General features: G+C 70.7%; 102 protein-coding genes and 2 pseudogenes (1 of these 104 running past the window's edge). 47 read left to right on the top strand and 57 right to left on the bottom strand.

The features are described from left to right. On the top strand, nt 1-1146 hold the 3' portion of the coding sequence (locus ACO0E1_RS00520; RefSeq protein ID WP_422872365.1) for a mannitol dehydrogenase family protein. Its footprint begins 336 nt before the window's first position; 1146 of the gene's 1482 nt are visible here — the last part of the coding sequence; its start codon lies beyond the left edge, outside the window; it ends in the stop codon at nt 1144-1146. Between the two features lie 126 nt (nt 1147-1272). Here the strand turns inward: ACO0E1_RS00520 and ACO0E1_RS00515 are convergent, their stop codons facing one another. After that, entirely contained in the window at nt 1273-1476 is a 204-nt protein-coding gene (locus tag ACO0E1_RS00515; protein WP_422872364.1) for a hypothetical protein, read from the bottom strand. A gap of 94 nt (nt 1477-1570) precedes the next feature. On the opposite strand from ACO0E1_RS00515, the gene ACO0E1_RS00510 reads away from it, so the two are divergent. After that, entirely contained in the window at nt 1571-2275 is a 705-nt protein-coding gene (locus tag ACO0E1_RS00510) for a helix-turn-helix transcriptional regulator (protein WP_422872363.1), read from the top strand. 120 nt (nt 2276-2395) lie between these two features. Further along, nucleotides 2396-2770, top strand: a complete 375-nt coding sequence (locus ACO0E1_RS00505; RefSeq protein ID WP_422872362.1) for a VOC family protein — start codon at nt 2396-2398, stop codon at nt 2768-2770. A gap of 30 nt (nt 2771-2800) precedes the next feature. Here the strand turns inward: ACO0E1_RS00505 and ACO0E1_RS00500 are convergent, their stop codons facing one another. Together ACO0E1_RS00500 and ACO0E1_RS00495 are read right to left on the bottom strand one after the other, a co-directional pair. Beyond that, nucleotides 2801-3703, bottom strand: coding sequence for a serine hydrolase (locus ACO0E1_RS00500; protein WP_422872361.1), 903 nt, complete (start codon nt 3701-3703; stop codon nt 2801-2803). After that, nucleotides 3693-4580 (bottom strand): LysR family transcriptional regulator, encoded by an 888-nt coding sequence (locus ACO0E1_RS00495; RefSeq protein WP_422872360.1) that lies wholly within the window; start codon nt 4578-4580, stop codon nt 3693-3695. The genes ACO0E1_RS00500 and ACO0E1_RS00495 overlap by 11 nt, the downstream gene beginning before the upstream one ends. An 87-nt stretch (nt 4581-4667) precedes the next feature. Here ACO0E1_RS00495 and bla point away from each other — a divergent pair, with 87 nt between their 5' ends. Beyond that, the gene (gene bla, locus ACO0E1_RS00490; protein ID WP_422872359.1) at nt 4668-5573 is read left to right on the top strand and encodes a class A beta-lactamase; all 906 of its coding nucleotides are present in this window, start codon (nt 4668-4670) and stop codon (nt 5571-5573) included. Between the two features lie 31 nt (nt 5574-5604). On the opposite strand, the gene ACO0E1_RS00485 is transcribed toward bla, so the two are convergent. The 3 genes from ACO0E1_RS00485 to ACO0E1_RS00475 all read right to left on the bottom strand — a co-directional run bounded on the left by ACO0E1_RS00485 (nt 5605) and on the right by ACO0E1_RS00475 (nt 7711). Next, nucleotides 5605-6585 carry an alpha/beta hydrolase gene (locus tag ACO0E1_RS00485; RefSeq protein ID WP_422872358.1) on the bottom strand — a complete coding sequence of 327 codons (981 nt, stop codon included), beginning with the start codon at nt 6583-6585 and terminating at the stop codon, nt 5605-5607. Between the two features lie 48 nt (nt 6586-6633). Then, nucleotides 6634-7437: a DNA-formamidopyrimidine glycosylase family protein gene (locus tag ACO0E1_RS00480; RefSeq protein WP_422872357.1), complete on the bottom strand. Its 804-nt coding sequence runs from the start codon at nt 7435-7437 to the stop codon at nt 6634-6636. A 100-nt stretch (nt 7438-7537) separates the two neighbouring features. After that, nucleotides 7538-7711, bottom strand: a complete 174-nt coding sequence (locus ACO0E1_RS00475) for a CsbD family protein (protein ID WP_422872356.1) — start codon at nt 7709-7711, stop codon at nt 7538-7540. A gap of 175 nt (nt 7712-7886) precedes the next feature. On the opposite strand from ACO0E1_RS00475, the gene ACO0E1_RS00470 reads away from it, so the two are divergent. Continuing rightward, nucleotides 7887-8150 carry a hypothetical protein gene (locus ACO0E1_RS00470; protein WP_422872355.1) on the top strand — a complete coding sequence of 88 codons (264 nt, stop codon included), beginning with the start codon at nt 7887-7889 and terminating at the stop codon, nt 8148-8150. 81 nt (nt 8151-8231) lie between these two features. Here the strand turns inward: ACO0E1_RS00470 and ACO0E1_RS00465 are convergent, their stop codons facing one another. The 4 genes from ACO0E1_RS00465 to ACO0E1_RS00450 are packed head-to-tail and all read right to left on the bottom strand — an operon-like array spanning nt 8232 to nt 12323. Beyond that, the gene (locus ACO0E1_RS00465) at nt 8232-9236 is read right to left on the bottom strand and encodes an ABC transporter substrate-binding protein (protein WP_422872354.1); all 1005 of its coding nucleotides are present in this window, start codon (nt 9234-9236) and stop codon (nt 8232-8234) included. Nucleotides 9237-9247: 11 nt separating this feature from the next. Continuing rightward, the gene (locus ACO0E1_RS00460; RefSeq protein WP_422872353.1) at nt 9248-10126 is read right to left on the bottom strand and encodes an ABC transporter ATP-binding protein; all 879 of its coding nucleotides are present in this window, start codon (nt 10124-10126) and stop codon (nt 9248-9250) included. Then, nucleotides 10123-11247: a FecCD family ABC transporter permease gene (locus ACO0E1_RS00455; RefSeq protein ID WP_422872352.1), complete on the bottom strand. Its 1125-nt coding sequence runs from the start codon at nt 11245-11247 to the stop codon at nt 10123-10125. Before ACO0E1_RS00455 ends, ACO0E1_RS00460 begins: the two co-directional genes overlap by 4 nt. Next, the gene (locus ACO0E1_RS00450) at nt 11244-12323 is read right to left on the bottom strand and encodes a FecCD family ABC transporter permease (protein ID WP_422872351.1); all 1080 of its coding nucleotides are present in this window, start codon (nt 12321-12323) and stop codon (nt 11244-11246) included. Before ACO0E1_RS00450 ends, ACO0E1_RS00455 begins: the two co-directional genes overlap by 4 nt. Nucleotides 12324-12351: 28 nt before the next feature. Between ACO0E1_RS00450 and ACO0E1_RS00445 the strand changes: the two genes are divergently transcribed. Then, entirely contained in the window at nt 12352-13188 is an 837-nt protein-coding gene (locus ACO0E1_RS00445) for a siderophore-interacting protein (protein WP_422872350.1), read from the top strand. 18 nt (nt 13189-13206) lie between these two features. After that, entirely contained in the window at nt 13207-13950 is a 744-nt protein-coding gene (locus tag ACO0E1_RS00440) for a hypothetical protein (RefSeq protein ID WP_422872349.1), read from the top strand. Nucleotides 13951-14132: 182 nt separating this feature from the next. Here the strand turns inward: ACO0E1_RS00440 and ACO0E1_RS00435 are convergent, their stop codons facing one another. The 3 genes from ACO0E1_RS00435 to ACO0E1_RS00425 are packed head-to-tail and all read right to left on the bottom strand — an operon-like array spanning nt 14133 to nt 17418. Beyond that, nucleotides 14133-15047 (bottom strand): carbohydrate ABC transporter permease, encoded by a 915-nt coding sequence (locus ACO0E1_RS00435; RefSeq protein WP_422872348.1) that lies wholly within the window; start codon nt 15045-15047, stop codon nt 14133-14135. Nucleotide 15048: 1 nt separating this feature from the next. Next, entirely contained in the window at nt 15049-16014 is a 966-nt protein-coding gene (locus ACO0E1_RS00430) for a carbohydrate ABC transporter permease (protein WP_281265394.1), read from the bottom strand. 36 nt (nt 16015-16050) lie between these two features. Then, entirely contained in the window at nt 16051-17418 is a 1368-nt protein-coding gene (locus tag ACO0E1_RS00425) for an extracellular solute-binding protein (protein WP_281265393.1), read from the bottom strand. 199 nt (nt 17419-17617) lie between these two features. On the opposite strand from ACO0E1_RS00425, the gene arfA reads away from it, so the two are divergent. Further along, nucleotides 17618-19120 carry an arabinosylfuranosidase ArfA gene (arfA, locus tag ACO0E1_RS00420; protein WP_422872347.1) on the top strand — a complete coding sequence of 501 codons (1503 nt, stop codon included), beginning with the start codon at nt 17618-17620 and terminating at the stop codon, nt 19118-19120. Nucleotides 19121-19382: 262 nt separating this feature from the next. Further along, nucleotides 19383-19910 (top strand): hypothetical protein, encoded by a 528-nt coding sequence (locus ACO0E1_RS00415; RefSeq protein ID WP_422872346.1) that lies wholly within the window; start codon nt 19383-19385, stop codon nt 19908-19910. A gap of 13 nt (nt 19911-19923) precedes the next feature. Here ACO0E1_RS00415 and ACO0E1_RS00410 read toward each other — a convergent pair whose 3' ends face one another. Continuing rightward, nucleotides 19924-20949 carry a LacI family DNA-binding transcriptional regulator gene (locus ACO0E1_RS00410; protein ID WP_422872345.1) on the bottom strand — a complete coding sequence of 342 codons (1026 nt, stop codon included), beginning with the start codon at nt 20947-20949 and terminating at the stop codon, nt 19924-19926. A gap of 156 nt (nt 20950-21105) precedes the next feature. On the opposite strand from ACO0E1_RS00410, the gene ACO0E1_RS00405 reads away from it, so the two are divergent. The 4 genes from ACO0E1_RS00405 (at nt 21106) to ACO0E1_RS00390 (ending at nt 26265) form a co-directional block, all read left to right on the top strand. Continuing rightward, nucleotides 21106-22023 (top strand): carbohydrate ABC transporter permease, encoded by a 918-nt coding sequence (locus ACO0E1_RS00405; protein ID WP_402730122.1) that lies wholly within the window; start codon nt 21106-21108, stop codon nt 22021-22023. Continuing rightward, on the top strand, nt 22020-22982 hold the full coding sequence (locus tag ACO0E1_RS00400; protein WP_422872344.1) for a carbohydrate ABC transporter permease: 963 nt from the start codon (nt 22020-22022) through the stop codon (nt 22980-22982). Before ACO0E1_RS00405 ends, ACO0E1_RS00400 begins: the two co-directional genes overlap by 4 nt. Nucleotides 22983-23059: 77 nt before the next feature. Continuing rightward, nucleotides 23060-24397 carry an ABC transporter substrate-binding protein gene (locus ACO0E1_RS00395; protein ID WP_422872343.1) on the top strand — a complete coding sequence of 446 codons (1338 nt, stop codon included), beginning with the start codon at nt 23060-23062 and terminating at the stop codon, nt 24395-24397. A 68-nt stretch (nt 24398-24465) separates the two neighbouring features. Beyond that, a complete protein-coding gene (locus ACO0E1_RS00390; RefSeq protein WP_422872342.1) occupies nt 24466-26265 on the top strand; it encodes a glycoside hydrolase family 35 protein in 1800 nt (599 codons plus the stop codon). Between the two features lie 176 nt (nt 26266-26441). Here the strand turns inward: ACO0E1_RS00390 and ACO0E1_RS00385 are convergent, their stop codons facing one another. After that, on the bottom strand, nt 26442-26741 hold the full coding sequence (locus tag ACO0E1_RS00385) for a biopolymer transporter Tol (RefSeq protein ID WP_422872341.1): 300 nt from the start codon (nt 26739-26741) through the stop codon (nt 26442-26444). 45 nt (nt 26742-26786) lie between these two features. Here ACO0E1_RS00385 and ACO0E1_RS00380 point away from each other — a divergent pair, with 45 nt between their 5' ends. After that, the gene (locus tag ACO0E1_RS00380) at nt 26787-27860 is read left to right on the top strand and encodes a spore photoproduct lyase family protein (protein WP_422872340.1); all 1074 of its coding nucleotides are present in this window, start codon (nt 26787-26789) and stop codon (nt 27858-27860) included. Between the two features lie 23 nt (nt 27861-27883). On the opposite strand, the gene ACO0E1_RS00375 is transcribed toward ACO0E1_RS00380, so the two are convergent. Together ACO0E1_RS00375 and ACO0E1_RS00370 are read right to left on the bottom strand one after the other, a co-directional pair. Further along, on the bottom strand, nt 27884-28981 hold the full coding sequence (locus ACO0E1_RS00375) for an SDR family oxidoreductase (protein WP_422872721.1): 1098 nt from the start codon (nt 28979-28981) through the stop codon (nt 27884-27886). Between the two features lie 37 nt (nt 28982-29018). Continuing rightward, nucleotides 29019-29417 (bottom strand): DUF3253 domain-containing protein, encoded by a 399-nt coding sequence (locus ACO0E1_RS00370; protein WP_422872339.1) that lies wholly within the window; start codon nt 29415-29417, stop codon nt 29019-29021. Between the two features lie 124 nt (nt 29418-29541). Here ACO0E1_RS00370 and ACO0E1_RS00365 point away from each other — a divergent pair, with 124 nt between their 5' ends. Then, nucleotides 29542-30825: an alpha-amylase family glycosyl hydrolase gene (locus tag ACO0E1_RS00365; RefSeq protein WP_422872720.1), complete on the top strand. Its 1284-nt coding sequence runs from the start codon at nt 29542-29544 to the stop codon at nt 30823-30825. Nucleotides 30826-30908: 83 nt separating this feature from the next. Here the strand turns inward: ACO0E1_RS00365 and mmsB are convergent, their stop codons facing one another. The 3 genes from mmsB to chvE form a co-directional block, all read right to left on the bottom strand. Next, a complete protein-coding gene (mmsB, locus tag ACO0E1_RS00360; RefSeq protein ID WP_402729358.1) occupies nt 30909-32090 on the bottom strand; it encodes a multiple monosaccharide ABC transporter permease in 1182 nt (393 codons plus the stop codon). Beyond that, the gene (gene mmsA / locus ACO0E1_RS00355) at nt 32077-33606 is read right to left on the bottom strand and encodes a multiple monosaccharide ABC transporter ATP-binding protein (RefSeq protein ID WP_422872719.1); all 1530 of its coding nucleotides are present in this window, start codon (nt 33604-33606) and stop codon (nt 32077-32079) included. Before mmsA ends, mmsB begins: the two co-directional genes overlap by 14 nt. 123 nt (nt 33607-33729) lie before the next feature. After that, a complete protein-coding gene (gene chvE / locus ACO0E1_RS00350) occupies nt 33730-34860 on the bottom strand; it encodes a multiple monosaccharide ABC transporter substrate-binding protein (RefSeq protein ID WP_422872338.1) in 1131 nt (376 codons plus the stop codon). A gap of 181 nt (nt 34861-35041) precedes the next feature. Between chvE and ACO0E1_RS00345 the strand changes: the two genes are divergently transcribed. After that, on the top strand, nt 35042-36085 hold the full coding sequence (locus ACO0E1_RS00345) for a LacI family DNA-binding transcriptional regulator (protein WP_422872337.1): 1044 nt from the start codon (nt 35042-35044) through the stop codon (nt 36083-36085). Between the two features lie 44 nt (nt 36086-36129). On the opposite strand, the gene ACO0E1_RS00340 is transcribed toward ACO0E1_RS00345, so the two are convergent. The 4 genes from ACO0E1_RS00340 to ACO0E1_RS00325 form a co-directional block, all read right to left on the bottom strand. Next, on the bottom strand, nt 36130-37080 hold the full coding sequence (locus ACO0E1_RS00340; protein WP_422872336.1) for a carbohydrate ABC transporter permease: 951 nt from the start codon (nt 37078-37080) through the stop codon (nt 36130-36132). Between the two features lie 4 nt (nt 37081-37084). After that, nucleotides 37085-38026, bottom strand: a complete 942-nt coding sequence (locus tag ACO0E1_RS00335; protein WP_422872335.1) for a carbohydrate ABC transporter permease — start codon at nt 38024-38026, stop codon at nt 37085-37087. Between the two features lie 77 nt (nt 38027-38103). Then, nucleotides 38104-39411 (bottom strand): ABC transporter substrate-binding protein, encoded by a 1308-nt coding sequence (locus ACO0E1_RS00330; protein WP_422872334.1) that lies wholly within the window; start codon nt 39409-39411, stop codon nt 38104-38106. A gap of 4 nt (nt 39412-39415) precedes the next feature. Further along, on the bottom strand, nt 39416-41422 hold the full coding sequence (locus ACO0E1_RS00325) for a glycoside hydrolase family 127 protein (protein ID WP_422872333.1): 2007 nt from the start codon (nt 41420-41422) through the stop codon (nt 39416-39418). A 147-nt stretch (nt 41423-41569) separates the two neighbouring features. On the opposite strand from ACO0E1_RS00325, the gene ACO0E1_RS00320 reads away from it, so the two are divergent. From ACO0E1_RS00320 to ACO0E1_RS00300, 5 genes are all read left to right on the top strand, one after another. Further along, nucleotides 41570-42559 carry a LacI family DNA-binding transcriptional regulator gene (locus ACO0E1_RS00320; protein WP_422872332.1) on the top strand — a complete coding sequence of 330 codons (990 nt, stop codon included), beginning with the start codon at nt 41570-41572 and terminating at the stop codon, nt 42557-42559. Nucleotides 42560-42791: 232 nt separating this feature from the next. Beyond that, nucleotides 42792-44471 carry a xylulokinase gene (locus ACO0E1_RS00315; protein ID WP_422872331.1) on the top strand — a complete coding sequence of 560 codons (1680 nt, stop codon included), beginning with the start codon at nt 42792-42794 and terminating at the stop codon, nt 44469-44471. Continuing rightward, nucleotides 44468-45211, top strand: coding sequence for an L-ribulose-5-phosphate 4-epimerase (locus ACO0E1_RS00310; RefSeq protein ID WP_422872330.1), 744 nt, complete (start codon nt 44468-44470; stop codon nt 45209-45211). Before ACO0E1_RS00315 ends, ACO0E1_RS00310 begins: the two co-directional genes overlap by 4 nt. After that, a complete protein-coding gene (gene araA / locus ACO0E1_RS00305) occupies nt 45208-46725 on the top strand; it encodes an L-arabinose isomerase (protein WP_422872329.1) in 1518 nt (505 codons plus the stop codon). The genes ACO0E1_RS00310 and araA overlap by 4 nt, the downstream gene beginning before the upstream one ends. A 16-nt stretch (nt 46726-46741) precedes the next feature. Beyond that, complete coding sequence (locus ACO0E1_RS00300) at nt 46742-48001, top strand: D-arabinono-1,4-lactone oxidase (RefSeq protein ID WP_422872328.1); 1260 nt, start codon at nt 46742-46744, stop codon at nt 47999-48001. A gap of 42 nt (nt 48002-48043) precedes the next feature. On the opposite strand, the gene ACO0E1_RS00295 is transcribed toward ACO0E1_RS00300, so the two are convergent. Next, nucleotides 48044-48976, bottom strand: coding sequence for a LysR family transcriptional regulator (locus ACO0E1_RS00295; protein WP_422872327.1), 933 nt, complete (start codon nt 48974-48976; stop codon nt 48044-48046). Between the two features lie 150 nt (nt 48977-49126). Between ACO0E1_RS00295 and ACO0E1_RS00290 the strand changes: the two genes are divergently transcribed. The 7 genes from ACO0E1_RS00290 to ACO0E1_RS00260 are packed head-to-tail and all read left to right on the top strand — an operon-like array spanning nt 49127 to nt 55819. Continuing rightward, on the top strand, nt 49127-49957 hold the full coding sequence (locus ACO0E1_RS00290; RefSeq protein ID WP_422872326.1) for an ABC transporter substrate-binding protein: 831 nt from the start codon (nt 49127-49129) through the stop codon (nt 49955-49957). Nucleotides 49958-49966: 9 nt separating this feature from the next. After that, the gene (locus ACO0E1_RS00285) at nt 49967-50767 is read left to right on the top strand and encodes an amino acid ABC transporter permease (protein ID WP_422872325.1); all 801 of its coding nucleotides are present in this window, start codon (nt 49967-49969) and stop codon (nt 50765-50767) included. Beyond that, complete coding sequence (locus ACO0E1_RS00280) at nt 50764-51567, top strand: amino acid ABC transporter ATP-binding protein (RefSeq protein WP_422872324.1); 804 nt, start codon at nt 50764-50766, stop codon at nt 51565-51567. The genes ACO0E1_RS00285 and ACO0E1_RS00280 overlap by 4 nt, the downstream gene beginning before the upstream one ends. Next, nucleotides 51567-52712: an N-methyl-L-tryptophan oxidase gene (solA, locus tag ACO0E1_RS00275; protein WP_422872323.1), complete on the top strand. Its 1146-nt coding sequence runs from the start codon at nt 51567-51569 to the stop codon at nt 52710-52712. Before ACO0E1_RS00280 ends, solA (ACO0E1_RS00275) begins: the two co-directional genes overlap by 1 nt. Beyond that, entirely contained in the window at nt 52709-53893 is a 1185-nt protein-coding gene (gene solA, locus ACO0E1_RS00270; RefSeq protein ID WP_422872322.1) for an N-methyl-L-tryptophan oxidase, read from the top strand. The genes solA (ACO0E1_RS00275) and solA (ACO0E1_RS00270) overlap by 4 nt, the downstream gene beginning before the upstream one ends. A 25-nt stretch (nt 53894-53918) precedes the next feature. Then, nucleotides 53919-55127, top strand: a complete 1209-nt coding sequence (solA, locus tag ACO0E1_RS00265) for an N-methyl-L-tryptophan oxidase (protein WP_422872321.1) — start codon at nt 53919-53921, stop codon at nt 55125-55127. Beyond that, nucleotides 55124-55819 (top strand): SDR family oxidoreductase, encoded by a 696-nt coding sequence (locus tag ACO0E1_RS00260; RefSeq protein ID WP_422872320.1) that lies wholly within the window; start codon nt 55124-55126, stop codon nt 55817-55819. The genes solA (ACO0E1_RS00265) and ACO0E1_RS00260 overlap by 4 nt, the downstream gene beginning before the upstream one ends. Before the next feature lie 93 nt (nt 55820-55912). Here the strand turns inward: ACO0E1_RS00260 and ACO0E1_RS00255 are convergent, their stop codons facing one another. Then, nucleotides 55913-56869, bottom strand: a complete 957-nt coding sequence (locus ACO0E1_RS00255) for an ArsR/SmtB family transcription factor (RefSeq protein WP_422872319.1) — start codon at nt 56867-56869, stop codon at nt 55913-55915. 55 nt (nt 56870-56924) lie between these two features. Between ACO0E1_RS00255 and ACO0E1_RS00250 the strand changes: the two genes are divergently transcribed. From ACO0E1_RS00250 to ACO0E1_RS00230, 5 genes are all read left to right on the top strand, one after another. Continuing rightward, complete coding sequence (locus ACO0E1_RS00250; RefSeq protein ID WP_422872318.1) at nt 56925-58205, top strand: MFS transporter; 1281 nt, start codon at nt 56925-56927, stop codon at nt 58203-58205. A 576-nt stretch (nt 58206-58781) separates the two neighbouring features. Continuing rightward, entirely contained in the window at nt 58782-60449 is a 1668-nt protein-coding gene (locus tag ACO0E1_RS00245; protein WP_422872317.1) for an ABC transporter substrate-binding protein, read from the top strand. After that, complete coding sequence (locus ACO0E1_RS00240) at nt 60446-62236, top strand: dipeptide ABC transporter ATP-binding protein (protein WP_422872316.1); 1791 nt, start codon at nt 60446-60448, stop codon at nt 62234-62236. The genes ACO0E1_RS00245 and ACO0E1_RS00240 overlap by 4 nt, the downstream gene beginning before the upstream one ends. Beyond that, nucleotides 62233-63171, top strand: coding sequence for an ABC transporter permease (locus tag ACO0E1_RS00235; RefSeq protein WP_422872315.1), 939 nt, complete (start codon nt 62233-62235; stop codon nt 63169-63171). Before ACO0E1_RS00240 ends, ACO0E1_RS00235 begins: the two co-directional genes overlap by 4 nt. Then, complete coding sequence (locus tag ACO0E1_RS00230) at nt 63168-64166, top strand: ABC transporter permease (protein WP_422872314.1); 999 nt, start codon at nt 63168-63170, stop codon at nt 64164-64166. The genes ACO0E1_RS00235 and ACO0E1_RS00230 overlap by 4 nt, the downstream gene beginning before the upstream one ends. Nucleotides 64167-64295: 129 nt before the next feature. Here the strand turns inward: ACO0E1_RS00230 and ACO0E1_RS00225 are convergent, their stop codons facing one another. From ACO0E1_RS00225 to ACO0E1_RS00200, 6 genes are all read right to left on the bottom strand, one after another. Continuing rightward, nucleotides 64296-65618 carry a GNAT family N-acetyltransferase gene (locus ACO0E1_RS00225; RefSeq protein ID WP_422872313.1) on the bottom strand — a complete coding sequence of 441 codons (1323 nt, stop codon included), beginning with the start codon at nt 65616-65618 and terminating at the stop codon, nt 64296-64298. 36 nt (nt 65619-65654) lie between these two features. Next, nucleotides 65655-66182, bottom strand: a complete 528-nt coding sequence (locus tag ACO0E1_RS00220; RefSeq protein ID WP_422872312.1) for a hypothetical protein — start codon at nt 66180-66182, stop codon at nt 65655-65657. An 11-nt stretch (nt 66183-66193) separates the two neighbouring features. Then, nucleotides 66194-66781, bottom strand: a complete 588-nt coding sequence (locus ACO0E1_RS00215) for a signal peptidase I (RefSeq protein WP_422872311.1) — start codon at nt 66779-66781, stop codon at nt 66194-66196. Further along, nucleotides 66769-67662 (bottom strand): hypothetical protein, encoded by an 894-nt coding sequence (locus ACO0E1_RS00210; RefSeq protein WP_422872310.1) that lies wholly within the window; start codon nt 67660-67662, stop codon nt 66769-66771. Before ACO0E1_RS00210 ends, ACO0E1_RS00215 begins: the two co-directional genes overlap by 13 nt. Then, nucleotides 67659-68258 carry a TasA family protein gene (locus ACO0E1_RS00205; protein WP_422872309.1) on the bottom strand — a complete coding sequence of 200 codons (600 nt, stop codon included), beginning with the start codon at nt 68256-68258 and terminating at the stop codon, nt 67659-67661. The genes ACO0E1_RS00210 and ACO0E1_RS00205 overlap by 4 nt, the downstream gene beginning before the upstream one ends. A gap of 68 nt (nt 68259-68326) precedes the next feature. Next, nucleotides 68327-68881, bottom strand: coding sequence for an alternate-type signal peptide domain-containing protein (locus ACO0E1_RS00200; RefSeq protein WP_281265346.1), 555 nt, complete (start codon nt 68879-68881; stop codon nt 68327-68329). 395 nt (nt 68882-69276) lie between these two features. Here ACO0E1_RS00200 and pnuC point away from each other — a divergent pair, with 395 nt between their 5' ends. The 3 genes from pnuC to ACO0E1_RS00185 are packed head-to-tail and all read left to right on the top strand — an operon-like array spanning nt 69277 to nt 71371. Beyond that, the gene (gene pnuC / locus ACO0E1_RS00195) at nt 69277-69942 is read left to right on the top strand and encodes a nicotinamide riboside transporter PnuC (RefSeq protein WP_402729385.1); all 666 of its coding nucleotides are present in this window, start codon (nt 69277-69279) and stop codon (nt 69940-69942) included. A gap of 33 nt (nt 69943-69975) precedes the next feature. Next, a complete protein-coding gene (locus ACO0E1_RS00190) occupies nt 69976-70665 on the top strand; it encodes a hypothetical protein (protein ID WP_422872308.1) in 690 nt (229 codons plus the stop codon). Nucleotides 70666-70723: 58 nt separating this feature from the next. Continuing rightward, nucleotides 70724-71371, top strand: a complete 648-nt coding sequence (locus ACO0E1_RS00185) for a TetR/AcrR family transcriptional regulator (RefSeq protein WP_422872307.1) — start codon at nt 70724-70726, stop codon at nt 71369-71371. A gap of 78 nt (nt 71372-71449) precedes the next feature. Here ACO0E1_RS00185 and ACO0E1_RS00180 read toward each other — a convergent pair whose 3' ends face one another. From ACO0E1_RS00180 to ACO0E1_RS00165, 4 genes are read right to left on the bottom strand one after another with little or no spacing between them, the layout of a single operon-like run. Then, nucleotides 71450-73108, bottom strand: a complete 1659-nt coding sequence (locus tag ACO0E1_RS00180; protein WP_422872306.1) for a glycoside hydrolase family 13 protein — start codon at nt 73106-73108, stop codon at nt 71450-71452. A gap of 35 nt (nt 73109-73143) precedes the next feature. Next, entirely contained in the window at nt 73144-74004 is an 861-nt protein-coding gene (locus ACO0E1_RS00175; RefSeq protein WP_422872718.1) for a carbohydrate ABC transporter permease, read from the bottom strand. Between the two features lie 44 nt (nt 74005-74048). Further along, nucleotides 74049-75032: a carbohydrate ABC transporter permease gene (locus tag ACO0E1_RS00170; protein ID WP_422872305.1), complete on the bottom strand. Its 984-nt coding sequence runs from the start codon at nt 75030-75032 to the stop codon at nt 74049-74051. 29 nt (nt 75033-75061) lie between these two features. Beyond that, nucleotides 75062-76357, bottom strand: coding sequence for an ABC transporter substrate-binding protein (locus tag ACO0E1_RS00165; protein ID WP_422872304.1), 1296 nt, complete (start codon nt 76355-76357; stop codon nt 75062-75064). 137 nt (nt 76358-76494) lie between these two features. Here ACO0E1_RS00165 and ACO0E1_RS00160 point away from each other — a divergent pair, with 137 nt between their 5' ends. Beyond that, the gene (locus ACO0E1_RS00160; RefSeq protein ID WP_422872717.1) at nt 76495-77706 is read left to right on the top strand and encodes an ROK family protein; all 1212 of its coding nucleotides are present in this window, start codon (nt 76495-76497) and stop codon (nt 77704-77706) included. Here ACO0E1_RS00160 and ACO0E1_RS00155 read toward each other — a convergent pair. The 3 genes from ACO0E1_RS00155 to ACO0E1_RS00145 are packed head-to-tail and all read right to left on the bottom strand — an operon-like array spanning nt 77693 to nt 80323. Beyond that, complete coding sequence (locus ACO0E1_RS00155; protein WP_422872303.1) at nt 77693-78124, bottom strand: hypothetical protein; 432 nt, start codon at nt 78122-78124, stop codon at nt 77693-77695. The two genes, ACO0E1_RS00160 and ACO0E1_RS00155, sit on opposite strands and share 14 nt — an antisense overlap. Before the next feature lie 52 nt (nt 78125-78176). After that, on the bottom strand, nt 78177-79391 hold the full coding sequence (locus ACO0E1_RS00150) for an ABC transporter permease (protein WP_422872302.1): 1215 nt from the start codon (nt 79389-79391) through the stop codon (nt 78177-78179). Next, complete coding sequence (locus ACO0E1_RS00145) at nt 79388-80323, bottom strand: ABC transporter ATP-binding protein (protein ID WP_422872301.1); 936 nt, start codon at nt 80321-80323, stop codon at nt 79388-79390. The genes ACO0E1_RS00150 and ACO0E1_RS00145 overlap by 4 nt, the downstream gene beginning before the upstream one ends. A gap of 106 nt (nt 80324-80429) precedes the next feature. Here ACO0E1_RS00145 and ACO0E1_RS00140 point away from each other — a divergent pair, with 106 nt between their 5' ends. Next, entirely contained in the window at nt 80430-81008 is a 579-nt protein-coding gene (locus ACO0E1_RS00140; RefSeq protein WP_422872300.1) for a hypothetical protein, read from the top strand. On the opposite strand, the gene ACO0E1_RS00135 is transcribed toward ACO0E1_RS00140, so the two are convergent. The 7 genes and pseudogenes from ACO0E1_RS00135 to ACO0E1_RS00105 all read right to left on the bottom strand — a co-directional run bounded on the left by ACO0E1_RS00135 (nt 81005) and on the right by ACO0E1_RS00105 (nt 89508). Then, nucleotides 81005-82240 carry an alpha-hydroxy acid oxidase gene (locus ACO0E1_RS00135; RefSeq protein ID WP_422872716.1) on the bottom strand — a complete coding sequence of 412 codons (1236 nt, stop codon included), beginning with the start codon at nt 82238-82240 and terminating at the stop codon, nt 81005-81007. The two genes, ACO0E1_RS00140 and ACO0E1_RS00135, sit on opposite strands and share 4 nt — an antisense overlap. 86 nt (nt 82241-82326) lie before the next feature. Next, nucleotides 82327-83802, bottom strand: coding sequence for a rhamnulokinase (locus ACO0E1_RS00130; protein ID WP_422872299.1), 1476 nt, complete (start codon nt 83800-83802; stop codon nt 82327-82329). Nucleotides 83803-83808: 6 nt separating this feature from the next. Then, on the bottom strand, nt 83809-85893 hold the full coding sequence (locus ACO0E1_RS00125) for a bifunctional aldolase/short-chain dehydrogenase (protein WP_422872298.1): 2085 nt from the start codon (nt 85891-85893) through the stop codon (nt 83809-83811). A 4-nt stretch (nt 85894-85897) separates the two neighbouring features. Then, nucleotides 85898-87067 (bottom strand): L-rhamnose isomerase, encoded by a 1170-nt coding sequence (gene rhaI, locus ACO0E1_RS00120; protein WP_422872297.1) that lies wholly within the window; start codon nt 87065-87067, stop codon nt 85898-85900. 253 nt (nt 87068-87320) lie between these two features. Then, nucleotides 87321-87932, bottom strand: a pseudogene (locus ACO0E1_RS00115) (alpha-L-rhamnosidase-related protein); the annotation flags it as partial. Nucleotides 87933-87988: 56 nt separating this feature from the next. Next, nucleotides 87989-88435: pseudogene (locus ACO0E1_RS00110) on the bottom strand (LacI family DNA-binding transcriptional regulator); the annotation flags it as partial. Between the two features lie 62 nt (nt 88436-88497). Then, on the bottom strand, nt 88498-89508 hold the full coding sequence (locus tag ACO0E1_RS00105) for a LacI family DNA-binding transcriptional regulator (RefSeq protein WP_422872296.1): 1011 nt from the start codon (nt 89506-89508) through the stop codon (nt 88498-88500). Between the two features lie 257 nt (nt 89509-89765). Between ACO0E1_RS00105 and ACO0E1_RS00100 the strand changes: the two genes are divergently transcribed. Together ACO0E1_RS00100 and ACO0E1_RS00095 are read left to right on the top strand one after the other, a co-directional pair. Further along, the gene (locus ACO0E1_RS00100) at nt 89766-91139 is read left to right on the top strand and encodes an MFS transporter (protein WP_422872295.1); all 1374 of its coding nucleotides are present in this window, start codon (nt 89766-89768) and stop codon (nt 91137-91139) included. Beyond that, the gene (locus ACO0E1_RS00095) at nt 91136-91549 is read left to right on the top strand and encodes an L-rhamnose mutarotase (protein WP_422872294.1); all 414 of its coding nucleotides are present in this window, start codon (nt 91136-91138) and stop codon (nt 91547-91549) included. Before ACO0E1_RS00100 ends, ACO0E1_RS00095 begins: the two co-directional genes overlap by 4 nt. Before the next feature lie 6 nt (nt 91550-91555). On the opposite strand, the gene ACO0E1_RS00090 is transcribed toward ACO0E1_RS00095, so the two are convergent. Then, nucleotides 91556-92044 carry a hypothetical protein gene (locus ACO0E1_RS00090; protein WP_422872293.1) on the bottom strand — a complete coding sequence of 163 codons (489 nt, stop codon included), beginning with the start codon at nt 92042-92044 and terminating at the stop codon, nt 91556-91558. Nucleotides 92045-92160: 116 nt separating this feature from the next. Here ACO0E1_RS00090 and ACO0E1_RS00085 point away from each other — a divergent pair, with 116 nt between their 5' ends. Then, entirely contained in the window at nt 92161-92592 is a 432-nt protein-coding gene (locus ACO0E1_RS00085; protein ID WP_422872292.1) for a DNA glycosylase family protein, read from the top strand. 149 nt (nt 92593-92741) lie between these two features. Here ACO0E1_RS00085 and ACO0E1_RS00080 read toward each other — a convergent pair whose 3' ends face one another. The 7 genes from ACO0E1_RS00080 to ACO0E1_RS00050 form a co-directional block, all read right to left on the bottom strand. After that, nucleotides 92742-95408 carry an alpha-L-rhamnosidase gene (locus tag ACO0E1_RS00080; RefSeq protein ID WP_422872291.1) on the bottom strand — a complete coding sequence of 889 codons (2667 nt, stop codon included), beginning with the start codon at nt 95406-95408 and terminating at the stop codon, nt 92742-92744. Nucleotides 95409-95421: 13 nt separating this feature from the next. After that, nucleotides 95422-96351 carry a carbohydrate ABC transporter permease gene (locus ACO0E1_RS00075; RefSeq protein WP_422872290.1) on the bottom strand — a complete coding sequence of 310 codons (930 nt, stop codon included), beginning with the start codon at nt 96349-96351 and terminating at the stop codon, nt 95422-95424. Beyond that, nucleotides 96348-97319, bottom strand: coding sequence for a carbohydrate ABC transporter permease (locus ACO0E1_RS00070; protein WP_422872289.1), 972 nt, complete (start codon nt 97317-97319; stop codon nt 96348-96350). Before ACO0E1_RS00070 ends, ACO0E1_RS00075 begins: the two co-directional genes overlap by 4 nt. Next, on the bottom strand, nt 97316-98731 hold the full coding sequence (locus ACO0E1_RS00065) for an ABC transporter substrate-binding protein (RefSeq protein ID WP_422872288.1): 1416 nt from the start codon (nt 98729-98731) through the stop codon (nt 97316-97318). Before ACO0E1_RS00065 ends, ACO0E1_RS00070 begins: the two co-directional genes overlap by 4 nt. 115 nt (nt 98732-98846) lie before the next feature. Further along, nucleotides 98847-100091, bottom strand: coding sequence for a cytochrome P450 (locus ACO0E1_RS00060; protein WP_422872287.1), 1245 nt, complete (start codon nt 100089-100091; stop codon nt 98847-98849). Between the two features lie 15 nt (nt 100092-100106). Continuing rightward, nucleotides 100107-101246, bottom strand: coding sequence for an NAD(P)/FAD-dependent oxidoreductase (locus ACO0E1_RS00055; protein WP_422872286.1), 1140 nt, complete (start codon nt 101244-101246; stop codon nt 100107-100109). Beyond that, on the bottom strand, nt 101243-101434 hold the full coding sequence (locus tag ACO0E1_RS00050; protein WP_422872285.1) for a ferredoxin: 192 nt from the start codon (nt 101432-101434) through the stop codon (nt 101243-101245). The genes ACO0E1_RS00055 and ACO0E1_RS00050 overlap by 4 nt, the downstream gene beginning before the upstream one ends. A 135-nt stretch (nt 101435-101569) precedes the next feature. On the opposite strand from ACO0E1_RS00050, the gene ACO0E1_RS00045 reads away from it, so the two are divergent. From ACO0E1_RS00045 to ACO0E1_RS00025, 5 genes are all read left to right on the top strand, one after another. Next, nucleotides 101570-102415: a helix-turn-helix transcriptional regulator gene (locus ACO0E1_RS00045; protein WP_422872284.1), complete on the top strand. Its 846-nt coding sequence runs from the start codon at nt 101570-101572 to the stop codon at nt 102413-102415. Between the two features lie 76 nt (nt 102416-102491). Continuing rightward, nucleotides 102492-105062, top strand: a complete 2571-nt coding sequence (locus ACO0E1_RS00040) for a family 78 glycoside hydrolase catalytic domain (RefSeq protein WP_422872283.1) — start codon at nt 102492-102494, stop codon at nt 105060-105062. A 57-nt stretch (nt 105063-105119) separates the two neighbouring features. Beyond that, complete coding sequence (locus ACO0E1_RS00035) at nt 105120-105524, top strand: hypothetical protein (protein WP_422872282.1); 405 nt, start codon at nt 105120-105122, stop codon at nt 105522-105524. Nucleotides 105525-105553: 29 nt separating this feature from the next. Then, a complete protein-coding gene (locus ACO0E1_RS00030) occupies nt 105554-106471 on the top strand; it encodes a metallophosphoesterase (protein ID WP_422872281.1) in 918 nt (305 codons plus the stop codon). Between the two features lie 146 nt (nt 106472-106617). Next, the gene (locus ACO0E1_RS00025; protein ID WP_422872280.1) at nt 106618-107637 is read left to right on the top strand and encodes an NADP-dependent oxidoreductase; all 1020 of its coding nucleotides are present in this window, start codon (nt 106618-106620) and stop codon (nt 107635-107637) included. On the opposite strand, the gene ACO0E1_RS00020 is transcribed toward ACO0E1_RS00025, so the two are convergent. The 3 genes from ACO0E1_RS00020 to ACO0E1_RS00010 are packed head-to-tail and all read right to left on the bottom strand — an operon-like array spanning nt 107638 to nt 110532. Then, the gene (locus ACO0E1_RS00020; RefSeq protein ID WP_422872279.1) at nt 107638-108492 is read right to left on the bottom strand and encodes an ABC transporter permease; all 855 of its coding nucleotides are present in this window, start codon (nt 108490-108492) and stop codon (nt 107638-107640) included. Continuing rightward, nucleotides 108479-109465: an ABC transporter ATP-binding protein gene (locus tag ACO0E1_RS00015; RefSeq protein WP_422872278.1), complete on the bottom strand. Its 987-nt coding sequence runs from the start codon at nt 109463-109465 to the stop codon at nt 108479-108481. Before ACO0E1_RS00015 ends, ACO0E1_RS00020 begins: the two co-directional genes overlap by 14 nt. Beyond that, nucleotides 109462-110532 (bottom strand): LolA family protein, encoded by a 1071-nt coding sequence (locus tag ACO0E1_RS00010; RefSeq protein WP_422872277.1) that lies wholly within the window; start codon nt 110530-110532, stop codon nt 109462-109464. The genes ACO0E1_RS00015 and ACO0E1_RS00010 overlap by 4 nt, the downstream gene beginning before the upstream one ends. A 145-nt stretch (nt 110533-110677) precedes the next feature. On the opposite strand from ACO0E1_RS00010, the gene ACO0E1_RS00005 reads away from it, so the two are divergent. Then, nucleotides 110678-112147 carry an FGGY-family carbohydrate kinase gene (locus tag ACO0E1_RS00005; RefSeq protein ID WP_422872276.1) on the top strand — a complete coding sequence of 490 codons (1470 nt, stop codon included), beginning with the start codon at nt 110678-110680 and terminating at the stop codon, nt 112145-112147. Nucleotides 112148-112370: the final 223 nt, after the last annotated feature.

The following is a 112370-nucleotide window of genomic DNA, read 5'->3' as shown; positions in this document are numbered from 1 at the left end:
GACGACCCGGACGCCGTCGTCGAGAAGATGGCGGACCCGGAGACGAAGATCGTCAGCCTCACCATCACCGAGGGCGGCTACAACTTCGACCACGTCACGGGGGAGTTCGTCGCCGACGAACCGGGCGTCGTCGCCGACCTCAGCGGGGACCGGCCGCCCCGCACCGTCTTCGGCCTGGTCGTCGAGGCGCTCCGCCGCCGCCGTGATCGTGGGCTGGAGCCGTTCACCGTCATGTCGTGCGACAACATCCAGGGCAACGGGCACGTCGCCCGGGACATGTTCACCGCCTACGCCCGCCTGCAGGACCCGGCGTTCGCCGACTGGATGGACGAGCACGTGTCGTTCCCGAACTCGATGGTCGACCGGATCACGCCCGTGACGACCGACGACGACCGGGCGATGGTCCGCGACGACCTCGGCATCGAGGACGCCTGGCCGGTCGTCGCCGAGCCGTTCTTCCAGTGGGTGCTCGAGGACGACCACCCCGCCGGACGACCGCCGTACCAGGACGCCGAGGTGCAGATCGTCGAGGACGTCGAGCCGTACGAACTCATGAAGCTCCGACTCCTCAACGCGTCGCACCAGGGCCTCTGCTACTTCGGGTACCTCTCCGGGTACCGCTACGCACACGAGGCGACGCAGGACCCCGCCATCGCGACGTTCCTGCGCCGCTACATGGACGAGGAAGCGACCCCGACGCTGCACCCCGTGCCCGGCATCGACCTCGAGGACTACAAGTCGACGCTGATCGAACGCTTCCAGAACCCCGAGGTACGGGACACCCTCGCGCGCCTCTGCGCCGAGTCGAGCGACCGCATCCCGAAGTGGCTGCTGCCCGTCGTCCGCGACAACCTCGCATCAGGCGGCCCGGTCACGCTGTCCGCCGGCATCGTCGCGTCGTGGGCGAGGTACGACGAGGGCACGGACGAGTCGGGTGACCCCATCGAGATCGTCGACCGCCTCGCCGAGTCCCTCAACCGGATCGCATTGACGCAGCGAGACGATCGGCTCGCCTTCATCGCGAACCGGCAGGTCTTCGGCGACCTCGTCGACGACGAGCGGTTCGTCGCTGCCTACTGCGACGCCCTCGACGGACTCATCGCTGACGGCGCGCACGCCACGGTGGAGCGCTTGTCGCGCGCGTAGCGCGCGGATCGCGCCCCGCTGCGAACGTCGCGCCCCGTCACGGCGGGGCGCGACGTCCACGACGGGGTGCGACGACGGACGGGAGGCTCGTGGCGGCGTCGTCACGAGCCTCCCGTCCGGCACGGATCACGTGACGAGTGCGCGGACCCTGGCCGCGAGTGTCCGCTGCGCCGGGTCGGCGCGGACCGCCGCGTCGACGACCGCGTCCATCCGCTCCGCAACCGATCCGGTCGGGGCCGGCGCACCGACGCGCGCCGCTCCTCGTGCCAGGAGTCCGTCGACGTCGCCGCGTCCACGACCGACCGCCTTGACCGCCGCGACCGCGTTCATGAGTGCGCTCTCGGCCGGCGACCACGGGCGGACCGATGCTGACGGAGGGACCCATGCCGCGAAGCTAGTCGCCGCACTGCCGTATGGTCCTCGTGTGAACCGGACGGAGCGACTGTACGCGTTGGTCGAGGAGCTCCGAGCCGCGGCACCGGCCCGTCGGAGTGCGGCACGACTGGCGGAGCGGTTCGGCGTCAGCACGCGGACGGTCGAGCGGGACCTCCGGGCACTCCAGGAGTCGGGCGTCCCGATCTGGGCCGACGCCGGGCGGACCGGCGGCTACACGATCGACGCCCGCGCGACGCTGCCACCGCTCGGGCTCACGGTGGACGAGGCACTTGCCGTGTCGATCGGGCTCGGCGCGCTCGCGGGGAGTCCGTTCCGCGACGCGGCGGCGTCGGCCGCACGCAAGGTGACGGCGGTCCTGACGGAGGACGACGCGGCGCGGACGGCGCGGCTCGCGAGCCGGGTGCACCTGTTGGAGTCCGGCGATCGTGCGGAACCGCCGACGGGCCTCGCACGCGCGCTCACCGACGGGCGAGTGCTGCGGATGACCTACCGGGACGCGCACGGTGTCGCGTCCGAGCGCCTCGTCGAGCCGCTCGGGTACATCGGCAAGGGCGAGGACTGGTACCTCGTCGCATGGTGCCGCCTCCGCGAGGGCGTCCGGGTGTTCCGCGGCGATCGGGTGCTGCACGTCGAGGAGACCGGGGAGCGCTCCCCGGCCCGGGCGATCGCGGTCGAGGAGCTCGACATCCCGCACGGGGTGCTCCGGCCGGTGCTCGGTCGTCCGGGCTCCTGAAGCACCGGCCCCTGGAGCACCGGCCCCTGGAGCACCGGTTCCGGAAACACCGACATGACGGTGTCGCCACGCTGGAGCATGCTCGGGACGTCGGTCACCGTGGCCGACGGAGAGGCCACCATGCAGTTCGCATCCATCCGCATCATCACCGACGACCTCGACCGCATGACGGCGTTCTACGAGCGCGTCACGGGGACGACCGCGAACCGTCCGGCTCCGGTGTTCGCGGAGATCGTCACGGGTGGCCTGGTCCTCGCGTTGGCGTCCCCGGCGACCGTCGCGATCCTGGCGAGCGACGCGCCCATCGCGCAGTCGAACGGCAGTGTGGTCGTCGAGTTCCTGGTGGACGACGTCGACGCCGCGTTCGACGCGCTGCGGGCAGACCTCGACGACGTGGTGCTCCCGCCGACGACGATGCCGTGGGGCAACCGGTCGACCCTGTTCCGGGACCCGGATGGCAACCTCGTGAACCTGTTCTCCCGCCCGACCGCCTGATCCGGCTCGACGCCTGAGCGGCGTCGGTCGTCACCGCGGGTCGCGGAGCCGGTCGTGCAGCTCGCGGGCGGCTGCGCCCAGGGCGGCTTCGGCGGCCGGCTGGGTGCTCGCCGCCACGTCGGACGCGCTCAGCGCCGCGACGGCGAACCGGGATCCGTCGGTGTGCTCGACCACGCCGATCTCGTGCCGGAGGTTCAGGAGCGTCCCCGTCTTCGACGCCCAGGTCGAGGCGTCCGACGCGAAGTCGGGGGCGAGTCGGTGCCGGATGACGTTGCCGTGCAGGTGCTCGCGGAGCCGGTGCGCGACGGCGGGCCGGACGCCCCGTTCGTTCCAGATCGCGGCGAGCAGGTCGACCCACGCGCGTGCCGTGCCGGTGTTGGTCCGCGCGACGTCGAGCTGCCGGACGGGATGCCCGTGCGCCGGTGTCGACCCGCGGATCGCGAGCGTGTGGGCGAGGTGCGCCTCCTCGGGCGCGAACCGTTCGAGCGGGGTGTCGGACAGGTCGCGGAACGGGTGGCGGACGGCGATGCCGGTGAGGTGCAGCGCGGTGAGGACCGCCGTCACCTCGGCGGGCGGCACGAGCTCGAGCAGGGCGTCGGCCGCGCCGTTGTCGCTGATCGTCAGCGCGAGGGACACGAGGTCGTCGACGGCGATCACGGCCGGGCGCCGGAACCGACCGGTGCCCGGTGTGCCCTCGGTCGGGTTCCCGGCGGGCACGGTCACCGCCTGCGCACCGTCGAGCCGGCCGTCCTCGACGCGGTCCAGCACGGCGAGGGCGATCGGCAGCTTCGTGAGCGACGCGGCTGGGAAGGGCACGTCCGCGTCCAGCGCGATCTCGTGCCCCGTGGCGAGGTCGCGGACGAGGATCGACGCGCGGAGGCCCGCCGCCCGGAGCCCGTCGCGGACCCCGGCGAGGAACCGTTCATCCGACATCGGGCACCCCCAGCGCGACGGCCAGCTCGTCGGCGACCGTCCGCTGCACCGCGTCGGCGTCGTGCTCGCTCTCCGCGAGGACGGCGTACCCGCGAGCGAGCTCCGTCCCGACGAACGGTCGCCAGTGCAACCCGTACGCAACGGACTCCGCCTCCGAGCACAGCAGCAGGTCGCCGTCGGCGAGGACCGCGGCGAGCGAGGACGTCGTCGTCGCGTCCGTCGGCAGCTGGGACGGCAGGAGTCCCGCGGCCTCCGCCGCCCGGCCGAGGACGTCGCGGACGTGGGGCACGTCGTCCTCCGGTCCGATGCGGAGGCGACTCCCGTGGTCGTCGTCGTGGCGGCGGACCGTGCGTCGGGTGCGCAGACCCTCCAGCCGCAGCGGCCGGTCGCCCAGGCGTCGGCCGGCTGCGCCGAGCGGGACCCGCCACCGTGCGTCGGCGGCCGGGACGGCGACGATCGAGACCCGCACCGTCCGCGCAGCCGCGAGCTCGGCCCGACGTGCCGGCGGCTCCCGGCGCAGGTCGAGCCGCACGCCGGCTCCCCGGGCGGCGGCTTCGGCCACCGCGAGGTCCCGGGTCGTGCAGGTCTCCGGCACGGCGATCGACACCGGGCGGAGCCGGGCGCGGTCGGCGTCGAGCTCGAGTTCGTCCGCGAGTCGGACGAGCCGGCGGGCGGACGGCACGAGGTCCTTGCCGAACGGGGTCAGCACCGCGCTCCTGGCGTTCCGTTCGAGCAGGGGCCCGCCGAGGTGTCGTTCGAGGGCGACGATGCGGCGGCTCGCGACCGACTGCGCGATGTCGAGCGCCGCGGCCGCGCGGGTGACGCCACCGCGTTCCTCGACCTCGACCAGCACGCGGCAGGCGGCGACGACGTCCATGCTTTGCAGCCTAAGCCATGCCGATGTGGCATGGATCGGCGTCGTCCGGTCTTCGACAGCATGGGATCGGGGCAGGATGCTGGGGACATGCGAACCAGGAACAGCACCACGGCCGGAGCGGTCGTCCTCGCCGCGGCCATCGCGCTCACGGGCTGCAGCGCGTCATCGGCGCCCGCCGCGTCCACGTCCGCGTCCGCGTCGGTCTCCACACACTCCACCGACCGAGCGTTCGCGGCGCTCGAGCACCAGCACGACGCCAGACTCGGCGTCACCGCGATCGACACGGCGTCCGGGCACCGGGTGTCGTACCGATCGGGCGAGCGCTTCCCGTTCGCGTCGACCAACAAGACGTTCATCGTCGCTGCGGTGCTCGCCCACGACTCGGACGCCGACCTCGACACGCTCGTGCACTACGACCGCAGCGACCTGCTCGACTACGCCCCGATCACCAGCCGGTTCGTGGACACCGGCATGACGGTCCGCGAGCTGATCGACGCCGCGATGCGGTTCAGCGACAACACCGCGGCGAACCTGCTCGTCGAACGGGTCGGCGGCCCGGACGCCGTCGAGCAGTACCTCCGCGGCATCGGCGACCGCACCACGAACGTCGACCGCGTCGAGCCGGACCTCAACGAGGCCACCCCCGGCGACGACCGCGACACCACGACCCCGGCGCAGTTCGCGTCCGACCTGCGGCAGGTCCTGCTCGGGAAGACGCTCGACACCACCGACCGGACCCTCCTCCGCGACACGATGCTCGACAACACCACCGGGGCGGGCACGGTCCGCGCCGGGGTCGATCCCGCGTGGCCGGTCGCCGACAAGACCGGCACGGGGGAGTACGGCGTCCGCAACGACATCGCCGTGGTCTACCCGGCCGGCCGTGCTCCGATCGTCGTCGTGGTGATGACCGCCACGGACCGGTCGGACGCGAAGGCCGACGACCCACTGGTCGCCGCGGCGACGAAGCAGGCGGTCGCCGCGCTGCGGTGACGGGCGACCGGCGCGGGCGGTGTGCCGCCGTTCACCCGAGCGTCGCGGCCCACCGGCCGATCGCGTCGTAGGCACGCTCGCGGACCGGCTCCGCGGACAGCACGACGTCGTGCAGCGCTCCCCGGAGCCGCCGCACGGTCACCTGCTCGCCGAGGGAGAGTGCCCGCCGTGCGACGACGTCGACGTTCAGCGCGACGTCGGCGTGCGCCATACCGTCGTCCCACCGCGGCTGCAGCATGCTCTTGTCGCTGAGCATCACGAGGGCGGGGACCTCGAGGCCGAGGCCCTGCTCGACGGTGGCCTGCCCGTGGAACACCGCGTCGAGCCACCCGGGGTGCAGCGGGAAACCCCGCTCCGGCCGCCACCGCTGGTCGTACGTCCAGGAGCCCTCGCTCGTCGCCGACACCGTCCGCGTGTAGAACCCGGGGTCCACTGCCGGCAGCGGGGCGAGCGGGTTCCGCCGCGCGCCGAGTTTGACCAGCGGTGCGATGAACGCCCGCACCGCGGAGTCTGCCTGGAACTCGAGCCAGGGGCTGTTGAGGATCAGCCCGGACACGAGCTCCTGGTGTCGGGCGGCCCACAGGGAGAGCGTGAGTCCGCCCGTCGAGTGGCCCATCGGCACCAGGCGGCGCTCGCCGCGGTGCTCGGACGCGATCGCGTCGAGGGCGGCACCGATGTCCTCGTCGTACGTGGCGAGGTCCCCGATGTGGCCCGGCGTCTGGTGCGGGCGCAAGCTCCTGCCGTACTTCCGCAGGTCCAGCGCGTGGAACCGGGCGCCGAGCCGCTCGATGCGTTCGGCGAGCTCGGTCTGGAAGAAGTAGTCCGACCATCCGTGGACGTAGAGCACGTCGACCCCGTGCAGCGGCCCGCGGGCGTGCAGCAGGTCGGCGGGGGATCGTCGCCGGCGGACGAGCGTCGCGACGACCGGCCCTTCGAGGTCCCCGCCGAGCGGGAGTTCGAGCCGCTCGTACGGCGCTCCGAGGACGTCCTCGGTCCACCCGTCCTGCGTCATCCCTCGTTCCTACCGGTCCCCGGCGCGGAGCGCACGATGCCGCTCGGGTCAGCGGGCGGGCAGCGGCTGGCAGCGCGGACACCACCAGGCCCGCCGCGGTGGAGAACCGGCGACGTCGACGTGGTCCGCGGCCTGTACCGAGGTTCCGCATCGGAGACACGGCCGCCCGGCACGACCGACGACCCAGTGCCGTTGCCCCTTCCCGCGGCGGCCCGTCGTCGTCTGGTAGGCGTCGGGCGTGGTCGCGGAGTGCCACAGCATCCGCCGCGCGAGGGCGAGGAGCGGCTCACCGTCGGCCAGCGAGACGGGGGTGGCGGGATGCAGTCCGCGGAGGAAGCACAGCTCGTTCACCCACAGGTTGCCGAGCCCCGCGACGACCCGCTGGTCGAGGAGGGCTTCCCGGATCGTCGGAGCCGTCGACGCGCGCAACCGGTCTGCGGCTCTGTGCACATCGAACCCGTCGTGCAGGAGGTCGGGGCCGAGGTGCCCGAGGACGAGGGGCTCGTCCGCGGTGCGGAGGTGCTCGACCACCGGCAGGTCGAGCCCCCAGACCGTACGCCCGTCGTCGAGGCTCATCCGGACCCGAGCAGCCCGTGCGGCGCTGGCCGGGAGTCGTCGGCCGGCGCCGGTGATCGTCCACGAACCCTGCATGCGCATGTGCGTGTGCAGGGTCGAGCCGTCGTCGAACCGCGTCAGGAGGTGTTTGCCGTGCGTGGCGTGCCCCACGACCCGTCGCCCGTCGAGGCGCAGCCCGGCCGCGCGGCCGCCGCGGATCTCGCCCTGGTGGACGACGGCCCCGTCGACCTGCCGCAACCGGACGGCAAGACGGAACACGGAGTCACCCTCGGGCATGGCAGCACGCTAGCCGCGACCTCCGACGCCGGTGACACACGAAGGCGGCTGCACCGACGTGGTCGGTGCAGCCGCCTTCCGCGGGATCGCGTCCGGACGATCAGTGTCCGGAGTCGTCCTTAGCCTTCTCCGTCTGCAGGCGGTCCTCGCCCTTGCCCTGGTCGAACTGGCCCTGCTGGGTGAGCTCGGTGTCGTCGGTGTGCTTGCCGACGGCTTCCTCGGCCTTGCCGACGACCTTCTGCGTGACGTCCTTCGCCTTGTCTCCGAGTGACATGGTTCGTTCCCTTCCTCGCGTGGTGGAGTGCTTCGGTGGACCCGACGCTAGGCCGACGTGCTCGGTGCGCTCTCGGGGACCGGGGGACGGGGAGCGGGACACGGCGATCTGGGCACGGCGATCGGGGCACAGTGATCGGGGGCACAGCGCAGCCGCACCACGTACGCTCGCCTGCATGGCTGACTTCACCGAGGCGCAGGCCGCCGTCGTCCGCATCGAACGAGCAGAGCCGGGTCGCTGGGACCTCTCCGTCATCAGCGACAGCGGGGTGAAGATGGGACACGGTGTGTACCTGTTCGAGCCGGACCGCGACGACGCCCAGGACGAGATCGCCGGCGCGGCCGATTTCGTCCGCGACTACGGGTTCCGCTTCGAGGCGGACGCCGTCGTCGCCGACGGCCCCGATGCGTTCTGGGCACCGCTGCTCCCGCTGGACTGACGGCTCACGACCCGCGCCGACACGGACGGGAGGCACGGTGCCAGCTGGCACCGTGCCTCCCGTTCGTCCTGTGCTTGCCTGCTAGGACAGCTTCTTGCTGTCCGACAGCCACCCGGCCAGGTCCGTCATGTAGTCGGCCTGCGAGGCGTAGTCGAGCGCCGGGAACGTCCAGCTGTGCACCTGACCGGCCACGAGCGCCTTGTTGTCCGCGAACGTCGGCTGCTTCTCGAGGTCCGCGACCTGGTAGCCCTGCTGTGAGAGCAGGATCACGTCGCCGGTGATCTGGCCCGCGTTCTCCCAGCTGTAGATGCCCCAGTAGAAGCCCTTCGGCTTCGGGTTCACCAGGTCGACGCCGAAGTCGGTGTACATCTGCAGCGTCGGCTCGTCGGCCGGGCGGGTGACGTACGCACCGTCGCCGTCGGCGTACATCGACACCACCGTGAGGTCGCTCTCCTTCGCCGCGGTCTCGAGCTTCGTCTTCGCGGTGTCGAACCGCTTCTCGGCGGCGTCGACCTTCGACTGCTTCGCCCCGAGGGACTCGGCGAGGCCGGTGATGTCCTTGATGACGTCGAGGCCCTTGCCGCCCCACTTCACCTGCGCGACCGGCGCGATGGCCTGGATCTGCTTCTGCTGTGCCGTGTCCTTGAAGCCGTAGCCGGGCTCCGAGGAGTCGAGCGTGCCCTGCTCGTCCTTCGGGTACACCGACGTGACGACGAGGTCGGGCTTGAGGGCGGCGAGCTTCTCGAGGTCGATGTCGCCGTACGCGGTGCCGAGCTGCGTGATGCCGTCGGTGTCGAGGCCTTCGAACCGCTTGTCCTGCGTCATCGGGATCTGGCCGAAGGTGCCGACCGGGTGCAGGCCGTACTCGACGAACGAGATCGCGATGTCGTTGAGCACGACGACGCGCTTCGGCGTGTGGTCGACCTTGACGGTGGTGCCGGTGGCGTCCTTGTAGGACCACGCGCCCCCGTCGGCCGCGGCGCTGGAGCCGGAGCCCGCGGAGTCGGAGGCGCCCGTGGACGAGCAGCCGGCGAGGAGCAGGGCCGACGCGGCCACTGCGCTGAGGAGAACGGTACGGAGCTTCACGTTAGGAGAGGCTAACCTAAGTTGACGGCGGCCGCGAGTCCCGTGACGTCGTGCTCGTCCGCCTCGGGCACGACCATCGGCGCGCCGGTCACGGGATCGGGGACGACCCGCGCGTGCAGCCCGAACGCCGACTGCAGGACCGCAGGGGTCAGCACCTCGGTGGGTGAACCGTCCGCGACCACGCCGCCGTCGTGCAGGACGACGAGCCGGTCCGAGTACCTGGCCGCGAGCGACAGGTCGTGCAGGACCATCACGACCGTCGACCCCTGGTCGCGGTTGATCCGCCGGACCAGGCGCAGCACGTCGAGCTGGTGCGCGAGGTCGAGGTACGTCGTCGGTTCGTCGAGCAGCAGGGTGTCGGCGCGCTGGGCGAGCACGAGCGCGATCCAGGCCCGCTGCCGCTGCCCGCCGGAGAGGCTCGCGACGTCGCGGTGCGCCACCTCGGTCAGGCCGGTCGCGGCGATGGCCTCCTCGGCGACACCGGCGTCCTCGGCGGTCCACGGGCGTGCCCAGGACTGGTGCGGGTTCCGGCCGCGCATCACGAGGTCGAGCACGCTCGTGCCGGCGGGGGCAGCGGGGGACTGCGGCAGGATCGCGAGCTTCCGGGCGACGGCGCGGTTCGGCTCCTTGCGGATCGGGACGCCGTCGAGGTGGACCTCGCCCGCGATCGGCTTGAGGACCCGCCCGAACGCCTTCAGGAGCGTCGACTTGCCGCAGCCGTTCGCGCCGAGGAACGTCGTCACCGTGCCGCGCTCGATGCGCAGGTCGAGGTCGTTGAGGACGGCGCGGCGGTCGTAGCCGACGGACAGGCCGCGTGCCTCCAGGACGGGCGGTCTCGCGACGGCGCTGTCGTGCGGTGCAGCTGTCGTGGTGTCGTGCAGTGTCGTCATCGGGACATCTCCTTGCGGTGACGGATGAGGAGCCAGATCAGGTACGGAGCACCGATCACGGTCGTGACGATGCCGACCGGCACCTGCCAGGGGAACGCCGACCGGGCGAGCAGGTCGGCGGCGAGGACGAGCACCGCGCCGAGTGCCGCGGAGAGCAGCAGCGGCGGACGGTTCGTGCCAGCGAGGCGTAGGGCGATCTGCGGCACGACGAACGCCACGAAGCCGACCGGCCCCGCGGCGGCGACGGCGGCGGCGGTGAGGACGACCGCGAGCGCGATGACGAGCAGACGGTGCCGCTGGATCGCGAGGCCGACGCCGACGGCGACCTCGTCACCGAGCTGCCCGATGCCGAGGGAGGCGCTCGTGGCCAGCGCGATCGGGACCGCCACCGCGGCGACGATCAGCAGCGGCCAGACACTCGCCCACGAGGTGCTCGACAGGCTCCCCACGAGCCACTGCGACGCCGCGGCGGCCTGGGTGATCTGCGCCCGGACGAGCAGGTAGCTCGTGACCGCGTCGAGCGTGGCGCTCACCCCGATGCCGACCAGGACGAGCCGGTAGCTCTGCACGCCGCCGCGCCACCCGAGTCCGTACACCACGGCCGCCGCGATGAGCGCGCCGATCGTGGCGGCGACGGGGATGCCGCTGCCGAGCACCACGGCACCGACGGCGTACGTGCCGCCGCCGATGACGACCGCCGCGACGGCACCGACGCTCGCCCCGGAGGTCACGCCGATGATGTCCGGCGTCCCGAGCGGGTTCCGTGTGAAGGTCTGGGTCAGCGCTCCGGCGACCGCGAGGGTCAGCCCGACGAGCGCGCCGGTGAGGACCCGGGGGAGCCGGAGCGTCTGGACGATGAAGGCATCCGGGCCGGTCCCGAGGTCGAGCAGTGACCGGACGACCGTGCCCGGTGCGATCCACGTCGAGCCGATCGCGACGCCGAGGACCACGAGCAGCAGCGCGGCGGCGACGGCGGCGATGGTCAGCCAGAACACCCGGGGACGCCAGGCGAGTCCGACTGGCCCGATGCGGATGCCCCGGCGCCCCGTGGTGCGGGCGGTGCCGGCGGTGTCGGCGGTGCCGGCGGTGTCGGCCCCGCGGGCGGTGTCGACGGCGCTCACAGCGACACCAGCGATCGGCGGCGGGCGACGGCGACGAAGACCGGACCGCCGATCACGGCGAGGACGATGCCCACCTCGACCTCGGCGAAGCCCCCGACGAGCCGGCCGATGACGTCGGCGAGCAGCACGAGTGCCGCCCCGAGCAGTGCGGAGGCGGGGAGTGCCCAGCGGTGCCCGGTGCCGACGAGTGCCCGGGCGACGTGCGGCACCGTGAGGCCGACGAACCCGATCGGCCCGGCGGCGGCGGTGGCCCCGGCGGCGAGCAGCGTGATCCCGCCGAGGCCGACGAGCCGGGCGACGAGCACGTTCTCGCCGAGCCCCTTCGCGAGGTCCGCCCCGAGCCCAAGCGCGTCGAGCGATCGGACGTTCAGGACGGCGAGCACCAGCCCGGCGACGAGGAACGGCCACACGGCCTGGAGCACGTCGATCTGGCGGCCGGACAGCGAGCCGACGACCCACAGCCGGTAGGCGTCGAGGGAGTCCCGGTCGGTGAGGACCAGGAACGAGGTCAGCGCGCCGAGCAGTGCCGACACCGCGGCACCGGCGAGGGCGAGCGGCACCGGGCTCGCGGTCCCGCTGCCCGCGATCGTCACCGAGAACACGACGACGCTCGCCACGACGGCACCCGCGAGCGCGAACCACACCGTGACGCCGGTGTTCGTGATCCCGAAGACGTAGACGCCGATCACGACGGCCAGTCCGGCGCCGGCGGAGACCCCGAACAGGCCGGGGTCGGCGAGCGGGTTCCTGGTGTGCCCCTGCATCAGCAGTCCGGCGATCCCGAGCGCCGCACCGACCGCGGCGCCGATCGCCGTACGCGGGATCCTGGACCCCCAGACGATGGCGTCGTCGGTGCCCGACCCCGTGTGCATCAGCCCGGCGATGACACGGTCGACACCGATCCGGTTGCTGCCGAGGAGCATGCTGGCGACCACGACGAGGGCGAGCGCGACGACCATGCCGAGGACGATCGCAGTCCGCCGCCTGGTCGTCGTCCGGTGGACGCCGGCGGCACCGACACCGGGGTCCCGCGTGCCGCGGAGGGGGTCGGCGAGAGCGGGGATGGGGGCTGGCACGCGGACCATCTTAGGTTAGCCTTGCCTCATGGCGAAGAACCCGCGGCTCCTGCCCGTGAACCCTCGGCTCTTCCGTGCCCGGGTCGTCCGGACCGAGCGCGTGACGCCGTCGATGCACCGCGTCACGGTCACCGGGGACGACCTGCACGAGTTCGGGTACCTCGGGTTCGACCACTGGTTCCGCCTGTTCATGCAGCACCCCCACCAGGACGTGTTCCGCCTGCCGGAGCTCGACGGGACGAAGTGGTGGCCGACCTTCCTCGCCATCCCCGAGGAGACCCGCCCGCACTGCGCGAACTACACCGTCGCCGCCTTCCGCCCGGCGACCGCGGTCACCCCGGCCGAGCTGGACATCGACTTCGTCGTGCACACGAGCGCCGACGGCTCGCTCGAGGGCCGCGCGGCGATCTGGGCGTGCACCGCCCGTCCCGGTCAGGAACTGGCGATGCTCGACCAGGGCTGCATCTTCGACTGCCCGGACGACACGAGCGAGGTCCTCGTCGTCGCGGAGGAGACCGGTCTACCCGGTGTCGTCGGCATCGCGGCGTCGCTCCCGCGGGACGCGGTCGGCCGGATCATCCAGGAGGTCCCGGTCGCGGCGGACGTCCGCCCGCTCGACGCACCGGCCGGCGTCACGGTGACCTGGCTCGTCCGCGACGACGCCCACGCGGTCCCCGGAGCGGCGGCGCTCGAGGAACTCCGTCGGCACACGCCGACCGACGAGTACGCCTACGCGTTCGTCGTGGGGGAGTCCACCCTCGCGACCGAGGGCCGTCGCCACCTGCACCGCTCGGGGCTGCCGAAGTCCCGCATCACCTTCTCCGGCTTCTGGAAGCGCGAGGCGAAGGAGCCGGTCCCGGCCTGATCGTGCCAGGCTGTGCGCATGGGGACGGTGCGGGGAACAGCGGTGGTCGGCGTGGTCGTGGCAGCGGTGCTGCTCGTGAGCGGGTGCGCGCAGGCGTCCGGACAGCCCGACGTCGCCCCGGTGACGCGGACACCGACACCGACCCAGACCCCGACCCCGACGCCCACCCCGACGGCGACGACGCCGGCGATCGCGCAGGCCCTCCCGGACACCGTCGACGCCGGGACGGTCTCCGGCGGGGTGTCCGCGACCGCCTCGGGGACCGGGTCGTCGAACGTGGCGTTCCACGCGGACGGTGACTTCGCCGTGGTCGTCGAGCTCGACTGCTCGTCCTGCACGGGGACCGCGACCGTCACCGCCCCGGGGCGGATGTCGCCGTTCGGACGCGCGACCGCGCCGCTGCGGGGCTCGTTCCTGACCGGCGTCATGCAGAGCGACTCCCCGGACCAGACGATCATCGTCGAGGCCGAGGGCCCGTGGACGGTGACCCTGCGCAGCTGGAACGACCTGCCGTACGTGTCCGGGTCGCAGTCGGGGACCGGGCCCGCTGTGCTCTTCTTCTCCGACGACGTCTCGCACGTGACGGTCGACTACCGGCCGAGCGGACCGGACGACTCGTTCTCCGGCCGGGTGTTCACGACGTCGGACAACCCGCAGCTGTTCGGGAACTCCGGGGCCTTCACCGAGTCGTTCGACGTCGACCTGCCCGGCGTGATGGCGATCCAGACGAACGGGACCTGGACGGTCACCCCCACCCCCTGACGGTCCTTCCCATCGCGCCCGCATGAGGAAGCCGAATCGCGCGTAGGAGGCCGGAACACCGGGCCTCCTACGCGCGATTCAGCTTCCTACGCGCGATTCGGCCCGCTTGGCGCGGCGTCCGTGACGGACTGGAGGCTCTGCGCACGACGTGCGCAGAGCCTCCAGTCCGGTGTGTGGTCGCGTCAGCCCTTGAGGCCGGAGCCCGTCACGCCCTCCACGATCTGCCGCTGGAAGATCAGGTAGAGGATGATCAGTGGCAACGCCGCCAGGATGGCGCCGGCCTGGATGTCGGCGTACCGCTGGCCGAAGCTGCCCTGGACGGTGGCCAGACCGACCGGGACCGTCATGAGGTCCGGGTTGGACAGGACGAACAGGGGCAGGAGCAGGTTGTTCCAGACCCCGACGAACGTCAGGATCGTCACCGCCGCGATCACCGGCCGCGACAACGGCAGGATCACCGACCAGTAGACCTTCCAGATGTTCGCGCCGTCGATGCGGGCGGCCTCCTCGAGTTCACGCGGGATGCCGTCGAAGAACTGCTTGAAGATGAACACCGCGATCACGGCCGGCACCTGCGGGAAGATCACCGACCAGTAGGTGTTCAGCAGGTTGACGGCGTTGAGCTCCTGGAAGATCGGGATGATCAGCACCTGGGTGGGGATCATGATCCCGAGGATGATGAGCAGGAACGCGACGTTCCGACCGCGGAACACCAGCCGGGACAGGGCGAATGCGGCCATCGACGCGAACAGCACCGTGAGGAGCGCCGTGACGACGCTCGTGATGCCGCTCGCGAGGTACCAGTTCCAGATGTCGCCGGCTTGGAAGAGCGCCGCGTAGGAGTGCAGCGTCGGATTCCAGTTCGACAGGATCGAGTTCGCGCCGAGCGCCGCGACGCCGTTGTCCGACAACGAGGTCTTCAGCGCGAACAGGCTCGGGATCAGCCAGATGATCGCGAACACCGTCAGGATGATCGCGGCCGTGATGTTGAACCCCTTGCCGCTGACACCGATCTTCGCGGCGTTCGCGGGTGCGGCGGCCGAGACACCGGAACGGAGCTTCGGCCGGCTGGTGGTGATGCTCTCGGTGGCGGTCATGTCAGGCCCCGATCTCTCGCTTGGCGGCAGCGCGTTCGACGATCTGCCGGATGACCGCGATCGCGACGATCACGATGAACAGGAGCACCGACGCGGCCGATGCCGCACCGAGCCGGTTGTCGGTGAAGCCGACGCCGGTGATGAGCTGCAGCGAGACCTGGGTCGAGATACCGGGCCCGCCGTTCGTCATCAGGTACACCTGGTCGAAGATCTTCAGGCTGGCGATGATCTGCAGCAGGATGACGAGCGTCGTCGTCCGGCCGAGGAGCGGCAGCGTGATCGACTTGATCTGCTGCCAGCTCGACGCGCCGTCGACGGCGGCGGCCTCGTACAGCTCGCGGGGGATCTCCTGCAGACCCGCCAGGTACAGCACGAAGTTGAACCCGAGGGTCCACCACACGGTGGCGATCGCGACGCCGATCATGGCGGTGTTCGGGCTCGCCAGCACACCGGCACCCGGGGTCATCCCGAGCAGGGACTGGACGCTCGCCCACAGGCCGGTGCTCGGCGTGAAGATGAACACCCAGATGAGCGAGATGGTCGCCGACGGCAGGATGAAGGGCAGGAAGAACGCCAGCCGGAAGAACCACTGGCCGCGGTTCATCCGGTTCGTCAGCACGGCGAAGACGAACGCCAGGATGACGAGCGGCGGCGTCGTGTACAGCGTGAACTGCAGGGTGTGCCAGAGCGACGACCAGAAGTCGGCGCGGCCGAGCATCTCCGCGTAGTTCGCGAACCCGGCGAAGCTGCCGAGGCCCGTGCGGACGGTCGAGGTGTTGAAGAAGCTCGTGACGATCATCCAGATCGTCGGTCCGAGCAGGAAGGCCAGGTAGAACAGGCCGAACGGGGCGAGGAAGAGCCAGCCGCTGCGGCCCTGGCCGCGGGTGAGGCTGGTGCGGTAGGTGCGGACTCGACGGGGAGCGGTGGCCGCTCCCGTGGGACGGGTGAGGACTGGTGCTGCAGTCACGTCATCGTGCCTTTCGCGGGGTGTTCACGTCGCCGCTCACAGCGGGCTCGGGGTGTTGAGGTACGTCGACAGTTGCGACTTGATCGCGCTCATGGCTGCGGCGGGGGAGCTCGAGCCCTGCTGGACGAGTGCGAGCTGTGCGCCGACGGTGTTCTCGAACGTGGAACCGGATCCGCCGTACCAGGCGGCGTCGTCGAACACGGCGGTCTCGGCAGCGGATGCGTAGTTCGACTGCGGCGTGAGCTCCTTGTACGCGGAGCTGTCGTACGTCGGCAGGTACGCCGGGACGTGGCCGCCCTGCGCCCACGTCATGCTCTGCTCGAGCATCTGCTTGATGAACAGCATCGCGGCCTTCTTCTGCTCGGGTGTGCGGTCCTTCCGCGGCAGGATGAAGGTGTGCGAGTCGGCCTGGGTCGCCGGCTTGTCGAAGAGCTGCGGGATCGGCGCCATGCCGAACTTCAGGCCCTTGATCGACTGCGCCGTGCTGATCTCCCACTCGCCCTGCATGAAGAAGCCGGCCTTGCCGGTGAACATCAGGGTCTGGGCGGTGGCGTAGTCGAGGCCCTTGTTCAGCCAGCCGTTCTTCACCCACTTCTGGGTCATCTCGGTGACCTTCGTGTACGCGTCCTCGTTGACGGTGAGCTTCGCGCCGCCGTCGCTGATGAACGGCGTCGCGCCCTCGATCTGGTTGTACATCGTCCAGAAGAAGCGCCACGGGGTCGCGATCTCGCTGACGTTCGCGACGTTGAGCGCGGTGCCGCCCGTCACCTTCGCGACCGCGGCGAGGGCACTCTCGAACGCCTCCAGCCCGGTGAGGTCCTTGAGCTTGCCGTCACCGTCGAGCAGGCCGGCCTTCTGGCAGACGTCAACGTTGTAGAAGAGCACGAACGGGTGGGTGTCGAGCGGCACGCAGATGTTCTTGCCGTCCGTCTTCTGCGCCGTCCAGGCCTTCTGGTTGAAGTCGCTCGCAGCGAGTCCGACACCGGCGAGGTCGTCGGACGTGATCGGGTCGAGCAGGTCGCCGTCCCAGAGGGGCTTCGCACGCGTCAGGTGGGAGATCGCGACGTCCGGCGGCTTGTTCCCGACGGTGGCCAGTGTGACCTTCGAGTAGTACGGGTTGCCCCACGCGAACGTCGTCGCCTGCAGCGAGCTGGATCCGCCGTGCTGCTTGGCGTACCCGCGTTCCATCTCCTGCATACGGGCGCCGTCGCCGCCGCCGAAGAGGTTCCAGAAGACGAGCGTCTCGGGGTTGAGCGCGCTGCCGGCGAGGCCTGCCGCGATCGGGCTGGAGCACGCGGCGAGGGGGAGCACGGTGGCCGCTGCGGCACCGGCCGCGAGGAGGCTCCGTCGGGTGAAGGCACCGCCTCGCAGCTGTGGGACGGGTGGGACGGGTCGGTTCGGCATGGCATCACTCCATCGGGATGGGCCGGGCTGAGAGCACCAGGGCAGGTGCTCCGTGAGCGCTCACATTAGCCCGCGACACGATGATGCGCCAGCCCTTTCGCGCTGCCGTGGATACCGGTAGCGTTACGGATGGGTGAGCGCTCACTTTCGAGTCGGGCCGCCACTGAACGCCTGATGCCCAGCAGATCGAAGGAGATCCATGCCCCGCACACACCTCGTCCTCGACTCCGCGTTCACGGTGGGGCCCGTGCGCCGCCGGCTGTTCGGTGGCTTCGTCGAGCACCTCGGACGCCACGTCTACGACGGCATCCACGAACCCGCGCACGAAAGCGCCGACGAGCACGGCTTCCGCAAGGACGTCATCGAGCTCGTCAAGGAGCTCGGCGTCACCACGATCCGCTACCCCGGCGGCAACTTCGTCTCCGGCTACAAGTGGGAGGACGGCGTCGGCCCGGTCGACCAGCGTCCGCGCCGACTCGACCTCGCCTGGCACTCGACCGAGACGAACGAGGTGGGCCTCCACGAGTTCCAGCAGTGGCTCGACTCCGTCGGCTCCGAGATGATGCTCGCCGTCAACCTCGGCACCCGCGGCACCGAGGCGGCCATCGAGCTGCTCGAGTACGCGAACATCCCCGGCGGGACCGCCCGTTCCGAGGAGCGCAAGCGCAACGGGCGCGAGGAACCGTTCGGCGTCACCATGTGGTGCCTCGGCAACGAGATGGACGGGCCGTGGCAGCTCGGCCACAAGAACGCCGACGACTACGGCAAGCTCGCCGCGATGACGGCGAAGGGCATGCGCCAGATCCAGCCGGACCTCGAACTCGTCATCTGCGGGTCGTCCGGTGCGTCGATGCCGACGTTCGGGGAGTGGGAGCGCACCGTCCTCGAGCACGCCTACGACGACGTCGACTACATCTCCGCGCACGCGTACTACGAGGAGGGCGACGACCTCGCCACCTTCCTGGCATCGGGCGTCAACATGGACCGCTTCATCGACACGGTCACGACCGCTGCCGACCACGTGCAGGCGCACAAGAAGTCCGACAAGCGCATCGACATCTCGTTCGACGAGTGGAACGTCTGGTCCATCTCGAAGTGGAACGAGATGCAGAAGGAGTTCACGCTCGACGAGTGGCCGGTCGCGCCGCGTCTGCTCGAGGACGTCTACACCGTCGCCGATGCCGTCGTGGTCGGCGGGCTGCTCATCTCGCTGCTGCGCCACGCGGACCGTGTCGCATCGGCGTCGATCGCGCAGCTCGTGAACGTGATCGGCCCGATCATGACCGAGCCCGGTGGTGAGGCATGGCGCCAGACCACGTTCTTCCCGTTCTCGCTCACCTCCCGCCTGGCCCACGGCACCTCGCTGCAGGTCATCGCATCGGGCGACACCGTCGACGGGGGCACGTACGGGCAGGTCCCCGTGGTCGACTCCGCCGCGACGATCGAGGACGGCAAGGCGGCGGTGTTCCTGGTGAACCGCCACCCGTCCGAGAGCACGACGGTCACGATCGACCTCTCGGGGCTGTCCGTCGAGGGTGACGTGCACGCCGAGGGTGTCTGGGACGACGACCTGCACGCGGTCAACGACCTGGCGAACACGTCGCGTGTCGGGCTCCGCACGAACGAATCGGCTCGCCGCGAGGGCGACACCGTCACGATCGAGCTCCCCCCGGTGAGCTGGACGGCGCTCTCGATCGGGTAGCCGGCGGGCGCTTCCGCGCGTAAGAGGTCGAAACGCGCGTAGGAGGTCGGTTTTTCCGACCTCCTACGCGCGTTTCGGTTTTCCATGGCGGGCGCGGTGGGTCGGAACGCGCGCCAGGCGCCGGAACGCGCGGGGCGCCGGGCGGGAGGCTCGGTGCCGGACTGCCACGAGCCTCTCCCCGTCGGCACGGCCGGGCCGCCGCTGGCGCGTCGCCCCGGGACCGGCTCCGTGGGCCCAGTCCGGAGCGGGTACCGTCCAGGGCATGCGTGGCGTCGGACTGATCGATGAGGCCGGCCGGATGCGGCTGGTTGGCTCCGGCGTCGCCGGGGCGGCCTTCGCCGTCGTGCTCGTGATGCTCCTGGTGTCGCCGTGGGCCGGTGCGACGACGGGGGTGCTCGTCGCCGTCGCGATCCCCGTCGGTGCCGCCGGTGCAGCGATCGGGGCGTTCCTGACCGTGCGCTCCTGGCGTCTCGGGGGCGGCTACGAGCGCGTCGTCGCGGTGCAGCGGTGGGTGGCCGAGGGCGAGGTGCCCGCCGGTGTCCCCGCGTCGGTGTGGATCCCGCTCGTGCAGGCCGAGGCCGACAAACTGGTCGCGGGCTGGGGGAAGATCGTGCTCGCGGTGTGCTGGGGAGCGATGACGTGGTCGATGCGTGACCAGCAGCCGCCTGTGCTCACCGCGATCCTGCTCGCGTTGTGGGCGGGGCTCGCGACGTGGAGCGCGGTGTGGGTGATCCCGCGGGCGCGTGCCGCGCGCGACGTGCTCCGACGGGGCGTCGCGTCGCTCGAGTGACGCGCCAGCCGGATCAGGACGACGGGGCCGCCGTGCTCGCACGTTCGACGAGGTACACCGGCACGAGATCGGTCGCCGCGACCGCCGCTGTCCCCGCGATCTGCCCGAGGAGCGTGCTGACCGCGCGTCGGCCGACCTCGTCGAAGGACTGGTGCACCGTGGTGAGCGGCGGCCAGAACGAGTCGGACTCCGGCGAGTCGTCGAAGCCGACGACGCTGAGCGACCCCGGCACCGAGCGACCGACCTCGTGGCATGCGCGGAGGATGCCGAGGGCGGTCTGGTCGTTCGCCGCGAACACCGCGGTGATCTCGGGACGACGGGCGATCTCGAGCCCGGCGCGGTAGCCGGAGGTCGAGCCCCAGTCGCCCTCGAACACGGGCGGGACGGCCCGCCCAGCGTCGGTGAGCGTCGCTTCCCACGCGGCCCGACGGCCTCCGGCGGAGTAGGACATCGCGGGGCCGGCCACGTGCCAGACCGTCTCGTGTCCGAGGTCGAGCAGGTGCTGCGTCGCCAGTCGGGCGCCCTGTGCCTGGTCGGTGTCGATCGCCGGATGATCGGTGGTGCCGGTCGAGTCGATGACCACGACGGGCACACCGTCGGGCAGGACGACCTCTGCGGTGTCCATCACGTGCGACTCGATGATGATCACGACACCGTCGACCGCCTGCTCCTGCAGCCGCGAGAACGCCGAGCGGACGCCGTCCTTCGTGCGCGACGCCATCGGGAGCAGCGTGATCGTGAAGTCGGCGGCACCCGCGGCGTCGGCGATCGCCTCGAGCGTGCGCATGTTCCCGAACGACGCGAGCGTGAACATGATCACGCCGATCGTCCGGAAGTGCCCGGAGCGCAGGGCACGGGCCGCTCGGTTCGGGCGGTACCCGAGTGACGTCATCGCCTGCTGGACGCGATCGCGGGTCTCGGGGCTCACGTTGTCGAAGCCCCTGGCGACGCGGGACACCGTCTGCATCGAGACGCCGGCCGCGTCGGCGACCGCTGCCATCGAGGGTGCTCGTCCTCCGGCCGGTGGGGCGGTCGTCATCGCGGGCATCCCTTCACGTCCCTGGTGCGGCTTCGATCACGATTCTGTCACGCAGTTGCATGTTGACGTTGCCATGCTATCTTCGACCACGATGTTGACGTCAACATCAGGTCGCATCGCCGCGAACGCGATGTCGACGCGAGACGAAGGAGTCCCATGACAACGCTCGAGCAGGCCAGGTCGGCCGCCCGGTCCGGGCCACGTCGGCAGCGTGCCCGGTGGACCGGCTGGATGTTCGTCGGCCCGTTCGTGGTCGTGCTGACCGCGATGCTCATCGTGCCGATCGGCTACGCGCTCTGGCTCAGCCTCTTCCGCGACCAGCTCGTCGGTGGCAACCAGTTCGTCGGCCTGGCGAACTACCTGCAGCTCCTGCAGGACGCCAAGTTCTGGACCGGCTTCGGCCGGGTCGCCCTGTTCCTCGTCGTGCAGGTCCCGATCATGCTGTTCGTCGCGCTCGTCGCCGCCCTGGCGCTCGACAGTGCGCGGCTCTGGGCATCGTCGTTCTTCCGCATCGCGATCTTCCTGCCGTACGCGGTCCCCGGTGTCGTCGCCGCACTCATCTGGGGCTTCATCTACGGCAACCAGTTCGGCCTGACCGGGTCGATCAACGGGGCGCTCGGCATCGACCTGCTCCAGCCGTTCAGCCCCGACTGGGTCCTGGCGTCGATCGGCAACATCGTCACGTGGGAGTTCGTCGGCTACAACATGCTGATCTTCTACGCCGCACTCCGCGTGGTCCCGACCGACCTGTACGAAGCCGCCGAGATCGACGGCGCCGGCCCGTTCCGCACCGTCTGGTCCATCAAGATCCCGGCGCTCCGCGGATCGATCGTCATCGCCACGATCTTCTCGATCATCGGCAGCTTCCAGCTCTTCAACGAGCCGAACCTCCTGAAGACCCTCGCCCCGAACGTCATCGGCAGCGCCTTCACCCCGAACATGTACGCCTACTCGCTGTCCTTCAGTGGCCAGCAGTTCAACTACTCCGCCACCGTCGCCATCGTCATGGGCGTCATCACCGCCGTGATCGCCTACGTCGTGCAGGTCCGCGGAACCCGAGCGGAGAACCGATGAGCGCCGTCGACACCCAGCCCCCGACCGTGACGGAGGCGGTGACCACCCGCGGACGCAGCGGGGCGGGCCGTACCCGTGCCTCCCGTCAGACGACGGCCCCGAAGGGCCGCGGTCCCCGCGCCCGCAAGTCGCCGCTTCTGCTCGTGGTGATGGTCGTCATCACCGTCTACTCGCTGCTGCCGCTGTTCTACCTCGTGGTGAACGCGACGAAGTCGCAGGCCGACCTGCTCTCGACGTTCGGTCTCTGGTTCGGCCCGGACTTCTCGCTCTTCCAGAACATCGGCGAGACACTCACCTACGACAACGGCATCTACCTGCAGTGGCTCGGCAACACCGTGCTCTACGTCGTCGTCGGTGCGGGCGGTGCGACCCTGCTCGCGACCGTCGCGGGCTACGGCATGGCGAAGTTCCGGTTCCCCGGGCGCCGCGCGGTCTTCGCGATCGTCCTCGGTGCCATCGCGATCCCCGGTACGGCCCTCGCCGTCCCGACGTTCCTGCTCTTCTCGGCCGTGGGCCTGACGAACACCCCGTGGGCGATCATCCTGCCCTCGCTCATCAGTCCGTTCGGCATGTACCTCATCTGGACCTACGCGGTCGACGCGGTCCCGACCGAGGTCATCGAGGCGGCCCGCATGGACGGCGCCGGCGAGTTCCGGATCTTCTTCACCATCGCCCTGCGACTCCTCGCGCCCGGTGTCGTGACGGTCCTGCTGTTCGCCGTCGTCGCGACCTGGAACAACTACTTCCTGCCCCTGATCATGCTCAGCGACCCGAAGCTCTACCCGCTCACGGTCGGTCTGAACCAGTGGAGCGCCCAGGCCGTCGGGGTCTCCGCGCACCCGATCTACAACCTCGTCGTCACCGGATCGCTGCTCACGATCATCCCGATCGTGATCGCGTTCCTCTTCCTCCAGCGCTCCTGGCAGTCCGGCCTCGCGGCCGGGTCCGTCAAGGCCTGACCCTGCCGGGCCCCCGTCGGGGCCCGCGCGACCCACAGCAGCACACCCCATCACGAAGAAGTGGAAGGCACACCCGAATGAACAAGCGACTCCGGCGCGGCCTCAGCGCCCTCGCCATCGGCGTCACGGCGACGATCGCCCTGGCCGCCTGCGCCTCCGGCGGATCGTCGTCCGGCGGCTCGTCCGACGACATGACCAAGGCCCTCGAGAAGGGCGGGACGCTCACCTACTGGTCGTGGACCCCGTCCGCCAAGGCCCAGGTCGCCGCGTTCGAGAAGGCGTACCCGAAGGTCACGGTCAAGCTCGTCAACGCCGGCACCGGCAACGACCAGTACACGAAGCTCCAGAACACGATCAAGGCCGGCTCCGGTGCCCCCGACGTCGCGCAGATCGAGTACTTCGCACTGCCCCAGTTCGCCCTCGCCGACTCGCTCGTCGACCTGAAGTCCTACGGCTTCGACTCGCTCGAGAGCAAGTACGGCGCCGGCACCTGGCAGTCGGTCGACCTCGACGGCAAGGTCTACGGCCTGCCGCAGGACTCCGGCCCCATGGCGATGTTCTACAACAAGAAGACCTTCGACGAGGCCGGCATCACCACCCCGCCGAAGACCTGGGACGAGTACGTCGCGGACGCCGAGAAGATCCACGCGTCGAACCCGAACGCCTACATCGCCGCGGACAGCGGTGACGCCGGCTTCACCACGTCGATGATCTGGCAGGCCGGCGGTCGTCCGTTCGAGGTCAAGGGCACCGACGTCTCGGTGAACCTGCAGGACGAGGGCACCAAGAAGTGGACCTCCACCTGGAACCAGCTCGTCGAGAAGGGCCTGCTCTCGCAGACGCCCGGCTGGACCGACGACTGGTACAAGCAGCTCGGCAACGGTGAGATCGCGACGATGGTCACGGGCGCCTGGATGCCCGGCGTGCTCGAGTCGAGCGTCAAGGACGGCAGCGGCAACTGGCGTGTCGCGCCGATCCCGACCTACGACGGCTCGTCCGACGTCACCTCGAACAACGGTGGATCCGCCGAGGTCGTCATGAAGCAGTCGAAGAACCCGGCGCTCGCCGCCGGCTTCCTGAAGTGGCTGAACTCCTCGCAGGACTCGATCGACGTGTTCCTCAAGTCCGGCGGGTTCCCGTCCACCAAGGCGCAGCTCAGCTCGTCGTCCTTCACGGCCGAGAAGCCGGAGTACTTCGGCGGCGAAGCGATCAACGAGACCCTGTCGAAGGCGTCCTCCGACGTCGCCGAGGGCTGGCAGTACCTGCCGTTCCAGGTCTACGCGAACAGCGTCTACGCGGACACGGTGGGTCAGGCCTACCAGAACAAGACGGACCTGAACGCCGGGCTCGAGGCATGGCAGAAGGCCATCGTGAAGTACGGCAACGAGCAGGGCTTCAAGGTCACCAGCAAGTAGGACCGACCATCACCCCGGGGTCGTGCGGACACGCTCCGCACGACCCCGCTGTCTGAAAGACTTCACTCATGCGCTTCGCCATCGGCGACACCGACTTCCTGCTCGACGGCGAGCCGCACCGGGTCCTCTCCGGCGCGATCCACTACTTCCGCGTGCACCCAGACCTCTGGGCGGACCGGATCCACAAGGCCAGGCTGATGGGCCTCAACACCATCGAGACCTACGTCGCCTGGAACGCGCACGCACCGTCGCCGGGCGTCTTCGACCTGACCGGCGGCCTCGACCTCGGCCGGTTCCTCGACCTCGTCGCCGCGGAGGGCATGCACGCCATCGTCCGGCCTGGGCCCTACATCTGCGCCGAGTGGACGAACGGCGGGCTGCCGTACTGGCTGTTCACGGACGGCACCGTCGGTGTCCGCCGTGACGAGCCGCAGTTCCTCGCGGCGGTGCAGGACTACCTCGAGGCTCTCGCCCCCGTGCTCGTCCCGCGCCAGATCGACCACGGCGGGCCGATCGTGCTCGTGCAGGTCGAGAACGAGTACGGCGCGTACGGGTCGGACCCCGTCTACCTGACGAAGCTCGAGCAGATGCACCGCGACATCGGGCTCACCGTCCCGTTCACGAGCGTCGACCAGCCGATGGGCACCATGCTCGAGGACGGCTCGCTGCCCTCGCTGCACAAGACCGGCTCGTTCGGGTCCCGCTCGGCGTCGCGCCTGGAACGGCTCCGTCAGGCCCAGCCGACCGGACCGCTGATGTGCTCCGAGTTCTGGGACGGCTGGTTCGACAGCTGGGGCGAGCACCACCACACGACCTCAGCCGCCGCGAGCGCCGAGGACCTCGACGTGCTCCTCGCCGCGGGCGGCTCGGTGAACATCTACATGTTCCACGGCGGCACGAACTTCGGCTTCACGAACGGCGCCAACGACAAGGGCGTCTACCGGCCGATCGCGACGTCCTACGACTACGACGCCCCGCTCGACGAGGCCGGACGACCGACCGAGAAGTTCCACGCCTTCCGGTCCGTGATCGCGCGACACGCGCCCGTCCCGGAGCTGCCGGAGTCGATGCAGCCGGGTGGGTCCGGCCTGGAGGCGCGGCGCACGCCCGCAACGGACGTCGCCGTCCGACTCGACCGGTCCACCGCCATCGGGACGCTGCTGCCGCACCTCGCGTCGTGGACGACGCACGACACCCCTCCGACGTTCGACGCACTCGGTGCCGCCTCGGGCTTCGTGCTGTACCGGACCGAGGTCGACCTGCCGGCCGGCGGTGTGCTCACCGTCGGCGAAGAGGTGCGCGACCGCGTCCTCGTCAGCGTCGCCGGTCGCCCCGTCGGCGTCCTGGAGCGCGAGCACCACGACCGGGCCATCGCGCTGCCGCCGGGCTCGGGGACGCTCGAGCTCCTCGTCGAGGACCAGGGCCGGGTCGACTACGGGCCGCGCATCGGCGAGCCGAAGGGCCTGATCGGGGGTGTGCGCATCGACGGTGCCCTCCTGGAACGCTGGACGGCGTCACCGCTCGCGCTCGACCCGATGCCGGACGCCGCCATCGAGGTGCTGCGTGGAAGCGAGCCGACGGACGATCCGCGCGTGCTCGCTGGGCCGGTGTTCGCGCTCGGGACGTTCGACCTCGCCGAGGCGGGGGACCGGTACCTGTCGCTGCCCGGGTTCCGGAAGGGTGTGGCATGGGTGAACGGGTTCTGCCTCGGCCGGTACTGGTCCCGTGGCCCGCAGCAGACGCTCGCCGTGCCCGGACCCGTGCTGCGTGCCGGCCGGAACGAGGTCGTCGTGTTCGAGCTGCACGCGGCCGCGTCGCGCTCGGTCTGCATGCTCGTCGAGCCGCACCTCGGCCACACCGAGGCCTGAGCCCGCCCGGCCCCGCGGCGCTGCCCGCGGGAGCTGCCCGGTGTCCTCCCCGCGGCGCTCCCCGCGGAAGGTCGAATCCCGCGTGGCGAGTCGATTCGCGCGTAGGAGGTCGGTTCTTCTGACCCCCTACGCGCCTTTCGGCTTTCCAGGGCGGGTGTGATGGGAAGGATCGCGCGTCACGGGTCGAGCGCGTCGAGCTCGGTGACGGCCCGCTGGGCGTCCGCGATCCGGTCGGCCTCCGGGCGCTCCCACCACTCCGGCCCGCGCTCACCGAGGCCGTGCTTGGCGATGCCGTTCCGGTGCCGGGCGGCCGCGAGTGCGTCGTCGTCACCGGACCGCTTGGCCTGCTTGACGGCGTTCCGTCCACGACCCAGGTGCGAACGGAGCGCCGCCGCGACGTCCTCGGGGATCGCCGGGTCCGTCCGGCGCCATCGTCGGCCGTCGACGACGAAGTAGTGATCGTCGGGTTCGGTCATGCCTGCGAGTCTGCACCGTCGGGGGTCTCCGGTAGACAGGGTGCGATGACCGCTTCCCGTGCTCACCCGTTGCTCGACGTCCGACGGATCTACGCCGAGCCCGCTGCCCTCGAGCTACCCCGCGGCGTCGAGGTCGTCGGCCGGTGGCCCGATGCCGAGATCGTGCCGGTGGCCTCGCACTGGAACATCCCCGAGGTGCACGGCGACGAACGCAACGTCCAGCGCTGGGTGCGCATCAAGACCGAGGCGCTCGTGCTCGGCGTGAAGAAGTCGCTCGTCACCCGTCCGAACGGGCGCTCCGCGGACTTCATCGCCCCGTCGACCGCGAACGGCTGCGCGATGGCGTGCTCGTACTGCTACGTCCCGCGGCGGAAGGGCTACAGCAACCCGGTCACCGTGTTCGCGAACATCGAGCAGATCACGAAGCACGTCGCGCGGCACGTCCACAAGCAGGGGCCGAAGACCGAGCCGAACCAGTGCGACGCCGATGCGTGGGTCTACGACATCGGGGAGAACAGCGACTGCTCGGTCGACGCCTTGATCGGCGACAACGTGCGGGACCTCTGCGACCTGTTCCGGATGACGCCGACGGCGAAGGCGTCCTTCGCGACGAAGTACGTGAACCGCGACCTGCTCGACTGGGACCCGATGGGGCGCACCCGGATCCGGTTCTCGCTGATGCCGCACGACACCGCGAAGCTCGTCGACATCCGCACGTCGCCGGTGGCCGAACGGATCCGCGCGGTCGACGCATTCGTCGAGGCCGGGTACGAGGTCCACCTCAACTTCTCCCCGGTCATCGTCACCCCGACGTGGGAGCAGGACTGGGCCGCCCTCCTGCGCGAGGTCGACGACGTCCTCTCCCCGCGTGCCAAGGCGCAGCTGGCGGCAGAGGTGATCTTCCTGACCCACAACGAGCAGCTCCACGAGGTCAACCTCGGGTGGCACCCCAAGGGCGAGGAGATCCTGTGGCGCCCGGACCTGCAGGAGTCCAAGGTGTCGCAGAACGGTGCCGTGAACGTCCGTTACCGGTCCGGCACGAAGGCGCAACTCGTGGAGCGCTTCCGCGAACTCGTCGCCGAGCACCTGCCGTCGTGCCGGATCCGGTACGCGTTCTGACGCGGGTCGGGTCCCGCGGGCCGTCAGGGGATCAGGCGCTCGGCGCGGTACCGGGCGAAGAGGTCCGCGAACGCCCGCTCGGTGCGGCGGTAGGCGGTGAACCCGGCCTCGCGGCTCTTGCCCATGTCGGTGACGACCTCCATCGCGCGGCCGAGGTCGGCGTCTGTGTGCCACCACGAGGCGAGTCGAGAGATGTCGGACTCCACGAGGCCGTGCCGCTCGGCGATGCCCGACCACGACGACTCGTACGGCGCCATCTGCTCTTCGAGCGGTCGCGGCGCGTCCTCGTAGCCGACGACCCGCGCCGGGTCCACCCCGAGGTGTTCCGCGAGTCGCGGCCACATCCACCGCCACCGGAAGACGTCGCCGTTGACGATGTTGAACGCCTCGTCGGCACCAGCGGGATCCGTCGACGCCCAGACCATCTGCTCGGCGAGGACGCCGGCGTCGGTCATGTCGGTGAGGCCGTTCCACTGCGCCTCGCTGCCGGGGAACACGAAGTCGAGGTCGAGCTCCTTCGCGATGGTCGCCTGGACCGCCAGCGTGAGCCCCATGTTCATCGCGTTGCCGACCGCGTGGCCGATGACGGTGTGCGAACGGTGCACGGACCAGGTGAAGCCCTGGCGCTCGGCAGCCGCGAACAGTTCGTCCTCTTGCGCGTAGTAGAAGTTCGGGGTGTCGAGCCGCGGCTCCTCCTCGTGGAAGGGGGTGTCGGGCATCTCACCGGCGGCGTAGGCCTCGAACGGGCCGAGGTAGTGCTTGAGCCCGGTGACCAGGGCGACGTGTTCGAGCGGGGCGTGGTCGAGCGCCGCGAGCAGGTCGCGGACCATGCCGCCGTTCACGGCGATGTTCTCCGCCTCGGTCGCCTGCCGCTGCCACGCGGTGAAGAACACGTGCGTCGGACGCTCGTCTGCGAGCGCGGCGCGCAGGGCATCCGCGTCACGGAGGTCGGCGGCGACACCGCGGACCCCATCGCGTGTGCCGGCACGGCGCGAGAGGGCGGCGACGTCCCACCCGTCGCGGGTGAGCTGCGCGACGAGGGCGGAGCCGGTGATGCCGCTCGCCCCCACGACGAGGGCGCGGCGGTGGTCGGTGGACGGTGTGGTCTCGACGGAAGTCATCATCGTTGCCAACACCTGTCGGCCTGTCGGTGTTCCCTCACCGTGGACGACGGATCCGGATCGGCCCCTTCGCCGTCGACGGATCCACGACGGTCCCGCCCTGGGTGATCTCGACCTCGCCCCGGGCGACCATGCGACGAGCCGCCCGACGTGCCGGTTCCATCAGGTCGCGCCAGTCGTCCGGGTCGAGCGAGCGTGCCACCTCGGACGGGCAGATGCTCGACGTCCTGGCACGAGCGGCGAGCAGCTCATCGATGCGTTGCTCGAGTGCGCGGTCGGTCGCATCGACGCCGTGTTTCCGGCAGGCAGCCGAGCACCACTTCGCCTCGGGCGCCGCGGACGAGGGCATCCGACGGCCGCACGCGGCGCAGGTCTTCTCCGTCTGTGCGGCCTCCACCCGATCGGCGTCCGCCGCGGTCCTGATCGCTCGTCCCATGACCGCCATCCAAGTCCCCGTGCCCGATCCCGTCCACAGCACAGGTCCGGCTGGCACGATCGAGGCGGTGAGCACCGACGCCGTCCCTTCTCTCCCGCCCGAGCCGGACTGGGTCGCGCACGTCATGTGGTGGCACGTCTACCCGCTCGGCTTCGTCGGAGCGGACGTCCGGCCGGAGACCGCCGTGGCCGACCGCCCCGTGCACCACCGTCTCGACCGCGTCACCGGATGGCTCGACCACGTGGTCGGCCTCGGGCTGAACGGGCTGCTGCTCGGCCCGGTGTTCCAGAGCTCGACGCACGGCTACGACACCGTGGACCACTTCCGGATCGACCCGAGACTCGGGGACGACGACGACTTCGACCGGCTCGTGTCCGCGGCACACGAGCGCGGGATCCGGGTCCTGCTCGACGGCGTGTTCAACCACGTGGGACGGGACCACCCCGCCTTCCGCGCGATCGAGGTGGACGGCCCCGCTGCGGAGTCGGCAGCGCTGTTCGGGATCGACTGGACCGGCTGGAACCCCGGCGACCCGGTGCCGGTGGGGCTCTTCGAGGGGCACGACATCCTCGTCGCACTCGACCACGGCAGTCGCGAGACCGAGGACCTCGTCGTCGAGGTGATGACGCACTGGCTCGGACGCGGGATCGACGGGTGGCGGCTCGACGCGGCGTACGCGGTCCCCCCGGAGTTCTGGGCACGGGTCCTGCCGCGCGTGCGCGATCGCTTCCCGGACGCGTGGTTCAGCGGCGAGGTCATCCACGGCGACGCGGCGGCGATCGTCCGCGCGTCGACGATGGACTCCACCACGCAGTACGAACTCTGGCAGGGCATCTGGCACGGCATCGCCGACCGGAACTGCCACGAGTTGGCGCACGCGCTCGAACGACACGACGCACTCCTCGTGACCTTCGTCCCGACCACCTTCGTCGGCAACCACGACGTCACGCGCATCGCGAGCGCCGTGGGGGACCGGTTCGTGGGGCACGCCGCTGCAGTCCTGTTCACGGTCGCGGGCACGCCGATCGTCTGGGCGGGCGACGAGTACGGGTGGACCGGAGTGAAGGAGGAGCGCGTGGGCGGTGACGACGCCGTCCGCCCGGAGTTCCCCGACGCACCGCCGGAGCCGGACGCGACGACGCGCACGTACGAGGCCCTCGTCGCGCTCCGCCGGCGGAACCCGTGGCTGCACCGAGCGCACACCGACGTGGTGCACCTGACGAACACGGCCCTCGTGCTCCGCACGGCGACCGCGGACGCCGCGGTGGTGACCGCCCTGAACCTGTCGGACGACCCCGTCGAGCTGCCCGTCGCCGACGCGACGCGGGTGGAGGCGGGCGGCGGTGCCGTGGCGGACGGGACCGTGCGCCTCCCGTCCGCCGGCTGGGCCGTCCTGACCCGCGCCTGACCCTCACACCGAACCGCGAAAGCGACAGATCCCCGCGGATGTCCAGCGGGAATCTGTCGCTTTCGCGGAAGGGGGAACGGCGGCTACTTGCGCGCGGACGCCGCCCGGCGCTTGTTGAACACGTCGAACGCGACGGCGGCGAGCAGCACCAGGCCCTTGATGAGCGACTGGAACTCCGTCCCGACGCCGAGGATCGACATGCCGTTGTTCAGGATCCCGATGATGAGACCACCGACGATGGCGCCGGGCACCGTGCCGATGCCGCCCGTGACCGCTGCGCCACCGATGAACACCGCGGCGATGGCGTCGAGCTCGAAGCCGTTGCCGGCGCTCGGCGACGCCAGGTTGAGCTGCCCCGTGAACACGACGCCCGCGAGCGCCGAGATCACGCCCATGTTGACGAACAGCAGGAACGTCACGCGCTTCGTCTTCACGCCGGACAGCTGCGCGGCCAGTGCGTTGCCGCCGATCGCGTAGATGTGCCGGCCGAACACCGCGCTCCGCATCACGAGCGAGTACACGACGACGAGCACGCCGAGGATGACGAGCACGATCGGGGTGCCGTTGTAGCTCGCGAGCAGCAGCGCGACGTACATGACGAGCGCGACGGTGAACACGAGCTTCGTCAGGAACCAGGCGAACGGCTCGTCCTCGAGCTGGTACTTGCGACGTGTCGCCCGACCGCGGAACGCCGTGAGGACGAGGACCGCGGCGGCGACGATGCCGAGGATCATCGTCAGCGGCTCGTAGCCGGAGCTGCCGAACGCCGGCAGGAAGCCGGAGCCGAGCGAGCGGAAGCCCTCGGGGAACGGCGAGATCTGCTGGTTCTGCAGGGCGATCTGCGCGGCCCCACGGAAGGCGAGCATGCCCGCGAGCGTGACGATGAACGCGGGGATCCCGAAGTAGGCGATCCAGAAGCCCTGCCACGCGCCGACGAGGGCGCCGATGACCAGGCAGAGCACGACCGCGACCGGCCACGGCACGTGCCACTGCGTGATCATCACGCCGGCCATCGCCCCGGTGAAGGCGACGACGGACCCGACGGACAGGTCGATGTGGCCGGCGATGATGACCATCACCATGCCGATCGCGAGGATCAGGATGTAGCTGTTCTGGACGATCAGGTTCGAGACGTTGATCGGGGCGAGGGTGATCCCGCCCGTCGTCACCTGGAAGAAGATGACGATGACGATCAGCGCGATGAACAGGCCGATCTGTCGGAGCTGCCCGGTGAGGTAGCCGGCGGCGGACTTAAGCGCGTTCATTGACAGGGGTCTCCCGTTCCTGGGTCATGTACTGCATGAGGACCTCGGGCGTCGCCTCCGCGCGGGGGACGTCGGCCGTGATGGTGCCCTCGGAGAGCGTGTAGATGCGGTCGCAGATGCCGAGCAGCTCCGGGAGCTCGGAGGAGATGACGATGATCCCCTTCCCCTGGTCCGCGAGCGCGTTGATGATCGTGTAGATCTCGTACTTCGCGCCGACGTCGATGCCACGGGTCGGCTCGTCGAGGATGAGCACGTCCGGGTCGGCGTACATCCACTTCGACAGGACGACCTTCTGCTGGTTCCCCCCGGAGAGCTTGCCCGTGACGACGTTGACGTTCGGCGCCTTGATGTTCATGTTCTTCAGGAACTGCCGGGCGACCGTGGTCTCCTGCGAGCCGTTCACGAAGCCCCACTCGGCGAGCTTGCCGAGCGCGGACCCGGAGATGTTCCGCTTGATGTCGTCGAGCAGGTTCAGGCCGTAGCGCTTCCGGTCCTCGGTCGCGTAGGCGATGCCGTGGTCGATCGCCTGCGACACCGTGTGGGTCTTGATCGGTTCGCCGCGCTTGTACACGGTGCCGCTGATCCCGATGCCGTACGAGTGCCCGAACACGCTCATCGCGAGCTCGGTCCGCCCGGCGCCCATGAGTCCGGCGATGCCGACGATCTCGCCCTCGCGGACGTTGAGGCTCGCCTGGTGGATGATCTCGCGGGACGCGTCGAGCGGGTGGTGGACGGTCCAGTCCTCGATCCGCAGGAGCTCCTCGCCGACGTTCGACTCGTGCTCCGGGTAGCGGTTCGACAGGTCGCGTCCGACCATGCCCCGGATGATCCGGTCCTCGGAGACCTCGCCCCCGTGCATGTCGAGCGTCTCGATCGTCTGTCCGTCGCGGATGATCGTGACCTTGTCCGCGATCGCCTTGATCTCGTTGAGCTTGTGGCTGATGATGATCGCCGTCATGCCCTCGGCCTGCAGTGACCGGATGAGGTCGAGCAGGTGCGCGGAGTCGTCGTCGTTCAGCGCCGCGGTCGGCTCGTCGAGGATGAGCAGCTTCACCCGCTTCGAGAGCGCCTTCGCGATCTCGACGAGCTGCTGCTTGCCGACGCCGATGTCGACGATCTTCGTGACCGGGTTGTCCTTCAGCCCGACGCGCTCCAGGAGTGCGGCGGCCTCGAGGTTCGTCTTGTTCCAGTCGATGAAGCCGCCGGACGACCGCTCGTTGCCGAGGAAGATGTTCTCCGCGATCGACAGGAACGGGCTGAGCGCGAGTTCCTGGTGGATGATCACGACGCCCGACGCCTCGGAGTCGTTGATGCTCGAGAACGACACGGGGGACCCGTCGAGCAGGATCTCGCCCTCGAACGTGCCTGCGGGGTAGACCCCGGACAGGACCTTCATGAGCGTGGACTTGCCGGCGCCGTTCTCGCCGCAGATCGCGTGGACCTGGCCGCGCTCGACCTCGATCGAGACCCCCTGCAGGGCCTTGACGCCGGGGAACGTCTTGGTGATGTCACGCATCTCGAGGATGGTGTCCGTCACGTCGACCGCCTTCCGTAGTGCGCGCGGTGCGCGCGAGTGGAGACGGACGGGAGGCACGGTGCGGGCTGGCACCGCGCCTCCTGTCCGTCAGATGGTCGCGACCTACTTGAGGTCGGCTTCGGTGTAGTACCCCGAGTCCACGAGGACCTTCTGGTAGTTCTCCTTGGTCACCACGGTCGGCTGGAAGAGGAAGGTCGGGACGACCTTCACCTTGTTGTCGTACGTCGTCGTGTCGTTGACCTTCGGCTTCTTGCCGGAGAGCAGGTCCTCGGCCATCGACGCCGACTTCTCGGCGAGCTGGCGGGTGTCCTTGTAGATCGTCGAGTACTGCTGGCCGGCGATGATCGACTTCACCGACGCCTGCTCGGCGTCCTGACCGGTGATGGTCGGGAGCGGACGGTCGGACGTGCCATAGCCGGCACCCTGGAGCGCCGAGATGATGCCGATCGACATGCCGTCGTACGGGGAGAGCACGCCGTTCAGCGTGGTGCCGCCCGAGTACGACTTCGCGATGAGGTTCTGCATGCGGGCCTTGGCGGTCGCCGGGTCCCACTGCAGCGTGGCGGCCTGCGTGAAGCCGTCCTGGCCGGAGCCGATCTTCAGCGTGCCGTCGTCGAGGTACGGCTTGAGGGTCTTCATCGCGCCGTTGAAGAAGAACGTGGCGTTGTTGTCGTCGGGCGAGCCGGCGAAGACCTCGATGTTGAACGGACCCTTCTCGCCGGTCTTCTTGCCGTCGGCGTCGAGGAGACCGAGGCCGGTCAGCAGCGAGTTCGCCTGGTCGACACCGACCTTCTCGTTGTCGAACGACACGCAGTAGTCGACGTTCTTGTTGCCGGTGAGCAGGCGGTCGTAGGAGATCACCTTGATGCCGGCCTTCGCGGCGGCGTCGAGCTGGTCGGAGAGCGACCCGCCGTCGATGGACGCGACGATGAGGACCTTCGCGCCCTTCGTGATCATGTTGCTGACCTGCTGGACCTGCTGCGGGATCTTGTTGTCCGCGTACTCCAGGTCGACCTTGTAGCCGGCCTTCTCCAGGTCGGCCTTGACGGCGTTCCCGTCCTTGATCCAGCGCTCGGAGACCTTGGTCGGCATGGCGACGCCGACGAGGGCGCCCTTGTTGTCGCTGCTGCTGCCCCCGCTGTCGGTGGAGGCGCGTCCGCCGGCCGAGCAACCGGCCAGGGCGATGGCGATGCCGAGGGCTGCGACGCCCGCGACGATCCTGCGCTTCATCATCGAAGTACCTCTTGTTCCTCTCGCGTCGTCCTCGACGCGCTCGGTGTGCCACACGGCTGCACTGCCGGTGTCTGCTCTGAGTGAGCGCTCACATACTGGGCGTTGTGTACCGCCCTGTCAACTCTTCGTGACCGATTCGCGATGTGGTCGTGATCGCCACCCTGCGCGGTACGGTGTCCGGGTGACGACCACCACGGCCGCGAGCGGCAAGGGGCGCAAGGCCCCGACGATCTTCGACGTCGCCGAGCGCGCAGGGGTCTCACACCAGACCGTCTCCCGGGTGATCAACGGTGATCCGACCGTCCGCGACGGCTTCCGGTCCCGTGTGACCACGGCGATCGCTGAGCTCGGGTACCGCCCGCGTGCTGCTGCCCGGGCGCTCGCCGGCGGGCGCAGCAAGGCCCTCGGACTGGTGACGGCGGGCGATGCGCTCTACGGACCGTCGAGCACCGCGATCGGCTTCGAGCGCGCGGCCCGGCACGCCGGGTACCACGTGCTGCTCTCGACCCTGCCGGAGGACCCACGTCCGTCCGACCTCTCGGGAGCGCTCGCGACGCTCCTGGCGCAGGACGTCGCGGCGATCGTGCTCGTCGCCGCCGACAACCGGGTGCTCGACGCCCTCGCGTCGCTGGCCGTCCCGGTCCCCGTGCCGGTCGTCGTCTCGAACGCCGTGCAGCGGGACGCGCCGACGGTCGGCCCCCTGACGGCAGCCGTCGCCGCGGTCGCGATCGACCAGGTCGCCGGTGCCTCGATGGCGATGCAGCACCTGTTCGACCGCGGCCACCGGCGCATCGTGCACATCACCGGACCGACCGTCTCGCAAGAAGCCCAGGTGCGCCGCGCGACCTACGTGCGGCTGATGGAGTCCGCCGGTCTCGAGCCGGTCGTCCTCGACGGCGACTGGACCCCGGCGAGCGGGTTCGCGGCCGCGCGCTCCCTCGACACGACGGCCGTCGACGCGGTGTTCTGCGGGAACGACCAGATGGCGCTCGGGGTCCTGCACGCGTTCGCCGACGACGGGCTCCGCGTGCCGGACGACATCGCCGTCGTGGGCTTCGACGACATCCCGGAGGCGGCGCACTTCACGCCGCCGCTGACCACCGTGCGGCAGGACTTCCGGGCGATGGGGGAGCAGGTGCTGGCGACCGTCAGGTCCCTGGTGGAGGGTGAGCCGCTCGACGAGATCCTGCTCCAGCCGTCGCTCGTGGTGCGTCGGAGCGCCTGAGCGGCCCTGGGCAGCGCTGCGCGGCCCGGCGCCGCGGCGCGTGCTCAGCCCTTGAGCGCTCCCGACGACAGGCCGGCGACGTAGAACCGCTGCAGGCCGACGTAGAGCGCGATGCACGGGATCATCGCAACGACCGACCCCGCCACGAGGTTGCCGTACGACACCTGCCCGTACGCACCCGTCTGCAGGTTCAGCAGCGCGACGGGCAGCGTGTAGAGCGAGTCCTTCGTGAGGAACGTCAGCGCACCGAGGAACTCCGTCCACGACGCCAGGAACGCGTAGAGCGCCGCGGTCGCCGCACCGGGCAGGAGCAGCGGACGGAGCACCGACACGACGACCCGGAAGCGGGACGCCCCGTCGACGAACGCCGAGTCCTCGAGGTCGGGCGGGATCGACTCGAACGCGTTGCGCATCACGAACACCCCGAACGGCAGGTTCACCGTCGTGTAGAACAGCACGAGCCCGAGCAACGAGTTCGTCAGCCCCATCGCGTTCATCTCGAGGTACAGCGGCGTCAGGATGGCCTGGAACGGCACCATCATCGTCAGCAGCACCAGTCCGAACACCAGGCCGGAGCCCCGGAACCGGAAGCGTGCGAACCCGTAGCCGGCCATCGTCGCGAGCACGGCGGTCAGCACGGCCGTGCACACGGACACGATCACCGAGTTCATCAGGCCGGTCAACAGGTGCGACGACGACCCGAACACTGCCGCGAAGTTCTCCCAACCGAGTCGGAAGAACGTCGCGGGGTCGGGCGCCGAGGTGATCACGGCCTCGGACTGGAACGCCCGGAGGATCGACCAGATGAGCGGGACGCCGAACACCAGCGCGGAGCCGACGCCCGCGATGGCGTAGAGCGTGCGCTTCACCGCGGTGTCGCGGGGGTGCTGCACGCTGCCCTGGTGGTGTCGACGACGTCCGCCGGGGTCCGTCGTCAGCGTCCGGGTCGACAGGTCGGGACCGGGAGCGGCTGCACGGGTGGTCGTGGTGCTCATGGCGTCAGTCCTTCTCTCGGAGTGCCCAGAACTGGAACAGCGTGACGGCGGCGATGACGACCACCAGTGCGATCGACTCCGCGGTCGCGGCGCCGAGCTGCAGGTTCACGAACCCGCGGTTGTAGATGGCGTTGACGATGGTGGTGGTCTCGGTACCGGGGCCGCCCTGCGTCAGGATGTAGAACTGGTTGAACGCGAGCAGCGATCCGATGACCGAGATGATCACGCTCAGCGCGACCGTCGGCCGGATCATCGGGAAGGTGATCATCCGTTCGGTCTGCCACCACGACGCGCCCTCGAGCTGCGCGGACTCGTAGACCTCGTCGGGGACGCCCTGCATCGCCGACATCAGCAGCACCATCGTCAGGCCGGAGACCGCCCAGACGACGAGCACGCAGATGAGCGCCGTCGCGAGCGGGCCGTTCACCAGCCAGGCGGTCGTGCCGTCGGTGATGTGCAGCCAGCGCAGGACCATGTTGACGGCGCCCGAGGTCGGCTGCGCTTCGAGCACGAGCATGAAGCTCAGGGTCGTCAGCCCGACGACGTAGGGCAGGAAGAACACCGTCCGGAGGACCGTCGAGCCGCGTCGCCGTGCGCGGACGAGCACCGCGAGGAAGTACCCGAGCACCAGGATCGGCACGGTGACGATCGCCGTGTACAGCAGCGTGTAGCCGATCGCGTGCACGAAGGTCGGGTCCTGGAACAGCGTCGCGTAGTTCTGTAGCCCGATGAACCGGTACGGCCCGATCAGCGGCCAGTTCGTGAACGAGATGTAGAGCGCGAAGAGCAGCGGTGCCAGCACGAACACGGCGACGAACGCGATCGCCGGCGTGACGAGCAGCGCGCCCGTGCGTGGCGGGTGGGTGAGCGAGTTCCGGGACGGGGCACGGTCCCGGCCGAGCGGGCGTCGTCCGACGGACGAACGCCGAGCGGAGATGGTCGACATGGCATGCACCTCACTGTGCAGAGCGGAGCAGGACGGAGCGGAGCAGGACGGGGCGGAGCAGGACGGAGAAGGGGCGGTCAGGCCTGGACCTGGTCGAGGATGCGTTGGTAGTCGGACTGCGCGGTCCGCATCGCAGCCGAGACCCCGGCGCCGAAGACGGCCTCGCGGAACATCGCGAAGTACGGCGACGACGGCTGGTTGTTGAGCAGGTTGTAGGCGAGGGTCTGCGGTGCGTAGCCCTTGTCGATGGCGTCCAGCGGGCCGTACGCCAGCGGGAACTGCTTCCGGTACGCGGGCGTCGCGGCGTCGGCCCTGGTGGGGAAGTACCCGCCGTTCGGCAGGAGCTGCTGCTGCTCGAGCGAGTTCGCGTACTGCATGAACGCCCACCCGCCCGACGGGTTCGCGGCACCGTTCGGGATGCACATGTTGTCGCCGCCGTCGAAGAACGACCGCCGGCCGTCAGCGCTCGGGATGAGCACCGTCTGCATCTTCGCGCGCATCGCCTTCGTCGCCGCTGGTACGGCCGCGCCGTACGAGGTCGGCATGATCCCGACCTTGCCCGCCCGGAAGTCAGCGCCCCACGTCGTCCCCGCGTCGGAGTACGTCGCGCGGCTGAGCACGCCGTCCTTCCAGAGCTGTCGGTAGAACTCGAGCATCTGTTCGAGGGCGGTGTTGCCCGTGATGTTCGCCTGCTGCTTCCCGACCTCGCCGGACATCATGTCGACGCCGGTGGCCCAGACGTGCGGCTGCGTGACGAACCCGATGATCCCGGCGGCGTTGCCGGAGATCGTCCACCCGTAGACGTCGTCGCCGAGCTTCCGCAGGCGCTTCGCCGCGTCGAGCAGGGTGGCGAGGTCCTTCGTGGACTCCGCCACGTCGAGCCCGGCGCGGTCGAACAGCTCGGTGTTCACGAACAGCTGCGAGTTGTCCGCCAGGTACGGCAGTCCGTAGAGCCGGTCGCGGTACTCCAGCAGGCGGAGGTGCCCGGTCGAGAGCTCGTCGTAGTAGTCGAGCCCCTTGACGACGTCGGTCAGGTCCGCGAACGCCTCGCGGAAGATGAACAGCTGCGAGTTGATGTCGTCGAGGTCGACCACGTCCGGCGGCTCGCCGCCGCGGATGGCGGTCGCGAGCTTCGTCACGTACTGGCCGTCCGGCACCGGGGTCAGTTCGACCTGCAGGTCCGGGTGGCTCTTGTTGAAGCCGGCGACCGCGCTGGTCAGGCCGGCCTGGGTCGCGGCACGGCACCAGACGTGGACGGTGCCCGTCGCCTTCTGGCCGAAGCCGGCGACCTGCGCGTCGACCTTGGGCAGGGTGCCGGAGCACCCCGCCAGGGCGAGTGCGGCCCCGCCGGCGAGGCCGCCGACGAGGAACCCTCTGCGGTCCACGACGTCACCGTGCGCTCAGCGGGAGCCACACCCGCATCGGGACGGCGCCGCGGTTGGCCCAGGCGTAGTACGGGATGGCGACGGCCGTCACGGACGCGTCGGACGCGTCGGACGGGAGGCCGGGGTCGGCCCCGCCGTCAACCGTCGCGTCGCCGACGCTGGTCGCGGTGCGGGCGTCACCCGGGCCTCCCGTGCGGCCCGCGGTGGCGAGACGGCGGTACGGCCAGGCCGGCTGCGCGTGCTCCGCCGGCGCGTGCGCCGGGACGCGGAGCGTGACGATCCCGTCGAGGAGGTCGTCGCGACGTTCCTCGGTGATGGCCGCGTCGGCGTCGACCGTCAGGTCGTCGACGGTGAAGCCGTCCTGGTCGGGCTGCTCGACCGCGTAGACGAGCGGGCCGCGTTCGATCGCGACCTGTCCGCGTGCCGCATCGATGCGCGCGTCGGCGACGAAGCGGTGCGGGGTCGTGTCGAAGGTGATCTCGACGGTGTCGCCGGCGTGCCACTCGCGCTCGATCGTGTGCAGGATCCCGGGCTCCGGGTGCTGCGTCTCGCCGTCCATCGTGACCGTCGTCGTGTCGGACCACGCCGGGATCCGCAGGCCGAGGGCGAGCGGGCCGTCCTCGGTCACGGTCACACGGACGGCTCCGTCGTGCGGGTACCCGGTCTCGATCGTGACGGGGCCGAGGTCGGCGGTCGCGTACTGGTGCACCTGCAGGCCGCCGTCGGTCGCGGTCGCCAGGTACCCGTCGAGGCTCGCGAACGTCCGCATGATGTTCGGCGGGCAGCATGCGCAGTCGAACCAGCCGCGGCGGCCGTGCGCGGGGGAGCGGTTCTCGTCCGCGTGCGCGTGGTCCCGGTGCTGGAGCGGGTTGACGTAGAAGTACTCGGTGCCCGCGAGGCTCACACCGGGCAGGAACGCGTTGTACAGCAGGCGCTCGACGGCGTCCGCGTACTCGGGCTTGCCGGTCGCGAGGAGCAGCCGCCATGCCCACTGGATCCCGCCGATCGCGGCGCAGGTCTCGGCGTAGCCACGGTCGGTGGGGAGCTCGTACGGGTCGCCGAACGCCTCCCAGTCCCACCGGGCACCGAGCCCGCCCGTGATGAACGCCTTCGTCGCCATCATGTCCGCGAACTGGCCCTCGCTCGCGGCGAGGAGCTCGGCGTCGCCGGTCTCGATCGCGACGTCCACGGCGCCGGCGGCCAGGTACACGGCGCGGACGGCGTGCCCCTCCACCGTGGTGGCCGTCCGGCTCGGGACGCGGTCGGAGAAGTACGTCGGCTCGCCGCCTGCTCGTTCGATGATGCCGTGCCCGCGGGCGTCGACGAACCAGTGCGCCAGGTCCAGGTAGGCGCGGGTGCCGGTCTCGCGGTACAGCTCGACGAGCCCCATCTCGACGACGGGGTGGCCGTCGATGTCGCGTGCTTGACCGTCCCCGTCGCCGAACGTCCGCACCAGGTGGTCGGCGTTCTTCGTCGCGACGTCGAGCAGTGCGGTGTCGCCGGTCGCGCGGGACTGTGCGACCGCCGCCTGCATGAGGTGCCCGGCGCAGTACATCTCGTGGCTCCACTTGAGGTCCGTGTAGCGGGCGCCGGCGAAGCGGACCTGCTGGACGGAGTCGATGTAGCCGTCGTCCGCCTGCGCCGCTGCGACGAGCGCGGTGACCTCCTGCTGCAGGGCTCGGAGGTCCTCGGCCGGGGCTCGACCGAGCTCCCACGCCACCGCCTCGAGCCACTTGTAGACGTCCGAGTCCATGAAGATCGGGCCGACGACGTCGCCGGACTCCGTCCCCGCGGCGATGCGGAGGTTCCGGAAGTTCCCGGCCGCCTCGAGCTGGCGGTACCCGTCGCGGATCGCGTCGGCACCGTTCCGCTCCTGCCGGAGTGCCCAGAAGCCGCCGGTGATCCGGGCGTCGCCGGACGGCAACGGGCGGAACGCGAGGTGCGCGTGGGTGGTCGGGAGGACCGGGGTCGCGGTGCGTGCGCGGTGCTCGGTCGCGAGCGTCGTGGTCATGTCGTCTCCTGGTGGTCATCGTCGACATCGTGCGGAAAACGGTTTCTGGAGCGTGACGCTACGACAGGTCCCGGCGGTGCGCAAGACCGAATTGCTGAGATGATCGTATGATCGTGATCTCGCTGCCGATCCGGAAAGGAGATTGCCGTGACACTGGAGCGTCCAGCGCGCATCACCGACGTCGCGGCGCTCGCCGGGGTGTCGATCGGCACCGCGTCGAAGGCCCTCAACGGGACCGGGCAGCTGCGCGACTCCACCCGCGAACGGGTGAAGGACGCCGCCGAGAAGCTCGGGTTCGTCGGGGACGCCCGGGCGCGGGCACTCTCCTCCGGGCGGACCTACACCGTCGGGATGATCACCACGGACTCGTTCGGCCGGTTCTCGATCCCGGTGCTCCTCGGTGCCGAGGACGTCCTGTCCGCCGGGCAGATGGCCGTGCTGCTCTGCGACACCCGTGACGACCACGTCCGAGAATCGCACTACCTCCGCTCGCTCGTCGCGCGGGGCGTCGACGGCATCATCGTCACGGGACGGTCCGCGGACGCCAGGCCCCCGATCGACGTGTCGATCCCCGTCGTCTACGCGTTCACCCCGTCGACCGACCCCGCCGACGTCTCCGTGACGGTCGACGACGCGCACGGCGCCGGACTCGTCGCCTCCCACCTCGTGACCATCGGCCGGCGACGGGTCGCGATCGTCACCGGTCCGGCGCGACACCACTCGGCGTCGAGTCGTGTCTCCGGGGCGTCGGAGGTGCTCGGTTCCCGACTCGTGGTGCCGCCGATGTACGGCGAGTGGTCCGAGCGCTGGGGGCGCCAGGCCGCCGACGTCCTGCTCCGCGGGGACGACGACGTCGACGCGATCGTGTGCGGCAGCGACCAGATCGCGCGCGGTGTGTGCGATCGGCTGCGCGAGGCCGGGCGGTCCGTGCCCGACGACGTCGCCGTCACCGGGTTCGACGACTGGGACGTGATGGCGCTCGCGAGCCGCCCGCCGCTGACGACGGTGGACCTGCGCCTCGAGGAGCTCGGTCGGGTCGCCGGGCGGTCACTGCTCGACCTGATCGACGGTGCCGCGCCGGAGTCCTCCGTCGTGACCCCGTCGCTCGTCCTCCGCGAGAGCACCCTCGGCGCCTGACGCCCGCGCCCCACCCGCCCGCGCGCCCCGCCCGCCCGCGCCCGTGCGGTGAGATCGCACTCCGTGTCGGTTCGGCGGCATCCGATCCGACACGAAGTGCGATCTCGGCGCATTGGGTGACCTCGGGCGCGTGGGGACACGCACGCACAGCGGGACGGGATTGCGAGAGTGAGCGCTCACGTGCCAGGATGTGAGCGCTCACGAACGGACGACGAGGTCTCGGGAGGGAACCATGAGCGACGACCGCAGACACCAGGTCCTGGACGGGCGCACCACGCTCGGGATCGAGCTCGGATCGACCCGCATCAAGGCGTGCCTGATCGACGAGGACCTCGTCCCCGTCGCCAGCGGCGACCACGAGTGGGAGAACGCCTTCGTCGACGGGCGCTGGACCTACTCCCTCGACGACGTCGAGACCGGACTCCGCGCCGCCTACGCCGCCCTGGTCTCCGACGTCGAGGAACGGTTCGGCGTCCGCCCCACCACGTTCCGCGCCCTCGGGGTGTCCGCGATGATGCACGGGTACCTGGCGTTCGACGCGTCAGGGGAGCTCCTCGTGCCGTTCCGCACGTGGCGCAACACCTCGACCGGCCCGGCGGCTGCGGCGCTCAGCGAGGCACTGTCCTTCACCATCCCGCTCCGCTGGTCGGTCGCGCACCTGTACCAGGCGGTCCTCGACGAGGAGCCCCACGTCGCCGAGGTCGCCGGCATCACCACCCTCGCCGGGTACGTCCACCGCCGGCTGACCGGACGGAACGTGCTCGGCGTGGGTGACGCGTCCGGGGCGTTCCCCATCGACCCGGCGACCAGGGACTACGACGCCGCCATGCTCCACACCGCCGACGGACTCATCGGCCGGGACGTCCGGGAGCTCCTCCCCGATGTCCTCGTCGCCGGGCAGGATGCCGGCACGCTCACCCCCGAGGGTGCCGCCTGGCTCGACCCGACCGGCACGCTCGAGCCCGGCGTCCCGCTCTGCCCGCCCGAGGGCGACGCCGGCACGGGCATGGTCGCGACGAACGCCGTCGCACCTCGAACGGGCAACGTCAGCGTCGGCACGAGCATCTTCTCGATGGTGGTCCTCGAGCACGCGATGACGACCCCGCACGAGGAGATCGACGTCGTCACGACCCCCGCGGGCGACGCCGTCGCGATGGTGCACTGCAACAACGGCGCGAGTGAGATCGCCGCGTGGGCCAGGGTGTTCGGCCGGTTCGCCGAGGCCGCGGGCAGCCCGCTCGACGTCGACCACGTCTACGCGACGCTGCTCGCCGAGGCCGAGCGGGCCGATCCGGACGCCGGCGGGCTGCTGTCCTACAACTACCTGGCGGGTGAACCGGTCACGCACGTCGAGGACGGTCGACCGCTCCTGGTCCGTGGTGCCGGCAGCGCGTTCACGCTCGGCAACCTCGTCCGTGCCGAGGTGCAGGGTGCGTTCGCCACGCTCGCGATCGGCATGGACGTGCTCGCGGGCGAGGACGTCCGCGTCGACCGGATGACCGCGCACGGCGGGCTCTTCCGGACCCCTGGTGCCCCGCAACGACTACTCGCGGCAGCGCTCCGGGTACCCGTGGCGCTCGAGGAGACCGCTGGTGAGGGCGGCGCGTGGGGGATCGCGGTCCTCGCGGCCTACCTGGAGCACGCCTCGGACACCGACCTGACCGAGTACCTGCAGACGCGGGTCTTCGCCGCGGACGCCGTGCACGTGGCGGACCCCGACGAGCGGGACGTCGAGGGGTTCCGCGTCTACCTCGAGCGCTTCCGGGCCGGGCTGCCCCTGCAGGCGGCGGCCGTCGCAGCCACCACCCGCGACGACGACGCCACCAGCCACGACGACGACGCCACCACAGACGAACCCGAGACGACGGCCCGAGCCGAACCGAGCCTCCAGGCAGAGGAAGTGACCCGATGACGGAAGCAAGCGTCCACGACAGCGCCGTCCAGGAGGCAGTGGCCGCGACGCGGAGGCGCGTCGCCTCCCTGCACGGCGAGCTGGTCCGCTACGGACTCGTGATCTGGACCGGCGGCAACGTCTCCGAACGCGTGCCGGGCACTGACCTCTTCGTGATCAAGCCGAGCGGGGTGTCGAGCGACGACCTGACGCCCGAGAACCAGGTGGTCTGCACGCTCGACGGCGTGCCGGCGGACGGCTGGGGCAACGCCCACGGGCCGAGCTCCGACACCGCGGCGCACGCCTACGTGTACCGGAACATGCCCGAGGTCGGCGGCGTCGTCCACACGCACTCCACCTACGCGACCGCATGGGCGGCCAGGGCCGAGGAGATCCCCTGCGTCATCACCGCGATGGCGGACGAGTTCGGCGGACCGATCCCGGTCGGCCCGTTCGCGATCATCGGCGACGACTCGATCGGCCACGGCATCGTCGAGACGCTCAGCGACCACCGCTCCCGTGCGGTGCTCATGCAGAACCACGGCGTGTTCACGATCGGCAAGGACGCGAAGGACGCCGTCAAGGCAGCCGTGATGTGCGAGGACGTCGCCCGCACGGTGCACATCGCGAAACAGGGCGGCGAGGTCGTGCCGATCGCCCCCGACGACATCGATCGACTCTTCGACCGCTACCAGAACGTGTACGGCCAACGGCCGTCAGAAGACACAGCCGGACAGAACCCCGAAGGAGCCATGCGATGACGCAGGTGGACCCGCAAGAAACGCTCGACAGCTACGAGATCTGGTTCCTCACCGGGTCGCAGGGCCTGTACGGCGAGGAGACCCTGCGCCAGGTCGAGGAGCAGAGCCGCGCGGTGCACGCCGAGCTGGCCCCGCACGTCCCGGTGAAGCTCGTCTGGAAGCCCGTGCTCAAGGACGCCGACGGCATCCGCCGCGCCCTCATCGAGGCGAGCGCCGACGACACCGTCATCGGCGTGACCGCCTGGATGCACACCTTCAGCCCCGCGAAGATGTGGATCGGCGGCCTGAACGCGCTGACCAAGCCGCTGCTGCACCTGCACACCCAGGCGAACGTCGCACTGCCGTGGGCGGACATCGACTTCGACTTCATGAACCTCAACCAGGCGGCGCACGGCGACCGTGAGTTCGGCTACGCCCTCGCGCGCATGGGTGTCCGGCACGCGACGGCCATCGGGCACGTGTCCGACGAGCGCGTGCAGCAGCGGGTCGCGAACTGGAGCCGCGCGGCAGCCGGCGCAGCAGCCGTCCGTGACCTGAAGCTCACCCGGTTCGGCGACAACATGCGCTACGTCGCGGTCACCGAGGGTGACAAGACCGAGGCGGAGATCGAGCTCGGCGTGCAGGTGAACACGTGGGCCGTCAACGAGATGGCCGCGGCGGTCTCCGCGGCGAGCGAGCAGGACATCGACGCGCTCGTGGCCGTGTACGACCAGCACTACGACGTGGTCGACGAGCTCCGCGACGGCGGTGCGCGTCGTCAGTCCCTCCGCGACGGTGCCGCGATCGAGCTCGGCCTGCGCGCCTTGCTGTCGCAGAACGGCTCCGCGGCGTTCACGACGAACTTCGAGGACCTCGGGTCCCTCAAGCAGCTCCCCGGTCTCGCCGTGCAGCGCCTGATGGCCGACGGCTTCGGCTTCGGCGCCGAGGGTGACTGGAAGACCGCCGTCCTGGTCCGCGCGATGAACGTCGCGGGCGCGGGGCTGCCGGGCGGCGCCTCCCTGATGGAGGACTACACGTACGACCTCACCCCGGGTGCGGAGAAGATCCTCGGCGCGCACATGCTCGAGGTCTCGCCGACGCTCACGTCGTCGCGTCCGACGCTCGAGATCCACCCGCTCGGCATCGGCGGCAAGGACGACCCGGTGCGCCTGGTCTTCACCGCCGACTCCGGCGAGGCCGTCGTGGTCGCGCTGTCCGACACCCGCGACGGGTTCCGTCTCACGGCGAACGTCGTCGACGTGGTCCCGCCGACCGAGGCACTGCCGAAGCTCCCCGTCGGCCGGGCCGTCTGGGAGCCCCGTCCCTCGTTCCCCGTCGCCGCCGAGGCCTGGCTCACCGCCGGCGCCGCGCACCACACCGTCATGACGACGGCCGTGGGGCTGCAGGTGGTCGAGGACCTCGCGACGATCCTCGGCACCGAGTTCCTGGTCATCGACGAGCACACGACCTCCCGCGGGTTCCGCGACGAGGTGCGCGGGCAGCAGGTCTGGCACCGTCTCGACCGCGGGTTCTGACCGTACGATGAGCGACGTGATCGCGACGGAGCGGACCAACTGGGCGGGCAACGTCACCTACGGGGCATCGGCGCTGCTGCGGCCCACCTCGGTGGCGTCGCTGCAGGAGCTCGTCGCGTCGACCCCAGGACTGACGGCGCTGGGGTCCACGCACTCGTTCAACACCATCGCGGACACCGACGCCGTCCAGGTCACGCTGTCCGACCTGCCGCCCGTGCTCGACATCGACACGGAGCGGCGGGTCGTCCGCGTCGCCGCCGGCATGACGCACGCTCAGGTGGCGTCCGGCCTGGAGGCTCGTGGCTGGGCCCTCGCGAACCTCGCGTCCCTGCCGCACATCTCCACGGCCGGGGCCGTCGCCACCGGCACGCACGGCTCCGGTGTGCGGAACCCCTCGCTGGCGCAGGCGGTGGTCGGGCTGGACGTGGTCCGTGCGTCCGGCGACGTGGTCCACGTGTCAGGGGACTCGCCCGACGGCGACCTCGACGCGCACCGGGTCGCGCTCGGGGCACTCGGGATCGTGACCGCCGTCGAGCTCGCGATCGAGCCGACGTTCGAGGTGGCCACGACCGTGCACCTCGACCTGCCGTGGGATGCCGTCGAGTCACAGTTCGACGCGGTGATGTCGGACGCGTACTCGGTGTCGATGTTCACGTCGTTCGACGATCGTGGCGCGCGACAGGTCTGGACGAAGCGCCGCGTCGACGAGCCGGCACCGACGATCGACCTCGTCGCACTCGGTGCCAGGGCCGCGACCGGCCCCGTGCACCCCGGGGAGAACGACCCGGCCGGCGTCACCGAGCAGGGCGGCGTCCCCGGCCCGTGGTCCGAGCGACTGCCGCACTTCCGGTCGTCGTTCACCCCGTCCACCGGTGCCGAGATCCAGGCGGAGTACCTGCTGCCCGCCGCAGCGGCGGTCCCCGCGCTCCGGGCGCTGCGTCCGCTCGCCGACCTGTTCGCGCCGATCCTCATCGCCGCCGAGATCAGGACGGTCGCGCCCGACACCGCGTGGCTCGCACCCTCGTCCGAGCGGCAGTCGGTCGGCGTGCACTTCACGTTCCGCCGGGACGTCGGGGCCGTCGCCGCCGCGGTCGAGCGGATCGAGGACGTCCTCGCCCCGTTCGACCCGCGCCCGCACTGGGGGAAGGTCTCGGCCGCGACGCCGGAGCGCCTGCACGGGGCGTACCCCCACCTGGCGCGGTTCGCCGCGCTCGCCCGCGAACTCGACCCGGCGGGCCGGTTCCGCAACCCGTTCCTGGAGCGCGTGCTGGCCTGACGGAGCCGAGCCGGGCCTCCCGTCCGGTCGTGTGCAGGCGGACTACGGCACCAGCGGCGGTCGGTTGCCGCGCGCGACCTCGCGCGCTGCGAGCGTCCGCATCTCGTCGTGGACCAGTTCCAGGAGCAGGTCCGCCGCGACGAGTCCGTCGTGCTGCCGGCGGAGCACCGAGAGCGGCGTGGTGGCGTGCTCGTCCGTCACCGGGACGTAGCTGACCCCGTCGAAGGCGTGCAGCGTCGACACGTACGGCATGAGCGACACCCCGAGGCCGCACGCGATCGAGGAGAGCATCGCGACGTCGTCGAGCGAATACGTCCGGATCTGCGGTGAGAACCCGGCCCGCACGCAGGCGCTGACGATGGCGTCGTAGCCCGGGATCCCCTCGTCGCGGTGGAAGAGCACGAACGGGTCGTCCCGGAGCTCCGCGAGGGCGATGCGATCGCGGGTGGCGAGCGGGTGCGTCGAGGGCACGGCGGCGACGAGTGGCTCGTGCGCGACGAACGAGAAGTCGACACCCTCCGGTGCCTCGGAGAGTCGTCCGAACGCGAAGTCCACGCGGTGCTCGAGGACGGCACGGGTCACGTGGGTGTCGAACACGCTCATCAGCGAGACGCGGACGTCGGGCACGGCCGCGCGGAGTCGCGGCACGACGCGGGGGACCAGTCCGGCGAACGTCGACGAGATCGAGGAGACCTTGAGCGGCACGGTCGCCGTCGGTTCGTCCACGACCGACGCCTCGACCTGCTCGGCGTGGTCGAGCAGTGCCTTCGCCTGGGCGGCGAGGACGCGACCCTGCGGCGTGAGCTCCGGTGCCCGCCGCTGTCCGCGCTCGAAGAGCGACACCCCGAGTTCCCGCTCGAACCGTGAGACCGACTGGCTGAGCGCCGACTGGCTCATGCCGAGCCGGGCGGCGGCGTCCTTGAAGGAGAGGTCCTCGGCGACCGCCGTGAACGCTCGGAGATCGCGCAGTTCCATGTCCTGATCGTCGCACGGTACTTCCACGGACTTGCGATACGACGCCGTAAAGGTCGTGTTACTAAATTATTTCCGAACGTTTTTCGAACGCTTGCATCGCTTACGGTGATTTTGCCCGCACCACCCATCCTCCCCAGCACAGGAGTCACCATGCGACGCACCCACTCCAAGGCCGCCGCGGTCGCCGTCATCGCGGCCCTCGCCGTCGGGCTCACGGCCTGCTCCACGACCTCCTCCGCCTCGACGTCCACCTCGTCGAAGGACTACGGCACCCTGACCGCCGGCACGCTGAAGATCGGCACGCTGAGCGACGCCAAGCCCTACGCCTACACCGAGAACGGGAAGCTCACGGGCTTCGAGGTCGACATGGCCACCGCGATCGCGAAGCACATGGACCTCAAACCGGTGTTCGTGCAGCAGGAGTTCTCGACGCTGCTGCCGGCCGTCGCCGCGGGGTCGCTCGACGTCGCCGCCGCGAGCACGTCGGTCACCCCCGAGCGCAAGAAGTCGGTCGACTTCTCGAACACCTACTTCATCGGGTACATCTCGATCATCACGCCCTCCGGGTCGACGATCACCAAGAAGGCGTCGTCGCTCAAGGGCAAGCGCCTCGGCCTGATGCAGGGCACGCTCGAGGACCAGTACGCCCAGGACCACTTCCCCGGCGTCCAGATCGTCCGGTACCCGGACAACAACGCCGCGAAGGCCGCGATGCAGGCCGGCAGCATCGACGCGGTCTTCCTCGACTACCCGATCGCCCAGGACTTCGTCGACCAGGACACCAGCATCGAGATGCCGATCAACATCGAGCTCCCGGAGTACCCCGTCGCGATGAGCATGCACAAGGACAAGCCCGCGCTGAAGAAGGGCATCAACAAGGCGATCAAGGAGATCATCGCCTCGGGCGAGTGGCTGGAGATCGAGAAGAAGTACTACCCGGACGCTCCGGTGCCGGACCAGTTCCAGCCGACCGACAAGTAGGCCGCGACCATGGACCAGCTCCAGACGCTCCTGCAGTCGTTCTTCAACGTCCCGGACATGCTCGTCGTCCTGCCCGACATCCTCGGGTACGGCCTCTGGAACACCCTGCTGCTCGCCGCCGCGGCGACCGTCGTCGGCATCGTCATCGGGCTCGGTCTCGCCGCGCTCGCCGTCTCCCGCAGCCGGACCCTCCGGGTGCTGGCGGGCATCTACACGGACGTGTTCCGGGGCCTGCCGGCGATCCTCACGATCCTGGTGCTCGGGCAGGGGCTCGCGCCGCTGTTCAACCCGATCACCAAGGGCAACCCGTACCCGCTCGGCATCCTCGCCCTCGGCCTGATCGCCGGCGCCTACATCGGGGAGATCTTCCGGTCCGGCATCCAGTCGATCGACAAGGGCCAGCTCGAAGCGGCCAGGGCGCTCGGCATGGGCTACGGCCCCGCCATGCGGTTGATCGTCATCCCGCAGGGCATCAGGCGGGTGCTGCCGGCGCTCGTGAACCAGTTCATCGCGATCGTCAAGGACTCGTCGCTGGTGTACTTCCTCGGCCTGGTGACCTCGCAGCGTGAACTCTTCCGGGTCGGTCAGGACGCCGCCGTGACCTACGCGAACCTCTCGCCGCTCGTGACCGCCGGGATCTTCTACCTGCTCATCACGGTGCCGCTCACCCACCTGGTGAACGTCATCGACCGCCGGCTCCGCACCGGTCGCGCCGCGGTCGACGCCGGTGACGCCGGCGGCCCCGGCCAGTCGACGGCCGCACCAGCAACCGCCCCTGCCGGGGCCGTCACGATCGGACAGGACGGATGACCATGACCACGCCCACTGACGGCACCACCACGCCGGGCGTCGACACCGGGGTGACCGACCTCGTCGGCGACATCCGCGGCGCCGGACTCGAACTCCGCGGGATCACGAAGCGGTTCGGCGCCAACGAGGTGCTGCACGGCGTCGACCTCGCCGTCCGGCCAGGGCACACCGTCTGCATCATCGGGCCGTCGGGCTCCGGCAAGTCCACGCTGCTGCGCTGTGTCAACCGACTCGAGGAACCCACCGCCGGCACGATCCTGCTCGACGGCGACGACATGACCACGGGGGACCCGGATCGTCTCCGGAGCCGCGTCGGCATGGTGTTCCAGCACTTCAACCTGTTCCCGCACAAGACCGTCCTGGACAACATCGTGCTGCCGCTCCGGAAGGTGCGCGGACTCGGCGTCGAGGAAGCCAGGGACCGGGCGGTGCGCTCGCTGGCGGACGTGGGACTCGCCCACAAGCGGGACTTCCGCCCGTCGAGCCTGTCCGGCGGGCAGCAGCAGCGCGTCGCGATCGCCAGGGCGCTGGCGATGCGACCCGAGGTGATGCTCTTCGACGAAGCCACGAGCGCCCTCGACCCCGAGCTCGTCAAGGAGGTCCTCGACCTGATGACGGGCCTCGCGAAGGCCGGCATGACGATGCTCGTCGTCACGCACGAGATGGGGTTCGCGCGCCGGGCAGCCGACCACGTCGTCTTCATGGACCAGGGGCGGATCGTCGAACAGGGCGAGGCCGCGACGATGTTCGAACACCCCGAGTCCGAGCGGCTCGCCGGGTTCCTTTCGAAGGTCCTCTGATGCCGGGTGGACCCCGCGTCGCCGTCGTCGGGACGGGCACCATGGGCGCGATGACGCTCTGGCAGCTCGCCCGGCGCGGGGTCGACGCCGTCGGCTTCGACCGCTGGGCACCTGGGCACGCCTTCGGCGCGGCCGGCGGCGAGACCCGGCTCTTCCGCAGCGCGTACGCGGAGGGGCCGGAGTACGTCCCGCTCCTCGCCGAGTCGCTCGTCGAGTGGCGCGCGCTCGAAGCGGAGACCGGTCTCGACCTGCTCACCCTCACGCGCGGCCTGATGATCGGCCGGCCCGAGTCCGCCTTCATGCGCGGCGTGGTCGCCTCCGTCACCGAGAACGACCTGCCGCACGAAGTGCTGACCGGTCTGGAGGCTCGTGGCCGGTTCCCCGAGACCGTCATGGACGACGACGAGATCGCCGTCCTCGACGAGCGGTCCGGCGTGATCCGAGCGGAGGTGTCCGTCTCCGCCGCGGCGCGCGCCGCGACCGACCGCGGGGCCGCGGTCGGCGTCGGGGACGCGGTCGTGGCCGTGGAGCCGGGGCCCACCGAGGTGACCGTCGTGACGGAAGGCGGGGCGCGCCTCCCGTTCGACCGTGTGGTGGTGGCCGCCGGAGCCTGGTCGAACCGGATCCGCGGCATCGAGCTGCCCCGTCTCGACGTCCAGTCGATCGCCGTGCACTGGTACCCGGTCCGCCACCCCGACCGGTTCGCGGCCGAGCGGTTCCCGTTCGTGTGCCGTGACGCCGGCGTCGACTTCTGCATCTGGCCGACCACCGACGGGGCGACCGTCAAGGTCGGGCTCGCGGCAGGGCTCGACCACCTCGGGAACGCCGACGACCTCGACCAACGCATGCCGGACGAGCTGGTCCCCGTCGTCGACGAGTACGTCCGTCGCTACGTGCCCGACGCCGTCCCCGCAGCGGTCCGGCACGCCGTCCAGGTCGACGCCTGGACCGCCGACCACGACTTCATCGTGGACACCGCAGGCGACGACCGCATCGTCGTGCTGGCCGGGTTCTCCGGGCACGGCTTCAAGATGTCGCCGGTGATCGGCCGCGCCGCCGCCGACCTCGCGCTCACCGGGGAGACCGCGCTGCCGGTCGGCCGGTTCCGCGCGGACCGCTTCGCACGGAACCCGACGCTCCGATGACCCGGTTCGACGCGGAGGTCGGCGTCGTCGGCGTCGGCACCATGGGCGCGCAGACCATGTGGCAGCTCGCACGACGCGGAGTCTCCGCGATCGGCTTCGAGCAGTTCGCACCGGGACACGACCGGTCCGGGGCCGGCGGCGAGTCCCGGTTGTTCCGGACCGCCTACCTCGAGGGCAGTCACTACGTGCCGCTCCTGCGCCGGTCCCGTGCCGAGTGGGAACGACTCGGTGCCGACACCGGCGTGCGACTGTTGCACATGACCGGCGGGCTGATGATCGGGACGGACGGCTCCACGTTCCTGGAGTCGGTCGGCCGCTCGATCGCCGAGCACGGCATCGACCATGAGTTCCTCGACACGGACGCCCTCCGGAGCCGGTACCCGCAGCACGCGGTCCGTGCCGGGGACGTCGCGTACCTCGACCACGAGTCGGGGTACCTCCGGCCGGAGGTCGCCGTCGCGCTCGCCGCATCCGAGGCCGAGCGGCTCGGCGGAGTCGTCCACCGACGGGCCCGCGTGACGGAGATCCGGATGACCGACGCCGCGGTCGAGGTGCACACCGACGAACGGGAGTTCCGCTTCCCGCGTCTCGTCGTCTCGGCCGGCGTCTGGACGTCCCAGCTCCTGCCGGGGATCACGCCGCTGCATGAGGTCATCCGGATCGTGATGACCTGGTTCCCGACGGCGACGCCGGAGCGGTTCACGGAGGACGTGTTCCCGATCTTCGTCCGCCAGTCCGACGGCTTCGACATCTCCGGCTGGCCGTCCATCGACGGCGCCACCGTCAAGATCGGCCTGAACAACGGGTGGGACCGGGTCGCGGATCCCGACCTCCTCGACCGCACACCCCCCGATGCACTGTTCGACGAGGTCCGGGACGCGATCCGGACCCTCGTCCCCGGGGTCGTCCCCGAGGTGGTCCGTGCCGGCGTGTACATGGACGGCTACACGGCCGACCACGACGCGTTCGTCGGACCGCTCGGATGGGACGACCGCGTGACCGTCCTCGGTGGGTTCTCCGGGCACGGCTTCAAGCTCGCCCCCGCGATGGGCATCGTCGCTGCCGACCTCGCGACGACGGGGGCCACCGAGCTGCCGGCCACCTTCCTCGACCCCTCCCGCTTCTCCGTCAACGTCACCGCGGCCGACCGCCTGCGATTCGGCCGCCGCGTCAGTCGCTGATCCAGCACCCCTCGAAAGGAACCCCATGGAGACCATCACCACCGACGTCGTCGTCGTCGGACTCGGCGCGTTCGGATCAGCGGCCCTGTGGCGTCTCGCCGCACGTGGCGTGGACGTGGTCGGCATCGACCGGTACGGACTCGGACACCACATGGGCTCCTCGCACGGCGCCACCCGGCTGTTCCGCATCGCCTGCCAGGAGCACCCCGGCCTGACCCCGATCGCGCAGAAGTCCCTCGAGCTCTGGACCGCCCTCGGCGAGACCACCGGCGAGACCTACGTCCGGCAGACCGGCTGCCTGTCGACCGGCTCGCCCTCGTCGCGTCCGGTGTCCGGCGTCACGGCCGCCGCAGCACGCGCCGGCCTCGACGTCACGCACCTCGACCACGACGAACTGCTCCGCGACTTCCCGCAGTACGGCGGCACCGCCGAGGACACCGTCGGCGTGCTCGACCCCGGTGCGGGCATCTGCTACCCGGAGAAGAACGTCCGTGCGCAGGGCGAAGCGGCGATCGCGCTCGGTGCCCGGGTGTTCACCGACACCCGCGTCACCGCGGTCGAGCTCGTCGACGGCGGCGTCCGGGTCACGACCCCGACCGTCGTGATCGAGGCGGCCCAGGCCGTCGTCGCGGCCGGGGCCTGGAACGGCAAGCTCGTCCCGGGGCTGCCGCTCCGTCCGCGGCGCACCCCGCTGTACTGGTTCGCGCCGAAGTCCGACGCCTCGGTGTCGTTCTCGCTCGACGCGTTCCCGGCCTTCATCCACGAGCTGCCCGACGGCCGACACCTCTGGGGGCACGGCTCGGACGAGGACTACCTGGTGAAGATCGGCATGGAGGACTCCGGCGCGAACTTCGCCGACACCGACGCCGACACCGTCGATCGGTACATCCACCCGCGCGACGACATCGAACAGCTGTCGTCGTGGGTCGCCGACGCCTTCCCGGAGCTCGACCCGGTGCCGGTCAAGGCCATCCCGTGCATGGTGACGAACTCGCCGGACGGGCAGTTCCTGGTCGGACGGCCGAACGGGGACCAGCGCCTCGTCATCGCGGGCGGTGACCACGGGCACGGCTTCAAGCACGCCGCCGGTGTGGGGGAGCTCCTCGCGCAGATCGCCGTGGGCGAGACGCCCTACACGGAGATCGACTTCCTCGACCCGGACCGCTTCGCGAACGGGGCGACGGTCGACGCCGGCACGGTGCACGCCGGTTCCGTCGCCGCGGTCGGGGCGTGACGCGTCCGGTCGCGCTCGTCACGGGCGCGTCGCGGGGCATCGGCCTCGCGATCGCCCGCGACCTGGCGCGCACGCACACCGTGATCGTCGGCGCGCGGTCGGCGGGAGCGCTCGCCGCACTCGTCGACGAGCTGCCGGACGTCGTCCCGTTCGTCTGCGACGTGGGCGACGCCGACTCGGTGGGCGCCGCGGTCACAACGCTCGGGGTCGACCGGCTCGACGTCCTCGTGCACTCGGCAGGCATCGCCGACGAACGACGGTTCGACACGTTCACGCGCGACGACTGGCGTCGGTCCTTCGAGGTGAACGTGTTCGGGGTCGCCGACCTGACCTCGCGACTCCTGCCGGCGCTCCGTGCGGCCCGCGGCACGGTCGTGTTCCTCAACTCGGGGTCCGGCATGTTCTCCTACCCCGACGGCGCCGTGTACTCGGGGACGAAGTTCGCGCTCCGCACGATGGCCGACTGCCTCCGAGAGGAGGAACGGTCGCACGGCGTGCGGGTCGTGTCCGTGCACCCCGGTTTCGTCGACACCGACATGGCGCGGACGATCCGACGCGAGTCGGGGCGTGAGGGATCCGACGAGTCGTACGTGCAGCCGTCGACGATCGCCGCCGGGGTGCGGGTCGCGGTCGACGCACCGCACGAGGCGCAGTTCGAGACGATCTCGATCCGTCCGACCATCAGCGCATGACCGGGCGCGGTCGTCCTCGGGCTCGTCGCGTCGGGGTGCTCCGCGGTCCGCGCCGTGCAGGTGGTCGGCTGAGCCGGTGATCGTCGGGCGTGCCTACGTCACCCGGGTGAGCGCGTGCCCGAGGTCGCTCCGGTAGTAGAGGACGGCGCGGCCGTAGCGCGTGCGGTTGAGCAGACCACTGCGCTCGAGCACGCGGAGGTGCTGGTTGACCGCCGACGTCGAGACCCCGAACCGCAGCGCGAGGTCCGTCGAGGATGCGGGCTCCCCGAGCTCCTGCAGCAACGCGGCCCTGGTCACCCCGAGCAGGTCGCGGACGGCCCCCTGGTCGGGGTGCGACGTCGTCGACCACATCGCTCCCTGCCCCCGCGCCGGGTACATGATCGTCGGGGGCAGGTCGTCGTCGATCGGCGTGGACGCCCGGACGACGAAGATCGACGGGACGAGCGTCACGCCCTCGCCCGACACCGGGCGGTCACGGGCGATCGGGCTCGAGAGCCGGACGTCGAGGTTCCTCCCGTCGAACCGCACCGAGTCGGACAGGCCGCGGAGGACGGTGCCGATCCCCTCGTGCGCCGCGATCCGACCGCGGTGCGTGATGTCGGACTGCATCACCGCGCGCATCCGGAGCCAGTACGGCGCGAAGCAGAGTCGCCAGGCGTCGGACAGGGCGTGCTGCAGGCGTTCGACGACGGCATCGTGCCGCCCGGTGAAGACCGCCGGGACGGTCCCGTGCACACGCTCGAGATCCGCGTGCAAGCGCGCCCGGGAGATCCGCCCGAGCACGGCGAGTTCGTCGTCGAACGACGTCAGGGGCGATTCCGGGCGCGGGTTCACGAAGTCGGCGACCCACCGCCGTTCGTCGACGAGTCCGAGCAGGACCTCGTCGTCGAGCAGCGGTCGCACGGCGGCGATCCCGTCGAGCCACGGGCGCTGCAGCGGGTAGCGCTCCGGTGCCCGGAAGGCCCGCAGTCCGAGTCCGAGTTCGGACAGCGGCGAGATCCCGAACCGGACCGTCGACACGTCGCTCGCCTCGAGCTGGTAGCGGATCATGAAGCACCAAGCTACATCGATTTGTCCGCGTCACGCTCTCCGGCAGAACGGAGGGGTGAGCAGCAGCACGGCAGTCCCAGAGGTCCCGATCCGCACGATGATCCGGCGGGACGACACCCTCCGACGACTCGTCGTCGTGACCGTCGTCGACATGGTCGGGCGCGGGGCCTTCTTCACGCTCACCGCGCTGTACCTCACGACCATCGTCGGCATCCCCGCGGTGACGGTCGGCCTCGCGCTCACCGTCGCGGGAGCGGTCGGCGTCGTCAGCTCGCTCGGGTTCGGGCACCTCGCCGACCGCTGGAGCTCGCGGCGGATGCTCGTCTGGTTGCACCTCGTCCAGGGCCTCGCGCTCGTCGGGTACGTCCTCGTCCAGGACCTGCCGACCCTCGTGGTCACCGCCTCGATCGTCACCCTCGCGCAGCAGGGCGGTTCCTCGGTCCGGTCCGCCGCGATCGGGCGGGCCTTCGTCGGCGGCGATCGCGTCCGGGTCAGGGCGACGCTCCGCACCGTCACGAACGTCGGCATCGCCGCCGGGACGGCACTCGCGGCCATCCCGCTCGCGATCGGGACGGGGACGGCCTACCGCGTCGCGATGATCGCCGCCGGTGTGCTCTTCGTGACCTCGGCGTTCCTGCTGCTCGGGCTCCCTGGCCGTCGGGTCGACGCCGCGCCGGCCGAGCGGACCGAGACGGGGTCGATCGTCCGACCCGTCAGCGTCGGCCGGTCGCCGTACCGTGACGTCCGCTTCCTCGGCGTGACCGCGCTGACCGGGGTGTTCGGCATCCAGTTCGGGCTGTTCGAGGTCGCCGTCCCGCTCTGGGTCGTCGGCCACACCATCGCGCCGGACGTGCTCGTCTCGCCGCTGCTCCTCGTCAACACCGCGGTCGTCGTCGCGCTGCAGGTGCGGATGAGTCGGGGAACCGGCACGATCGCCGGTGCCGGGCGGGCGATGGCGCACGCCGGGTGGTTGATGGCGGTGGCGTGCGGACTGTGGGCCGCGGCGGGCTGGATCAGGGGCGACGACTGGCTGCCGGTGGCGATCGCCGGCGCCGTGCTCGTCGTCGCGGCGCTCGTGCACTCGCTGGCGGAGATCACGTCGAGTGCGGCGGGGTGGAGCCTGAGCTTCGAGATGGCTCCGGCTGACCGTGTCGGTGCCTACCAGGGCGTGTACGGCACCGGGTACGCGGTGGGTGCGATGATCGCTCCCGCTGTCGTGACCCTGACGGCGATCGACCTCGGCGCCATCGGGTGGGCGGTGCTCGCGGCGATGTTCCTCGGGTCGGCGCTCTGGACGGCGGCGATCGCCCGTCGGGCGGCTCGCACCGCTGCCTGATCGACGAGGAGTGGCCGCGCCGCTGGCTGCGGCGCGGCCACCCGTGTCACTGGCCCCTGCGGGAGACGTCGTACAGGAACCGGGCGAGGGTCACGAGCAAGCTCGCGATCCCCAACCACGGCACCTGACGCCTGGGCCGGCGCTCGTCGTCGTGCGACATCGAGGACCTCCTGGTGTCGTCGCCGGCGGACACGAGGAGCAGTGGGCCAGGGGTGTGGAGCCGACCGGGGTCGGCTACACTTGCACCCGAGCGAAGAACTCGGGGGAAGTGTTGTTTCCCCTGGCTTTCCACTCGGAGAGCGAATCGAAGCCCGGGCCTGTTGCTGCAGTCCCGGGCTTCGCGCATTCGCCCTGGGCCCGCGATCCGGCGATGTCGCGGTCCCGCGATCCAGCCTACCGAAACTGGAGTATCAGCCCGAGTGCCGTGGATCGGGAATGCCCGGCCGTACCAGACGACTTGGATTGTTTCGTCGTGCGTCGTCGCCGTGTGCCCGGTGTCCCCGCCCGGTGCCAGGATGGACGCCGCCACAGCACGGCAGTACCGCAGCAGCAACCCCCACGAGGAGCACCACCGTCATGAGACGCCCGAAGCGCCTGACCATCACCGCGGCCGTGGCCGCAGCCGCAGCCCTGGTCCTCACCGGCTGCTCGGGCGGGGGTGCATCGGACGACGCGTCGGCCGGTACCAGCAAGGGCGGCACGCTGAACATCCTCACGACGGCGACCGCGGTGCACCTCGACCCCGCGACGAGCCAGAACCTCAACATCACGACGCTCGGCCTGGTGCTCCGTCGCCTGACCGCATGGGACGTCGAGCCCGGCAAGACCGCCAAGGTGGTCCCGGACCTCGCGACGAACACAGGCGACTCCAGCGACGGCGGCAAGACCTGGACGTACCACCTCAAGAAGGGGCTGGAGTTCCAGGACGGGACGCCGATCACCACGAAGGACATCAAGTGGGGGATCGAGCGTTCGTTCGCGCCGACGCTCACCGGTGGGCTGAGCTACCACAAGTCGCTGCTGGTGGGCGGGGCCGACTACAAGGGGCCGTTCGACGGCAAGAGCCTCGACAGCATCGAGACCCCGGACGACTCCACGATCGTGTTCAAGCTCAACGCGGCGTACGGCGACTGGCCGTGGCTCGTGTCGATGCCCGCGTTCGCCCCGGTCCCCGAGGGCGACGGCACCGACACCGGTGCGTACGACGCCAAGCCGGTCGCGTCGGGCCCGTACCAGGTCGAGTCGAACGAGCAGGGCTCGCAGATCACGCTGGTCCGGAACAAGTCCTGGAGCGCGAAGACCGACGACGTCCGCACGGCGGGTCCGTCGAAGGTCGTGTTCAAGGAGAGCCAGGACCCGTCGACGGTCACCCAGACGCTCATCGCCGACAACGGAGACGCGAAGGACTCCTTCGGCGCCACGTACCTCGGAGCGGCCGAGCTGAACCAGGTCCGGTCGAACCCGGCTGCGCAGGACCGCCTCGCGACGTCGAAGGCCGGCCCGATCAACTACATGGCGATCAACACGCAGAAGGACTCCCTCAAGGACCTCCAGGTGCGCAAGGCGCTGCAGTACGCGGTGGACAAGAAGTCGTACCGGATCGCAGCGGGTGGCGCGCTCGCCGGCACCTATGCGTCGACCCTCATCACCCCTGGCATCGCCGGGCGTCAGGACTACGACCTGTACAAGCCAGGTCCGACGGGTGACGTCGCCAAGGCGAAGAAGCTCCTCGCCGACGCCGGTGTGAAGGACCTGAAACTGACGCTCGTGACGCAGAACGACTCGTCGAACCTCGCCGAGGCACAGGCGCTGCAGGCGGGTCTCAAGCGCGCCGGCATCACGGTGACGCTGAAGCCGCTCGACATCGACTCGTTCTACACGGCGACGACCGACGGCAGCGACTTCGACCTCGCGCTGTTCAGCTGGCAGCCCGACTTCCCGAGCGCGAACGCCAACATCCAGCCGCTCTTCGCGTCGTCGGAGATCGGCGACGGCGGCTACAACGTGTCGAAGTACAGCAACCCCGAGGTCGACGCCCTCATCGAGAAGGCCACGGGCACGATCGACCAGAAGGCCGCGCAGAAGCTCTGGGCCGAGGCGGACCGGAAGATCATGGCCGACGCCCCGATCGTCCCCTTGACCTATGCGAAGCAGTCGTTCCTCGCCGGGTCGAACGTGCAGAACTTCCAGATCGCGGACTTCCCGGCGTACCCGAACTACCTCAAGGTCTCGCTCGGCAAGTGACCGATCCGATCCTGCAGGTCGAGGGGCTCCACGTCGCGTTCGGCGACGCGGAGCCCGTCGTCCGTGACGTCTCCTTCGACCTGACGCCCGGTCGGGTGCTCGCCCTCGTGGGGGAGTCCGGTTCGGGCAAGTCCGTCAGCGCCATGAGCGTGCTCGGCCTCCTGCCGCCGCAGGCACGCGTGTCCGGCAGCATCCGCTTCCGCGGTGCCGAGCTCGTCGGCGCATCCGTCGACGACCTCCGTGCGGTCCGCGGTGCCGGCATCGGCGTGGTGTTCCAGGAGCCGATGAACTCCTTCACCCCGGTCCTGTCGATCGGCACGCAGATCGCCGAGGCCGTCAGGGCGCACCCGCGTGGGCTCGATCGCGCCGCGGTGTCGGAACGCATCGACGAGCTGCTCCGGTCCGCCGGGCTCGCCGACCCGGAGCGCATCCGGAAGGCGTACCCGCACGAACTCTCCGGCGGGCAGCTGCAGCGCGCGATGATCGCGATGGCGCTCGCCGGTGACCCGGTGGCACTCATCGCGGACGAACCGACGACGGCGCTCGACGTCACGGTGCAGGCGGGCATCCTCGACCTGCTCCGCACGCTCTGCCGCGAGCGCGACCTGGCCGTGCTGCTCATCACCCACGACATGGGCGTGGTCGCTGACGTCGCCGACGAGGTCCTCGTGATGCGCCGCGGCGAGCCCGTCGAGCACGGCGCGGTCGACGCGCTGTTCCGCGCGCCACAGGCCGCGTACACGCGCGCCCTCTTGGCAGCCGTCCCCAGCCTGGGCCCCCTCGAGCCGGTTCCGGCGCGCCGCGGAGCCTGCGGAGCGGCGGGACGGCCGAGCTCGCGGGGAGAGGCTCGTCCCGCGCCCGCCCCGGCGCCCGCGTCTCGGGCTGAGCGACAATTCGCGGAGCCAGACACGCGTGATGTGTCGCCCAGTCCGAAACGTGGCACCGACGCGGCGGAGCCGAGCCGAGCCTCCCGTCCGGTGGTCGCGCGGATGCGCGACGTCGCGGTCCGGTACGACCGCCGGGGTGCGCCGACCGTCTCCGGGATCGATCTCGAACTGCGTGCGGGCGGGACGCTGGGCCTCGTCGGGGAGTCCGGTTCCGGCAAGTCGACCATCGGGCGTGCGCTCGCCGGTCTGGTGCCCGTCGTCGCCGGCGCCGTCGAGGTGGACGGCAGCGACCTCCGCACGGCACGTGGCCGGCGGCTGCGCGAGATCCGGAGCCACGTCGGGATCGTCTTCCAGGACCCGGCGTCGTCGCTCAACCCGCGGCAGACCATCGGGTGGAGCATCGCCGAGCCGCTGCTCGTGCACGGCGTCTCCGCGTCGGACCGGACGAGCCGCGTCCATGACCTCCTCGTCGCGGTGCAGCTCGACCCGTCGTGGGCGGAACGCTTCCCGCACGAACTCTCCGGGGGACAGCGGCAGCGAGTCGCCGTCGCCCGTGCCCTCGCACTGCGTCCGGCGCTCGTGATCGCCGACGAACCGACCTCGGCGCTCGACGTGACCGTGCAGGCCGCCGTGCTCGAGCTGCTCTCGTCGCTGCAGGAGGAGTTCGGGTTCGGGATGCTGCTCGTCAGCCACGACCTCGCGGTGGTGCGGCAGCTCGCCGACGAGGTCGTCGTGCTCCACGACGGCCGCATCGTCGAACGCGGCGACACGTCGACCGTGCTGGACGACCCGCAGGAGGACTACACCCGCATGCTGCTCGCTGCCGCGCCCGTGGCCGACCCCGCACGCCAGGCCACCCGCCGTGATGCGTGGCGTGCGCTGACCGGAGGTGTCGCGTGACCGCGAACGTCGTCGACCGGCCGGTCGCCACGTCCGGCGCCCGTTCGACCGGGTTCCGTGCGGTGGTCCGTCGTGTCCGCCGGGACCGTTGGGCCGTTGCATCGGCGATCGTCATCGTGGTGTTCCTCCTCGTCGCCGTGTTCGCTCCGGTGATCGCCGCGATCAGCGGGCAGGACCCCTACTCGTACAACATCAACGCGCTCAACTCGTTCGGTGCGCCCCGTGGTGCGCTCGGCGGTGTGAGCGGCGCGCACTGGTTCGGCGTCGAGCCGTTGACCGGGCGGGACCTCTTCGCGATCGTGACGTACGGTGCGCGGACCTCGCTCGGGATCGGGCTCGCGGCGACGGCCATGTCGCTCGTCATCGGGGTGCTCGTCGGTGTCACGACCGGGTTCTTCGGCGGTTGGTACGACCGGGTGCTGTCGCGTGTCGTCGACGTCATGTTCGGGTTCCCGTCCCTGGTCTTCATGATCGCCCTCACCGCGATCGTGCCGACCTCGTTCCCGAAGCCCGTGCTGGTCGTGCTCGTCATCGGGTTCTTCGGCTGGCCGTCGGTCGCCCGCGTGATCCGCGGGCAGACGATGTCGCTCCGCACCCGCAACTACGTCGTCGCGTCGACCGCGCTCGGGGCCGGCCGCTGGCACGTGATCCGGACGCAGCTCCTGCCGAACCTCGCCGCGACGATCACCGTCTACGCGACGATCTCGATCCCCTCGATGATCGGTGCGGAGGCCGCGCTGTCCTTCCTCGCCGTCGGGGTCACCCCGCCGACGCCGTCGTGGGGGCGCAGCATCGGCGACGCGATCGGGTGGGTGCAGACCGACCCGATGTACCTCGTCTTCCCCGGTGCCGCACTGTTCCTCATCACCCTGGCGTTCAACGTCCTCGGCGACGCGCTGCGTGACGCCCTCGACCCGCGGGGAGGCACGCGATGACCACCCTCCGCTTCGTCCTCTTCCGGGTGCTCGGCGCCGTCGTGGTGCTGCTCGTCGTCGCCGCGGTGACCTACGCGCTGTTCATGCTGCTGCCGACGAACCCGGCGCGCGCGATCTGCGACAAGCCCTGCACGCCCGACCGTCTGCGGGAGGTGCAGGCGTTCCTCGGGACCGACAAGCCGTGGATCGCGCAGTTCCTGGCGTACCTCGGCGGGATCTTCACCGGGCGCACGTTCGGCACCGGTGCCTCGGTGATCCACTGCGCCGCGCCCTGCTTCGGGTACTCGTTCCAGCTCCACGACAGCGTGACGTCGCTCATCCTGACGCGCCTGCCCGTCACCGCGTCGATCGCCGTCGGTGCCGCGGTGCTGTGGCTCGTCGCCGGGGTCGCCGGGGGAGCGGTCTCGGCGCTCCGCCGCGGATCCGCGTTCGATCGCACGGTCATGGGCATCGCCGTCGCGGGAGTGTCCGCACCGTCGTACCTGGTGGGGCTGCTGGCGATCCTGCTGTTCGGGTTCGTCCTCGGGGTCCTGCCGACGAGTGGCTACGTGGCGTTCACCGACGATCCCGTGGGGTGGTTCACACACCTGGTGTTGCCGTGGTGCGTGCTCGCGTTCATCAGCGCGGCGATCTACGCCAGGCTCACGCGGGGCGAGATGCTCGAGTCGATGTCGCAGGACTTCGTCCGGACTGCCCGCGCGAAGGGCATCCGCGAGCGCCAGGTCGTCGTGCGGCACGGACTCCGGACTGCGATCCTGCCCGTGGTGACCCTGTTCGGGCTCGACCTCGGTTCGCTCCTCGGTGGTGCGGTCATCACCGAGAAGGTGTTCTCGATGCAGGGGCTCGGTGCGCTGCTCATCGACGCGGTGCACGCGCTCGACCTGCAGGTGGTCGTCGGCTTCACGCTCTTCTCGGCGTTCCTCGTGGTGACGGCGAACGTCATCGTCGACGTGGTCTACGCGTTCGTGGACCCGCGGGTGCGGCGCCGGGCGTAGGCGCGCCGCGGGCGCCCGCCGGCGCGCGCCCGCCCGCCCCGATCGAGGGAACAGAAAACGTCGGGTGGCTGGGGCCGACGCGACGTTTTCTGTTCCCTCGATCGCAGGCGCGCGGCCGCGGCGCGCGCGTCAGAAGTACGTGATGCCGTGGGGCGTGCGTGGCGGTAGGAGCATCGCACGGAGCAGCACCGGTACGCCCGGGTCCGACGCACGCAGGAGCCCCGCGGCAGCGAGCGTCACCGGGTTCACCGACCCGATGAGCAGCGCCCCGAGGTCGGCCACGTCGAGCGCGACGTCGACGTCGACGTCGGACTCAGCGGTGGCGGAGCGGCGCGTCACGGTCCCGACCCCGCCGGACACGTCGAGCCGGTACGTCCCGGTCGCGAACCCGAGCGAGTCGGTGACCGCGAGCGTGACCGAGCCGTCGGCAGCGTACGGCCGGGACGTCAGCGATTCGGCGACGTCGAGGACACGGAGCCAGACGTGGTCTTCCTCGTGGTCGACGTCGTACGCCCGGTTGTCCCCGAGGGCCGCGACGATCGGGTCGTCGAGCCGCGACCGGTTGTACTTCACGACGTCGTTGAGGTCGATCGAGAGCAGGAACTCCCAGAGCGACAGGTACGCCTCGTCGGTCGCGTACACCAGGTCGACGATCTCGACCGCGGTGTCCTTGCCGGATTCCTTCACACGCCAGGTGACGTACCCGTCGACGTCGTCGGAGTCGTCCGCCCGGTGCACGGCCGCGCGGACGTCCTTGGCCTTCTCGCCGTCCCCGGTCCGCTCGCCGAAGACGACCGGCCAGGTCCCGGTGTTGCGCACCATCGAGCCGGGCGTCCGAGCGTCGAAGCGCGCGAAGACGTCCTGACCGACACCGTCCGCGAGCCACGAGAGCGGGACGACGGACACGGTCCCCGTGGTCGGCACGAGGAACGGGAGCGCCCGGTTCCGTCGGACGCTGACGGCGCGCTCACGGATGGCACAGCCGAAGCCGAAGCGCCGGTAGATCGTCCCCTCCGAGGCGGTGAGCGACGCCATCGCGTAGCCCTCCTCGACCCCGCGGCGGAGGGCGTGGGTCATCATCGCGCGGAGGATCCCGCGTCGGCGCTCGGTGGGCCGCACGGTCACCGCGGAGATCGCCTGCGTGTCGACGGTGCTGCCGTCGCCCCACGACAGGGCCTTCCGGAACCACGTGAACGTGCCGGCCGGCCAGGTCTCGTCCACGGATCCGGGGAAGGGCTTCCGGACGTACACGCCGAGGAAGGTCTCCTCGTCGGCGATGAAGTGCGATGCCATGCGCGCGGCGGTCTCCGGCGACGGGTCCGCCTCGTGGAAGCCCATGCCCACGGACCGCATCCAGTCCGCGGTGCGCTCGTCGGGCGCACCGGAGTCGTCGATGGCAGGGGTGAACTCCCGCAGGTCGAAGCGGGCGTCGAATTCGTCGTTGATCGGCACGAGCCGACCCTATCGGTGCCCGGTGACCGCCAGCGGTCAGTCCGTCGCACCTGCTGGCGGATCGACGAGCAGCCCGACCCGGTCGGCGAGGTACTCGGCGAGCGGCACGGCCGTGTCGGCTGTCGGCGACCAGCGGACGAGGGGCTCGTCGTCCTGCACGAACAACGCGCCGCCGGCACCGACCAGGTGCTCGTCGAGCGGGATCGGCGCCGCGCCGTGGTTGACGGTGTCGCCTGCGTGGAAGTGCCCACGCACGGCAGCGGCCCGGTACGCCCGGCGGACCTCGGCGGACACCGACTGGAACTGGGACCGGCCGGGCTCGGTGACGCGGGTGATCGTCCCGGTCGCCCACACCCGGCCGCCGGTCTCGAGCGACGACCCGATGAGCAGCGCCCCCACCCGCCACACCCGGCCGAGCGGGCGCATCGTCGGTTCACGGCGGATCCCGAGCACCGCTTTCGGCTCGACGTACTCGCCGAGCGCCTCGTCCGGCACGTCCGCGTCGCGGAGGCGGCGTGCGGCCTCGTCGAGCAGTTCGCGCGCGCGCATCACTCCGTCCGTCACGTCACCCGAGCCTAGACGTGGCGCCCGCGACCTCCGCGCGATCGGCGGCGGCGGGCCGAGGACGTCACCCCGATGGTGATCATGACCGCGCTGTAGGCCAGCAGGATCCCCGCGACGACGGGGATCAGCCAGCCGCGGGACCCGTTGACCAGCTGGTTGACGTACCCGACCTCGGGGATGCTGTACCAGACGACACCGCGGACCTGGGCGGCCGTCACCGGAGAGGAGTCCGGCTCGGCGTTGTTGTCGCCCTTGAGCACGAACGTGCGGGCACCGGCGGAGGACGACTCGACGGCGACCACGCGGTGGCTGATCACGGCCGGCTGCCCGGAGACGATCTGGTAGGTGACGACGTCGCCGATCCGGATGTCCTCGAGCGGGGTGGGCCGGACGACGAGCAGCGTGCCGGGCGGCAGCGTCGGTTCCATCGACTGGGTCAGGACCGTGAGCGGGGTCGAGCCCGTCGCCTTCGGGATGACGATGAGGACGACGGCGAGTCCCGCCACGACGACGAGCATCCCGGTGCTGAGGCCGAGCGCGACGGCGTGCAGGACCGCTCGCCATCCGGTGCGCTCCCGGTCCGTGCTCAGGCGCCGCATCGGATCGCCGGCCCGTCGTTCTGTGTGAAGAGCGTCACGGAGCCGCTCCCGGCCACGGTGCTCGTCGGCTTGCCCGCGCTGTCGAGCACCTTGACGACGACGGTCTGCGTGCCGCTCGTGGCGACGCTCGACGGGATGTCCGACGGCGCGACCGTGATGAACCCGGAGTAGTCCTGCGCCTTCTGCCCGACCTGGGTGTCCTTCACGAAGGCCGCGTAGGTGGTGTCCGTCGGACGCGACGACGACGGCCAGCGGACGTCGACGTAGTTCCCGCTGTGGTCCGTGCAGGTGAGGGCGGGGGAGGCCGTCGACGCCGCGGACGTGTTCATGTAGAAGCCGCCCTGGACCGGGGTGGAGGCCCACGTCCCCGCGACGACCGTCAGCGCGATGTTCACGTTCGTCGTGGTCGATGCGGGTGCGGACGACGTCGGCGTGCTCCGGACGCACCACACGGCTGCGGCGCCGGCGGCGAGGTCCGAGGTCATGCTCGGCAGGGACGCCCACGTGCCGCTCACCGATCCCGTGCCGACCGCGGTGGATGCGGTGCACGCCGTCGTCGACACGACCGGCCACGCGACGACGGAGATCGCCTGCGCCAGCGCGGTGGAGCTCCCGGCGACGACGGACACCGTCGTGGAGGTCGTCCCGGCGATCGATCCCGAGTTCGTGAGCGTGACCGGCTTCGTCACCGAGGTGACCGTCGACGAGAACGTCGTGGTCATGTCGCTCGTCCCGCTGATCGACGCGGACATCTTGCCGATCGTCGTGCTCGACGACGTGGTCCCGCTGGTGGTCCAGAGCGCCCAGGCCGCGGTCGACCCGCCGGCGACGAACACGACGGCGAGCAGCGCGGTGAGCACCACGCGGAACCGGCGGCTCACGGTGCCACCTGCGTTCCCGTGACGGTGAGCGTGAAGTCCGTCACCGCTCCGGCGACGGACTGCGGTGCATCGGAGCCGAGGCCGACCTGGATGCAGGCGGTGCCGGTCGCTCCGACGGGCAGGGTGTAGTAGCCGCTCCCGGTGTCGAAGGTGGCGATCGGGCCGCTCGCGCCGGACAGTCCGGCGCGGCAGTCGGCTGCGGTGTTCACCGAGGCCAGCCGGAGCGTCTGCGCGCCGAGGACCGTGGCGTCGGACGCGCTCGCGTACGACACCTTGGTGGCGGTCGTCGCGACGCGGATCGAGAGCGGCACCGATCCGGTGTTCTTCACGGTGAACGTCCCCGTCGTGCTGCGACCAGGCGCGAGCACCGTGGTGTTCATCGGGCTGAGCGGACCGACCGTGACGGTGGCCGTGCCGGACTTGACGCTCGATGCGTTCGTGCTCGCCGAGGCGTTCCAGAGGGCGTAGGTGCCGCCGGTGCCGAGCAGCGTCGTCACCACGGCGACCGCCAGGACGAGGGCGGCGAGCCATGCCCAGGCGTGGAAGCGCAGGCGAGCGCGCGGGGCACGGTGGCGTCCCGTCGGTGCGTTCGTCATGCGCGTCTCCCCGCTGGTCGTGGAGGGAGCGGCGTGGTCGGCGGATCAGGGGCCGACCACGCCGCGGATCAGGAGCCGATCGCGGTCTGCGTCAGCGTGAAGGCGAGCGCACCGACGTTCACGGTGCCGTTCTGGCCGGTCGTCGCCGAGGACGGCAGCTCGATCGTGAAGACGACCTTGACGGGCGACGTGGTGCTCGACGGCGACACCACGAAGGTGTTCGCGTTCGAGGTGGACTGCACGACCGACGCGCTCGTCGAGGTCACGGCGAGGGTCTTCGTGGTCGCAGCGACCAGGGCCGAGTCGCCCGTGATGCTCTGGCTCGCGTAGGTCAGGTTGGCCTTGAGGTCCTGGCCGGTCGCGCCGATGTTCAGCGTCTGCGTGAACTGGTACTTGTTGCCGGGGACCATGAGGACGTTCGCGGGGTTGATGGTCGTCGAGCGACCGTTGGTGATGTCGGTCCAGACGCCGTCGTTCGCCGCGCTGAGCGTGAGCGTGCCCGAGCTGACAGCGCTGGCGGCGGTGGAGGCGCTGGCGTTCCAGAGGGCGAAGGTGCCCGCTCCGCCGAGGAGGAGCGCGACGCCGGCGGCGCCGGCGATGGCGCCGGTGACGATCTTGTGCATGAGGAGTCCGTTTCTGCGCACGCAGGGGCGCGGAAGGCCACCGGCACGCGGGTTCGGGTAGGCGCGCCGGCAGGACGGTGTCGTCGGCCCCGGGGATCGGGGGCCGCGGCTGACCGGTGCCGAGAGCGGATCGCCGGGCTCCGGGGTCGTGAGCGACTGCTGACGACCCGGGCGGGCAGGATTCGTTCCGGTATCGAAACTACCGGTCCCCCAAAGTGCCGACAAGAGGGAACATGCGTCCGAATGAACCCAGTACAGGGGGCATTTTCGTCCCCGACAGTGCGGACAGCGCCTGTACCCCGATCGTGACGACGCAGCGTCAACGGATCGACACCGGCGCGACGGAATGCGCGCGCCCCCAATACGGTTGCACGGACCGGAAACGAGGAGGGCCCATGGGCATCGTGCGCTGGCTGTTCGACGCGCAGATCGTCATCGGCGACCAGACCGTGCTCTGGCGCGAGGTGATCGGCAACGTCTTCGGGCTGCTCAGCGCCCTCGGAGGCATGCGCCGCAAGGTGTGGGCGTGGCCCGTCGGCATCGTCGGCAACGTGCTGCTCTTCACGGTCTTCATGGGTGCGCTCTTCGACACCCCGAACCCGGTCAACCTGCTCGGCCAGGCCGGACGCCAGGTGATGTTCATCATCGTCAGCGTCTACGGCTGGTACCGCTGGACCCATCGCCCCGCCGAGTCGACGACCGTCATCGACCCGAAGTGGGCGTCGTGGCGGACCCGTGGGCTGCTCGTCGTCGGCATGGTCGGCGGGACGCTCGTGCTGACGCCGGTGTTCCGCGCGCTGGGGTCGTACGAGCCGGTGTGGAGCGACGCCTGGATCTTCGTCGGGTCCCTGCTCGCGACCTACGGCATGGCGAAGGGGTGGGTCGAGTTCTGGCTCATCTGGGTCGCCGTGGACCTGGTCGGCGTGCCGCTGCTGTTCTCCGCCGGGTACTACGCGTCCGGGCTGATGTACGTCTTCTACGGCGTCTTCACCCTGACCGGCTTCTTCGTCTGGATGCGCCAGCGCACGAAGCCACCGGCCGCTCCCGTCACCGTCGGCTGAGCACCACCGAGGACCCGACGGCATGCTGGGGGTATGAGTGACGGCGCGTTCCTGACCGGCCTGCGGGTGTTCCGTGCCAGGCGGCACGAGTTCCTCGAGCCGAGGCGCACCCGACGTCGGACGATCGTCTGCGGCTTCGTCGCCGTCATCGTCGGTGCGGCGTCGATCGTCTCGGACGCGCTGACGGGATGGCTCGAGACGCCCCTCCCGCAGACCATCGTCACGGCGGTCGCCTTCGCCGCGGCGGTCGGGTGCTTCGTCGCGATGTTCTTCCGGACCGCACGGGAGCTCCAGCCGCAGCGGTGGCAGCCGTTCCCCGGCGGGTGGCGTCGCTCCGAGCGCATCGGCCAGCAGTTCTCCGCACGACCGCCGGAGCTCCTCCCCGAGGACCGCGACGAGGTCCTCGCCCAGGCCTCGAGGATGGTCGAGCCCGCGATCGCCAGCGCCGACCGGTTGCGGTGGATCCCGTTCGGGTGGCTCGCGATGTGGGTCGGCGCTGTCGTCAGCGGGCTGGCGTCCACGGAGAGTCCCGTCGCCCTGTTCATGCCGCCGGTGTTCCTGTTCCTGCAGGGCGGGAGCGTCGTCGCGACGATCGTGTGGCTCGGGCGCGCGGAACTGACCCGGCGTCGCGTCGAGGCGACCCCGCCCTGGACACCACCAGTCGGACCGGCCGCGCGGAACGCCGACCCGCGCGGATCGAAGCTCGGGCTGCCGGGCGACTGATCCCACGGCCCCCGGTCTGGGACACGACAGGTCCTCGTCGATGCGGTGGGATGTCCGGGTGGAGACACTGACTGACGACACGATCGTCGACGAACAGACGATCGCGGAGCGCCTCATCCGGGCGGCCATCCGCGCCTACCGCCTGCACCCGTTCACCGAGGTCGACGCGGCGGTGGTCGCGGACATCGCCGGTGTGCCGCTCGACGCCGTCGCCCGGGCGTTCCCCACGTGGGACGCCCTGCTGCTGGTCACGTACGACGCGTGGACCGACCTCCGCGGATCGACCAGACGCCAGAAGCCGGCGACGACGATCGACTACGTCCGGATGACCCTCGCCGAGGACGTCGCCGACCCAGGTCTCGTCCGGGTCCTCGCCGGTGTGATCAACATCGCGGGCGCCGACACCACCTTCGCGGGCCTGTTCCGGAAGCGGTACGCCGAGTACGTCGGCGCGCTGACGGCGGGGTTCCAGCGCGACTTCGACGCGGGCACGGAGGACGCGGTGGTCTCCGCCGAGCACGCGGCCACGCAGCTGCTCGCCCTGTACCAGGGACTCCAGATCCAGCTCCTCGTCCGACCGGGCCTCGACGCGCTCGCCGAGTACGACCACGCGGTGCGCGCGCTCCGCGCCGGCTGGCAGCACCGTCACGTCCCGGAGTGGGACCTCGACGGCGTCCCGACGTCACCGGTCCTGCCGGCCGGCTGACGTCCTGGACGCACCCCGTGACGGACGGGAGGCACGGTGCCTGCCCGCACCGTGCCTCCTGTCGGTTGCCTGCTCGCGCTAAGCGCGCAACCAGGCGGTCCCCACGCCCGTCAAGGCGCCGTCTGCCACCGGCGCCGAGGCGAGCAGCAGTGCACCCGCGGGGAGTTCGTACGGCTCGTCTCCGAACACCGTGACGTTGGTCCAGCCGTTCGGCCGACGGAACGCGAGCACGTCGTCGCGACCGGTGTCGAGCCACTCGAGGCGCTCCTCGGACTGCAGCTGTCCACGGAGGCCGAGCGCCTTCCGGTAGAGGTTCAGGGTGGAGTCGGGGTCGTCGTCCTCTGCCTCGACCGAGAACGCACCGAACCACGCCGGCTGCGGCAGGTGCGACCCGCCGGCGCCGAAGCCGAACGACGAGCCGTCCCTGGTCCAGGGGATCGGGACGCGACAGCCGTCACGGCCGATGTCGACGCCCGGGTTCCGGAAGAACGCGGGATCCTGACGATCGGCGGCGGGGATGTCGCCGACCTCCTGCAGGCCGAGCTCCTCGCCCTGGTACATGTACGCCGAGCCGGGGAGTGCGAGCTCCAGCAAGGTCGCCGCCTGTGCACGTCGGAGCCCGAGCTCCTGGTCGAGTGCGTCCTGTGAGCCGCCGGCGAGCAGCCACGCGCCGCCCTGCTTCTCGGACGCGCCGTTCCGCGGCGGGAGGGCGTACCGGGTGGCGTGCCGGACGACGTCGTGGTTCGAGAACACCCACGTGGTCGAGGAGCCGGACTGCTCGGCGAGACCGAGGTTGAACTCGATGATCGACCGGAACGACGGCGCGTCGAAGTCGGCCTCGAGCAGGTCGAAGTTGAACGCCTGCCCCAGTCCGTCGGCGCTCGCGTAGCGGGCACGGCGGTCGGCGGCGACCCACGCCTCGGCGACCGCGGTGCGGGCCGGGGTGTACTCGTCGAAGACCTTCCGCCACTCCGCGTAGATCTCGTGGACGTCGTCACGGTCCCAGAGCGGGTGCGTGCCGTCCTTCGGCATGGCGGACAGCTCGGCCCAGCTCGGAAGGACCTCGCCGAGCTCCTTCGACAGCCCGTGCGCGACGTCGATGCGGAAGCCGTCGACCCCGCGGTCGGACCAGAAGCGCAGGGTGTGCAGGAAGTCGTCGCGGACCTCCCGGTTCGCCCAGTTCAGGTCGGGCTGCTCCTTCGCGAAGCTGTGCAGGTACCACTGGCCGTCGCCCGCTGCGGTCCAGGCGGGGCCGCCGAAGATCGAGATCCAGTCGGCCGGCGGGTTCTCGGCGGCGGGTCCGGTGCCGTCGCGGAACACGTACCGGTCGCGGGCCGGGCTGCCGGCTGGCGCGGCGAGGGCCTCGCGGAACCACTCGTGCCGGTCGCTCGTGTGGTTCGGGACGATGTCGACGATCACCCGGATGCCGACGCCGTGCAGGGCGGCGACCATCGCGTCGAAGTCCTCGAGCGTGCCGAGCTTCGGGTCGACGTCGCGGTAGTCGTCCACGTCGTAACCGCCGTCGGCGAGGGCGGACGGGTAGAAGGGGCTGAGCCAGACGGCCTCGACGCCGAGTGACGCCAGGTAGGGCACGCGCTCGGTGATGCCGGCGAGGTCGCCGATCCCGTCGCCGTTCGCGTCCGCGAAGGACCGCGGGTAGATCTGATAGACGCTCGCCTGGCGCCACCAGGTCTCGTCGGTGGCCGTCGGGTCCTGTGCGGTCAGCACATCGGTCATGAGGGGTGGTGTCCTTTCGGTGGGGCTCGTGTCGATCACTTGATGGCGCCCTGCGTCACACCGGACATCACCCATCGCTGGGTGAGGACGTAGACGATGATGGACGGCGCCATAGCCATGAGGTACGAGGCGAACGAGACGTTGTAGTTGTTGCTGAACTGGCTCTGGAAGATCTGCTGCAGCACGGGGAGCGTCTGCAGCGCCGGGTCGGCCGTGATGAGCGCCGGCATCATGTAGTCGTTCCACGACGCCAGGAACGCGAAGATCCCGACGGTCGCGCTCATCGGAGCCAGGAGCGGGAACAGCAGCCGCCAGAACACCTGCCCGACGCTCGCGCCGTCGATGCGGGCGCTCTCCTCGAGCTCACCGGGGATCGAGCGGAGGAACGCGGTGAACAGCAGCACGCTGAAGGACAGCTGGAACATGATGTGCAGGATCGCGACGCCGATCGGGTTGTCGAGGCCGACCATGCCGGTGAGCTTGACCTGCGACAGCGCCAGGACCGGGAACGGCAGGAACATCGCGGCGAGCAGGTAGAAGAACGACCAGCGGAACAGCCGGTGCTGCCAGTTGTGCGAGATCGCGAACGCGGCGAACGACGCCAGGAGGATCGTCCCGGTGACGGAGATCGCTGCGACGAGCACGGAGACGCCGAACGCCCGCGGGAAGTCGGTCAGCTGCCAGGCCCGGACGAACCCGTCCATGCTGAACGGCGCCGGCAGCGAGAACGCGTTGCCGTCGAGCGCCTGGCTCGTGGTCTTGAACGCCATCACGACCGTGACGTACAGCGGGACGAAGACCGTCAGCGAGCAGATCGCCAGGATGATGGTCAGCGGCCAGTTCCACCCGCTCTTCGAGCGACGGCCGCGGGCGGAGTCCGCGTCGACCGACCGCATGCTGCCGGTGCGGGTGGTGGACGGCTGGAGCGGTGCAGGGAGCGTCATGAGAAGAGGGCCTTCCCGCGGCTGAGCCGCAGCTGGACGAGCGCGAGGATGACGGTGATGACGAAGAAGATCGTCGCGTTCGCCATCTGGTAGGAGTAGTCGCCGCTGTTGAAGCCGTTGAAGATCGACATCGCGACGCTCGTGGTCGCGGTACCGGGGCCTCCGGCGGTGAGGCCGACGATCACGTCGTAGGCGTTGAGGAAGTTCTTGAACCCGAGGATGAGGTTGATGACGATGTAGCCCGCGGTGAGCGGCATCGTGATCGAGACGAGCTGCCGCCACGACGACGCACCGTCGATGGCCGCTGCCTCGTACACCTCGCCGGGGATCGCCAGGACACCCGCGATGTAGATGAGCAGCGTGCCGGGGATCGCCTGCCAGGTCGTGACCACGACGATCGCGATCCAGGCGAGGTCGGGGTTCGCGAGGATGCTCGTCTCGAGCGGCGCGATCCCGAGCGTCGTCGCGAGCGCGGGCAGGCTGTTCGAGAACAGGAACGAGAACACGTACGCGATGACGATGCCCGAGATGACCATCGGCAGCACGAACACCGCGCGGAGGGCGACCTTGGCACGGATGCGGCTCGTCAGGGCGATCGCCAGCAGGAGCGCGAGTGCGTTCACGACGAGCACGGTGACCAGCGAGAAGCCCATCGTGAACAGGTATGCGTGCAGGATCGCCGGGTCGGAGAAGATCGCGAGGTAGTTCGTCAGGCCGGTGAACCCGAACTCCCCGAACCCGACCGAGTCGGTGAAGCTCAGGACGATGCCCATCACGGCCGGCACCGTGATCGCCAGCGTGAAGACGACGAGCGTCGGCAGGAGGAAGGCGAGGAACACCGGTTGGATGCGGTGCACTCGGGACCGTGCGGTTCGCGGTGCTCGGCCGCTCGCGGTGGGGGAGCCGCCCCGGTCGGGTTCGGGGCTGTCGGTGGGGCTGTTCCGGCGGCTGCCGCCGGAGGACGTCGTGGCGATTGCCATGGTGATCGTCTCCTCGGTCCGAGACCGGGTCAGGCCTTCCGGCGCGCCACGCGCGCCCAGTCGGCATCGAGTGTGCGGAGCTGCGGAGCCGGGGCGCCACCGAGGGCGATGGACTGCGCGTAGTTGGCCACGGGGATCTCGGCCGGCACGAGCTGCGACGGGCCGAGGTAGAAGGCCGCGTCGTCGTAGTACTGCTGCATGCCCTTGAGCGTCGGGTTGGCGACCGGGGGCGAGTCCTTGCGGGTACCGAAGCCGTTGTTGTCCGCGTTGTACTTGTCCGCGACCTCGGGGGACATCAGGAAGCGGAGGAACTCGCGTGCCGCCTCCTGCTTCTTCGACGCCTTCGGGATCCAGAGCGCCAGGTCGACGTTGACCCGGACCTTCAGGTCGGCGGGGTCGTCGGTCGCGGGCATCGGGAACGTGCCGAGGTCCATGTCCGGGTTCGTCTTCGCGATCTCGATGAGCGCCCACGGGCCCTGCAGGTACATCGCCGACTCGCCCTTCGCGAAGGCGAGGTTGCCGTCGCCGTACGCACGGCTCGCGGCGTTCTTGTTCGACCACTTCGCGAGCTGCGCCATCCGGTCCATCGGCGGCGCGAAGTCCTTCGAGAACGACACGGGGGACGACGGCGTGAGCGACGTGCCCTCCTTCTCGAGCGCCGAGAAGGTCTTCCCGACGTCGAGCATGCCGCCGATCGAGTAGTCGAACATGCCCTGGGCCAGGGTCCAGGTGTCCTTGTAGGTGTTGTAGAACGGCGTGACGTCGGCGGCGAGGAGCTTCTCGCAGACCGCGGTGAGCTCGGACCACGTGGTCGGGACCTCGATGCCCTGCTGGGCGAAGATCTCCTTGTTGTAGATCACCGACGCCGCGGTGACCGAGTAGGGCAGCGCGTTCCGCTCACCCGGGTAGGACGCCGTCTGCTCCATGAGCGTCCAGAGGTCCGGGTTGATCGCCTTCGCCTCGTCCATGTCGGACAGGTCCGTCAACGCGCCGTGCTCGACGAAAGACACCATCGCGTAGTTGTAGTTCAGGCATCCGAGATCAGGAGGCGAGCTCCGCACGAAGTCCGCCGGCAGCGACGACGTCGAGTCGCGGATGACCCGGATCTTCGACTGGCTGTCGTGGAACTTCGCGATGACGTCGTCGAAGTACCCGATGACCTCGGGCTTCGAGACGTAGAACGTGATCGTCTCCCGACCGGACGCCGACGAGGCGGGAGCGCACCCGGCGAGGGCCAGGCTCGCGCCGACTGCGCCGGTGCCGAGGAGGAAGGACCGACGACTGAGCGCCGATCGGCTCAGCGGTGAAGCGGTTCGTGCGTGCACGTGAACTCCGTCCGACGGGTCTCGGCGCCCTTGCCGTCCCGTCCCCCCGACTGCTCCGATGCGGTCGGTGCACATAATCTAGCGAGAATATTTAGGAAAGCAAGGAACTCGTGACGCGGTATCTTCAGCCAGTGACCATGCTCCCCGACCTGCTGCGACGCTCGAGCCTCGAGACGGTGCTCGACGTGGCGTTCGCCGAGCAGGTGTTCACCGCGAGCACGGTGATGGCACGGACCGGGCACACGCGGTCCACCGTGCTGACGGCGTGCGACGAGCTCGTCCGACTCGGGTGGATCGCGGAGCTCGACGACGCCAGGGCAGCGGGGGAGTACCGGATGGGTCGCCCGGCGAAGCGCTACGAACTGCTGAGGACCGCCGGCGTGGTCGTCGGAGCGGACGTCGGGCAGTCCCGCGTCGAGGCGGTCGTCGCGGACCTGCGGGGAGCCGTCCTCGCCCACGCGGAGGAACCCGTTCGACCCGACTTCGACGACGCCGACCGTGACGCCCGTGATCGTCGCGCCGCGGTCCTCCGGTGCGTCACGCGCGCACTCGCCGACGCCGAGCACGTCGCCTCGGACGTGCTCGTCACGACGATCGGTGTCGCGGCACCGGTCGACGCACACGGGCGGTCACCGAACGAGGACGACGGGTTCTGGCACCGCATGAACCCCGGCTTCGAGGAGGTCCTCGCCGGTCACGGTGCGATCGTCGTCGAGAACGACGCGAACCTCGCCGCGATCGCGGAGCGTGCCAGGGGTGCTGGCGACTCGTTCGCCGCCCTGCTGTCCGGGGAGCGTTTCGGCACCGGCCTCATCGTCGACGGTGTCCTGCTCCGCGGCGCACACGGCGGGGCCGGCGAGATGCGCGTCCTCAACCTCGTCGAGGGCGTCGGGACACCGGAGGGCATCGGCGCTGCGTGCCGGACGCTCGCGGCCGAGGCGCTCGCCGCCGGGCGGATCGCTCCGGGTTCGGTCCTGGCCGCGATCGCGGCGCGGAGTGCGCTCGACGCCCAGGCGGTGTTCGCGGCTGCTCGGGACGGTGACCTGGTCGCCCTGCAGATCGTCGACCAGCTCGGCGAACGGCTGGCGAAGGCGACCATCGTGCTCGCGAGCCTGCTCGACATCGAGCGCGTCTACGTCGCCGGGGCGATCGCGCAGCCGGCGGCCGCGGTCATCGCGCGCGCGAACGCGGTGCTCGGCAGCGGCGCGTTCCTTCCGGTGCCGGAGGTCGTCGCGTCCGCGCTCGGGCCCGACGTCGTCCTGATCGGCGCCGCGCAGCGTGGGCTCGACCTCGTCCGGGCCAACCCGCTCGCGTTGTCCCTGACGGGTCGGTCGGTCAGCGCGACCTGACCTCGGCTGCCGTCGGCCACCCCGGGAAGATCCGTTCCCCGGCTCGACGCGCAAGCAGAGTGACGGCGAGCAACGGCAGGGCGAGCGCCGCCAGCGAGCACATCCACAGGAAGAACTCGCCGTGGAACACGATCGGGGTCGCAGCCAGCACGACGAGCCAGGTGAGCGCCGCCCAGCCGCGGCCGGGGTGTCCGATCGCCCAGCGGGTGTCCCGCGAGCACAGTGCGATCGCCACCATCATGAGCGAACTGATCGGTCCAGGTGACTCGGAGAACTCGAGGTCGCCGACGGTGATCTGCAGGAGGCCGAACCCGACGACGAGCACCGCGAACAGCACCGTGACCGTCCTGGCGACGATGAGTGCGACCAGCGTGCCTGCGCCGACGTCTGGCTGCGAGTCGATGTCCGTCTCGGTCATGACCGCACGCTAGCGCTGGGCAATCGATGTGGGAATCGCGGGTGCGGTGGGATCACCGGGACCGGCGCCACGACAGGATCTGCCGGACGGTCACCTTCGACCCGTACTGCGCGACCGAGTGCCGGAAGAGGTACTGCGCGAACCACAGCAGCAGCCCGGCGACGACGAACACCTCGACGATGCAGACCACCGACTCGAGCGGCGACAGCGACCCGACGGCGTTCCTGACCATCGCGGTGATCGGGGTGAACGTCGGGAAGTACGTGAAGACCGCGACGACGGGCGACGAGGGGCTCGTCATCACGAAGAACGCCGCGTAGATCGGGATGATCAGCGAGAAGATCGCCGCGGACTGCAGCGCCGAGGCGTCCTTGATCGTCGGGACGGCGGCGCCGACGGCGACGAACAGCGCTGATGCGAGCAGGACCCCGCCGACGAGCAGCAGGGCGCCGACCACCATCCGCCACGGATCGACGACCACGTGCCCGACCCGACTGGCGACCAGCGGGATGACGACGACGAGCGACAGCAGTCCCGGCACGAGGAACACCCCGATCTGCACGAGCCCGACGAGCAGCATCGCGATGACCTTGCCGCGGATGAGGTCCCCTGCCGTCACCGTGGTCAGGATCATCTCGGAGATCCGGTTCTCCTTCTCCTCGACGACCACGGTGACCATGCGTGCGGCGAGCAGCAGCACGAGCCCGAAGAACGCCGCCAGGTAGACCATCGGCGGCAGGATCGACAGCCACCCCGGAGCGACCTTCCCGTCGGCGTAGGCGGTGACGTCCGCTGCCGGCGGGGACCGCAGGATGTGCACCGCTTCCGCATCGTCCACGTTCGCAGCGACGCTCTGTTCGAGCACCCGCTCGGCGAGCGACGAGTACCCGCCGTTCTCGAAGAGCCCCTTGTCCTTCGCGGTGACCTCGATCGGGTCCTCTGACGGGGACTCCGGGAACACGACGAGCGCGTCGAGCCGTCCGGCGACGACGTCGGCACGGTCGGCGGCCTCGTCCGTGGACGGGGTCCCGCCCCAGCGCGCCGCCACGGACTCGGAGACGAGCCCGGAGTGGTCGACGTAGTGGAACGGCGTCTTCTCGGCGGACGAGCTCGACACAACCGAGTTCGTCCCCGCAGCCTGCCCGACCCCGACGAGCAGGGACACCACGACGATGACGAACGGCAGCGCGAGGGTGCCGATCCAGAACGCGGGCTTCTTCACCGCGCGGACGAACTCGAACCGGATGACGGTTCCCAGACGGCTCATCGCGTTCCCCCTGCGGCGCGTTCGTCCGCGCCGGCGTCGTGGCCGTACACCTGCACGAAGATCTCGTCGAGCGGGATCCTGCGCATCTCGAACCCCGTGACGTGCACACCGGCTCCGACGAGCGACGCCAGGATGTCCGACCCGTCCGCGGCTGCCGAGGACGACGGCACCAGGTACGCGACGTGGCCCTCGTGCCGTGCGAGCCTGTAGAGGGACGACGCCGGCACCGCTCCGTCGAGCGAGACCTTCGCGACGGCACCGCCGAAGGCGTCCTGCACCTCCGGGATCGTGCCGTACGCGGCCGCGGTGCCGTCCTTGAGGAGCAGGATCCGGTCGCACAGCCGTTCGACCTCGTCCATGTGGTGCGTGACGAGGATCACCGTGGCACCGTCGGCCTTCCGCTCGTCGACCAGGTCGAGCAGGAGCCGACGGTTCACCGGGTCGAGGCCCTTCGTCGGCTCGTCGAGGATGAGCAGGCGCGGCCGGTCCATGATCGTGATCCCGAGCTGGACCTTCTGCTGCTGCCCACCCGAGAGCTTGTCGATCCGGAGCTTCGCCTTGTCCGCGAGCCCGACGCGCGCCAGGTACTCCATCGACCACGCGGTGGACGCCGAGCGCGGCATGCCGCGGAGTGCCGCGAAGTACGTCATCACGTCGATGACGGACTCCTTCCGGTACAGCCCGCGCTCCTCGGGCAGGTACCCGATCCCGCCGGTCGCCGGCTTGTACTGCCGCCCGTCGATCGTCAGCGTGCCGGCCGACGGCGACGTGATGCCGAGGAGCGCCCGTATCGTCGTGGTCTTGCCGGACCCGTTGCTGCCGAGGAGCCCGAAGGTCTCACCGGGTGCGACGTCGAACGACAACCCGTCCACGACGGCACGGTCCCCGAAGCGCATGACGAAGTCCTGCACGCTGATGCTCGCCCCGGCCATGCAGCCCCCTTCTCGTGCTGCCGACCCTACCGGGAGGCGATGTGCCCCGACCTCACAGCAGCACGCTGCCCGGTGCGGGCATCCTGGACCGGATCGAGGGAGGCCCATGGAACGCTTTCGGAAGTCGTCGCTGCCGGTGCTGCTGCCCGTTCTGTTCGTGCTGCTCGCGGTGCTGTGGTTCGGAATCCAGTTCGTCACGCGGCCCGCGCGCCAAGACGTCGGTGCGCTCGCCCTCGGGTCCGTCGTGTACGCGGGCCTCATGACCGCCTTCTTCGGGATCGCCATCGCGCGGACGCGACGACGTGCCGGCGGAGCGGACGAGGTGAGCCGGATCCGCCGCGCCGTCAAGACCGGCGCGGTGCCGCCCGACGCCGACCCGGCGATCTGGACGCCCGAGCTGGAGCGCGTGCGACGCCAGTACCGCCGCACCCGGTGGTTCGGGCCGGTGGTCTTCGTGCTCGCAACGGCGCTCGGCATCTGGCTCGCGCTGACGGACGGGCCGGTGTGGTGGCTGTTCGTCGCCGTGTTCGTGGGCTTCCTGGTCTGGGGTGTTGTCGACACCCGACGTGCCCTGCGCAGACTCCCCCCGATGCTCGAGGACCTCAGGCAGCGGCCCAAGCGGTCGGCGGACGGTCCGAGACCGACGCCCGGGGCGACCTGGACGCTGCCGGACGCCCCACGCTAAGGACGCGCGATCGGCGCCAGGCGGGCGAGCTGTGTGACGTGACCGGGCTCGAGCTCGTCGAGCGACGTGACCCCGAGCAACCGCATGGTCCGCTCGATCTGCTCGGAGAGGATCTGGATCATCCGGTCCACCCCGGCCTCGCCACCCGCCATCAGGCCGTAGAGGTACGCCCGACCGACCATCGTGAACCTCGCCCCGAGCGCGACGGCCGCGACGATGTCCGCGCCGGACATGATGCCCGTGTCGAGGTGCACCTCGGTGTCGTTCCCGACCTCCTTGACCACCGTCGGCAGCAGGTGGAACGGGATCGGGGCACGGTCGAGTTGGCGTCCGCCGTGGTTCGACAGCGTGATCCCGTCGACGCCCATGGACGCCAGGCGCTTCGCGTCCGCGAGGGACTGCACGCCTTTGACGACGACCTTGCCCTTCCACTGGTCACGGATCCACGCCAGGTCCTCGTAGGTGACGGTCGGGTCGAACATGTGGTCGAGGAGCTCGCCGACGGTGCCGGACCAGCGGTCGAGGGACGCGAACGCCAGGGGCTCGGTGGTGAGGAAGTCGAACCACCACCACGGTCGCGGTATCGCGTTGACGATGGTCTTGGCACCGAGCTGTGGCGGGATCGAGAACCCGTTGCGCTTGTCCCGGAGCCGCGCGCCCGCGACGGGGACGTCCACGGTCACGAGCAGCGTGTCGAACCCCGCCTTCTCGGCGCGGGACACCAGCGCCATCGACTTCTCGCGGTCCTTCCACATGTAGAGCTGGAACCAGTTGCGGCCGTGGGGGTTGGCGTCGCGGACGTCCTCGATCGCGGTGGTGCCCATCGTGGACAGCGAGAACGGGATGCCGGCGCGTCCGGCGGCCCGGGCTCCTGCACGCTCGCCCTCGGTCTGCATCATCCGGGTGAACCCCGTCGGCGCGATGCCGAACGGGTACGACACCGGGGCGCCGAGCACCTCGCGCGACGTCGACACCGTCGAGACGTCCCGGAGGATCGACGGCGTGAACTCGATGTCCTCGAACGCCTGCCGTGCCCGTGCCAGCGAGATCTCGGCCTCGGCGGCACCCTCGGTGTAGTCGAACGCGGCCCGAGGGGTCCGGCGAGCGGCGATGTCCCGGAGGTCCCAGATCGTCAGCGCCGACTCCAGCCGACGCCGTCGGGCGTTCAGGTCGGGCTTCTTGAACTGCATCAGCGGCGCCAGGTCGTGCACGGTCGGCAGCTGCCGCCGCATCCTGGTCCGCGCCGTCGACGCGGTTCCCGCGGTCGGTACCGGTGCTCCCGTCGCCGGGTCGACGCGTCGCTGGTCATCGGTCGAGGTCATACAGACATCCTACGTCTCGGGGTGGATGGGGTGGTGGTGCGTTCCGTCGTCGGGGTGTACCGGACGGGTTCGACCGTACGCGCGACCACGGTGCGCAGCGCTTCGAGGGATGCCCCGCCGAGGCCGGCAAGCCCGGCAGCCCGCGCCTGCACCAGGATGTTGCCGAGTGCGGTCGCCTCGACCGGACCCGCCAGGACCGGCAGACCAGTTCGATCGGCAGTCAACTGGCACAGCAGCCGGTTCTGGGAGCCGCCGCCGACGATGTGGACCTGTCGGATGTCCATGCCGGTGATCGTGGCGATCGTCGCCAGCGTCCGGGCGTAGGCGACGGCCAACGACTCCAGGATCGACCGGACGAACTCCGCGCGCGTCGCGGGTGCCGAGCGACCGTGCTCGGAGCACCACGAGGCGATGCGGGCGGGCATGTCGCCCGGCGGCGTGAACGACTCGTCCGCGACGTCGAAGACGGGGACCGGGGCGGTGACGGCCGCGGCGGAGGCGAGCAGGGCCTCCAGGTCGATCCGGTCGCCACCACGCTCCCAGGTCCGGACGCTCTCGGAGAGCAACCACAGTCCTGACACGTTCTTGAGGAACCGGACGCGTCCGTCGACGCCACCCTCGTTGGTGCAGTTCGCGTCGCGGGCCGCATCCGACAGGACGGGTGCGTCGAGCTCGACGCCGACGAGCGACCACGTACCGCTCGAGATGTAGGCGAAGTCGCCGGTCGTCGCGGGGACCGCGACGACGGCCGAGGCCGTGTCGTGCGACCCGACCAGCGTGACCGGTGCGCTGCCACCGACCAGGTCGGCGACGGCCGGCAGGAGGGGACCGAGTCGGTCTCCCGGGTCACGAAGTGTGGGCAGGAGTCCGGACGGGAGGCCCGCAGCAGCCCGCAACGCCGGGTCCCACCCACGGGTGGTCGCGTTCAGTGCCCCAGTCGTCGAGGCGTTGGTGCGTTCGGCCGCCTCGACGCCGGTGAGCCAGTACCCGAGCAGGTCGGGGACGAGCAAGGCACGATCGGCGAGGTGCAGCGACGGGTCCGCCGCCCACTGGAACAGCGTGTTGAAGGGGAGGTGCTGCAGCCCGTTGCGGCGGTACAGCTTGGCGGCGTCGACCGCTGCGTGCACCGGGGCGACGCCGTGCTCGTGCCGGTCGTCCCGGTAGTGGGACGGCAGGCCGAGCAGGCGTCCGTCGCGGAGGAGTCCGTAGTCGACCGCCCACGAGTCGATCCCGATGCTCGCGAGCTCCGGATGCCGGCCGAACGCGTCGCGGAGGCCGGCGGTGACCTGCCGGTACAGCTCGACGACGTCCCAGTGCAGGGCCTCGCGGTCGTGCTCGTGGAGCGTGACGGGGCCGTTCGGGAACCGGGCGACGTGCTCCGTCTGGACGCCGTCCGCGTCGACGTGCCCGACGATCACCCGGCCACTCGTGGCTCCGAGGTCGACCGCTGCCACGCTGCCGCTGCTGCGCATGTCGCGCTACCTCAGGAACGCGGCGGCGACACCCGCGTCCACCGGCACGTGCAGGCCCGTGGTGTGCGAGAAGTCGTCGGTGCAGATCGCGTAGACGGCGTTCGCGACGTTCTCCGGCACGACCTCGCGCTTCAGGATCGTGCGCTGGGCGTAGAACTTCCCGAGGTCCTGCTCCTCGATGCCGTACGTCTTCGCGCGGTTCGCACCCCAGCCGGACGCGAAGATGCCCGAGCCGCGGACGACGCCGTCGGGGTTGATGCCGTTCACCCGGACGCCGTGCTCGCCGAGCTCGGCCGCAAGCAGTCGCACCTGGTGGGCCTGGTCGGCCTTCGTGGCGGAGTAGGCGATGTTGTTCGGGCCCGCGAACACCGAGTTCTTGCTCGAGATGTACACGATGTCGCCGCCGAGGCCCTGCTCGATGAGGACCTTCGCCGCGGCCTTCGACACCAGGAACGAGCCCTTCGCCATGACGTCGTGCTGCAGGTCCCAGTCCTGCTCGGTGGTCTCCAACAGGCTCTTGCTCAGGCTGAGTCCGGCGTTGTTCACGACGAGGTCCAGGCCGCCGAAGTGCAGCAGCGTCTCCTGGATCGCACGGTCGATGTCGTCAGCACTCGTCACGTTCGCCGCGACGCCGATGGCCGCGTCCTGACCACCGATCTCGGCTGCCGTCTCCTGGGCCTTCGCCAGGTCGAGGTCCGCGATCACGACGGCGGCACCCTCGGACGCCAGGCGCTTCGCGATCGCCTTGCCGATGCCGGACGCAGCACCCGTCACGAGGGCGATCCGGGTCGCGAGCTTCGCAGGCTTCGGCATCCGCTGGAGCTTGGCCTCTTCGAGGTCCCAGTACTCGATGCGGAACTTCTCCGCCTCGTCGATCGGGGCGTAGGTGGAGAGTGCCTCGGCGCCGCGCATGACGTTGATCGCGTTGACGAAGAACTCGCCGGCGACGCGGGCGGTCTGGGCGTCCTTGCCGTAGGAGAACATGCCGACGCCGGGGACGAGCACGATGAGCGGGTCGGCGCCGCGGATGGCGGGGGACTCGGGCGTCGCGTGCCGGTCGTAGTACGCCTGGTAGTCCTCGCGGTACGTCGCGTGCAGCTCGTGCAGGCGTGCGATCTGCTCCTCGGCGGTGGCCGTCGCGGGCAGGTCGAGGATGAGTGGCTTGACCTTGGTGCGGAGGAAGTGGTCCGGGCAGCTGGTGCCGAGCGCCGCGAGTTCCGGCGCCTTCTCGCTCGCGAGGAAGTCGAGCACGACGTCGCTGTCGGTGACGTGTCCGACGACGGGCTTGTCGTGGCCCGCGATGCCCCGGATCGTCGGGGCGAGGGCGGCGGCACGGGCTCGTCGATCGTCGACGGGGAGCGCCGCGAAGCCCGGGCGGACGGGGCCGAACGGGTCGGCCGTCCCGTTCGCGGCGATGTACTGCTCGGCGGTGTCGATGATCCAGCGGGAGTTCGCCTCGGCCTCGTCGCTGGTGGCACCCCACGCGGTGATGCCGTGCCCGCCGAGGATCGTGCCGATCGCCTCGGGGTGGTCCCGCTTGATCGCGGCGATGTCGAGGCCGAGCTGGAACCCGGGTCGGCGCCACGGCACCCACACGACCTTGCCGCCGAAGACCCGCTCCGTCAGGGCCGGGCCGTCCGCTGCCGTCGCGATGGCGATGCCGGCGTCCGGGTGCAGGTGGTCCACGTGCGGCGCGTCGACGAGGGCGTGCATCGCCGTGTCGATGCTCGGAGCTGCTCCGCCCCGGCCGAACAGACAGTGGTCGAACGCGGCGACCATCTCGTCCTCGCGATCGACGCCCGGGTAGACCTGCTCCAACGCCCGGACCCGGTCGACCCGCAGCACGGCGAGCCCGGCCGGTGTCAGGGTGCCGAGGTCGCCCCCTGAGCCCTTCACCCAGAGCAGCTCCACCGGTTCGCCGGTCACCGGGTCGGTCGCGGTGCCCGTCGCCGAGGTGTTCCCGCCGGCGTAGTTCGTGATCCGCGGGTCCGAGCCGAGCGCGTTGGAACGTGCGATGAGGTCGGCGACCACCTGTTCAGCGGTCGCCTGCGTTGCGGGGTCCACCCGAGCCTCCAGGTCGTTGATGGTCATCTGTCTACGCGCCCCAGCCGGCCTGGACGCCGCCGACGCGGTCCTCGGCGATCGAGCGCTGGTACCCGGAGTCCAGGTAGGCGCGCATCGGGTCAGCCGGCAGGCCACGCGATTCGCGCCAGGCGGCGAGGTCCTTCCGGACGTCGGTCTGGTACGCGTCCATGAAGATCTCGTTCGCGCCCAGGACGTCGTGCGCTTCCTGCGCCGCCGTCAGCGCCACGCGGTCGAGGAGCAGCGCGCGGGCCGTCATCTCCTGCACGTTCAGCACCGAGCGGATCTGGCCGGGGATCTTGTCCTCGATGTTGTGGCACTGGTCGAGCATGAACGCGACGTCGGGGTTGTCGTAGCCGCCGCCGCGGATGACCTCGACCAGGATGCGGAAGAGCTGGAACGGGTCGGCTGCGCCCACGATGAGGTCGTCGTCGGCGTAGAAGCGCGAGTTGAAGTCGAAGCTCCCGAGCTTGCCGAGGCGCAGCAGCTGCATGACGATGAACTCGATGTTCGTGCCCGGTGCGTGGTGGCCGGTGTCGAGGCAGACCATCGCCTTGTCGCCGAGCGCGCTCGTCTGCACGTAGCTGGTACCCCAGTCCGGGACGTCCGTGTGGTAGAACGACGGCTCGAAGAACTTGTACTCCAGGACCAGGCGCTGGTCGTCCCCGAGCCGGTCGTAGATCGTCGTCAGGCTGTCGTGGAGGCGGTCCTGGCGGGAGCGCATGTCCTCCTGCCCTGGGTAGTTCGAGCCCTCGGCGAGCCAGATCTTCAGGTCGCGGCTGCCGGTGGCGTCCATGACGTCGATGCAGCGCAGGTGGTGGTCGATCGCCTTCTGCCGGATCGTCTCGTCGACGTGGGTCAGGGCGCCGAACTTGTAGTCGTCGTCCTGGAACGTGTTCGAGTTCACGGTGCCCAGGCGGACGCCGTGCTCCTCGGCGTGGTTCTTGAGGTCCGTGAAGTCGTCGACCAGGTCCCACGGGATGTGCAGCGCCACGGTCGGGGCCAGGCCCGTGTACTGGTGCACCTGCGCCGCGTCGGCGATCTTTTCGTAGGGGTCTCGGGGCGTGCCCGGCGTGCTGAACACCTTGAACCGGGTGCCGGAGTTGCCGAACGCCCAGGACGGGAGCTCGATCGCCTGCCGTGCCAGCTGGTCGCCGATCGAACTGAAGCTTGCTGATGTCATCGTGTCACTTCCTCGTGGTCGATTGAATCGTTTCACACGCTACTCGGCGGCGGCGCGTGGCGCAACCGGTGTCTCGGGCTCGTTGCCGCACAGCCGGCGCGTATTGCTCCCGCACAACCGAAACCAGTTCGCGCCGCGCGATCCCGTGGTGCGCTGTGCTTTCGGTTGTGCGGCGGCCGGGGGCCGCGCGCGACCCGGCGGCCGCGCGCGACCGGCCGGCGGCCGCGCCGCCGCGCCGCCGGCCGCCGCGCGCCTACGCCGCAGGCACCGCGGCCGGCGCGCGCAACTCGTGCGTGCCGGCGCCGACGCGCTGCTCCTCGAGGCCGGGCAGCCGCACCACCGCGCTGACGCCGTCCGGCACGGTCGCCCGGACGAGCAGCTCGCCGTCGACGAGCTCCCACCGCACGGCGACCTGCCCGTGCACGGTGTCGAGCGAGGTGGACGCCCACGTCAGGCCCCCGCCGGGCTGCGGTGCGATCAGCACTTCCCCGTAGCCGGGCGTCAACGGCGCGAGACCCCCGACCACCCGGTGCATCCAGTCCGCCACGGCGCCGAGTGCGTAGTGGTTGAACGAGGTCATCTCGCCCGGGTTGATGGTGCCGTCCGGCAGCATCGAGTCCCAGCGCTCCCAGACCGTCGTCGCCCCCATCGTCACCGGGTACAGCCACGACGGGCACTCCGTCTGCAGCAGCAGCAGCCGGTACGCGTCGTCGAGGTGCCCCGTCTGCGTCAGCGCGTCCGTGATGAACGGCGTGCCGGCGAACCCGGTCGAGATCCGGTACCCGGACTCCGCCGCCAGCTCGGCGAGCCGGTCGCCGGCCTTCGCCGTGTCCTCGTCGGACAGGATCCCGAACACGATGGCCAGAGGTGCGTCGTCGCGATGTACCCGGCCCGCTCGTTGTCCACCACGACCGAGCATGCGTCGACCTCGGTCGGTTCGTAGTTCACGTAGACGACCGGATGACCGTGCCGTCGGGTGAGCTCGACCTGGTCACGGGACTCCTCCATCGTGGCGAGGAGGATGCCGGAGACCCGGGTGCTCTCGAGGAAGGCCAGGTGGTCGGCCTGCGCGCGGAGGTCGTTCTCGCTGCTGGCGATCAGCAGGGCGAACTCCCGTTCCCGGGAGGCCAGCTGGGCGCCGTTGAGCATGTCGCTGAACAGGGAGTTCTGCAGCGACGACACGACGAGTCCGATCGACCGGCTCGTGCCGGACGCGAGTGCGCGGGCGTTCCGGTTCGGCGTGTACCCGAGGTCCGCGATGGCGGCGTGCACTCGGGCCGCTGTTGCCGCTCGGACGCGTTCGGGGTGGTTCAGGACGTTCGACACCGTCGCGAGCGACACACCCGCCCGCGCCGCGACGTGGTGCACGCTCGGCGGCCCGTCGCGTCGAGGGGGGCTGCACCATCCCTCGATCGTAGACCGGCGATGCGTCACCGAACGCGGACGGTGGACTGGCGGACGACCAGCTCGGGGGTGAACTCGACCCGTTCGAGCTCGACGTCCTGGCCGTGCTCGACCTGGTGCACCAGGAGTTCGATCGCCCGCCGGCCGAGGTCCTGCGCCGGCTGCCGGACACTCGTGAGCGGCACGACGGCGGCCTCGGCGAACGCGATGTCGTCGTAGCCGACGATCGCGATCTCGTCGGGGACGGACACGGACCCGCGCATGATGAACGCCTGCTCGAGCCCGACGGCGATGAGGTCGTTCGCGGCGAACACCGCGTCCGGTCGGTCGGCCGCCGGGCGACGCTGGATCTCCTCGCCGATGCGCCTGCCCTCGAGCACGGACAGCGACGACGTCCGCAGCACCTCGAGTGATGCGCCGGCGGCGGTGGCGGCACCGAGCGCTCCCGCGTGTCGATCGGCGACCTGCCGGATGCCGAACGGCCCGCCGACGAAGGCGATGCGCCGCCGGCCGATGTCCACGAGGTGCTCGACGGCGATCCGGCCGCCTGCCACGTCGTCGACGGACACGGATGCGAAGTGTTCGTCGTCGGCGCGACGGTCCACGAGCACGACGGCGGTGCCCTGGTCGCGCAGTCTGACCAGCCGATCGAGGTCGTCGCCGGCGGGGGAGATCAGCAGGCCCGCGACGCGGCGCTCCTCGAACAGGTCGACGTACGTGCGCTCGCGGTCGGTCGACTCGTCGGAGTTGCCGATGAGGACCGCCAGACCCTTGGACATCGCAGCGTCCTCTGCGCCGCGGGCGACGTCGGTGAAGAACGGGTTCCCGCCGTCCAGCACGATGAGCCCCACGGTGGAACTGCGACCGGCACGGAGCTGGCGTGCGGAGTCGTTCCGCACGAACCCAAGCTCGGCGATGGCGTTCTGCACGCGCTCGACCGTCGAGGGGGCGACCTTCTCGGGTCGGTTCAACACGTTCGAGACCGTGCCGAGCGACACGCCCGCGAGAGCCGCGACCTCCCGAACGCTCACCGTCATGCGGTCATCCTGGCATCCTCTGTACGTCGGAGGGGGCGTCGGCGCGCGCGAACCGTCCCATCCCGCCCGCAATGGGAAGCCGGAACGCGCGTAGGAGGCCGGAACGAACGACCTCCTACGCGCGATCCGACCCCCTACGCGCGAAACGTCCCCGGCGCGCGAACGGGCCCCACTTGCAGGACCCCGACCACCGGGCGTATCTTCTCCGCAGCACCGTTGAAACGATTCACTGACGAACACGCACGAACGGAGGACCAATGGCGGTCCGTATCGGAGCCAGCAACACGACCGGCTGGAAGGCAACCATCTCGGTGGCCATGTCGAACTACATCGAGTCGGGCTCGATCATCGCGATCGCGACGAGCCTGGCGTTCTGGCAGGCCCAGTTCCACATCGGCGACCTCGGCGTGGGCCTCCTCGCGAGTCTCTCCTCGAACGCGTTCGGCGCTGCCATCGGCGCCGCGATCGGCGGACCGCTCTGCGACCGCTACGGCCGCAAGTTCATCTACACGTACGACCTGCTGCTGTACATGCTCGGGGTCCTCCTCGCGGTGTTCGCCGGCAACTACGGCATGCTCCTGACGGGCTTCGTCCTGTGCGGCATCGCCGTCGGGGCCGGTGTCCCCGCCAGCTGGACCTACATCGCCGAACAGGCACCGGCCGGCAAGCGTGCTGCACACGTCGGCACCGCGCAGCTCGCGTGGTCGATCGGCCCGATGGTCGGCTTCGCGCTGGCGATCGCCGCTGCGCCGCTCGGACTCCTCGGCAGCCGGCTCATCTTCGCGCACCTGTTCGTCGTCGCCGCGGTGGTGTGGTGGCTCCGTCGAGGGCTGCCGGAGTCGACCATCTGGAAGGACGAGCGCGCGGCCACCGGCACGACGAGCTTCTTCCACGGCGTCGGTCAGTTGTTCTCGAAGAAGGTCAACCTCGTCGCGATGCTGTTCCTGTTCGGCGTCTACGCGATGTGGAACACCGTCGCCGGACAGGCCGGCATCTTCCAGCCGCGCATCTACGCCGCGACCGGGGTGATGAGCGTCATCGAGCAGGACGCCCTGCAGGTCCTCGTGTGGTTCTGCACCGTGCTCACGACGTACTTCGTGTTCATGCGGTACGGCGACCGGATCAGCCGGCGTCTGCTGTTCGCGATCGGTGCCGCGCTGGCGATCGTCGTCTGGGCCGTGCTCATCTACGGCCCGGCGAACACCGGCACGCTGCTGTTCTTCGCGATCGGCTGGGGCATCTCGTCCGGCATCGGCGCGCAGGCGTTCTACGGCCTCTGGACGAGCGAGCTCTTCGCCACCCGGTACCGTGCGAGCGCCCAGGGTGTGCTGTTCCTCGCCGCCCGCGTCACGGTCGGGCTCCTCAGCATGTGGTTCCCCGTGCTCCTCACCGACATCGGCCTCCGTCCGCTCGGCGGGCTCATCATCGGGCTCCTCGCGGTCTCGTTCCTGGTCGGGACGATCTGGGCACCGGAGACCCGTGGGAAGTCCCTCGAGGAGATCGAGGCCGAGCGCTACGGCACGGTGACGAGCGTCACCGGCACCGTCCGCACGGTCGACGAGCACGAGGAGCGGGCGCGAGCGGCGCGCGAACCGGCCCGCGGCTCGCGAGGCGAGCGGACACCGAGGTGAGCGGGCCCACCGGACCGGCACCGGGCCTCCCGTCCGCGCAGCCGCACCGGACTGGAGGCTCGGATCGCGTCACGCGCGTCTGCTTCCGACTGCAGGTGGCTGCGGAGCACATGGACGCGTACCGCGAGCGGCACGCCGCGGTCTGGCCGGCGATGCTCCGGGCCATCGCGGGAGCCGGTCGACGGAACTACTCCCTGTTCCTCGACGACGACGGGCTGCTGATCGGCTACTACGAGACCGACTCGGTCGCCGATGCGGACGCTGCCCTCGCGGCCAGCGAGGTCGCGTCCGCGTGGGAGGCCCACATGCAGGACCTGTTCGACGGGGCCACCGGTCGGGCCGACCAGACGGCGCGGATCCTGCCGGAGGTGTTCAACCTCGAGGACCAGCTCGCCGCGACGGGGGAGTAGGTCCGGTCAGGAGCTGCGCAGGGTGTCGTTCGACTCGGCCGACACCGGCTCCTTCGACGTCCACCCGTACCACCGGCCGTCGATCTCGGCGGTGACCCGCCCGTCGCCGCACGTGATCAGGTCGGTCGTGGGGAGTGACTCCGGCAGGAAGTCCGCCGTCATCGCCGGGCCGCCGTGGGTGCCGTCGACGGGCTCGCACGCCGCCGTGTCGACTCCGGTCGCTGAGTCGAACGCGATGACGTACCCGGGGTTGCTCGTGTCCAGACGCACGTCGATGTCCTTGGCGTCCTCCGGCACCCACTTCGGCATGAACCAGGCCAGGTCCTCGGAGTTCGCCGACGACGGGGCGTCCCGGTAGGTGTCGTAGTGGCGGTGCTGCTGCGGGAGTGACTGCTCGATCATGCTGCAGCCGGTCAGGGTGGCGACGACGAGTCCCATGCCGACGACGGCGAAGGCGGAGGTGACGGCGGATCGTTCGGAGCGTGACGTGTTCATGGATCCATCGTCGTTCCGCGCGGTCGGCGGGACGATCCGGCGGTCCTCCGGATCCGGGGTGGGGGTAACCCCCGGACCTGGACCGGGCGTGGTGTCGGGCGGGTACGGTGCCCGGCATGGCCGACGTGACACACGCCTCCGACCTCGGCATCGACCTGTCGGACGGCAAGCCCCAGCAGCTGTACCGGTGGTTCCTCGCGAGCATGCTGTTCGGCAGGCCGATCCGGCAGGAGCAGGCGGCGGAGACCTACCGCGTGCTGATCGACCACGGGTTCACGAGCCCGGGGAAGTTCGCCGGGGCCGGACGGGAGCAGCTCCGCAAGGTCCTCGACGAGGGCGGCTACGGACGGTTCGACTACCAGATGACCGACGCACTGCACGAGACGATGCACACGCTCGACGCCGACGAGGGCTCGGTGTCGCACCTCGTGAAGACCGCCGGGTCTCGTGCGGAGCTCCGTGAGCGGCTCGGAGCGCTGCACGGGGTCGGCCCGAAGACGATCGAGATCTTCCTGCGGGACGTCCCCGACGCGGTGCTGCCCGACTGAGGCGTGGGGGAGCCTGCTGTCTCGCGAGAGCGACACATCCGCGTCTGATCAGGCGGACCGAACCGCGAAAGCGACAGTTCCCCGCGCGGATCTCGCGGGGAACTGTCGCTTTCGCGGGATGTACCGCACGACCGGCACCGCCGCGGCGGTCACGCGACGAACGGCACCGCAGACTCCCACGTGCCGTGCGAGAGCTCGACGGGCTCCGCACCGGGGAGGTCGAGCACCGCCGTCGCACCGACCGGCACCGTGACGGTGACCGACAGCGTGCCCTCCGACACCGACCAGTCGATCGCGGCCTGCCCCCGCGGGGTGTCGAGCGTCGCGCCGGCACTCGTCAGCCCGCCGCCGGGCCTCGGCGCGAAGCGGATCGCGGAGTACCCCGGGGCCGCTGGGGCGATGCCGGCGACGACACGGTGCATGAAGTCGGCGACGGACCCGAGCGCGTAGTGGTTGAACGACGTCATCCCGCCCGAGTTCACCCGTCCGTCCGGCAGCAGCGAGTCCCAGCGCTCCCAGATCGTCGTCGCGCCCTGCGTGAGCGGGTAGAGCCACGACGGGCACTCGTCCTGCAGGAGCATCGCGTACGCGTCGTCGAGGTGCCCGGCGAGGAGCAGCGCGTCACACACCACCGGCGTCCCGGCGAACCCGGTGCCGATGCGGTGTCCGTTCGACCGCACGAGTTCCGACAGCCGGGCCCCGACGGGGCCGTCCGCGTCGACGAGCCCGAACACGATCGCGATCGCCGACGACGCCTGCGAGTCGTCGATGACGGTGCCGGACGGCGTCAGGAACCGCGCCTGCCACGACGCCTTGATCCGCGCCGCGGTCGCCGCGTAGGACGCAGCATCGGAGGCGTTCCCGAGCTCGGCGGCCCACGCCGCGAGGACCGACGTCGACCGGTACGAGTAGGCCGTCGCCAGGCAGTACTTGTCGGCCTTGGCTGCCGCCGCGTCCTCCGGCGGCGCGAGCGGGTCGAGCCAGTCGCCGAACTCGAAGCCGTCGACCCGGACGAGGTCCTCGTCCCCGGAAGCGAGCACGCCGTCGACCCAGGCCTTCGCCGATGCCCACTGGTCCTCGAGGAGCCCCCGGTCGCCGAACGCCTGGAACAGCCCCCACGGCGTGAGGGTCGCCGCGTCGCCCCAGACCGCCGCGTGGTGCCCGGCCGGGTCGGAGTCGGGGAGCGTCGGCACGAAGAACGGCACGCCACCGTCCGGACGCTGCTCGAGCGCCAGGTCACGGAGCCACGACCGGAGGACCCCGGCGCAGTCGTAGAGGAAGGCAGCCGTCGGCGTGAACACCTGCAGGTCCCCGGTCCACCCGAGTCGCTCGTCACGCTGCGGGCAGTCCGTCGGGACGTCGACGAAGTTCCCGCGCATCGACCACACGACGTTCTCGTGCAGCTGTTCGAGCCGCGGGTCCGAGCAGCGGAACCAGCCGGTCCGCCGCATGTCGGTGTGCACGACCTGGGCCACGATGTCACCCGGCTCGACCGACTCCACCGGCCATCCCTCGACCTCGGCGTAGCGGAACCCGTGCACCGTGAAGCGCGGCTCCCACGATCCCTCGCCGTCGTCGCCCGGCCCCGAGTAGAACACGTCGGTGGCCTTCGCGGTGCGCAGCGGGCGGGTCGCGAGTTCGTCGTCCTGCATCACCTCGGCGTGCCGCAGTGTGACGCCGAACGGTCCGACCGGGTGGTTGCGGATCTTCAGCCGACCGGGGAGGTTCTGGCCGAAGTCGAGCTGGATCGCCCCGGCGTCCCAGCGGCGCGACCACACCGGTTCGATCTCCTCGACCACGCGCACCACGGGGCCGTCGAAGGGGACGAGTGCCGCGGCGGGAGCGTCGAGGACCTCGACCGCGTCCCACGCGGCGTCGTCGAACCCGACGGCCTGCCAACCGTCGGGTTCGACCCTGCCGTCCCACTTCTCTCCGTCGTAGAGGCCGGAGAGCAGGATCCCACCGCGCGCGGCGCGCCAGGAGTCATCGGTGCCAAAGGTCTCCGTGGACCCGTCGGCGTACTCGACCTCGAGCTGGGCGATGAGCGCCAGTCGGTCGCCGTACACGTTGCGGACGCGGTCGTCCCAGGTGATCCGGCCGCGGTACCAGCCGTCCGCCAGACGAGCGCCGAGTGCGACGGTCCGCGGACCGCCGGCCAGGTGCTCGGTCGCGTCGTGCACCAGGTACCGGATCCGGTGGCCGAAGGAGGTCCACCCCGGTGCGAGCTCCGCGTCGCCGACGCGGATGCCGTCGATCGTGACCTCGTGGAGGCCGAGGCTCGCCACCGCGAGTCGGGCGCGGACGACGTCGCCGCGCAGCGTCACCTCACGCCGCAGGATCGGCGGCGCCTGGTCGACGCGGGTGTTCTCCCGCCACGGAGCGGCGACGAACGAGGCGGTCCAGTCGCTGTCGGACAGGAGGCCCGCTTCGACCTCCAGGGGCTCGCTCCAGTCCGTCACGGAGCCGTCGACGGCCGTGGTGCGGACCCGCCACACGGCGCGTTCGCGGGACGCCAGCGGGGCGAACGGCCACGGGACGAGGACGCCGGAGGCGTCCACCTCCACGACCGTGCCGGCGTCGGTGCCGGCCGAGCGTTCGACGAGTTCGACCTCGGCGAGCCCTGGCTCCCATCCGGGTCCGGCCTCGGGGAGGTGCCACGAGAGCCGCGGCTCTGCCGTGCCGATCTCGAGCGGGTCTCGGAGGTGTTCGACGCGGAGCCCGGTCGGGGCGAGCGGTCCCGTGGGAGCCGAGCCGGGCCTCCCGTCCGTTGCCGGACCAGCCACGCGGCGGGCGGATGCGGTCGTCGTGTCGGTCATGGTGGTCCTTTCGTCAGTCCTTGATCCCGGACATCGTGATCCCTTGGATGAAGGTCTTCTGGGCGAAGAAGAACAGGACCACGATGGGGATGAGGATGATGGTCGAGACGGCCATCAGCGGGCCGGTGGCGGTGTCGCCCTGCGCCCCCTGGAAGAACGTCAGGCCGAGCGACAGCGTGTACTGGCTCGACTTCGTGAGGTACAGCAGCGGCCCGAGCAGGTCGCTCCACGAGGCGAGGAACTGGAAGAGCATCACCGCGGCGAGTGCCGGCTTGCAGAGCGGCAGGATCACCTGCACGAAGATGCGGAGTTCGCCGGCACCGTCGATCCTCGCGGCGTCGGTGAGGGCGTCCGGGATGCCGAGGAAGAACTGCCGCATCAGGAAGATGAAGAACGGGATGCCGAAGAAGGTCGGCACGATGAGCGGGAGGTACGTGCCCGTCCAGCCGACGTCGCGGTAGGCCACGAACAGCGGGACCATCGTCACGTAGAACGGCACCATCATCGTCGCGATGAGGATCGTGAAGATCCCGTTCCGCCACGGCCACCGGATGCGGGAGACGCCGTAGCCGACCATCGCGCTCGACAGCGCGGCGCCGATCATCGACGGCACGCAGATCACGAGGGTGTTCCAGAAGTACTGCAGCAGCGGGAACGCCTGCAGCCCGTACGTGTAGTTGCCCGTCGTGATGGTGTCCGGGAACCACTTCACCGGGAACGCGCCGATGTCCGCCTGGGTCTTGAACGACCCGGTGACCATCCAGATCAGCGGCATCAGGAACACGACGCTGAGGACGATGAGGACGGCGTGCTTCGCGATGGCCTCGGCGATGCGGGGCCACGTGAGCTTGCGGTGCTTCGGGACGGGCCGGCTCGGGTTGACCGACCCGCGGGGCTCGCCGGCGACGGCCGCGGCGGCCGTGGGGTTCTCGATCGCGGTCATCGTGCTTCGCCTCCGTAGTACACGCGGCGGCCCATGATGCGGTACGCCAGGATCGAGACGATGGCGATGATCACGAAGAGCACCCATCCGACCGCGCTCGAGTAGCCGAGTTGGTAGTGGTAGAACGCCGACTGGTACAGGTAGACGCCGGACACGAGCGTGGAGCCGGCCGGGTCGCCGTAGCCGCCGGTCATGACGAACGCCTGGGTGAAGTACTGGAACCCGGCGATCAGTCCGGTGATCGTCGCGAACAGCAGCTGCGGGCTGATGAACGGCACGGTCACGTTCCGGAACTTCTGCCACGCGCCGGCGCCGTCGAGCGATGCCTGCTCGAGGAGGTCCTGCGGGACGCCCTGCAGCCCGGCCAGCAGGATCACCATGAGGTTCCCGACGCCCCACAGGCCGAACAGGATGAGGGCGGGCTTCGACCAGTTCGGGTCCGAGAGCCACCCGGGCCCCTGGATCCCGAACAGGCTCAGCACGTTGTTGATGACGCCGTACTGCGGGTTGAGGACGTACGCCCAGATGACCGCGCTGGCGACGATCGGGACGATGGACGGGATGAAGAAGATCACCCGGTAGATGCCGAGGCCCTTCACCCGGAGATTGAGCAGCAGCGCGAGACCGAGGGCGACCGCGATGCCGAGGGGGACCGAGATCACCGTGAGGAACAGGGTGTTCCCGAGGGACAGCCACCACTGGTCGTCGGCGAAGAGCTGCGTGTAGTTCTGCCATCCGATCCACTGCTTCGTGCCGCCGAGCAGGTTCGCGTTCGTGAAGCTGTTGACGGCACTCGTGATGATCGGACCGCCGGTGAAGACGACGAGGCCGATGATCGCCGGTGCGGTGAAGAACAGGCCCCACCCGAAGGTCGCGCGCTGCCGCTTCGTCCGGGGGATCCAGTGGGTGAGCCACGAGGTCCCGCGGGGCTTCGGACCCCGTGTCGTGATGCTCCGTGTGACGCTCACGAGTTCTCCTTCCGGAATTCGTCGAACGCGGCGTTGACCGAGGCCTTGACCTTGGCCAGGGCGCGCTCCGGGGTGATCTGCCCGTAGATGGCCGAGCTCACCTGGACGTCGAGCGCGGTCGCGTAGGTGCTGGCGACGGGGATCGTCGGGCGGATGTTCTTCGCGGTGAGGAGGCCCTCGCGGTAGACGGCGATGTTCGGGTCCTTCTGGAACTCCGCCAGGACGGGGGAGTCGGACCAGCCGGGGAGCAGGGTGCCCCACTCGAAGTTCGACTGCGTGCCCGCGTCCGAGACGGTCGCGAACTGCAGGAAGTCCCACGCCGAGTCGTGCTCCTTGGAGTCCTTCGGGATGAAGAGGTCGTAGCCGCCGAGCCAGGTCGCGCTGCCGGGTGAGCCGAGCCCTTCGGCGTAGGGGAACAGGGTCGCGCCGAGTTCGACCTTCGCCTTGTCACCGCTCCGGTAGACGTTCTGCGCATCCGTCGTCGTCATCGGCGCCATCCCGATGTTGCCGCTCGCGATCGGCGCCAGGGTCTGCGACGGACTGGTGAGCGCGAGGTGGCTCGCACCGCCGACCTTCTTCGCGTAGTCGACCATCCACTGGAGCGCCTGGACGATGTTCGGGTCGTCGGGGGTGGCCTCCATGTTGTCGTCGCTCATGAACTTGCCGCCGAAGGCGAAGCCGAACGTGAACATCGAGTTGCTGAAGCCGTAGTAGTCCCACGGCACGGTCCCGATCCGGGTGACCTGGTTGCCGCGCTTCTGCAGGATCTTGTCCGAGAACGCCTCGAGCTCGTCGATGGTCTTCGGCGGGGTCTCGGGGTCGAGGCCGGCCGACGCGAAGACCTTCTTGTTCCAGAACATCGGGAAGTTCACGTCGACGAGCACCGGCATCGCGTAGATGTCGTCCGTGGCCGTCATCTGCTTCCACACCGCCGGCGCGAAGTTGTCCGCGCCGAGGCCGGCGGCTTTGATCCGGGCACCGAGTGGCTCGACGACGCCGTAGCCCGCGAACTGCGGGTACTCCTCTGGGGTGCAGAACGCCAGGTCCGGCGGGGTGCCCGCGGCGATGGCGGTCTGCAGCCGGATCTGCGTGTTGCCGGACAGCGGCGCGTAGGTGACCCGGACGCCGGTGTGCGACTGCGACTTCTCGTAGAGGTCGGCGAGCTCGACCCAGGCGTTGCCGAGCGTGCCGCCCCAGATGTTGTACATCTCGACGACGTGCGCGCGGCCGGGTGCTGGGTCCTTGCTGAGCTTCAGGCCCTGCTGGTCGTCCGCGACGGCGCCGCCGGAGATCACGGTGCAGCCGGCGAGGCCGATCGTCGCGGTGCCGGCCGCGATGGCTGCGAGGAACGCCCGTCTGGACACGTCGCGTGCCGCGGGCCTGGTGGGCGGGTGTGGTGGTCGGCTCGTCATCGAGTACCTCCGGTCGTCGTCGTTGAAGATCGGGAACCGTCGGGTACTGAATCGTTTCAGAACCGCCGGTTGGCGATGAATATACGCATTCGTCGCCGGGAGCGCCAGGGTTATCTCACAATGATGGAGAAATCGAAGCGTGGTCAGTTTTCACGAGCACGGTGCCCGCCTCGTACGTCGCGACGGGGTTGGCGAAGGGCATCGGTCGGAGCTGTTCGGCGTCGACCAGTCGCAGGTCGGGTGCGCCGACGATCAGTTGCGTGATGGCCTCCCGGATTTCCGCCCGCGCGAGCTGCTGGCCGATGCACCCGTGGGGTCCGTACCCGAACCCGAGGTGACCGAACGCGTCGCGGTCGACGTCGAAGCGCTCGGGGTCCGCGAAGCGTCGCGGGTCCCGGTTCGCCCCGACCGGCGACACCGAGACCGTCTGCCCGGCGGTGACGGTGACGCCCTCGATCTCGACGTCCTCGGTCGCGGTGCGCGGGAACAGGGTGAGGAACATCGCGCCGGTCCGCATGAACTCCTCGATCGCCGGACCCACCCGCTCCGGGTCCGAACGGAGCCGCGCGAGCTGGTCCGGGTTCGTCAGCAGGGCCACGGTCGCGGTGGCGATGAGGTACGCCACGGAGTCGTGCCCGGCGCTCATCAGCTGGAAGACGAGCCCCTCGACCTCGACGCGCGAGAAGTCCGAGGCGAGCAGGTCGGTGATGACGTCCTCGCCGGGGTCGGCCGCACGTGCGTCGACCACGGAGCGGATGTAGTCGAACCTGGCCTGCGTCGAGGATCCCCGGACGAAGTGCTCGACGAACTCGGGCACGCGGTCCTCGTGCACGCCGATCACGCTGCAGTGGGTCTCGGCGGCGATCGGCTGCGCGTACTCCGAGAAGAGGTCGACGGGCCCGTCGTGGGTGAGCAGCCGGTCCAGGTGTCTCGCGACACGGTCGTGCACCTCGGGGCCGCGCTGGCGCACCTGCTTGACCGAGAACCGCCCGGTGACGCCGCGGCGCATGCGCTGGTGCACGGCGCCGTCGAGGGCGAGCAGGTTCGCGGCGTCGATCGACCGGCGGGCGGCGTCGTCGAGCGGATCCGGGGTCCGTGGGGGTGGGGCGGCGGCTCCGTCGGCTGCTTCGTGCGGGCGCGCTGGTCCGCGTGGCATCCGGTGTGGGACCTGACTGAACCGCGGGTCGGCCAGGATCGCCCGTGCAGCGTCGTAGCGGGTCACGATGAGCCCGACGTGCCCGTCGTCGTACGCGAGCGGCACGGCTGGTGCCCGGTCGCGCCACTCGGCGAAGTCGGGCGACGGGGTGAGCGGGGTGCTGTCGCCGGGGAGGGTCACGGCGTGGAAGGGGCATCCGGACATGGGGGTCTCCAGGAGTCAGGCGTGGGCAGGGATGGTTCGGGCAAGTTCGGCGCGGGCCCGGCGGAAGGCACGGGGTGCGCCCCAGCCGACGACGCCGGTGGTGGTCGCACCGTCGTGTTGGACCAGCACGTCGCCGTCGTCCGACCAAGCGGCCAGCGGGCGTGCGGGGTCGAACGTGCCGACGGCCTGGATGCGCACGCCGTGCACCTCCGACCAGAAGAACGGGATCGGCGTGGGGAGCGGTTCGGCTCCGGTGATCGTCGCGGCGACCGACAGGGCGTGCTCGATGGCGTTCGTCTGGTGCTCGACGCGCGTCGACCGGCCGGTCACGGGGTCGGTCCAGCGTGCGACGTCGCCGATCGCGTACACGTCGGGTGCTGCCCTGCCGAGGTCGTCGCAGCACACCCCGTTCCGCACGGTGAGCCCCGAGGCGGCGAGCCACGAGGTCCTGGGTCGTCCGCCGGTGGCCGCCACGACGAGGTCGGCCGGGAGCCCGGAACCGTCGCCGAGGACCAGGCCGTCGGTCGTGATCCTGCGTGCGCCGGCACCGGCGCGCAGGTCGACACCGTGGTCGCGGTGCAGCTCGCCGAGCCGCTCGGACAGCAGCGTGCCGACGGTGCCGAACGACAGCAGGCCGCGCCGACCGACGAGCGCGACCTCGTGGCCCTGGTGCCGTGCGGCCGACGCGATCTCGGACCCGAGCACGCCCGTCCCCACGACGGCGACACGTTCGGCGCGAGTCCATGCCGAGCGCAGCGCGACCGCGTCGTCGAGGGTCCGCAGGACGAACGCGTGCTCGATCCCCGGCAGCTCGGGTCGGACCGGCTCGACGCCGGTCGCGATGACGAGGACGTCGTAGTGCAGTCGGGCTCCGTCGAAGGTCACGACGTGCGCCGCCGGATCGAGTGCGGTCGCGGTGGCGTCGGTGCGGAGCGTGACGTCGAGGCCGTCGAGTTCCGCGGTCGTCCGCAGTACGGAGCGCGAGGGGTCCCACGAGCCGTCGAGGACCTGCTTCGAGAGCGGCGGCCGGGCGTACGGCGCGTGCGGTTCGGCGCCGACGAGGGTGATCGGGCCGTCGTGTCCTGCCGAACGGAGCGCCTCGGCGCAGGTCATCCCGGCGACGCCGGCGCCGACCACGACGACGTGCACCCTCATTCCTCGATCGTGATGGCACGCGCCGGGCAGAGCGCGGCGGCCCGACGTGCTGCCGGCTCGTCCGCGGCGTCCGGCACGTCGACGAGGAGCTCGACGATGCCGTCGTCGTCCTGGTCGAAGAGCTCGCCGGCGACGAGGGCGCACTGCCCCGCTCCGACGCATGCACTGGTGTCGGCGGTGATGCGCATCGTGTCTCCTGTCGTCGTCCGGTCCGCGTCGACCGGTTGACCCGACGCTAAGGCTCGCCGGGTGTGGCACGGCATGGGCCTGATCCGCAGAAGATGGAGATATCGGTCAGGAGCGTCCCGCATTACGCTCCCCGTATGGACACCAGGACCGAGGGCCCCGCGGTGGTCGCCGCCAACTGGTACCGCTTCCGCGCCGGTGAGCGGATCCGGCACGAGCGTGTCCTGAGCCTCTGCTTCCTCTGGGTGCTCGCCGGGACGGGCACGGTGCACTCGTGCGGTGACCGGTTCGCGCTGACGTCGGGGTCCGTCCTGCGGCTGCCGTGGGACCACGACGTCGAGTACCTCGCCGACGACCGAGCGCCGTTCCGCCTGGGGACCGTGCACGTCGTCCCGCGGCACGACCGGTCGAGCCCGGTGCTGCCGGCGGTCGCGCACCAACCGGGTGACCCGCTCTACGACGCAGTCGATCGTCGGGGTGATCCCGGTCGGCCGCGGCGGTCCGCGGCGACCACGTCGACGGCACGACGGATCGCGTCGCTCGGCGGGTACACGGTCGAGCGGTTCGTCGACGGCCCCTTCGACGAGGGCGTGTCCCGTGCACTCGGTGCCCTCTTCGTCGCGGAGGACGGGCTCGACGCGGCCGGGGACGCGGCGGTGCCGGCAGCGCTCGAGCTGATGACCGCCCACGTCCGCCGGAACCTCGACCGGCCGCTCCCCGTCGCCGAGATCGCGGCGGCCGGCGGGTGCAGCGTGTCCACCGCCGGTCGGCTGTTCGCCGCGCACCTCGGGACCTCCGCGAGTGCCTGGGTCCGCTCCGTGCGGATGCGGGAGGCGGCCGAGATGCTGCGGTCGAGCGGCCTCCGGGTCGGCGAGGTCGCCCGTGCCGTGGGGTTCGAGGACCAGCTCTACTTCTCGCGCGTGTTCCGTGCCACCTTCGGGACACCGCCCAGTCGGTACGGGGTCGAACAGATCCGTCCGTGACGCTTGACAACGCAGCCGCCGTGCGTGAATCGTTTCAGACGCTGGTCGCACCGCGGCGCCGGCGGATGGAGGAGCGATGGAGCCCCTGGCCACCGAGGTCGACGGACGTGTCCGGTTCACCTGGCCCGTCACGAGCCCGCAGACGGCGTTCCGCCTCGTGGTCCGGGACGGTGACGCGGTCGTCTGGGACTCCGGCCGGATCCGGAGCGTCGAACCGTGGGTCACCTCGCCGACCGGTCTCCGGTTCGCACCGTGGCGGGAACACGATTGGGAGGCTCGGATCGAGTCGGACGAGACGGTCACCACCGTGCACGGCCGGCTCACCCCCACCCCCGTCGACGACGACGCGTGGCGCGGTGCCGAGTGGGTCACGGCGCCGGGTGCCGAGGGTGCCCGTCCGACGCCTCGCGAGCAGTGCCACGACGGATCACTCGCCGCCCCCGTGCTCGAGGCGACGGTCCCCGCGGCGGCCCCGGTCCGCCGGGCGCTCCTCGCGGTGGCCGCCGGCGGACACGTCGACGTCCGGATCGACGGACGCCTGGCCTCCGACGAGGTCCTGTCGCCCACCACCACGCACTGGGACCGCCGCGTGCAGGTCGTCCTGCACGACGTCACCGCCGAGTTCGACGACGGGGCGGAACACCACCTCGGGCTCGAGCTCGGCCGCGGCTTCTACGGGATGACCAACGCGAACGTCTGGGCGTGGGAGCGCGCGCCGTGGCACGCGGAGCCGCGCGTCCGCGCGGTGTTGCGGCTGGAACGCGAGGACGGGGCGGTGGACCTGACCCGCACCGGGCCGGACTGGACCGCTCGACGCGGGACGATCCTCCTGGACGACCTGTACGGGGGTGAGGTGCACGACCTGCGCCGACGCCCCGGCCGACCGCTCGCCGCTCCCGCGCTCCCCGCCGTCGTCGTGACGGGGCCGGCCGGTGCGCTCGAGGCGCGAGCCGAACCACCGATCCGGGTCGTCGAGGAGCTCCAGCCGACCGCGATCACCCAGGCGGCTCCGGGCGAGTGGGTCGTCACGTTCCCCCGGGTCGTCGCCGGCTGGGTGCAGCTGCGGCTGCCCGCCGGCGCCGGCGGCACGACCGTGCGGATCCGGTACGGCGAACGGCTCCGTCCGGACGGCCTGCCGAACGCCGACGACGACAAGCACTACTTCGCCGACGGCTTCCAGACCGACGAGGTGACGCTCGACGACGACGCGGTCTCGTGGGAGCCGCGGTTCTCCTACAAGGGGTTCCGGTACGTGCAGGTGTCCGGGTGGCCGGAGCCGCTCGGGCCGACCGTCTCGGACGTCACCGCCCGGGTGGTCCGCACCGACGCCGAGGTCACGAGCACCTTCACCGTCGACGACGACCTGCTGCAGTGGATCCACGACGCGACCCTGCGGACCATGGAGAACAACCTGCACGGGTACCCGACCGACACCCCGAAGTACGAGAAGAACGGCTGGACGGGCGATGCCGCGGTCGGCGCGGACATGTTCCTGACGAACCTCGACGCGGCCGACGTGCTGACGAAGTGGGTCGGCGACCTCGCGGAGACGACCTCGCCGGGGCACCCGCCGGCGCTCATCGCCCCGAACGCCGGGGTGTTCGGTGTCGACGAGCGGGCTCCCGTCTGGCACTCGGCGCTGGTGACCGTGCCGTGGGACGTGTACCGGCACACCGGCGACGTCTCGGTGCTGGAACGACACGTCGAGGCGATGGAGTCCTACGCCCGCCTCGAGGTCGACCGGTCGCCGGACGGCATCGCGGACACGATCCTCGGTGACTGGGTCGCCCCGGGCACGGACCCCGGCGGTGGCAACCCGCCGGAGGACTCCCGGGTGCCGGCGACGGCGTTCCTCGCGCGGATCCTCGACACGGTCGCGCGGGTGGACGACGTGCTCGGGCGGGACTCGTCGTCGGCGCGTGCTGCTGCCGCGCGTGTGCGGGACGCGTTCGTCGCTCGGTTCCTGGTCGACGGTGCCGTGCGGGGCCCGCGCGACGAGGGCTTCCGACAGTCGCACCAGGTGCTGGCGCTGGCGTTCGACCTGGTACCGTCCTCCGCTCGTCCGGCGGTCGCGGCAGCGCTCGCCGCGGATGTCCGCGCTCGCGGCGACCACCTCGACACCGGCGCGATCGGCACGAAGTGGCTGCTGCCCGTGCTGACCGACGCCGGGTACGCGTCCCTGGCGCTCGCCGTGGCGCGGCAGACGACGGTGCCGTCGTGGGGTGCCTGGCGGGAGGCCGGCGCGACGTCGACGTTCGAGCACTGGGACCTGGCGGCGCGGTCGCACGGGCACTACTTCCTCGGGACGGTCGACGACTGGCTGACCGGGTACGTCGCCGGGATCCGGCCGCTCGAGCCGGGGTGGCGGCGGTTCCTCGTCGCGCCGGCGGTGTGCGGGCCGGTGGGGTCGGCGTCGTGCTCGGTGCGGACGCCGTACGGCAGGGCCGCTGTCCGGTGGACGGTGCGCGACGCGTCGGCGTCGTTGTCGGTCACGGTGCCCCCTGGGGCCGAGGCCGAGGTCCGGCTGCCCGATGATCGGACCGAGGTGCTCGGGGTGGGGGTGCACGCGCTGGCGAGCGCTCTGATGGGGAGTCTCCGGTCGTCGCGGTCTCTCCTCTCCCCGACCGGCCGGCCGGTGGGGCGTTGACAATGCCGCTCTCCGACGTGCAACATGTGGAACATCACTGATCCCAGGAGGACGACGATGTTCACGAAGACCCTGACCGCCGGTGCCGTGCTCACCGTGCTCGGCACCGCGCTGCTCACCGCGGCCCCGGCGCACGCGGACCCGGACGCACCGGGCTGCACCGTGCTCGACGCCACAGCCGACCACGAGCACGGCCTCGTCGTGTTCGACCTGACGTGCGACGAAGCCCGCGACGTGGTCGTCGACGCGACGGCGTGGCACGGGTCAGCGGAGGACCACGAGCCGATCGACGAGCAACGGGCTTCGAAGCACGTCGGAGCAGGTGAGCGATGGAGCTCGGTGCTCTCGTTCGCGACCGACACCACGCCGTCGACCGACATGATCAGCGCACAGGTGCTCTCGTGGGTCGACCAGGGGGACACCCAGGAGCGCCCGGCGATCCTCGCCACCGTCGTCGGGTGATGCTCCGGCGGCGTGAATAGGGTCGGGGCATGCAGACACCCGCTCCCGGCACGCTCCGCGTCCTGCACCTGTCCGACACCCACCTCACCGGGGACGGAGCGCCGCACCAGGGCACCGTCGACACCGCGGCCGCGCTCGACGCCCTGCTCGAACGACTCGACATCGTCGAGGGCGTCGGCCTCGTGGTCGTCTCCGGAGACGTCTCCGAGGACGGGAGCCCCGAGTCCTACGCGGCACTGCTCGAACGCGCAGGCGGCTGGGCGGAGCGGCACGGCGCCGCGCTCGTCACGGTGCCCGGCAACCACGACCAGCGCGAGGGGTTCCGGCGGGTCCTCGCCAACGGGCACGTCCTCGGTGAGGGCGGCCGTCCGCTCATGCACACGATGGAGTACCACCCGCCGACCGTTCCGGTGTTCGGGCAGTCGCTCGTGGCCGGCCGGCGGATCGTCACGGTCGACACGAGCGTCCCCGGAGCGGGCTACGGCGAGCTCAGCGAGGAGTCGCTCACGCGGCTCCGCACGGCCCTCGCCGAGGAGTCCGGTGCGCCCTACGGGTCGGTCGTCGTGCTGCACCACCCGCCGCTCCCGGCCCCGACCGCCCTGCACGAAGCGCTCCGGCTGCAGAACCCCGATGCGCTCGCGGACGTCCTCCGTGGCACGGACGTGCGCGTCGTGCTCGCCGGGCACTACCACCACCACTTCGCGGGGAACGTCGGCGGGGTGCCCGTCCTCGTCGCGCCCGGCGTCGCGAACGACACCGACGTCATCGGGGCGTACGGCGAGGAGTCGGCGTACGTCGGCACCGGCGCGCTCGTCGTGGACATCGCCGAGGACGGGTCGCTGTGGTCGACGCCCGTGCGCGTGCCCGTCGCCGGGGCCGACCAGGTCGCGGTGCACCACGACGCCGACGCAGTCGAGCGCATCGTGGCCGCAGCCGGCAAGCGCTGACGCGCCGCAGCGCCCCGCGTGCAGGTGCCGGACCGGCGGGGCGGACGTGCACCGAGCCTCCCGGCCGGGGTGCAGTACCCCGGACGTTCGGGAACCTCCGCGGCAGTCGGAGTATGCCGGTGCAACAACGTCCGAAGGAGCGCGTCATGCGAACCGGCAGTGCAGTGCAGTACGACCGCTACGGCGGCTTCGACGTCGTGGAGCTCGTCGACCAGGAACGGCCGGAACCGGGCCCCGGCGACGTGGTCGTCGAGGTCTCCGTCGCGGGCCTCAACCACATCGAGCGGTTCCTCCGTGAGGGCCGGCTGAAGGAGTTCATCGACCTCGAGTTCCCGGCACACCAGGGCGTCGACTTCGCCGGCGTCGTCCGGGCCCGCGGTGCGGAGGTCCGCGATCTGCACGTCGGCGACGAGGTCATGGGCCACGCGCCACACGGCGGAGCACACGCGACCTGGGTCAGCGTGCCTCGCGGTGCGGTCGTCAAGAAGCCCGCGACGATGACGTTCGAGGTGGCCGGGAGCCTGTACCTCGCCGGCTGCACGGCGCTGTCGGTCGTGCGGGGCCTGCGGCTCGGGCCCGACGACACGGTCGTGATCAGCGCGGCTGCCGGTGGCGTCGGTCACATCGAGTGCCAGCTCGCACGCGACGCCGGTGCGACCGTCATCGGGCTCGGCAGCCCGCGCAACCACGACGCCCTGCGGCAGATCGGCGTGCTGCCGGTGGCCTACGGCGACGGTGAGGAAGGCCGCATCACCGAGATCGCCGAGGGGCGGCCGATCACCGCCTTCATCGACAACCTCGACGGCGGGGACAACGCCGGGCTCGCGGAGCGCCTCGGCGTCGCGAAGAACCGCTTCGTGTCCAGCGAGGACCGCCGAGACCTCGAGATCCGGTTCCTCCGGGCACCTGGTGACGACTCCGAGGCGGCCGAGATGCTCACGACCCTCGGCGACCTGGTCGAACGGCACAAGGTGCAGTTCATCATCTCCGGGTACTACCCGTTCGAGTACATCGTCGACGCGTACGAGGACCTGGCGGAGATGCACTCCCGCGGCAAGGTCGTCGTCGGGATGCAGCCCGTGGAGACCGGGGCGCGGCTGCACTGGTACAAGTCGGAGAAGTCTCGCGACCTGCGCGATCCCGTCCCGCGGTCGGAGGTCAGCTGATCAGCTGAGGACGTCCTTCGTGGCGAACCGGCCGTACGCCAGCGTGCCGAAAACGGCGACGTAGCCGAGCTGCAACAGGGCGTTGCTGCCGAACGAGTCGAACGCGATCGGGTCGCGGAGCAGGTCGCCGAACCCGAGCCACTGGTCTGAGAACAGGTACGGGTGCAGCCAGTCGAGCTGCGGGAGCTGGTCGAGGACCTGCGAGACGCCGGCGAGCACGACGGTCGCGGCCATCGCGCCGACCGGCACGTTCGTCAGCGACGACGCGAAGAGGCCGATCGCGGAGAGCCCGAGCATCGACAGGGTCACGTAGAGCGCGAGCAGCAGCGCCCGACCCGCGTACGACCAGCCGTCGACCTGCGTGCCGGACAGCAGCGTCACCGGGCCGATCGGGAACAGCACGGCGCCGATCGCCGCGCCGACGATGACGATCAGCAGCGTCGCCGCGAGGCAGAACGCCACCGCTCCGGCGTACTTCACGAGGATGAACCGCAGACGTCCGGTCGGCGCGACGAGCAGGTACCGGATCGTGCCGTGGCTCGCCTCGCCCGCGACGGTGTCGCCGGCGACGACACCCACGGTCAGCGGCAGGAACAGCGGGATCGACACCGTGAGGGCCGTGAACGACACGAACAGCCCGTTGTTCGTGATGTCGCCGAGGAACGCCGGACCACCGGAGTCGTCCCCGGTCGTCAGCCGCACGGCGACGGCGATGAGGATCGGGACGAGCGCCAGTGCGCCGAGCATCGCCCAGGTGCGGCGGCGCCGGAACACGAGTGCCAGTTCGGAGCCGAGCAGCGCGAACGGTCGAGACGTTCGGGCAGGTGCGGTCGCGACGGTCTCAGGCTGCGACATCGAAGCCCTCCCCGGTGAGCGCGACGAAGAGGTCCTCGAGTGTGCCGCCCCCGACCGCGAGTCCGCGGATCCGGACGTCGGCACGGACGAGTTCGGTCGCGATCGTCTCCGGCAGGACCTCGTGCGGCAGGTCGGCCACGAGGACGTCTGCTCCACCCTCGTGCCGCGGGGTGAGCCCGAGCCGGGTGAGGACCGATCCCGCCTGACCCAGGTCGGGCGTGCGGACGGTCACCGTGCGGGCGCCGGCGGAGCGGAGGTCGTCGAGGGTGCCCTGCGCGACGAGCTTGCCGGTCCGCATCACCCCGGCGTGCGTGCAGACCTGCTCGATCTCGGCCAGCAGGTGACTCGACACGAACACCGTCGTGCCGTCGTCCGCCAGCGATCGGATGAGGTTCCGGACCTCTCGCGTGCCCTGCGGGTCGAGGCCGTTCGTCGGTTCGTCGAGCACCAGGAGCTCGCGGGGCGAGAGCAACGCGTTCGCCAGCCCCAGCCGCTGCTTCATGCCGAGCGAGTACGCGTGCGCCTTCTTGTCCGCGGCGTGCGACAACCCGACGCGGTCGAGTGCGCTGGCGACGCGGGCCTTGCGGGTGCGCGGATCGGACGTCGGGTCGGCGGCGTCGAAGCGGCTGAGGTTGGCCCGGCCGGACAGGTACGGGTAGAACGCCGGTCCCTCGACGAGCGCGCCGACACGCGGCAGCACGCTGTGCAACGCGCGGGGCATCGGCTCACCGAGGACCTCGATGCTCCCCGCGGTCGCGGACGACAGCCCGAGGAGCATCCGGATCGTGGTCGTCTTGCCGGATCCGTTCGGCCCGAGGAACCCGAACACGGATCCGCGCGGGACGGCGAGGTCGATGCCGTCGACCGCGCGCTGCTTGCGGAAGACCTTCTGGAGGCCCGTGGTGCGGATCGCGAGGTCCGCTGCGGTCGCCGGGACGACCGGGTCCACCGCCGTGGGCTCGGTCGTGCTCACTTCGCGGCGGCGACCAGGGAGGACACCGGCACGGCGCCCGCGAGGACGCGGCCGTCATCCGTGAGGTAGACCGACACGAGCGAGGTCTGGATCGCCCGGCCACCGTCGACCGCCTTCGTCAGCTGGTCGAGGAGGGCGCTCGCGTCCGCTCCGGCGGACGAGGTGTCCGCCGTGCCCGCCGGGAGTTCGGCGATGGTGTCCCAGCCCGAACCCGAGAAGGTCGGTGCGTCTGCGCGGTCGAACGCGTGCTCGCCCCTGCCCGCGTGGTCGGTCGGCACGTCGGAGAGGTCCTTCGTGGTGACCTTCGCGTTCGACGGCGGGGTGAAGTCGAAGAGCCGGGACGCCGGGGCGCCGTACTGCAGGCTCGTGAAGCGCACCTGGAATGCCGGGTCGGACTGCCCCTTCGCCTGCACCGTCGCGCGGAGCGGCAGGCCGGTCTGCTTGTCCACGGCGAGCTGCACGCTGCCGACGAGGGTGTCGGACGACTTCGGGGTGAGGACGAGCTGCCAGGCGTCGTGCCCGGCGACCGTCGTCGAGGTCGGCTTCGCGACCTTCGTGCTCGGGGTGATCGCGTCGATGGCCTTCGTCGCGATGTCCGACGGGGTCGCCGTGCCGTCCTCGAACGACTTCTGCGCGTCGGACGGCAGGGTCACGTGTGTGGCTTCGCGCTCCTTCGAGTCCCAGGTCCACACGTCGCTGCCGTTGCGGATCAGGTCCTGCTCGGCGAGCTGTTCGGTGACCTGCACGCGCTGCTTCGTCGCGCCGTCGGCGTACACGCGGGCGGTGTGCGATGACGTCAGCATGCTGATCGCGTCGGAGGCGTTGCCTTCGAGGGACGACCCGCCGGAGCCGGTGGGGAGTTCGGGCAGGCCGAGGTCGCTCGTCTGCGAGAGCTTGCCGGAGTACTGCGCGTCGGAGGACTTCGCGACGCTGGCGATCACCTCGGCTGCGGTCGGGTTCGATCCGGCGAGCGGGGTGCTCGCGGCGTTGGCGAGGGCTGGAGCAGCGATGGCGCCGGCGACGACCACCGGAGCGATGACGGCTGGCAGCCAGGCGGACTTCTTCATCGGTGGTTCCCTCTCGGATGGCGCGTTCGAGTCGTCAGCACACTAGGTCCGGCAACCGACAGTCCGCTGTGCACCTGGCGCTCCGCGGATCGTTCGTAGACTCGGGACACGACCAGCGGTGGTCGGTGGCGGCGAAGGAGGCGGCATGCGGGCGGTGCTCGGTCTGGACATCGGGACGTCGAGCACGAAGGCACTGCTCGTACGGGTCGACGGCACCGTGATCGCCGAGGTCGGCCGCCACCACGACGTCGATCGACCCGAGCAGGGACTCGTCGAGATGGACCCCGCCGTCTGGTGGGACGAGTTCCGCGACCTGACGGGTGAGCTCCTCGCGCTGGCACCCGACGCAGTCGTCGAGTCCGTCGGGGTCAGCGGCATCGGCCCGTGCGTGCTCCTCACCGACGACGCCGGCGACCCGCTCCGCCCGGCGATCCTCTACGGCGTCGACACCCGGACGTCCGGCATGCTCGACGACCTGACGGCGGAGCTCGGCGGCGAGGACGTCGTCCGCGCACGCTGCGGATCGGCGCTCAGCACCCAGGCGGCCGGCGCGAAGCTCGCCTGGGTCGCCCGGAACGAACCCGGGGTGTGGGCCAGGGCCGCGCGCTTCACGATGCCCTCGTCCCGGATCGTCGAACTGCTCACGGGGGAGTACGTCCTCGACCACCACTCGGCGAGCCAGACGACCCCGCTCTACGACGTCCACACGAACGAGTGGATCCCCGAGTGGTGCGCGCGGATCGCACCCGACCTGCCCATGCCCCGACTGCTCTGGTCCGGCGACGTCGCGGGGACGGTGACCGACGAGGCGGCCGCGGCCACGGGCCTCCCGGCCGGCATCCCGGTGACCGCCGGGACCATCGACGCGTGGGCCGAGGGTGTGAGCGTCGGTGAGTCCGTCCCCGGCCGGATGTTCCTGCAGTACGGGACCACGATGTTCATGATCGTGCCGACCGACGCGCCCACGTCGGTGCCGGGGATGTGGACGACGGTCGGGACGCACCCCGGTCAGCCGTCGGTGGCCGGGGGGATGGCGACCTCCGGTGCGATCACGGAGTGGCTCCGCAAGCTCGTGGACGGCGACTGGCCCTCCATGCTGGGCGAGGCGGACGCTGCCGGGATCGGGGCGAACGGGCTGCTCATGCTGCCGTACTTCGCGGGGGAGCGGACACCGATCGCGGACCCGGACGCGCGGGGTGTGATCGCGGGGCTGACCGTGCGGCACACCCGTGGCGACCTGTACCGGGCGACGCTCGAGGCGACGGCGTACGCGGTGCGGCACAACGTCGAGGTGCTGCGGGAGGCGGGAGTGCCGGTGCGCGAGCTGGTCGGCGCGGGCGGGGGACTGCTCGGGCGGCTCTGGCCGACGATCGTCAGCGACGTGACGGGGTTGCCGCAGACGATCCCGTCGGTGACCGTGGGGGCGTCCTACGGATCGGCGTTCCTGGCGGCGGCGCTCGTGGCCGACGTCGACATCCGGCAATGGAACCCGCCGGCGACGGTCATCGAGCCGGACCCCGACGCGCACGCGGCGTACGGGCCCGGGTACGAGGACTACCGCGAGCTCTACGAGGCGACGAAGTCGGTCGTGCACCGCTTGGCCGCGCGCGGCTGACGCGCGCCACCGCGCCGAGGGGCACCGGCGCGCGGGCGGCGCGCATGGCCAGCGCGCAACCAGAAGCAGCTCGCACCACGGATCGCCGTGGCGCGAGCTGCTTTCGGTTGTGCGGACGCAAACGACGGCGCGCCCAGCGGCCTAGGTGTAGTTCCCTGGGACGTTGTGAACGGGTGACGTAGAAGAAGACCTCCGGGACGATGTGGGTTACCACACCAACACG

Origin of the sequence: Curtobacterium guangdongense, from assembly GCF_049341845.1 — a bacterium.
Lineage (GTDB): Bacteria > Actinomycetota > Actinomycetes > Actinomycetales > Microbacteriaceae > Curtobacterium > Curtobacterium guangdongense.
The sequence above is the reverse complement of the archived record's forward strand: the minus strand, read 5'-3'. Positions and strand labels throughout refer to the sequence as shown.

Coding starts and splice junctions, on each gene's coding strand:
- pnuC (WP_402729385.1), top strand. CDS start 69,277: ATGGGCATCGTGCGCTGGCTGTTCGACGCGCAGATCGTCATCGGCGAC.
- ACO0E1_RS00395 (WP_422872343.1), top strand. CDS start 23,060: ATGAACAAGCGACTCCGGCGCGGCCTCAGCGCCCTCGCCATCGGCGTC.
- ACO0E1_RS00085 (WP_422872292.1), top strand. CDS start 92,161: ATGGCCGACGTGACACACGCCTCCGACCTCGGCATCGACCTGTCGGAC.
- ACO0E1_RS00375 (WP_422872721.1), bottom strand. CDS start 28,981: ATGACTTCCGTCGAGACCACACCGTCCACCGACCACCGCCGCGCCCTC.
- mmsB (WP_402729358.1), bottom strand. CDS start 32,090: ATGAACGCGCTTAAGTCCGCCGCCGGCTACCTCACCGGGCAGCTCCGA.
- ACO0E1_RS00285 (WP_422872325.1), top strand. CDS start 49,967: ATGGACCAGCTCCAGACGCTCCTGCAGTCGTTCTTCAACGTCCCGGAC.
- ACO0E1_RS00175 (WP_422872718.1), bottom strand. CDS start 74,004: ATGCGGTCGGTCGACGCGGACTCCGCCCGCGGCCGTCGCTCGAAGAGC.
- ACO0E1_RS00180 (WP_422872306.1), bottom strand. CDS start 73,108: ATGACCGATGTGCTGACCGCACAGGACCCGACGGCCACCGACGAGACC.
- araA (WP_422872329.1), top strand. CDS start 45,208: ATGACGCAGGTGGACCCGCAAGAAACGCTCGACAGCTACGAGATCTGG.
- ACO0E1_RS00130 (WP_422872299.1), bottom strand. CDS start 83,802: ATGCGCAGCAGCGGCAGCGTGGCAGCGGTCGACCTCGGAGCCACGAGT.
- ACO0E1_RS00290 (WP_422872326.1), top strand. CDS start 49,127: ATGCGACGCACCCACTCCAAGGCCGCCGCGGTCGCCGTCATCGCGGCC.
- ACO0E1_RS00365 (WP_422872720.1), top strand. CDS start 29,542: ATGTGGTGGCACGTCTACCCGCTCGGCTTCGTCGGAGCGGACGTCCGG.
- ACO0E1_RS00370 (WP_422872339.1), bottom strand. CDS start 29,417: ATGGGACGAGCGATCAGGACCGCGGCGGACGCCGATCGGGTGGAGGCC.
- ACO0E1_RS00230 (WP_422872314.1), top strand. CDS start 63,168: ATGACCACCCTCCGCTTCGTCCTCTTCCGGGTGCTCGGCGCCGTCGTG.
- ACO0E1_RS00480 (WP_422872357.1), bottom strand. CDS start 7,437: ATGCCCGAGGGTGACTCCGTGTTCCGTCTTGCCGTCCGGTTGCGGCAG.
- ACO0E1_RS00205 (WP_422872309.1), bottom strand. CDS start 68,258: ATGACGAACGCACCGACGGGACGCCACCGTGCCCCGCGCGCTCGCCTG.
- ACO0E1_RS00415 (WP_422872346.1), top strand. CDS start 19,383: ATGCGTGGCGTCGGACTGATCGATGAGGCCGGCCGGATGCGGCTGGTT.
- ACO0E1_RS00060 (WP_422872287.1), bottom strand. CDS start 100,091: ATGTCCGGATGCCCCTTCCACGCCGTGACCCTCCCCGGCGACAGCACC.
- ACO0E1_RS00135 (WP_422872716.1), bottom strand. CDS start 82,240: ATGCGGCGGCAGCTGCCGACCGTGCACGACCTGGCGCCGCTGATGCAG.
- ACO0E1_RS00410 (WP_422872345.1), bottom strand. CDS start 20,949: ATGACGACCGCCCCACCGGCCGGAGGACGAGCACCCTCGATGGCAGCG.
- ACO0E1_RS00425 (WP_281265393.1), bottom strand. CDS start 17,418: ATGCCGAACCGACCCGTCCCACCCGTCCCACAGCTGCGAGGCGGTGCC.
- arfA (WP_422872347.1), top strand. CDS start 17,618: ATGCCCCGCACACACCTCGTCCTCGACTCCGCGTTCACGGTGGGGCCC.
- ACO0E1_RS00400 (WP_422872344.1), top strand. CDS start 22,020: ATGAGCGCCGTCGACACCCAGCCCCCGACCGTGACGGAGGCGGTGACC.
- ACO0E1_RS00215 (WP_422872311.1), bottom strand. CDS start 66,781: ATGCGGCGCCTGAGCACGGACCGGGAGCGCACCGGATGGCGAGCGGTC.
- ACO0E1_RS00035 (WP_422872282.1), top strand. CDS start 105,120: ATGTTCACGAAGACCCTGACCGCCGGTGCCGTGCTCACCGTGCTCGGC.
- chvE (WP_422872338.1), bottom strand. CDS start 34,860: ATGATGAAGCGCAGGATCGTCGCGGGCGTCGCAGCCCTCGGCATCGCC.
- ACO0E1_RS00010 (WP_422872277.1), bottom strand. CDS start 110,532: ATGAAGAAGTCCGCCTGGCTGCCAGCCGTCATCGCTCCGGTGGTCGTC.
- ACO0E1_RS00030 (WP_422872281.1), top strand. CDS start 105,554: ATGCAGACACCCGCTCCCGGCACGCTCCGCGTCCTGCACCTGTCCGAC.
- ACO0E1_RS00405 (WP_402730122.1), top strand. CDS start 21,106: ATGACAACGCTCGAGCAGGCCAGGTCGGCCGCCCGGTCCGGGCCACGT.
- bla (WP_422872359.1), top strand. CDS start 4,668: ATGCGAACCAGGAACAGCACCACGGCCGGAGCGGTCGTCCTCGCCGCG.
- ACO0E1_RS00080 (WP_422872291.1), bottom strand. CDS start 95,408: ATGACCGACACGACGACCGCATCCGCCCGCCGCGTGGCTGGTCCGGCA.
- ACO0E1_RS00445 (WP_422872350.1), top strand. CDS start 12,352: ATGGCGAAGAACCCGCGGCTCCTGCCCGTGAACCCTCGGCTCTTCCGT.
- ACO0E1_RS00075 (WP_422872290.1), bottom strand. CDS start 96,351: ATGACCGCGATCGAGAACCCCACGGCCGCCGCGGCCGTCGCCGGCGAG.
- ACO0E1_RS00500 (WP_422872361.1), bottom strand. CDS start 3,703: ATGTCGGATGAACGGTTCCTCGCCGGGGTCCGCGACGGGCTCCGGGCG.
- ACO0E1_RS00515 (WP_422872364.1), bottom strand. CDS start 1,476: ATGAACGCGGTCGCGGCGGTCAAGGCGGTCGGTCGTGGACGCGGCGAC.
- ACO0E1_RS00295 (WP_422872327.1), bottom strand. CDS start 48,976: ATGGAACTGCGCGATCTCCGAGCGTTCACGGCGGTCGCCGAGGACCTC.
- ACO0E1_RS00155 (WP_422872303.1), bottom strand. CDS start 78,124: ATGACCGAGACGGACATCGACTCGCAGCCAGACGTCGGCGCAGGCACG.
- ACO0E1_RS00025 (WP_422872280.1), top strand. CDS start 106,618: ATGCGAACCGGCAGTGCAGTGCAGTACGACCGCTACGGCGGCTTCGAC.
- ACO0E1_RS00125 (WP_422872298.1), bottom strand. CDS start 85,893: ATGACCATCAACGACCTGGAGGCTCGGGTGGACCCCGCAACGCAGGCG.
- ACO0E1_RS00005 (WP_422872276.1), top strand. CDS start 110,678: ATGCGGGCGGTGCTCGGTCTGGACATCGGGACGTCGAGCACGAAGGCA.
- ACO0E1_RS00065 (WP_422872288.1), bottom strand. CDS start 98,731: ATGACGAGCCGACCACCACACCCGCCCACCAGGCCCGCGGCACGCGAC.
- ACO0E1_RS00505 (WP_422872362.1), top strand. CDS start 2,396: ATGCAGTTCGCATCCATCCGCATCATCACCGACGACCTCGACCGCATG.
- ACO0E1_RS00045 (WP_422872284.1), top strand. CDS start 101,570: ATGGACACCAGGACCGAGGGCCCCGCGGTGGTCGCCGCCAACTGGTAC.
- ACO0E1_RS00145 (WP_422872301.1), bottom strand. CDS start 80,323: ATGGCCGGGGCGAGCATCAGCGTGCAGGACTTCGTCATGCGCTTCGGG.
- ACO0E1_RS00475 (WP_422872356.1), bottom strand. CDS start 7,711: ATGTCACTCGGAGACAAGGCGAAGGACGTCACGCAGAAGGTCGTCGGC.
- ACO0E1_RS00020 (WP_422872279.1), bottom strand. CDS start 108,492: ATGTCGCAGCCTGAGACCGTCGCGACCGCACCTGCCCGAACGTCTCGA.
- ACO0E1_RS00315 (WP_422872331.1), top strand. CDS start 42,792: ATGAGCGACGACCGCAGACACCAGGTCCTGGACGGGCGCACCACGCTC.
- ACO0E1_RS00435 (WP_422872348.1), bottom strand. CDS start 15,047: ATGACCGCCACCGAGAGCATCACCACCAGCCGGCCGAAGCTCCGTTCC.
- ACO0E1_RS00280 (WP_422872324.1), top strand. CDS start 50,764: ATGACCATGACCACGCCCACTGACGGCACCACCACGCCGGGCGTCGAC.
- solA (WP_422872322.1), top strand. CDS start 52,709: ATGACCCGGTTCGACGCGGAGGTCGGCGTCGTCGGCGTCGGCACCATG.
- solA (WP_422872321.1), top strand. CDS start 53,919: ATGGAGACCATCACCACCGACGTCGTCGTCGTCGGACTCGGCGCGTTC.
- solA (WP_422872323.1), top strand. CDS start 51,567: ATGCCGGGTGGACCCCGCGTCGCCGTCGTCGGGACGGGCACCATGGGC.
- ACO0E1_RS00385 (WP_422872341.1), bottom strand. CDS start 26,741: ATGACCGAACCCGACGATCACTACTTCGTCGTCGACGGCCGACGATGG.
- ACO0E1_RS00310 (WP_422872330.1), top strand. CDS start 44,468: ATGACGGAAGCAAGCGTCCACGACAGCGCCGTCCAGGAGGCAGTGGCC.
- rhaI (WP_422872297.1), bottom strand. CDS start 87,067: ATGACATCAGCAAGCTTCAGTTCGATCGGCGACCAGCTGGCACGGCAG.
- ACO0E1_RS00470 (WP_422872355.1), top strand. CDS start 7,887: ATGGCTGACTTCACCGAGGCGCAGGCCGCCGTCGTCCGCATCGAACGA.
- ACO0E1_RS00100 (WP_422872295.1), top strand. CDS start 89,766: ATGGCGGTCCGTATCGGAGCCAGCAACACGACCGGCTGGAAGGCAACC.
- ACO0E1_RS00105 (WP_422872296.1), bottom strand. CDS start 89,508: ATGACGGTGAGCGTTCGGGAGGTCGCGGCTCTCGCGGGCGTGTCGCTC.
- ACO0E1_RS00325 (WP_422872333.1), bottom strand. CDS start 41,422: ATGACCACGACGCTCGCGACCGAGCACCGCGCACGCACCGCGACCCCG.
- ACO0E1_RS00160 (WP_422872717.1), top strand. CDS start 76,495: ATGCTCCCCGACCTGCTGCGACGCTCGAGCCTCGAGACGGTGCTCGAC.
- ACO0E1_RS00170 (WP_422872305.1), bottom strand. CDS start 75,032: ATGGCAATCGCCACGACGTCCTCCGGCGGCAGCCGCCGGAACAGCCCC.
- ACO0E1_RS00040 (WP_422872283.1), top strand. CDS start 102,492: ATGGAGCCCCTGGCCACCGAGGTCGACGGACGTGTCCGGTTCACCTGG.
- ACO0E1_RS00245 (WP_422872317.1), top strand. CDS start 58,782: ATGAGACGCCCGAAGCGCCTGACCATCACCGCGGCCGTGGCCGCAGCC.
- ACO0E1_RS00380 (WP_422872340.1), top strand. CDS start 26,787: ATGACCGCTTCCCGTGCTCACCCGTTGCTCGACGTCCGACGGATCTAC.
- ACO0E1_RS00200 (WP_281265346.1), bottom strand. CDS start 68,881: ATGCACAAGATCGTCACCGGCGCCATCGCCGGCGCCGCCGGCGTCGCG.
- ACO0E1_RS00335 (WP_422872335.1), bottom strand. CDS start 38,026: ATGTCGACCATCTCCGCTCGGCGTTCGTCCGTCGGACGACGCCCGCTC.
- ACO0E1_RS00140 (WP_422872300.1), top strand. CDS start 80,430: ATGGAACGCTTTCGGAAGTCGTCGCTGCCGGTGCTGCTGCCCGTTCTG.
- ACO0E1_RS00340 (WP_422872336.1), bottom strand. CDS start 37,080: ATGAGCACCACGACCACCCGTGCAGCCGCTCCCGGTCCCGACCTGTCG.
- ACO0E1_RS00090 (WP_422872293.1), bottom strand. CDS start 92,044: ATGAACACGTCACGCTCCGAACGATCCGCCGTCACCTCCGCCTTCGCC.
- ACO0E1_RS00050 (WP_422872285.1), bottom strand. CDS start 101,434: ATGCGCATCACCGCCGACACCAGTGCATGCGTCGGAGCGGGGCAGTGC.
- ACO0E1_RS00190 (WP_422872308.1), top strand. CDS start 69,976: ATGAGTGACGGCGCGTTCCTGACCGGCCTGCGGGTGTTCCGTGCCAGG.
- ACO0E1_RS00390 (WP_422872342.1), top strand. CDS start 24,466: ATGCGCTTCGCCATCGGCGACACCGACTTCCTGCTCGACGGCGAGCCG.
- ACO0E1_RS00055 (WP_422872286.1), bottom strand. CDS start 101,246: ATGAGGGTGCACGTCGTCGTGGTCGGCGCCGGCGTCGCCGGGATGACC.
- mmsA (WP_422872719.1), bottom strand. CDS start 33,606: ATGCGTGACATCACCAAGACGTTCCCCGGCGTCAAGGCCCTGCAGGGG.
- ACO0E1_RS00485 (WP_422872358.1), bottom strand. CDS start 6,585: ATGACGCAGGACGGGTGGACCGAGGACGTCCTCGGAGCGCCGTACGAG.
- ACO0E1_RS00460 (WP_422872353.1), bottom strand. CDS start 10,126: ATGACGACACTGCACGACACCACGACAGCTGCACCGCACGACAGCGCC.
- ACO0E1_RS00150 (WP_422872302.1), bottom strand. CDS start 79,391: ATGAGCCGTCTGGGAACCGTCATCCGGTTCGAGTTCGTCCGCGCGGTG.
- ACO0E1_RS00440 (WP_422872349.1), top strand. CDS start 13,207: ATGGGGACGGTGCGGGGAACAGCGGTGGTCGGCGTGGTCGTGGCAGCG.
- ACO0E1_RS00255 (WP_422872319.1), bottom strand. CDS start 56,869: ATGATCCGCTACCAGCTCGAGGCGAGCGACGTGTCGACGGTCCGGTTC.
- ACO0E1_RS00495 (WP_422872360.1), bottom strand. CDS start 4,580: ATGGACGTCGTCGCCGCCTGCCGCGTGCTGGTCGAGGTCGAGGAACGC.